Source organism: Pseudoxanthomonas spadix BD-a59 (assembly GCF_000233915.3).
Taxonomy (GTDB): Bacteria; Pseudomonadota; Gammaproteobacteria; order Xanthomonadales; family Xanthomonadaceae; genus Pseudoxanthomonas_A; species Pseudoxanthomonas_A spadix.
In genome coordinates, this window is the sequence record NC_016147.2 from 3,292,380 (window position 1) to 3,405,312 (window position 112,933).

Genomic DNA, 112,933 nt, shown 5'->3' on the forward strand with positions numbered 1-112,933 from the left:
AGCGCGATCTGCGGCGCCGCGGCGGTATTGGCAGCCGAACCGGTGATTCGCGCACCCGCCCACAAGGTGTCGGTCGCCATCGCCACGGTGGTGGTGTTCGGCACGCTGGGCATGTTCCTGTACCCGTGGATGTATCCGTCCCTGGGCCTGGACGCGCACGCCTACGGCGTCTACGCCGGGTCGACCATCCATGAGGTCGCACAGGTGGTGGTGGCCGGGCGCGCGGTGAGCGCGCAGGCGGCCGCGGCGGCGGTGATCGAGAAGATGCTGCGGGTGATGCTGCTGGCGCCGTTCCTATTGATGCTGGGCGCGTGGCTGCGCCGCGGCAGCAACGGCGCCCAGAGCGAAGCGGCGCCGCTGACGATCCCGTGGTTCGCCATCCTGTTCGTGGTGGTCGCCGGCTTCAACTCACTGCACCTGCTGCCCAAGCCCGTGGTCGATGCGACCCTGATGCTGGACACCCTGCTGCTGGCGATGGCAATGGCCGCACTGGGCCTGCGCACCCACTGGGGCTCGATCAAGCAGGCCGGCGCCAAGCCGCTGCTGCTGGCCTGGATCCTGTGGGTGCTGTTGCTGGGGGGCGGCTATCTGCTCAACCGCGCCGCGCTGGCCCTGCTGGCCTGAAAAATGCGCCCACCACGCCGACGTCCCGAGCCCGGCAAGACATCGACGGGGAGCGAAACGGACCGGCTGCGGTGTTGCCCACGGCCGGCTAGCCGGTCGCGCTGCGTCCGCCGATCCAGGTTTCGATGACCTGCAGACGATCGTCCAGTGCCACCAGGTCCGCACGCAGGCCGGGGGCGATGCGGCCGCGCTCGTGGGCCAGGCCCAGGCACTGGGCCGGATACAGCGCGGCCATGCGCACGGCTTCTTGCAGCGGCAGGCCGAGCAGCCGCACGCTGTTGCGCACTGCGCTGGCCATGTCCAGCGCCGAGCCGGCCAGCGCACCGGCGGCGTTGCGCACCACCCCGTCGACCGCGGTGATGGTTTCGCCGTAAAGCTCGAAACTGGGGCTGTCGGCACCGACCATCGGCATCGCATCGGTCACCAGCAGCAGCTTGCCCGGCCGCTTGGCCGCCAGCGCCACGCGCAGCGCGCCCGGATGCACGTGCACGCCATCGACGATCACCCCGCACCAGCTTGCTTCATCTTCCAGCGCCGCGCCGACCGCGCCGGGGCTGCGCCCTTGCAGCGGCGACATGGCGTTGAACAGATGGGTGAACCCGCGCAGGCCCGCGTCCAGTCCGGCGCGGATCTGCTCGTAGCTGCCGGCGGTGTGGCCGGCGAACACCAGCGCCCCGCGCGCGACCAGCGCGGCGATGCGTTCGGGCCCCAGCCGTTCCGGTGCGACGGTCATCAAGGTGATGCCATTGTCCAGCGCGGTGGCCATGGCCATTTCATCCTCGTCCGGTGCGCGGAACTGCCGCGCGTCGTGGGTGCCCTTGCGTGCCGGCGCCAGGTACGGGCCTTCCAGGTGGATGCCCAGCACCCCGTCCACGCCATTGGCGATGGCCTGGCCGGTGGCGGCGATCGCCCGGCGCATGGTGTCGGCGCCATCGCTGATCAGCGTGGGCAGGAATGCGGTGGTGCCGAACCTGCGATGCGCGCGCCCGATGGCGGCGATGCCCGCGGCGGTGGGCGTGTTGTTGAACAGCACCCCGCCGCCTCCGTTGACCTGCAGGTCGATGAAACCCGGCGCCAGCCACGCCCCGCCCAGGTCGCGCAGGTCGTCGGTCCGGGCGCGCGCGCCAGCGGCGTCGGTCAGGGCAATGATGCGGCCGTCCTCGATCACCAGCGCGCCGCCATCGACGATGCCCGCCTCGGCCAGCACCCGCGCGTTGACCAGGGCAAAGCGGCTCATGGGGTCCCGGTGACCTTGTGCAGGTGCGGCGGCATGCCCGGATTGTGCCCGCGCGCCAGGGCCAGCGCACTGACGGCCTGGCGCCACCGCCGCGCAGCGCCTGGACCAGCGCCGGCATGCCGGCCTCGGTGCCTTCGGGCTGGGTGCGCGGCGTGCCTGGCGATGTCCTCGGCAGCCTGCCGGGCGATGGTCAGTGGCTCCGGCGCGGAAACCAGCGCAGCAGCAGGTCGCGCGCGGGTGTCAGGGCCACCAGCAAACCCAGCAGCACGCCGCTGGCATCGGCCAGCGCATCGATGGCATCGGGCGTGCGATCGGCGGTGAACCAGCCCTGCAGCAACTCGATCAGCACGCCCAGGATCACCAGCCAGGCCGCCGCCCGCAGCAGCGCACGCCGGGTGGCGAACAACTGCACCGCCCACGCCGCCAGCACCGCGAACGCACCGGCGTGTTCGAGCTTGTCCATGCCTTCGGCGACCTTGGGCAGATCCTCGCCGGGCAGCAGGCAGGTGGTCACCACCAGCACCATCGCCAGCACCCAGCCACCGAACCACAGTGCCGGCCAGCGGACCGGCTTGATCGCGCCGATGCTCACAGTCGCCATGTCAGGTCGCCGGACAGGAACGCCGCCTCGAAATTGCATTGGCGCGCAAAGCCCATGAACTGGAACCGCTCGCCCATCTGGCTGGGCAGGGTGAGCTGCTTGAACGCGTTGCGCAGGCGCAGCACACCCGCGGCGTCGGCACCGGTTTCGGCCTCGGCCAGCCGGTCGGCCAGGCCGTTGCCGAGCAGGAAGCCGGCCTGGCTTGCATAACCGGCCAGGTCGAAGCCCGCGCCGGTGCCGGCTTCGGCCAGGGCAGTGAAATCCACCGAGGCGGTGATGTCCTGCAACCCCGGCCAGCGATACACATCGTGGTGCATGCGGTGCCGGTAGAAGGCGCGGGTGGTGCCGCCGTCACGCTGGTCCAGGTAGTACTCCCTGCGCGGATAGCCGTAGTCGCAAAACAGCAGCGCCCCGGCCTGCAGCCTGCCGATCACCGCCTGCACCCAGTAGGGCAGCTGCGCCAGCAGCTCGGAGCGGTAACCGTCCTGGAAAGGCGCCTCGCGCGCGCCCTCGACGTGGCGCACGGCGGCGGTCAGCAGCGGGTCGGCCGGGCGATCGGTGGCCACGAAGCGGCCTTGGCCATCCAGCGCCACGTGCTCCTCGAATACCTGCCCCCCGCGCAGGGTGAAGCGCGGGGTGGGCAGTGCATCGATCACCTCGTTGGCGAAGACCACGCCGTTCCATTCGCCGGTCGGCGGGGTATCCAGCCATTCCACGCGGTCCAGGACCGGCCCGGGCAGGTGCTGGCCCAGGCGCTGGCGCTGGCGCTGGCGCAGGTCGGCGCTGGGTTCCAGGATCCAGTACCTGGCCGGCATCGCATCCAGCGCCAGCAGGCGCTTGAGCATGACTTCGGCCAATGCGCCGCTGCCGCCGCCGATCTCCAGGAAACAGGCCTGCGGACCCAGCTCCTGCAGCACCGGCGCCAGTGCCTGCGCCACCGTACCGGCAAACAGCGGCCCCAGCTCCGGGGCGGTCACAAAGTCGCCGGCGCCACCGAACTTGGTCGCCCCGGCGCTGTAATACCCCAGGCCCGGGGTGTACAGGCAGCGCTCCATGAAGCGCGAGAACGGCACCGCTCCACCGGAGGCGACGATTTCGCCGCGGATCATGGCGCCGAGCTGGTCGCTGTGGGCCAGGGCGTCGGCATCGGGAAGGGGCAGGTCGGTCATCTGTAACAGGGCAGGGCGGCAGGGGTGGCCATGGTACCTGGGCGCCTGTTTGCGACCGTAGGCGCAAAGGCGCCTGGATCCAGCGCAGGCCGGTGCGAGGCGACCATTCAAGCCGGCCGGGCGGCGCCTGAATGCAGCTCGCAAGGGCGCCATCGCGCAACCGGCCGGGGCGCCGTGCCGGTGCCAGGGCAAACGCCGCGGGGAGGGGGTTTCATGCCGCCGACCCGGTTCCACGCGCTGCCTGCAATGGCGGTGCGGCCGGAATATCCTGTACCGACCGCCGCCCGGCCCTAGCCAGCGCCGGAGGGCGCCCCTATGATCGCGGGGCACTCTTCCCCGGTTGTGACATGACTTACTGCGTCGGCATCGAAGTGGACGAAGGCCTGGTCTTCGCCGCGGATACCCGGACCAGCGCCTCGTTCGACGACGTGCGCGTCTATCGCAAGATGCACATCTTCGAGTACCCGGGCGAGCGGGTGTTCGTGATCCTGTCCGCAGGCAACCTGGCCACCACCCAACTGACCATGTCGCGGCTCAATCGCGACGCGGACGACCCGTCCTGCACGCGCAGCCTGCGCACCTTCAAGCACCTGTTCGAGGTGGCCGAATACGTCGGCGAGGTGCTGGTGGCCAGCCAGTCGGCGGTCAACGACCAGGCCCAGCACAGCGGGGTCAGCGTGCAGTCCACGCTGGTGCTGGGTGGCCAGATCGCCGGCGAGCGCCACGGGCTGTACATGGTCTACCCGCTGGGCAACTGCATTGCCACCTCGCCGGAAACCCCGTACCTGCAGATCGGCGAATCCAAGTACGGCAAGCCGATCCTGGACCGCATCCTGCGGCCGGACACCAGCCTGGAAGACGCCGCGCGCTGCGCGCTGGTGTCGCTGGATTCGACCATCCGCTCCAACCTGTCGGTGGGCCTGCCACTGGATCTGGCCCTGATCCGCGCCGGCGACCTGAGGATCACCCAGCAGATGCGCCTGGAAGCGGACACCCCGCTCTACGCGGAGATTCACGACACCTGGTCGCGCAAGCTGGAAAACGCCGTGCGCACCCTGCCCCGCTTCCCGTGGGAGCCGGCGCGCGAAGGCCAGGAGGAAGACCAGCGCTCACTGGCCCAGGTGATCGCCCCACCGCGGCGCATGGCCGCGCGCCAGGACCCGGGCGACGAGGCCGGCCAGCAGTGAAGCACGGAGTGAGTGGAGAGGAGTGAGGCGTGAGCAACAGCGAGCAAGGCGGCCGCTTTGCCCACTGCCCGCTCCTCTTGGCTCACTCCTGCTCAGTTATAGAAATACCCTTCGACCACCGCGCCGTGCAGGTTGCTCAGGTGCACCTGGATCTCGTCCATGAACGCGGCCGGGTCGTGCGCCGCCAGCCACACCGGATCGGCATTGCGAAGCATGCCGACCACACGGTTGAGATGACGGTCCACGCCCGGCCGCGGCGGCATGGTCGGCAGCACGTGCTGGATGCGGGCCAGGCAGAACTGGACACTGCGCGGAAACTCGGTGTTCTGCAGCAAAAAGCGCAGCGCATGCTCGCCGCTGACGCGCTGGCGGATGTGGCGCCGGTACATCTGATAGGCGGCCAGCGAGCGCAGCACCGCCATCCACTGCATGTTGCGAAAGGCCTCGCGATCTTCCTCGCTGCGCGGGGTGATCAGGCCCGAGGCGCCGGCATCGATGATGCGGGTGGTCATGTCGGCCTGCTCGATGCCGGTGCCCAGGCGCAGGAACTGGTAGCCGATGTCGCGGCTCACATTGGCCGACAGCAGGCCGGAGACCTTCAGGCAGCCATCGACCACCCGGGTGATGAATTCCAGCCGGTAGCGCCGCTGCAGGGCGCGCTCGCCGCTGCCACCCAGGTACAGGTGCAGATCGTTGACCGCTTCCCACACCTCCTGCGGCAGGGTGTCGCGGATGCTGCGCAGGATCTCGCGCGCACCGCTGATGGAAACCGTCAGCGAGGAAGGGTTTTGCTCGTCCAGCAGCAAAAAGCGCACCACCTCGGCATCGGCCACGTCGGTGCCGGCATCCGGATGCAGCGCGGTGAATATCTCGCCCGAGCCAACCGTGTCGATCATCGGCCGCCAGCTGAAGCGCACCGAGCGCGGCAGGTCCAGCTGCAGCATGCTGCCGACCCCGACCAGGCGCGCGGTGTTTTCCGCGCGGCGGATGTAGCGGCTGAACCAGTACAGATTGTCTGCCACCCGCGAGAGCATCAGTGCGTCCCCTGGTCATCGGCATCCACCACCCAGGTGTCCTTGGCGCCGCCGCCCTGCGAGGAATTGACCACCAGCGAGCCGGGCGTCATCGCCACCCGGGTCAGCCCGCCGGTGGTGACGTAGGTGTCCTCGCGCGAGAGGATGAACGGGCGCAGGTCCAGGTGCCGCGGCGAGGGACCCTGCTCGGTGATGATCGGCGCGGTCGACAGGTTCAGGGTCGGCTGGGCCATGTAGTTGCGCGGATCGGCCTGGATCAGCGCGCGGAACTTCTCGCGCTCGGCCTGGCTGGCGCGCGGGCCGATCAGCATGCCGTAGCCGCCGGACTCGTTGGCCGGCTTGACCACCAGCTTGTCCAGGTTGGCCAGCACATGCCTGAGGTCCTTTTCGTCGTGGCACAGGAAGCTGGGCACGTTGGGCAGGATCGCCTCTTCGCCCAGGTAGTACCTGATCATCTGCGGCACGTAGGCGAACACCACCTTGTCATCGGCCACGCCCGCACCGGGCGCGTTGGCCAGCGCCACCTTGCCGGCGCGCCAGCTGCGGATCAGGCCGGGCGCGCCCAGCAGCGAATCGGGATGGAACACTTCCGGATCGATGAACAGGTCATCCACGCGCCGATAGATCACATCCACCCGCTGCGGGCCGTACACGGTGCGCATGTAGGTGCAGTCGTCGTCGGCCACGAACAGGTCCGAGCCTTCGACCAGCTCGATGCCCATCGCCTGGGCCAGGTAGGCATGTTCGAAGTACGCACTGTTGAACACCCCCGGGGTCAGCAGGGCGATCACCGGCGCATCGCCCGGACGCGGCGACAGCGCGGCCAGGGTGTCGTAGAGCTGGCTGGGGTATTCGTCCACCGGCAGGATCGAGCTGGTCTCGAACAGTTCCGGAAACACACGCTTGGCGACCATGCGGTTTTCCAGCATGTAGCTCACCCCGGAGGGAATGCGCAGGTTGTCCTCCAGCGCGTACAGGGTGCCGTCGCCGTCGCGGACCAGGTCCGAGCCGCAGATGTGCGCCCACACGCCCAGCGGCGGGGTGATGCCCACGCACTGCGGGCGGAAATTGACCGAATCCTTGAGCAGCATCGCCGGGAACACCTTGTCCTTGACGATCTGCTGCTTGCCGTAGATGTCGCCGATGAACAGGTTCAGCGCGCGCATGCGCTGCTTCAACCCGGCCTCGGTGACTTCCCATTCCTTGCGCGGGATCACCCGCGGGATCAGGTCGAACGGCAGCGTGCGGTCGACGTTGCGACCGTCCGAGTACACGGTGAAGGTGATGCCCATGACCCGGGCCACGACATCGGCGGCAAGCTGCCGTTCTGCGATCTCGCGGCCGGACAGGCCGCCGAGATATTCGACCAGGCGACGGGCGGCGGGGCGCGGCTGGCCGTCTGCCTGGATCAGCTCATCAAAGGTGGAACTGCGGTACTTCTCCCAGTCCATTCGCTCCGTTCCGTCGACCCTTGCAGCCAGCGGAAAGCGGTGCAAAAGGGGATGTCAGGCAACATGCCCGCAAACCATGATGGGCGTCAAGCAAGCGATCCAAAACCCCATGACGCATCGTTGGCCGGGCAGCAACATGCTTTGCGTGGGAGCCGCTTCAGCGGCGATGGGGCTTTCCCGGCAAGGCACTTGCCGGGCGAAGTCCCACATCAGCTCTGTCGGCAGTCCGGGGCGGCATAGCGCGGCAATGCCACAATCGCGGTTCCATTTCCCCATCAGCTCGCCGCCATGTCCGATCTTGCCCGTGTTGCCCTGGTCACCGGTGCCGCCAAGCGGATTGGCGCGGCCATCGCCCGCGCCCTGCACGCCGATGGCTACGCGCTGGCCTTGCACTACCGCAACTCGGCGCTGGAGATGCAGGCGCTGGCCGATGAACTGGAAACCGCACGGCCCGGCAGCACGCTGGTGCTGCAGGCCGAGCTGGCCGAGGTCGAGCGGCTGCCGCTGCTGGTGGCGCGCACTGTCGAGCGCTTCGGCCGGCTCGATGCGCTGGTCAACAACGCCTCGGCCTACTACGCCACTCCGGTGGGCACGGCCACCCCGCAGCAGTGGGACGCGCTGTTCGCTTCCAATGCGCGCGCGCCGTTCTTCCTCTCGCAGGCGGCCGCACCGCATCTGAAGCACAGCGCAGGCTCCATCGTCAGCATCGCCGACATCTTCGCGCAGCGGCCGTTGCCCGAGCACACCCTCTACTGCATGGCCAAGGCCGCGCTGGTGATGATGACCCAGTCGCTGGCGCGCGAACTGGGCCCGCACGTGCGGGTCAACGCGATCGCGCCGGGCAACATCCTGTGGTCGGAAAACCCGGTCAAGGCCGAGACCGGGCAGGTGCTGCGCGAACGGGTGCCGCTGCAACGCCAGGGCACGCCGGCGGACATCGTCTCGGCCGTGCGCTGGCTGCTGGATGGCAATGGCTATGTCAACGGTCAGGTCATCGCCATCGACGGCGGCCGCTCGGTGTTCGTGTAGGGCGGGTCTTGACCCGCCATGACCGGTTCGTCCGGCATGGCAATGGCGTTCGTAGGGCGGGTCTTGACCCGCCATTTCCGGTTCGTCCGGCATCGCTTGACCCGCCATGACCGGTTCGTCCGGCATCGCAATGGCGTTCGTGTAGGGCGGGTCTTGACCCGCCATGACCGGCCCGTCCGGCATCGCAATGGCGTTCGTGTAGGGCGGGTCTTGACCCGCCATGACCGGCCCGTCCGGCATCGCTTGACCCGCCATGACCGGTTCGTCCGGCATGGCAATGGCGGGTCAAGACCCGCCCTACGATCCAGGCTGCCCGCGCAGCTGGTCCAGTACCTCCTGCATCAGGCTGACGAACAGCGGATGCCGGAGCTTGGCATCGTCGCGCCACAGCACGATGCCGTGTGCGTCGCATTCGCAGGCCAGGTCGATGTCGATCACGCACTGCGCCTGGCCGGGCACGCGGCCCAGTTCGGCTTCGGTCGCCTTCAGCCAGGGCACCAGCGCATCGGGGCTCAGCCCGCAGGCCAACACCAGCGCCTGGTTGTGGAAGTGGCGCGCATCGCCGGCGCTGACGCTGGGGCCTTGCACGCAGCGCGAGGTCGCTTCGACCAGGCCCTGCGCCGACAGCAGCTCGGCGGCCAGGCGCAGCACCTGCGGTGATTCCAGGCTGCTGCCCAGCAGCAGCACGTAGCGCCGGGTCGTCATGCCGCGTCCCTGGTGCGCACGATCCGCACGCCCACCCCGCGCGCGGCCGGCACCGCCTGCGGTTTGGTCACCCGCAGCAGCACCGCCTGGATCGGGAAATCGCGCAGCAGCTGCGCGGCCACGGTCTCGGCCAATGCCTCGACCAGGGCGAATCCGGATTGCGCACAGGTCGCCTGGATCGCCTGCGCCACCACCGCGTAATCCACCGTGTCGGCCAGTGCGTCGCTGCCGCCGGCGCTGCGCGTGTCGAGGGTCATCTCCACGTCGAACAGCAGCGGCTGGGCCGCGCCACGTTCGGCCTGGTAGACGCCGATCAGCGCCTGCACCCGCAGTCCATCGATGAACACCACATCCGCCACGGCCGCCACCTCAGTCGTCCACGCGCGGGCCGGCCATGCGCGCCAGGCGCAGCTGGAACAGCACCTTGGTCACCAGCAGGCGCTCCTCGATCGGCTTGAGCACCAGGTCGTTGGCGCCGCTTTGCAACAGCTCGGCCTGGTTGTCGCGGTTGCTGTCGCCGGTCATCACCAGGATCGGCAGGCGGCGCTTGCCGTAGCCGAAATCGATGCGCACGCGCTGGACGATGTCCACCCCGCTCAGCTCACCCTTCAGGGTCACATCGGTCAGGACCAGATCGAAGCGGTGGGTGGACATGCCCAGCGATTCGGCCGTGAGCAGGGCGAAGGCGTCCTCGGCGCGCAGCACGTGCACCACTTTCAGGTCATGGCGCTCGAGCATGCGCCGGGTGGTCTCGGCAACCACGCGGCTGTCCTCCACGTACAGCACGGTCGCCCCGGGCATGGCCTCGGGCTGCACGTAGCCCTGGATGAAGGCGGCCAGGGCCTCGTGGCCCAGCGCCTTGTCGAAATAGTCGGTGACGAACTCGGTGAAGCGGCGTTGCTCAAGATGCGACTGCGCCTCGCCGGAGACCACGATCACCGGCACGTAGGCCTGGCCGGCGGTCTCGCGCACTGCGCGGGCCACTTCCAGGCCGGTGCCGTCCTTGAGCGACAGCGCCGTGGTGACCAGGTCGACCGCCCCTTCGGCCAGCGCCTTGCGCGCTTCGGCCAGGGTGGCACAACCGACCACCTGGACCTGCGGCAGCTCGCGCCTGAGCACATCGCCGATCAGCTTGCGCACCATCCTGGAGCCGTCCACGACCATGACCCGGGGCGTCTGGCTGATCAGGTGGCGCAGGTCGTGTGGAGGCATGGCGGGCGCAGGGCTCAGGTCAGGTGTCGGTGGGGCGGGTCTGGCGCAGGAAGTGCCCGGTGACCCACCAGGCCCCGAGCCAGCCGATGAGCAAGGCCGCCACCAATACCAGCCCGGCGCGCACCGGGTCCAGCCCGTCGAGCGCGAAGCGGCTGCCATAGCTGCGGGCCAGCGCATCCAGCGGCGCGCGCAGGGCAAATCCGGCACCCAGCACCAGGGCCAAAGCCAGCACCCCGGCGCCCAGTCCGTACCAGGCGCCCAGGTAGATGAAGGGCCGGCGGATGAAGCCATCGGTGGCGCCCAGCAACTGCAGCACGCCGATTTCCTCGCGCCGGGACTGGATGTCCAGGCGCACGGTGTTGCCGACCACCAGCAGCGCCCCCAGGCCGAACAGCGCCGCCAGCACCCACACCAGGCGCGTGCCGAAGCGCAGCCAGCTGTCCAGGCGCTGGCGCCAGAGCGCATCGTGCTGGACCAGATCGACCTCGGGCAGCTGCTGCAGCTCGGCGGCCAGCGCGGCGTCGTCACCGCTGGGGATCACGATCAGGCGCGCCGGCAACGGGTTGTCCTCCAGCGCATCGATGGCCGCCTCCAGGCCGCTGAGCTTGCGGAACTCGGCCAGGCCTTGTTCCGGCGTGCGCAACTGGACGCTGGCCACGTCGCCGCGGCCGCGCAGCCGGGCGGCCAGAGCCTGGGCGCGCGCGGCCGAGGTGTCGGTCTTCAGGAACACATCGATCTGGCGCGAGGCCTGCACGGTGCCGGTCAAATGCTGCACGTTGACCAGCGCCAGCCACAGTCCCAGCGGCAGGGCAAAGGCCACCGCCATCACCCCGATGGTCAGCGCCGTGGACCACGGCCGGCGCAAGGCGCGGCCCAGGCTGGAGACGAAACTGTACAGGTGCTGGTCCAGCCAGATCCCCAGGCCCGAGCGCGGGCCGGGCGCGGCCTGGTTGGTCTGGATCCTGGGAGCGGGGGCCGGCGCGCTCATGGGTGGGACGCCGCTGTCGAGGCGCAGGTCATGGCGGTCATTCGGCCAGATCGTCGGGGTTGATGTCGTCCATCAGGCGGCCGTGGTCCAGGATCAGCACGCGCTTGCGCATGCGCTTGATCAGGGCCAGGTCGTGGCTGACCACCAGCACCGAGGTGCCGCGCTCGGGCATCGAGGCGAACAGCGACATGATTTCCGCGGCCAGGGTCGGGTCCAGGTTGCCGGTCGGCTCGTCGGCCACCAGCAGCTGCGGCTCGGACACGATCGCCCGGGCGATGCCCACCCGCTGCTGCTCGCCGGCCGAGAGCTGGGTGGGCAGCGCGCGCTCGCGATGGCCCAGTCCCAGGCGGGTCAGCACCTCGCGCACGCGCTTGCCGATCTCGCCGCGGCGCTCGCCGCGCAGGATCAGCGGCAGGGCCACGTTTTCGGCCACGGTGCGATCGGTGAGCAGGCGGTGGTCCTGGTAGACCGCGCCGACATGCCGGCGATGCAGCGCGATCCTGCCGCCGCGCACCTTGAGCAGGTTGCGGCCGCCGAACACCACCGCGCCGCGGCTGGGCCGCTCGCTCAGGTGGACCAGCTTGAGCAGGGTGCTCTTGCCGGCGCCGGAGTGGCCGGTGACGAACAGCATCTCGCCTTCGGCCACCTCGAAGCTCACCTCGGACAGGGCCTGGTGGCCGCCGGGATACTGCTTGCTGACGTTTTCGAAGCGCAGGACGGTCATGGGCGGCGATTATGCCTATCGCCTCGTGAGCGGTGGGCGGCGATGGCCACCCTCGACGCCATCCAGCCGGCACCCGGCCAACCCACCGCGCGCCTGCAACGAAAACGGGCCGCCCGATGCGACCGGCTCGCTGCGGCCATCGCGGCGGTCGATCAGCCGCCGACCAGCGACTTGATCTTGCGGCCCAGGCGGGTCAGGAACGAGTCGTTGGGATGGACGGCCGGGGCCTGGTCCGGGCGCGCCTTCGGCGGCACGGCCCCAACGGCACGCGGCGGATGCGCGGCCGCGGTGGCATCGCCCTGGCCGTTGCCGGTGCTGGCGACCTTGGGCGTGGCACCCTCGCCCTCGAGCGGGCGGCCATGGCGACGACGACGACGCTTGCGCGCCGGCTTGTCACCCTGCGGCGCCTGCGGATCGGCCACCACGCCCGCAGCAGGCGCTGGTGTGGCGATCGGTTCGCTGCCGGCGACGACCGGCGGATCAGCCACTGGCGGCGCCGGGGTGTCCGAGGCAGCCACCGGCTCACTGCGCGGACGGCGCGGCGCACGCGCGGGCCGGCTGCCCGCCGCCTCGCCCGCATGCCCCGCGCTGCGGCTGCCTTCGCGCGGGCCACTGCGGCCACCGCCCGCGCCTGCGGACGAACGCCCGCCGCCGCGACGCGCCTCGTCGGCGGCCTTCTGCTCGCGCGCCTGGCGGAAGATCGCGCTGACGCTCTCGGTCTCCTCGCCCGCTTCGGCCGGCGCCAGCGGCGCGCGTTCGGGACGCGGCAGCGGGGTCAGCAGCTCGGCGGTGACCGGTTCGACCGGGATCTTCTGCTCGATGTAGGCCTCGATGTCCGGCAGGCTCATCGCATAGCGCTCACAGGCAAAGCTGATCGCGTCGCCCTCGGCGCCCAGGCGCGCGGTGCGGCCGATGCGGTGCACGTAGTCTTCGGCATCGAAGGGCAGGTCGAAGTTGTAGACGTGGCTGACGCCATCGATGTGCAGGCCGCGCGCGGCCACGTCGGTGGCCACCAGCAGCTCGAGCCGGCCGGCCTGGAACTGCTTGAGCAGGGTCTCGCGCTTTTTCTGCGGGACATCGCCGGACAGCACGCCGACCCGGTAGCCGGCCTTCTCCAGCGCCCGGGCCACCCGCTCGACGAAGGCCTTGGTGTTGACGAACACCATCGTGCGCGCGCCTTCGCTGCGCGAGAGCAGGCCGATCAGCAGCGGGATCTTCTCCTCGTCGGCCGGCAGGTACAGGCGCTGGCGCACGCGCGCGGCGGTGATGGTCTCGGTTTCCACGACCAGCTTTTCCGGCTCGTTCATGTGCTCGTAGGCCAGCTCCAGCACCCGGTGGCTCAAGGTGGCGCTGAACAGCAGGGTCTGGCGGGTGGTGCGCTCGGGCATGCGCCGCAGCAGGAAGCGGATGTCCTTGATGAACCCCAGGTCGAACATGCGGTCGGCTTCATCCATCACGCAGATCTCGCAGGCGTGCAGGGACACGACCTTGTGCTGCTTGACGTAGTCGATCAGGCGGCCCGGGGTGGCGATGATCACGTCCACGCCCTGCTGCAGCAGCTCGCGCTGCCTGTCGTAGTCCACCCCGCCATAGATCAGCGCAAAGCGCAGCCCCAGGGCGTCGCCGAACTTCATCGCGTCCTTGTGGATCTGGATGGCCAGCTCGCGGGTCGGGGCCATGATCAGCGCACGCGGGTCTTCCGGCTTGCGATCGGCCAGCGCCGGCCGGGTCAGCAGGCGGTTCATCACCGCCACCAGGAACGCCAGGGTCTTGCCGGTGCCGGTCTGGGCCTGGCCGGCGACATCGCGCCCGGCCAGGGCCACCGGCAGGGTCAGCGCCTGGATCGGGGTGCAGCGGGAGAACCCTGCCGCTTGCAGGCCGGCCAGCAGCGTCGGATGCAGGTCGAAGGTGTCGAAGGTGATGTCGGTGAGGGGTTTGTCGCTCATGAATTCTCTTTGCGCCACCGCAATGGGGCGGCGGCTGGCTGGGTCAGGGGCGGAGAGGTCCGCTTGCATCGCCGGCAACCCGGTCGCAAACTGGCGACTCGATGCCGAGTGGCGTGGCCTCGCCCTTGCATGCAGGGCTTTGATCAGGCCGCGAAACACCCCATTTTACCGCATCCGGCGGCCATCTTCGGCCCCGCACCGCGAAAACCCCCCGGAGACCTTAGATGAGCGACAAGGTGACCCACGTCGGCGATGCCGATTTCGACGCTGCCGTCCTGCAGTCCGATGAACCCGTCCTGGTGGATTTCTGGGCCGAATGGTGCGGTCCGTGCAAGATGATCGCTCCGGTCCTGGACGAGCTGGCCGACAGCTACAGCGGTCGCCTGAAGATCGTGAAACTCAACGTGGACGAGAACCGCGCCACGGCCATCAAGTACCACGTGCGCAATATCCCGCTGTTGCTGCTGTTCAAGGATGGCCAGGTCCAGGCGACCCAGGTCGGCGCCGTCGGCAAGGGCCAGCTGACCCAGCTGATCGACAAGACCATCGGCGCCGCGGCCGCCTGAAAGCGCCGCCCGGGCAGGCCGGCGCGGCGCGCCGGCGTGTCTGAATCCGTTGCAACCCCTGGCCGGAGCGCGCTTGAAGCCGCTCCGGCACAGTGATAGTGTCAGTGCCATCCGGCGCGCGGGGATCTCGCGCCGCACCCTTCTGCAGTACCACTTCCCAGTCACTCCAGCCGCCCGCCCCTTTGAGTCGCCGGCCGCTCGCAACCTCTCAGTGAGGAATCGCACTTTGTCCGACAGTAACGAAACCGGCGCCGCAATCGCCGAGAAGCGCGTGCGCAAGCCGCGCGTCGCCAAGACCGCCACCGCCAAGGGCGATGCCGGCGCGCCGCAGGCCAACCTGGCCCTCGACTCCACTCCCGCCACACCGCGTGCGCCCAAGCCGGCAGCGGAAAGCTTCGCGCCCGCAGCGCCTGCGCCTGCCCCGGCCGCAGCCCCGCCCCCGGCCCCCTCTCCGTCCGCAGCGCAGCCGCCGCGCCAGGAGGCGCCGCGCAATGACGCCGGCAACGACAACGGCCCGGCCGGCCACGGCAACCCGCCGCAGCAACCTGGCGGCGGCAACCAGGAAGGCAGCAACCCGCGCCTGCAGCAGCACAACGGCCAGCCGCAGGGCCAGGGCCAGAACCCGAACAACAACCGCCGCGAGCGCTTCCGCAATCGCCGCGACCGTGAGCGCGGTGGTGGCGGCGGCGGCGGCGGTAGTGGCGGCGGCAACCGCGGCGAGCGATTTGGCGGCAACGGCGACGGCTTTCCGGCCGACGGCGCCAACGAGAACTTCGTCCCGCGCCCGCATCCGCAGGTGCCCGAAGGCTTCCCGCAGTATTCGCTGAGCGACCTCAAGCGCATGCCGGCCTTCAAGCTGCTGGACATCGCCGACCAGCTGCAGATCCAGGAAGGCGTGGCCCGCGCCCGCAAGCAGGACGTGATCTTCGCCCTGCTCAAGGTGCTGACCCGCCATGGCGAAGGCGTCGCCGCCGACGGCGTGCTGGAAATCCTGCCCGATGGCTTTGGCTTCCTGCGCGCGGCCGAGGCCAGCTATCTGGCCGGCCCGGATGACACCTACATCTCGCCCAGCCAGATCCGCCGCTTCAACCTGCGCACCGGCGATCACCTCTCCGGCCGCATCCGCTTCCCCAAGGACGGCGAGCGCTACTTCGCCCTGTCGATCGTGGACACCATCAACGGTGAGCCGATCGAGGCCAGCAAGGGCAAGGTCCTGTTCGAGAACCTGACCCCGCTGTTCCCGCGCAAGCGCTTCACGCTCGAGCGCGGCAATGGCTCCTCGGAGGACATTTCCGGGCGCATCCTCGACCTGATGGCGCCGCAGGGCAAGGGTCAGCGCGCGCTGATCGTGTCCCCGCCCAAGGCCGGCAAGACCATGCTGATGCAGCAGGTGGCCACCGCCATCACCACCAATCATCCCGACGTGCACATGATCGTGCTGCTGATCGACGAGCGTCCGGAAGAAGTGACCGAGATGCAGCGCACCGTGCGCGGCGAGGTCATCAGCTCGACCTTCGACGAACCGGCCGCGCGCCACGTGCAGGTCGCCGAGATGGTGATCGAGCGCGCCAAGCGCCTGGTCGAGCACAAGAAGGACGTGGTGATCCTGCTCGACTCGATCACCCGCCTGGCCCGCGCCTACAACAACGTGGTGCCGTCCTCGGGCAAGGTCCTGACCGGCGGCGTCGATGCCAACGCGCTGCATCGTCCCAAGCGCTTCTTTGGCGCTGCGCGCAACGTCGAGGAAGGGGGGAGCCTGACCATCATCGCCACCGCGCTGGTGGAGACCGGCAGCAAGATGGACGAGGTGATCTACGAGGAGTTCAAGGGCACCGGCAACTCCGAAGTGCACCTGAACCGCCGCATCGCCGAAAAGCGCGTCTACCCGGCCATCGACATCAACCGCTCGGGTACCCGCCGCGAGGACCTGCTGATCGAGCCGGAGCTGCTGCAGAAGATCTGGATCCTGCGCAAGCTGCTGCACCCGATGGACGAGATCGCCGCGATGGAGTTCATGCTGGACAAGATGAAGAACACCAAGTCCAACGACGAGTTCTTCAGTTCGATGAAGCGGTAAAGCCTGCAGCCGCTTTCTGCAGCAAACCCGGCAAGCCCCGCAATCTGGACTGCACCCCGGAAGTTGGACGCCCATCCAACCTCCGGGGTGTTTTTCATGGCGGAGCTTCTTGCTTGGTGTCATGCGGGTTCAGCACGACCGGCGCTTGTGCGCTGATGACCTCGATCGAGCACGCTGCCGGGCCCGGCTTGCCCGAGGCCGCATAATGCGGCCTGGCTGAGGAGTGTCCGATGCACGGCGGCGGTCTGGAAATTGCCCTGGTGTTCCTGTTGGCCGGCGTGCTCGCGGTGCCGGCGTTCAAGCGCTTCGGGCTGGGCGCGGTGCTGGCCTACCTGGTGGCCGGGGCGGTGCTGGGGCCCGACGGCCTGGGCCTGGTGCGCGATACCGGGCGGATCCTCAACGCGTCGGAAGTGGGCGTGGTGATGCTGCTGTTCGTGATCGGGCTGGAGCTCTCGCCGGCACGCCTGAAGGTGATGCGCAAGCCGGTGTTCGGCACCGGTGGGCTGCAGGTGCTGCTGAGCACCGTGCTGCTGGGCGGGATCTGCCTGGGCCTGGGCCTGCCCTGGAGGACCGCGCTGGTGGTGGGCATGGGCCTGGCGCTGTCCTCCACCGCGGTCAGCCTGCAGCTGCTGTCCGAGCGCAAGGAACTGACCAGCGACTACGGGCGTGCCGGCTTTGCAGTGCTGCTGTTCCAGGACCTGGCGGCGATCCCGCTGCTGGCGGCGATCCCGCTGCTGGGCGGGGCCAAGAACCAGACCCTGACCTGGCCGGCGGCCCTGCACGCCGTGGGCGCGATCGTGGTCGTGGTCGTGGGTGGACGGCTGCTGTTGCACCATCTGTTCCGCGCGGTGGCCCGCACCGCCATGCCCGAGGTGTTCACCGCCGCCGCGCTGCTGGTGGTGCTGGGAAGCGCGTGGTTCCTGCAGCTGGCCGGTCTGAGCGCCGGGCTGGGCGCATTCCTGGCCGGGGTGCTGCTGTCCGATTCGGAATTCCGCCACGAGCTGGAATCGCAGATCGAGCCGTTCAAGAGCCTGCTGCTGGGCCTGTTCTTCATCTCGGTGGGCATGAGCATCGACCTGGACCGGATCCGCGCCGAGCCGCAGATCATCGCCGCCGGGGTGGTGGCACTGCTGCTGGTCAAGATGGGCGTGCTGGTCGCACTGGGACGCTGGCAACAGAAGATGAGCTGGCGTTCGGCGCTGAAGCTGGGCGGGGTGCTGTGGCTGGGCGGCGAATTCGCCTTCGTGGTGTTCAACCAGGCCCAGCAGGCCGACCTGCTCAGCATCAGGCACCATGACCGGCTGGTGGCGATGGTGGGCCTGTCGATGGCGGCCACGCCGCTGTTGCTGATCGCCGCCGGCCGCTGGCTGGACCATGCACCGGCGGCCGCGCAGACCCGCGCCTTCGACGAGGTCGACGACCAGCAGCCGCAGGTGCTGATCGCCGGCATGGGCCGCTTCGGCCAGATCGTGGCGCGCCTGCTGACTGCGCAACGGCTGCCGTTCGTGGCCCTGGAACACAGCCCGGAGACGGTGGACGCCCTGCGCCGGTTCGGCAACGCGCGGCTGTTCTATGGCGATCCCACCCGCCCGGAGCTGCTGCGCGCGGCCGGGGCGCAGCATTGCAAGGTGTTCGTGGTGGCCATCGACGACCCGGATACCAACATCAAGGCCACGCGCCTGATCCGGCGCATGTATCCCACCGCCAAGGTGCTGGCGCGCGCGCGCAACCGCCAGCACGCCTGGCGGCTGATGGACCTGGGCGCCGAACCGTTCCGCGAGACCTTCGGCTCCAGCCTGGAGATGGGCGAGCGGACATTGACCGCGCTGGGCATTTCCGCCAGCACCGCGGCGGCGCACGCCAGGCAGTTCCGCGCGCACGACGAAAAACTCTTGCGCGAGCAATACCTGATCTATGACGACGAGGCAGCCCTGCTGCAGAGCACCCGCGATGCACGCCGTGACCTGGAGAGGCTCTTTGCCGCCGATATCTCCGGCGACGACGGCATCGTCCGCGACGGCCTGTCGGCCGAGCCGCCTGTGAGGCCATCGTGACCCCGTGTGGCCTGCGCATCCGCTGCGGCGCGGGCCGCCTTGTCTCACCTGCGACCGGCTCAGGTGACGGCGCGACGACCGGCCGGGCTGGGCCGCGCCGGCAATCGCACGCGCTTCAGCCCAGGCGCGCGCCGTTGGGCACCGGTCGTTCCAGCGTGGTCAGCACCACCCCGGCGTCGGTGTAGGCACCGGTCAGCAGGAACTGCGAGCGGAACGGGCCGATCTGTTTTTCCGGGAAGTTGATGACCGCCACGATCTGCCTGCCCACCAGATCCTCGGGGGTGTAGAGCTCGGTGATCTGGGCGCTGGTCTTGCGCTGGCCGTACGGGCCGAAATCGGCCCAGACCTGGTAGGCCGGCTTGCGTGCCTGCGCAAACGGCTCGACCCGCAGGATCGTGCCGGCCACCAGTTGCACGCGTTCGAATTCGGCCCAGGTCAGCGGGGCGTCGGGGTCATCGCGGTCGGACATGGCCAGGGCTCGTGCAGGGTGCGCGCAGAGGGTCAACGGTCAGCGCGGTTCGCGCAGGTAGCGGGCGATCGGCGCGCCGCGGCCGGGCAGGACGCTGGGGGCCAGTTCGCCGGCGACATCGACGAAGCCGCGCATGATCGCGATCTCGCGCGGGCTGCGGTTGAGCGCGTCGCGCAGGTCCGGGTCGGCGCCGGCGCGCAGCAGCCGCTGGACCACCCGCAGCAGGCCGTGCAGCGCAGCCAGGTGCAGTGGGCCGAAGCCGCGCGGATCGCGCGCATCCAGGGCGATGTCTTCGTCCAGCAGCCGGTCCAGGCCGGCCAGGATCACCTCCTCGTCGCAGCGCGTGCCCGGCTCGGCGCGCGCGCCCAGCAACAGCAGCAGCGGGGTGACCGTGCCGGGCATGGCGGCGTCGGGCTCGGCCCCGGCCAGCAGCAAGGTGTCCAGCAGCGCCAACAGGCGCGCGCGGTCGCCGGCGATGAAGCCGAACAGCCCGGCGCAGTGCAGCGCCGTCAGGCCCTGGGCATCGACCGCATGCACGTTGGCCCCGGCGCTGAGCAGGCGCGCGACGATGTCCGGCAGGCCCAGCGCGGCGCCGAGCATCAGCACGCTGACCTGGCCGGGCAGGCGGTATTCGATGTCGGCGCCAGCCTGCAGCAGGGCGTTGACGATGGCGCTCTGGCGCATGCTCACCGCCGCCGACAGCGGCGTGGCCCCGGTGCGCGCGGCGCACTGCGGATCGGCGCCGCGCGCCAGCAGCAGGTCGACCACCGCCAGGTGGCCGCCACCGGCCGCGCGCAGCAGCGCGCTGCAGCCCTGGGGGTCGAGCGAATCGACCGCGAACCCCAGTTCCAGCAGGCGGCGCACGGCATCGACGTCGCCGGCGATCGCCGCCAGCGGCAGGTCGCCGGCGCGCAGCGGCCGCTGCGGCAGGGCCCAGCCGCGCCAGTCCAGCCAGTCGGCCAGATCGCGGCGGCCGCTGGACAGGGCCACCCCGAGCGGGGTCTGGCCATCGGCAGCACGGGCATCGGGCGATGCGCCGCCGGCGATCAGGCGCCGCACCATCGGTAGGTTGCCCAGCGCGGTGGCCAGGTGCAGGGCGGACATGCCGCGCGCGTCGCGGGCCTCGCGGTCCACGCCCAGCGCCAGCAGCGCCTCGACCAGCGCGCTCCAGTCCAGGCGCACGGCCAGCGAGAGTGGCCGGTCGCCAGCGGCCGTGGCGGCGAAGGGATCGGCGCCGCGCGCCAGCAGTTCCAGGGCCAGCGCCTGGGCGGCGCGATCGGCGCGCGCCTGGGCCTGGACGCAGGCGGCCAGGAAACGGGCCAGGCCAGCGCCGCCAGCCGGGGCCAGGCCGGCATCGAGCAGCACCCGCGTGGCCGGCAGTGCCGACGGGCCGCGCGCCAGGCTGGCCAGCAGCGGCACGTCGCCGTGCACATCACGGACTTCGCCCAGTGCGTCGTGGCGCAGCAGCCAGGCCAGCGCGCGCGGCGCGGTGGACAGGGCCGGGGCATGCAGGAGGCTGCCCAGCTCGGCCGGCGAACACAGCCGCGCCAGGTCGGCCAGGCCCTGGTCCTGGCCGCGCCCGAGCGCCTCGCGCAGCAGCCCCAGCGGGGCCTGGTCCGGCGGTGGCTGCTGGCTGTCCAGGCTGGAGGCCGCACTGGGCAGCAGGTAGCCCGGATCCAGCAGCGAGACCAGTGCCCAACGCCCGGCGGCGGCGGCGAGCTCGACCGCGCGCCGGCCATCGGCGCCGGGCTGGTCCGGGTCCAGGCCCAGTTCGAGCAGGCGCTTGACCAGGGGCAGGCAGACCTGTTCGCCACTGCAAGCCAGCAGGATCGCGTTGCGGCCTTGTGCATCGCGCGCGTGCAGGTCGGCGCCAGCCGCGGCCAGCACCTCCACCGCAGCGACATTGCCGCTGCGGACCACATCCAGCCATGGCGTGATGCCGGCCTGGTCGCGGGCCTCGACCGGGGCACCGGCGCCCAGCAGCGCAGCCAGGATCTCGGCATGGCCGGCGCGCGCGGCTTCGTGCAGGGCGCTGCGGCCGTGTGCGCCGCGGGTGTCGATCCTGGCCTTGTGCCTGAGCAGCAGCTGCACCCCCGCGGCATCGTCCTCCTCGGTGCCGGCCGCGGCCAGCAGCACCGGCTGGGCGCCGGCCGGCTCGGCCTTGGCGCCGCGCTCCAGCAGGAACCTGGCCAGGCGCCAGTTGCCGGCCATGCAGGCGATGCCCAGCGGGGTGAGGCCCTCGGCGTTGCGGGCATCCAGGTCGGCCGCCGCATCGCGCAGCAGCGCGGCCACGCCGGGATCGGAACTGCGCGCGGCGTGGTGCAAGGGGGTATTGCCGTCGTGGTCGGCCTGGCGCGGATCGGCGCCGTTGGTCAGCAGCGTGGTGACCGCATCGGGGCGGCCGTGCCAGCTGTCGCGGGTGGCGGCCAGCAGTGGCGTCATGCCGGCGTGGGCCTGGTTGAGGTCGATCCCCTTGGCGATCAGCAGACGCAGCAGGCGCAGGTCGGGCAGCACCGCGGCCAGCACCGCCAGGCTGCGCTGGTCACGGGCCCCGGCCGGCGGCAGCGCACGCGGATTGGCGCCGGCTCCGATCAACTCCAGGGCGCGTTCGACCCGGCCGCTGCGGGCCGCCTCGTACAGGGCCGGGTCCTGCGCCGGCCCGGCAGCCGGCGTGGCGCGCAGGGGTTCGGGTGTCGGGGCAGGGACCGGTGCGGGCGCGGGCGTCGGCGCGACCTTCGGCGCGCTCGGCCGCGCGGGCATTTCCAGCACTGGCAGGCCACCGGCACGCGGGGTCCGCTGCAGGCCCCAGTGCAGCAGCGGCAGCGCGAGCACATAGCCGAGGGTCGCCGCGCCGCGCAGGGTGTCGGGCCACAGCGCCGGCCAGGCCAGGCTCAGGCCCAAGCCAATCACCACCGCCACCACCGCGGCCACGGCCAAACCGTGCCAGTCGCCGGGATCGCGCCCGGCCATCGCCCGCCACTGCTGGGCCAGGCCGCCGCCTTCGGCTTCCACCCGCTGCCACAACGGCCAGGTCCGCCACAGCCCGATCAGGCAGGTGCCGGCCGCCGCGCTCAGGCCCAGCGCCGCGCCCAGGCTGCCGCTGGCGCGCACGGCCTGCAACGGCCAGGCCAGCAGTGCGGCGATCACCACAAAGCCCAGCGCCCACACCGCCAGCAGTGCGGCCAGGTCACGCCTGAAAAAATCCCGCCGCGCCGGCGCGCGCGTGCGCGCCTGCCAGGACACCGCCAGCGCCAGCGCCGGCTGGGCCAGCACGGCGCCGGCCGCTGCGACCCCGCCGCCGAACCAGGTCAGCGCCGCCAGCGCCAGGCCCACCCCCAACGCGCCCCATGCCGCAGGCACCGGCCGACGCGCGTGCTCAGGCATCGGGCAAGGGATCCAGCTGGGTGGGCGGAAACTGGAGATGGAATCCCTGGGTGGCTAGGTTGCGCCGCACCACCGCCACGTCCTCGCGCGCCAGCTTGCGCCCGGGGGTGAGGGTCACTTCCAGCACGAACACCAGCGTCCCCAGCTGCGCGCGCAACGGCGGCGGCAGCCGCGCAAAATCATCGCGGGCCACCAGGTACACGTAAGTCTCTGCCTTGCGCAGGCTCTTGTAGATGAACGCATGCATCAGCTGCGTGCGGAAGGGTTCTGAAGGAAGTTTGGCGATTGTGCGGGAAATGCCGCAGGGGGGGAACCGACGCACGCGCGGAAGACCGCCTGGCACCTGTCACGTTCAGCGGCGGACCCAGCGCGCGCTCACGGGCACTGGCTATACTCGCCCGCCATCTGCTGATACATCGGTTCTGATGCCGTCACCGCCTCGCATGACGCCGCTGGCGATCACCGCCTACACCGCCACCACCGCCTTGGGCGCCGGCCGCCTGGCCCAGGCCGAGGCGCTGGACCAGCGCCGCAGCGGACTGCGCCCCAATGACTTTGGACCGGCCCCGCGCCTGGACTGCTGGATCGGCCGGGTCGAAGGCGTGGAAGAGGTGCAGCTGCCGCCGGTACTGGCCCGGTGGGACTGCCGCAACAACCGCCTGGCCTGGCTGGCGCTGCAGCAGGACGGGCTGCTGGATGCGGTTGGTGCCGCGGCTGCGCGTTACGGCGCGGCGCGCGTGGCGGTGGTGATGGGCACCTCGACCTCCAGCATCGGCGCCAGCGAGGAAGCCTACACGCGCCTGGACCGCGATGCCGGCGGCGAGCGCTTCGCCGACGACCTGCAGCGCCCGATCGTGCACACCCCCCACTCGATCGGCGATTTCGTCCAGCACGCCACTGGCCTGGCCGGGCCGTGCGTGACCGTGGCCACCGCCTGTTCGTCCAGCGCCAAGGTGTTCGCCCAGGCCGCCCGCCTGATCCAGGCCGGCGTGGTCGATGCCGCGCTGGTGGGCGGCGTGGATACCTTGTGCGGCAGCGTGCTGTATGGCTTCAACGCCCTGCAGCTGGTGTCCAGGGACAAGTGCAAGCCGTTCGATGCCAGCCGCGATGGGCTTTCGCTGGGTGAAGCCGGCGGCTTTGCCCTGCTCGAACGGGCCACCGAGACCGACCCCCTGCAGCTGCGCGGCTATGGCGAATCCAGCGATGCCCACCACATGTCCGCGCCGCATCCGCAAGGCCTGGGCGCGCAGCTGGCCATGCGCGATGCGCTGGCCCGCGCCGGGATCGAGGCGGCGCAGCTGGATTATCTGAACCTGCACGGCACCTCGACCCCGGCCAACGACGCGGTCGAGGCGATCGCCGTGGCGGCGCTGTTTCCCGAGGCGCTGCATGCGGCCTCGACCAAGGCCTGGACCGGACACACGCTGGGCGCGGCCGGCATCGTCGAATCGGTGTTCGCCCTGATTGCACTGGACACCGGCCATCTGCCGGGCACGCTCAATGCCACGATCCCCGACCCGGTCTGCGGTCCGCAGATCCGCCTGGCGCCCGAGCGGCGCGCGCTGCACTACGCGATGAACAATTCCTTCGGCTTCGGCGGCAACAACTGCGCGCTGGTGTTTGCCCGCCCATGAGCTCACCCACCCTGACCGCGCGCATCGCGGGGATCGGATTCTGGTGCCGCGGTTTGCCTAGCTGGAGCGCTGCACAGGCCTACGCGCAAGGCGGCGCGCTGCCGGCCGATGCCCCCGGCAGGCCTTCGCCACAGCTGCTGGCGCCCAACGAGCGCCGCCGCGCGCCGGAGACGGTGGCCGTGGCGCTGGAAGTGGCGCTGGCCGCGTGCGCCGACGCCCAGCGCGATCCGGGCACGCTGCCGTCGGTGTTCACCTCCACCCATGGCGACCTGGCCATCACCGACTACATGTGCCGGCAGCTGGCCGAGGATCCGGCCGGGCTCTCGCCGATCCGCTTCCACAACTCGGTGCACAACGCGGCGGCCGGCTACTGGACCATCGGCGCCCAGACCCACGCGCCGGCCACCGCGCTGAGCGCCTTCCACGGCAGCTTTGCACAAGGGTTGCTGGAAGCCCTGACCCAGCTGGCCACCGGCACCGAGGCGCTGCTGCTGGTCGGCTACGACAGCCAGTCGAGCGGGCCGCTGGGGCGGGTGTCGCACAGCCAGGGGCTGCTCGGCGGCGCGCTGGTACTGACCCACCAAGGCGATGGCCCGCTGCTGCGGGCCACTCTGGGCACCGGCGGCCATGCCCGCGCGCCGGCCGGCCGGCTGGAACACCACGCCGCCGGCAACGCGATGGCGCCTATGCTGCCGCTGTTCGACGCGCTGGCCAGCGGCGCGGCGCACTGCCATCTCGATGCCGGCAACGGCGCGCAGCTGCAGGTGGAGATCGGGCGTTGACCGCGCTGACCATGCAGGACGTGGCGGTGCTGATCCCGGCGCTGAATGAAAGGCTGCGCATCCGCGAAGTGGTCACCGACGCGCTGGCAGTGTGTCCGCACGTGATCGTGGTCGATGACGGCTCCGACGATGGCACCAGCGCGTGCATCGCCGACCTGCCGATCACGCTGATCCGCCATCGGCAGCGCAGGGGCAAGGGCGCCGCCTTGCGCAGCGGGTTTGCCCAGGCCGCGCGCATGGGCGTCCAGGGCGTGCTGACCATGGACGGCGACGGCCAGCACAAGGCCAGCGACCTGCCGCGCCTGCTGCAGGCGGCCAATGCCTATCCGGGCTGGGTGGTCAACGGCGCACGCCTGCGCAAGCGCGCCAGCCAGCCGACCATCCGCCGGATCGGCAACGATTTTGGCGACTGGGGCATCGCCTGGGCCTGCGGCTTCCGCATGGTCGATACCCAAAGCGGCCAGCGCTTCTATCCGCGCAGCGTGTTCACCCTGCCCGATGTGGCCGGCGAAGGCTTCGTGTTCGAGGCGCAGATCCTGATCAGCGCCGCGCGTCGGGCCAACGCGCGCCTGGTGTCGGTGCCGGTGGAAACACGCTACCTGCATCTGGAAGGCGGCCAGTTCCGCAAGAGCCATTTCCGCCTGGTCCGAGACCTGGCCAGCATCACCGTGCATGTGGCCGCCCAGATCCTGTCCTACGGCCACGTGCTGGGCCAGTACAGGAGCACCCGCCGGCATCGGCCGGTGATCTACGACCCGGACGGCGAATTTGCTACCGTGCCGGCCACCTCTTGACCGCAATGGATGCTCGATGAGCGCTCGTACCGATGTGGCGATCCTGGGCGGTGGCCTGGCCGGTCTGACCCTGGCCCTGCAGCTCAAGCGCCAGGACCGGCAGCTCGCGGTGAGCGTGATCGAGCGCCGCGCCCATCCGGTGCGCGAGGCCGCCTTCAAGGTCGGCGAATCGACCGTGGAGATCGGCGCGCACTACTTCGCCGAGGTGCTGGGCCTGCGCGGCCATCTGGAGCGCGAACAGATCCGCAAGTTCGGCTTCCGCTTCTTCTTCTCCGAGGGCCAGCAGCACATCGACCAGTGCACCGAGCTGGGCGTGAGCCAGCTGCTGCCGACGCCGTCATGGCAGATCGATCGCGGCCGCTTCGAGAATTTCCTGGGCCAACAGGCGCGTGCGCTGGGCGTGGATTTCATCGATGGCGCCAGTGTGCGGGGCGTGGACCTGGCCGGCGGCCAGGACGACCACGCGGTGCGTTACCAGCGCAGCGGTGAGGCCGCGCAGCTGAGTGCGCGCTGGGTGGTCGATGCCAGCGGCCGCGCCGGCCTGCTCAAGCGCAAGCTCGGCCTGGCCCAGGCCAACGACCACAACGCCAATGCGGTGTGGTGGCGGGTGGACGGCCTGGTCGATCCCAACGACTGGTCCGATGATCCGGCCTGGCTGGCGCGCTGCACGCCACCGGAGCGCTGGCGTTCGACCAACCACATGTGCGGGCCGGGCTACTGGTTCTGGCTGATCCCGCTGTCCTCCGGCGCGCACTCGCTGGGCATCGTCTGCGATGCGGACATCCATCCGCTGGACACCATGAACACCCACGACAAGGCCATGGCCTGGCTGCGCGAACACCAGCCGCGGGTGGCCACCGCGCTGGAAAGGCGCGAGCACACCCTGCGCGACTTCCTGTTCCTCAAGCACTTCTCCTATGGCTGCAAGCAGGTGTTTTCCGGCGACCGCTGGGCGCTGACCGGCGAGGCCGGGGTGTTCCTGGATCCGTTCTACTCGCCGGGCAGCGATTTCATCGCCATTTCCAACACCTACGTGGCCGAGCTGATCGCGCGCGACCGCGCCGGCGGCAACTTCGCCCCCTACGCCAGCATCTTCGACCAGCTGTACCAGAGCTTCTACGAGAACACCCTGACCCTCTACCAGGGCCAGTACCCGCTGTTCGGCGATGCCCAGGTGATGCCGGTCAAGGTGATCTGGGACTACACCTACTACTGGGCGTTGCTGGCGCCGCTGTTCTTCGCCGGGCGCCTGACCGATGTTTCGCTGCTGGGCCGGCTGCGTCCACTGCTGCTGCGCGGACGCGCGCTCAACCTGGGCCTGCAGGCGCTGCTGGCCGACTGGGGCCGGCGCAACCGTGCCGCACCGCCGGGATTGACCGATGGCCGGATGCTCGACCAGCGCGTGATCGGCTGGTTCCATGAAATGAACCGCGCGCTCAACGACCCCCTGGACAGCGACGCGCTCAACGCCCGCCTGCAGGCCAACGTGGCGCGCATGGAATGGCTGGCCGGGGAGATCCTCACCCGCGCCCGGCTGCGTCACCCCGACATCGACGACCATGGCCTGCAGCCATTGCTGGCCGGCCTGGCAGCAGGCGAGCAATCGCTGGATCCGGCGTGGTACGCCGACGCGGCATAGCGGACGCCCGTTGCCGTATGGGCGACGCCCAGGCGTTCAGCCCATCCCCCCGTTGACCCCGATCACCTGGCCATTGATGTAGCCGGCCGCATCGCTGCACAGGAACGCCACCAGCGCGGCGACTTCCTCCGGCTTGCCGGCGCGGGCGGCGGGCACCAGTTGCTTGAGCACCTCCGGCGGGAATTGCGCGCCGATCATCGCCCCTTCGATCACCCCCGGGGCGACCACATTTGCGGTGATGCCGCGGCTGGCCATCTCGCGCGCCAGCGACCTGGTTGCCCCGTGCAGGGCCGACTTGGCCGCCGCGTAGTTGGTCTGCCCGCGATTGCCGGTGACCGCAGCCACCGAGGACACGCACACCACCCGGCCCCAGCGCGTGCGCGCCATCGGCAGCAGCAACGGCTGGGTGACGTTGAAAAAACCATGCAGCGACACGTCGATCACCCGATGCCATTGCCGGGCGGTCATGCCCGCCATCGGCGCGTCGTCGTGGATGCCGGCGTTGTTGACCACCACCTGCACCGGGCCGCCTTCCAGCAGCGCGGCGATGCCTGCGGCGCTGGCGGCCTGGTCAACCACGTCGAAGGCGATGGCCTGCGCGCTGCCGCCGGCCTGGATGATCTGCTGCACCACCCGTTCGGCACGGTCGATGCCGCGGTTGGCGTGGACGATCACCTGGAAACCGCCTGCCGCCAGCGCGGTGCAGATCGCCCCACCCAGATCACCGCTGCCGCCAGTCACCAGCGCGCGGCGTTGGGGTTTGGGAGTTGTTCCTGAAGTCATGCGCGGCATGCTAGCAGTCGCAAAAACAGGTCACGCAGATGTACGGCGTCGCCGATGCGGTGGGAGCCGCCACCGAAGCGAAAACCTGAAGGCACCGGTTCGCTATGACGCCTGCCCCAGCACCACCGAGGCGCGGCCTTCGGCCAGCAGGGTGTCGGCGTGGTGGATGCGGAAGGCGTATTGCTGGCTGTCCTGGCCGTGGATCAGCACGTCGGCCTGGCCTTGCAGGGGTCCGTGCAACGGGTCCAGGGTGTCCACGTGCAGGACCACGTTGCGCAGCGCGACCAGCACGCCCGGGCGCACCGGTGCGCCATTGGCCTGACCGAGCAGGCCGCCGTGCACGGCCATCGCCTGGGCGCCGTATTCGCACAGGTGCACGGCACCCAGGCGGCCGTGCGCGCGCAGCGGATGGGCTGCATCGAGATGCCCGTGGCTGCGCAGCACGATGCGCGCAGCGTCCCAGTGCACGACTTCCTGCCACAGGCACATCAGGCCCTGGTGCGGGACCAGCGCGGCGATCGCTTCACGGCTGTGCATCGGTCACCTGTTTTGCGCGCGGCTGGCGCGAGACCAGCAGCGCCAGGACGAAGTTGAACACCACGCCCATCGCCACGGTCGCACCGATCGCGCGCAGCACCGGGATGCTGGACAGGGCCAGCAGCACGAACACCAGCAGGGTCATCAGGCTGCACACGATCAGCGCATGCAGGGTGCGGCGCTGGTCGGCCGCATCGTCGCCGGCATGGTCGAAGAACAGCGCGTAGTCCAGGCCCAGGCCGGCACCAAGGATCATCGAGATCAGGTGGAACAGGTTCAGTTCCACGCCCAGTGCGCGCAGCACCGCCAGGATCAGCAGCACGCTCAGCCCCATCGGCAGCAGCACCCGCACGATCCGGCGAGGCTCGCGCAGGGCGATGGCCACCACGATGGCCAGCAGCACCGCGGCCACGCCCATCGCCACCAGCACGCGGTGGTAGGTGTCGACCAGGGTGCGCGAGGCTTCGCGCAGGTCGATCCACTGGGCGCCACTGCCCCGGAGCGCGGCGGCCAGCGCCTGCGGATCGCCGATGCCGCTCATCGAGACCAGCGCGGTGAGGTGGTCGCCGCCGTCCAGCAGCAGGCCCTGCACGGGCGCGGCCAGCGGCGTGTCGGCCAGCTCGGCTTCGGTCAGCGGCCTGGCGGTGCGGGCCTGTTCCAGATCGGCCAGAAACGGGGCGAACACCTCGCTGCGGAACGGCAAGCCGGCCAGCGCCGCGTCCAGCATCGCCCGCGCCGCGGCCGGCTCGGGCAGCTGCTGCTGGCGATGCTGCTGCAGCCCTGCGCTGGGCAGGTAGCGGGCGGCCATGTCGTAGCTGGCCAGCGCGCCCTTGGCCACCTGCGCATCCAGGCGCGGGCGCAGCGCCTCGGAGGCGGCCAGCGCCGCTTCGCGGGTGGGCGCCTGCACGGCCAGCACGTAGGTCACATCGGGCGCGCCCAGTTCCTGGCGCAGGTCCTGATCGTGCCTGAGCGATTCGACCGGCACCGGGGTCAGCCTGGACAGATCGTGCTGCCAGAACGGGGTGGGCACCGCCACGATCACCCCCGCGGCGATCACCGCCAGCAGCGCCAGCGACCAGCGCGGCCGCGGCAGGCGTTCGATGGCATCACCCAGGCGGCCCATCAGTTTCGAATCGGCAAAATCGCCGGTGGCCGGATCCAGCAGTTCGGGCATCACCAGGCGGGTGAGCAGCGCGGCCACGGCCAGGCCGGTGATGGTGAACACCGCCAGCTGGCGCAGGCCCTCCACGCCGGAAAAAAAGAAGGTGATGTAGGCGATGCAGGTGGAGACCACGCCGGTGGCCAGGGTCGGCCACAGCCGGCGCGCATTGGCGCGCGGGTCCAGGCCGGGACGCTGATGGCTGAACAGATGGATCGGATAGTCCTGGACCACGCCGATCAGGGTGAAGCCAAACGCCAGGGTGATGCCGTGGACCTGGTCGAAGCACAGCATCACCGCGGCCATGCCGGCCAGGCCGGCGCTGGCCAGCGGCAGCACGCCCAGCAGCGGGATCTTCCAGCTGCGATAGGCCACCAGCAGCAGCACGATCAGGCCGACGGTATCGAACACCCCGATCCACCGGGTCTCGTTCTGGGTGCGGGTACTGATCTCCACCGAAAACGCGCCCGGCCCGGTCAGCAGCAGCGTGCTTCCGGTGCCCCTGGCGATCTCCTCGAAGGCGGCGTCGATCGCGGCCACGGCCTGCTGCTGGCCGCTCGGGTCGAAGCCGCCGGCGATGGTCTGGGCCACCAGCAGCGCGCGCGTGCCGGCCCTGTCGAACCACACCCCTTCGATCTGCTGCGGCGCCCGGGCCGGCTGCAGGCGCTGGGCCACGTACAGAAGTTCCAGGGTCGGGTCGCGCGGCAGCAGCGGCTCGATCATGCCGGCCGCCGGCGAGCCCAGGTCCTGCACGCGCTCGGCCAGTTGCGCGTGCAGGGTCTGCGCATCCAGCCGCTGCTGGTCGTAGCGGTCGGTCAGCAGGAACCGGTACGGCAGCCAGCTGCCCGGGATCGCATCGATGGGCGATTGCCCGCCGTTGCTGATCATGGCGAACAGGTCCCTGTCCGCCTCCAGCCTGGCGCGCAGCGCCTGCGACTGCCTGGCCAGGGTGGCCGGATCGCTGCCGGAGATGGCCATCAGCAACAGGCGCGAACCCGGGCCCTGGCCCAGTTCGTCCAGCAGCAGCTTCTGCGCCGGGGTGCGCGCATCGGGCATGAACTTGCGCAGGTCGCCGGAGAGCTTGAGCGAATGGCCCAGCCACGCCCCCAGGCCCAGCAGTGCCAGCAGCCACAGCACCGCCACCCCGGTGCGTGCGCGGTCAGGCAGCCTCACCCGGGTTGGCCGCGGCACAGCGCGGCCAGGGCATCGGCGTCTTCGACCTGGGCCGCCGCCTGCGCGGCGCCGGCCAGCAACGTGCGCTGGTGTTGGCCCTTGTCATCGGTGGTCTCGATGCAACGCAGTTCGGCGCCGCGGCCGTAGAGCTGGATCTGGCGCACCGGCGCCTGGGCGGCGGCCGCCTGCCTGGGATCGAGCCTGAGCTGCCAGGCCTGGCGCGTGCCGGCGGCGCTGAGCGTGTAGTGTTGCTGCAGCTGGGCGGCGTCGCCGGACAGCAGCGCACCGAAGGCGTGCTGCAGGCCGAGCAGTTCCGGCGCGCGCGCCAGCGCGAAGGTGCGCGGCTGCTTGCCGTCGCGTTCCAGCGTGGCGGTCTGGCCCCTGAGCGTGATCTTCTCGTGGTACGGCGCGGTCACCTCGCGCACCAGGGTGGCGTCGGCATCGCGCATGTAGCGGCCCTGCAGACGCAGCGGGGTGTTCAGCAGGGCCGAGTCGCGCAGTTCGACGAACTGGGTGGTGATCGCGCCGGGCCGGGCGATCCTGGACAGGATCCAGGCCGGGTCGGGCGGGTCGGCGGCCGGCTCAGGCGATGCGGCGCACAGCGGTCCGGCGCTGCACAGCAGCATCAGCATCAGCACCCGGCTCCAGGTGGAGCTTGCCCTGGTCATGCTTGGCGTTCCAGAAATCATAGAAGTTGAACCAGTTGTAGGGCGCATGCCGGGCGTAATGCTCGAGCCGTTCGGCATAACCCCGGATGAGCACACCCAGGCAGGCGGCGCGGTTGCGGCGCGAGACCTCCAGGCCCTCGCTGTAGGTCTCGAACGCCAGCGTGTAGCGGGCGCCGCCGTGGTACAGGCCGAAGGCCAGCACCACCGGCACCTTGAGCACCGCGGCGATCAGCCAGGGCGAGGTCGGGAACTGCGCCTGTGCGCCCAGGAACTGCGCCGGCAGGAACGGGTCTTCCGGGCGGGTGCGATCGACCAGCAGCGCCACCAGGTGGCCGGCGTCGGTGGCCTGCTTGATCGCCATGACGATCGAGGTGCTGTCCATGCCGGCATCGATGATGCGCTCGGCCAGCTGCGGATTGAGCGCGCCCAGCAGCTCGGTCAGTGCCGGCGCCTGGGCCTTGTCCAGCACCACCCGGACCTGCACGTCGGGACGCTCCTGGGCCAGCACCCGCAGCGCATCGAAGCTGCCCAGGTGCGAGCCGAAGATCAGCACCCCGCGGCCCTTGTCCATCTGCGCATGCAGCTGCTCCAGGCCGCTGACCTGGACATGAAACTGCTCCATGCGTCCGCTGAGCAGGAACACCCGGTCCAGGATCACCGAGGCGAAGGTGTGGAAGTGGCGGGCCACGTCCAGCCAGCGCACCGGCCGGTCGAGCACGCGGCCGAGATAGGCGCGCGAGGCGCGGCGCTCCGGGCCGCGCACCAGCATGAAGTAGGCGGTGATCGGGACCAGCAGCGCGCGCGCCAGCGGCCGGCCGCCGTGGCAGGCGATGGTGCGGATCAGGCGCAGGCCAAACCGGGTGCCGCCTTCCGGACGCTGCTTCCAGGCGCTGTTCATGGCGCGCCACCGGCAGCCACGATCTCGCCGCTGGCCAGCAGGGTCTGGCCGCGCAGCACGCGGAACTTCCAGCGCGGCGCGGCGCCTTCCAGGACGATGCGCGCGCGCTGGCCCGGCAGCAGCGGCTGGACGAACTTCACCTGCGGCAGGCGCAGGCCGCCGTGCAGCAGGCCGTGCTGGGCCTGGATCGCATCCAGCACATGGTCCAGGACCACCACGCCGGGCACGATGGGGTGGCCGGGGAAATGTCCGGGCAGGGCGGGATGGTCGTGCGGGACGGCAAATTCCATGCGCTTGTCAAAGGCGCGGTTCGAGCAGGGTGCGCACCGACTCGTGGGCACGCCGGGTGAGCGCTTGCCGGTCCAGCAGCATGCCGGCTTCATCGCGCACCGGGATCGGCGCGCCGATGCGCACCCGGATGGGGCCCGGACGCACCCGGAACAGGCCCTGCGCCGGCAGCACCTTGCCACACCCGTCGATGGCCACCGGCACCACCGGTACCCCGGCGTCGATGGCCGCCTGCAGCAACCCGGCCTTGAACGGCGCCAGCGCGCCGGTGCGGCTGCGGGTGCCTTCCGGGAACAGGCACAGGTTCTGGCCCCGGCCCAGCAGCGCGGCGGCCTGGCGCCGGACCAGGGCCCCGGCGCGGCGGCTGTCGCGGTCCAGGAACAGCATGCCGGTGGCCTTGGCGTACCAGTTCACGAACGGGACCTTGAGCATCTCGGCCTTGAGCAGGAAGCGCAGCGGCGCCGGCACCGCCATGTACAGCACGCAGATGTCGATCACCGACTGGTGGTTGGACACCAGCAGGTGCGGCCTGGACCAGTCGATGTCCCGGCCGCCTTCCACCACCAGCTGCGCGCCGGCGCCGCGGACCAGGCCCGGCGCCCAACAGCGCGCGGCCATGCGCAACACCACCTCCGGGCCGGTGCCCAGGGCGCGCAGCAGCAGCGCCAGGCTGATCCAGCCGGCCGTCCAGGCCAGGGTAAAGGCCAGCTGCAGGGCGTTGAGGACGCTCCAGGCGAGGTTGCCGCAGGCCCGCGACGACTGCACGCCCATGTTGTCGGTCGAAAGGCTCATGCGCGACAGGATACCCGGGCACCGGCCGCTTGGGCGGCGCGGATTTGCGATTTTTTAACAGTGAATGCAGGTACTGGCGCAAGCGCTGTTGGCCCGCGCCCGGCGCGTGGGCGCAGCTTCAACGCAGCACGTCGCGCCAGAAGGCCGGCCCCAGCCGGACCAGCTGGCGCAGGAAATCGACCAGGTTGCGGTAGGGCCGCACCGGGAACCAGCGCGCGCGCAGGGCGTATTCGCCAAGGAAGAACCCGCCGACCACCCCGTAGCCCAGCAGGTTGGCGAACAACGAGGCCTGCGCATCGGCAATGGCCAGCGGCGGCACCCGGCCCAGCTGGGCCAGCACACCGCCCGGTACCTCCCACAGCCCCAGCAACAGGTTGGCCAGCGTCATCATCGCCAGCAGGCCAGCCCAGCAGCCGGTCAGCCGGCGCGTATAGGTCAGCTCCGCCGGGCCGGCCACGTGCCCGGCCTGCGCGTACAGGCCGCAGACGATGCGGGTGATCAGCGGCGTGCGGCCGCCCACCAGGCTGCGGCCGAAGAACCAGGCGACCCAGCCGGTGAACAGCACCGGCGGCGCGGCCAGCAGCAGCAGCGCATGCGGCGAATGCCACAGCGGCACCAGCGCGGCCAGCAGCACCACGGCCAGCCCCCAGGCCCAGCCGCGCAGACGGGCCATCGGCTCGATCAGCAGCAGCAGGACCAGTGCCACCCCGGCCAGCACGGCCAGCTGGCTGCTGCCCTTGGCATTGGCCCAGTGGGCAAGTGGTGGATAGGCGATGGCCAGCAGCAGCGCCGCCGCCACTGCCCACCGGGCACCGGCCTGCGGCGCGGGCGCGGACACGCCAGCCTCAGGGGGTCCTGGCGGCCTGGACATGTGTCGACAGCGCCCGCAGCGAGGCGAAGATGCGCTGGTTGTCGTCGTTGTCCGAGCGCAGCTGGACCCCGTAGGTCTTGCCGATGGCCAGGGCCAGCTCCAGCGCGTCGATCGAATCCAGGCCCAGACCGGTGTTGAACAGCGGGGCTTCCGGGTCGATCTGGCCGGGGTCCACGCCTTCCAGGTTCAGGCTCTCGACCAGCAGCTGGGCCAGCTCGTGTTCTTCGGCGGTTTGCGCGGACATGCGAGGGTGCTTCCAGGGGGTGAAGGGGCGACACGATGGTGCATCGGACGCGCCCGTGCAACCGGCGGGCCGCGCGGCGTGCAGGCTATGATGATCGCTGGATCAGGATCGCCGCACGCGCAGGCCTCGCACGCATGACTTCCGCCACCGCAGACGCCATTGCGTTTCCACCCGGTCCGGGCCCCGCGTCCGGCGCAGCACCGCAGGCCACCCCGGATGTGCTGATCATCGGCGGCGGCCCGGCCGGCAGCACCGCGGCGATCCAGCTGGCCCGCGCCGGCTGGAAGGTCACCGTGCTGGAGAAGTCCCGCCACCCGCGCTTCCATATTGGCGAATCGCTGCTGCCCATGACCATGCCGCTGCTGGAAAGACTGGGCGTGATGGAGGACATGCGCGCGATCGGCACGCTCAAGCTGGGGGCCGACTTCTCCAGGGAGGACGGTGGCTACAACACCTTCCGTTTCGACCAGGCGCTGGATGCCAGATGCGGCTTTGCGCTGCAGGTGCCGCGCGACAGGTTTGACCGGATCCTGTTCGAGAAAGCCCGCAGCGAAGGGGTCGACGCGCACGAGCAGACCCAGGTGACCGCGGTGGACTTTGATGGCGACCAGCCCATCGTGTGGGCGCGCCAGGGCGAGCACCGCGTGGAAATCCGCCCGCGATGGCTGCTTGATGCCTCGGGCCGCGATGCGTTCCTGGGCACCCGGCTCAAGCTGCGCCGCAAGAATGCGCAGCACCAGTCGGCGGCGGTGTTCAGCCATTTCACCGGCGTGGCCCGGCGCCCGGGCGCCGATGCCGGCAACATCAGCATCTACCGCCACCGGCACGGCTGGATCTGGCTGATCCCGCTGCCGAACGATGTGACCAGCGTGGGCGCGGTGTGCTTTCCCGACTATCTCAAGACCCGCAGCGGCGAGCTGGAGGCCTTCCTGCACCAGACCCTGGCGCTGAACCCGGAGGTGGCCGAACGCATGGCCGGCGCGGTGCGCGTGGCGCCGGTCCACGCCACCGGCAACTATGCCTACGACTCGACCCGGATGAGCGGCCCGCGCTGGCTGCTGCTGGGCGATGCCTATGCCTTTGTCGATCCGATGTTCTCCTCCGGGGTGCACCTGGCCATGCACAGCGGCGAGCACGGCGCGGCGATGGTCGATGCCGCCCTGCGCGCGCCCCGCCGCGCCCCGGCCCTGCGCCGGGCCCTGCAACGCCGCCAGGACGCAGGGGTGCGCGAGTTCAAATGGTTCATCTATCGCTTCACCTCGCCGACCATGCGCCTGCTGTTCGCCAATCCGCGCGACTTCCTGCAGGTCGAATCGGCGCTGGTGGCAATGCTGGCCGGCGATGTGTTCGATTCGCCGCGGGTCAAGCGGCGCCTGCGCCTCTTTCGCCTGATCTACGGCGCGCACGTGTTGTCGATGGTGCCGCAGGCATTCAAGGCCTGGCGTCGGCGCAGGTGCCAGCCTGCCGAAGGCTTCCGCGGCGAGACCCTGCAGCCGGACCCGGCAGGCCAGGCATGAGTCATCCGCAGTCCACCAAGGCGCCGCGACCGGTCGATGCGACCCGACTGCACGTGGATTACCTGCCGGCCGAGCAGCTGCCGGCGCTGCTGGACGATGACCGCCTGCTGGCCGTGTTCGGCTTCGGGCCCGAGGCACCCGGCAGCGACGATCCGCGCTATCTGCGCGTGCCGCTGACCCCGCTGGGCGCCGCGCCGCTGGAAGTCTGGCGCAGCACCCGGCCGGTGGTGCGCGGCCGCGATGGCGCGATCGCCTGGGCCAGCGACGGCACCCTGCAGTTCGGCGCGATCCAGATCGACGAAACCGACGGCGACATCGAGGACGCCACTGCGCAGGCCTATGCACTGCTGACCCGGTTCGTCGCCAGCAGCGCCACCGCGCACCTGTTGCGGATCTGGAACTCCCTGGATGCGATCACCGAGGGCGAAGGCGACCAGGAACGCTATCGCCGCTTCTGCGTGGGCCGCGTGCGCGGGCTGGGCCAGTTCGACACCCGCCACCTGCCGGCCGCCACCGCGATCGGCCGGGTCGATGGGGTGCGCACGCTGCAGGTCTACTGGCTGGCGTGCAACCGGCCCGGCACGCCGGTGGAAAATCCGCGCCAGGTCAGCGCCTATCGCTATCCGCGCCAGTACGGCCCGCAGCCGCCGAGCTTTGCCCGGGCGATGCTGCCGCCGGCCAGCGTCGATGCGCCGCTGCTGTTGTCGGGCACCGCGGCGGTGGTCGGCCACCGGACCCTGCATCCACAATCCACCCGGGCGCAGCTGGAAGAGACCTTTGCCAATTTCCAGGCGCTGATCGCCAGCGCGCGCCGGCATGCACCGGCGCTGCCGGCCGCGTTCGACGCCGGCAGCCGGCTGAAGGTCTACGTGCGTGAGGCAGCCGAACTGCCGCTGGTCGCCGGCCTGCTTGAGGCATCCCTGCCGGCCGAGGTGCCGCGGGTGCTGCTGCACGCGGCGATCTGCCGCCGCGACCTGCGGGTCGAAATCGACGGTGTGCACGGTTCGTGACTGGCCCCCTCGCGGCGAAGGCGTTAGGTAAGGCTTCATCGCCGCTGTAGCGGCTCCCACACCTCGCCCAACGGACCCGACCCGTTCGCCTGCCCGCTGCGGGAATGCGATTCGATGACCCGGGTGCCGCCATGGGCAAGAAGTCGCCGCGGGCCGAAGCCGGCGCGGCCTGTCGCGCATCGGCTCGTTGCCGGCGGTCTTTCATGTCGGTTCCCCGAGCAGGCGCAGCAACTGGGCCCGCGACAGCTTGCCGGTGTCGGTGCGCGGCAGGGCGTCGACGAAGCGGATCCGGCGCGGCAGGAACACCGGGTCCATCACCCCGCGCAGGCAGGTCAGCAGCTCGCCTTCGGACAGGTCCCGGGCCACGACCAGGGCGGCGGTACGACGCACCTTGCCGGGCCGATCCAGCTGCACCATCACCGCGTCACGCACGCCGGGCACGGCCAGCAGGCGGCCGGTGAGCTCGCCCAGCGAGGCACGCTTGCCGGCGATCTCCAGCAGGTCGGCCTGGCGCCCGCGCAGGTGGAAGCGGCCATCGGCGTGGACTTGCATCAGGTCGGCCAGCGCCACCGGCCCGGCCAGGTGTGGGGCATGCACCAGGGTGCCGTCCGGCTGTGGCTGCAGCCAGACCCCGGGCAGCGGCGTCCAGGCGGTTTCCAGCGCGGTGCGGCGGCAGGCGAAGATGCAGGTCTCGGTGGAACCGAAGATCTCGCGCAGCTGCCCGCCAAAGCGTGCCTCGAAGGCCTGGGCCAGCGCCTGCTCCAGCACCGCGGTGGCCGACACGCAACCGGCGATCGGCGGCAGCGCCACGCCCGAGTCCACCAGCGCGCGCAGATGCATCGGGGTGCTGATCAGCATGCGCGGCGCCGGCACCTGCTCCAGCGCGCGCGCCACGTCCTGCGGGAAGAACGGGCGGCCAGCGTGCAGGGTGGCATTGCTCAGCAGCGGCACCATCACCGACTGCTCCAGGCCGAACATGTGCTGGGGCGGCACCGTGGCCACGATGCTGGGCGTGCGCCCGTCCCACAGGTCGGCCATCGCCGCCACCAGCTGCGCGGTGCTGGCCCGGAACTGGCTCAAGGTCTTGGCAAACGCCTTCGGCGCGCCGGTGCTGCCGGAGGTGAAGGCCACGGCGAACACCGCATCGGGGTCCACTTCCGGCACCGGCCCGTCGGCCTGGCCGAGTGGTTCCGGCAGGCGCCAGTAGGGGGACGGCGCAGTCTCCAGCGCCTGATCGCCCAAGGCATAGCTCCCCGCCTGGCGGGCCAGCAGCTCTGCCACCACCGCCGGGGCACGCGAAGGCGGCAGCAGCGTCACCTGTCCGCGCAGGGCCACCGCGCACAGCGCCACCAGGAAGCGATAGCGGTCCTGGCACAGGTTGACCGCATGCTGGCCGGCCGGCAGCTGCGCGGCCAGTGCGCGCACATGGCCGTGGAAGGTGGCCACGGTGATCTCGCCGCCGCCGCTGCGGGCGATGACCCGCTGCAGCGGCCCGATCCCCAGCGCGCAGGGTCGTGGCGGGCGGGAAGAGCGCTCGATGACAGCCGACATGGGTGATGGACTCCTCATTCGGTCAACGCAAGATCCGGCGCGCCGTGCTCAGCACTCCAGCAGGCGCAGCGCCGCATCGCGCGGCAGCTTGCCGGTCTCCCCGCGCGGCAACGCGGCGACCAGGCGGATGCGCCGCGGCAGGAACACCGGGTCCATCGCCTCGCGCAGCTGCGCCAGCACCTGCTGTTCGCTCATGCCGGGGGCAACCACCAGCGCGGCGATGCGGCGCACGCCCATCTGGTCCGGCTCCAGCTGCAGCACCGCCCCGTCGCGCACACCGGGCACGGCCAGCAGGCGCCGGGTGAGATCGGCCAGCGAGGCGCGCTTGCCGGCGATCTCCAGCAGGTCGGCCTGGCGGCCGCGCAGGTGGAAGCGGCCGTCGGCCTGGACCTCCATCAGGTCGGCCAATGCCACCGGCTGCGGCAGGTGCGGGGCATGCACCAGGGTGCCATCGGGCTGTGGCTGCAGCCACACCCCGGGCAACGGCGTCCAGGCGGTTTCCAGCGCGGTGCGGCGGCGGGCGAAGATGCAGGTCTCGGTGGACCCGAAGGTCTCGCGCAGCTGCCCGCCAAAGCGCGCCTCGGCCGCCTGCGCCAGTGTCTGTTCCAGCGGTGCGGTGGCCGAGACGTAGCCGGCCAGCGGCGGCAGGGTCACGTCCGATTCGACCAGCGCGCGCAGGTGTACGGGGGTGGTCACCAGCAGGCGCGGGGCGGGCATCTGCGCTAGCGCGGCGGCCACGTCCTGGGGGAAGAACGGCTTGCCGCCGTGCACGCAGGCATCGCCGAGCAGCGGCATCACCACCGACATCTCCATGCCATACATGTGCTGCGGCGGCACGGTCGCCACGATGCTGGGCGTGGCATCGCCCCACAGGTCGGCCACCGCGCTCAGGTTCTGCGCATTGCTGGTGCGGAAGGCCGCCAGCGTCTTGGGAAACGGCTTGGGGGCGCCGGTGCTGCCGGAAGTGAAGCCGATGCACACCACCGCGTCCTCGGACACTTGCGGCACCGGGCCCTGGACACTGGCCAGCGCGGCCGGCAGGCGCCAGTAGGCGGCCGGTGGCGGGTCGATCGCCGCATCGCCCAACGCATAGGTTTCGGCATGGCGCTCCATCACCTCGGCCACCACCGTCGGTGCGCGCGAGGACGGCAGCAGCGTCACCTGCCCGCGCAGCGCCACTGCGCAGAAGGCGACCAGAAACCGGTAGCGGTCCTGGCAAAGGTTGACCGCGTGGCGAGCGGCCGGCAGCTGCGCGGCCAGGGCACGTACATGGCCGTGGAAGGTGGCCAGGTCGATGGCCTGGCCGCCGCTGCGGGCGATGACGCGCTCCAGCGGGCCCACGCCCAGGGCGCACATGCCTTGCGCGCCGGACGCTGAGTGGATGACGGCTGACATAGATAGAAGGTCCTGCTTCCCCATTGCGATCCGGCGCAACGATGCCGGAAGTCCAGTCGTACTTTGGCCGTTGCAAGCCGGGCGGGCAAGCCGCGGTGTGTAGGGCGGGTCTTGACCCGCCATTGCCATGCCGGTACCGCTACGTCGGTTGAAGGAGTGAGTTGGCGGGTCAAGACCCGCCCTACCGCCCTACCGCTCGCCCGTGACCGTGGGCCCGGGCGGCGCTCCCGGGGCGGCTGCTACCCTTTCCCGCTTGCCTGTCTTCCCCGGATTGATCCTGCCGATGCGCCTGTCCGCTGCCGTGTTGTCCTGCCTGATGCTGTCGCCCGCCGCCTTCGCCCAGGCGCCCGCCAGCACGCCGCTGACCATCGAGCAGGTGATGGCCGACCTGGACTGGATCGGCCCGCCGGTCGAGGACGCCCGCTGGACCTGGGACAGCCGCGCCGTGGAATACGCCCTCAAGCGCAACGGCTCGCCGATCCGCGACACCTTCCGCCAGGAGCTCTCGGCCAGTGCGGCCACGCGCGTGGCCGACGATGCCCGCCACACCCTGGGCGCGCCCGGCGCGGTGTTTGATGGCAAACGCCAGCACCAGGCCTTCGTGCGCAATGGCGATGTGTTCGTGCGCAATCTGCGCAGCGGCGCACTGACCCAACTGACCCGCACGCTGGAGGAAGAAACCGCGCCACAGTTCGGCAGCGATGGCGCGCTGGTCTGGCGCGTGGGCAACCAGTGGTGGCACTGGAACGGCACCTCCGTGGCCCAGGCCGCGCAGGCCAGGGCCGAGGACGATCCGGACAAGCCGAAGTCCGAGGACCTGCTGCGCGAACAGCAGCTGCGCACCCTGTCCACCCTGGCCCACGACCGCGACATGCGCCAGGCGCTGCGTCGCCAGGAAGACCGCTGGCGCAAGGCCGACCCCAGCCGCGCGCCGGCGCCGGTGTACCTGGGCAGCAAGGTCCAGATCGAACAGACTGCGCTGTCGCCCGACGGCCAGTGGCTGCTCATCGTCACCCAGGAAAAAGGCGCCGAGGCCGGCCGCGCGGGCAAGGTGGCGCACTACGTCACCGAGTCCGGATACGCCGAGGACCAGGAAGCGCGCACCCTGGTCGGCCGCAATTCGCCGGTGCCGCAGGCGCTATGGCTGGCCGACATGCGCACCGGCACGGCCAAGCCGCTGTCCTTCGACGCCCTGCCCGGGATCACCAGCGATCCGCTGGCCGGGCTGCGCAAGGCCGCCGGCAAGGAACCGATCAAGGGCAACCGCGCGGTGCGGGTGGAAAGCGACGGCGATGGCAGCGGCGCGGCGATCCAGTGGAGCGCCGATTCGCGCAATGTCGCGGTGCTGTTGCGCGCCACCGACAACAAGGACCGCTGGATTGCCGGGGTGGACCTGGCCAATGCGCGCCTGCAGGTGCGCGACCGGCTGACCGACCCGGGCTGGATCAACTGGAGCTTCAACGAGTTTGGCTGGCTGGCCGACAACGAGACCCTGTGGCTGCTGTCCGAGGCCAGCGGTTACTCGCAGCTGTACACCCAGCGCGGGACCGAAAGGCCCAGGGCGCTGACTTCGGGCCAGTGGGAGGCCTCGGCGCCGGTGCCGGCCGCCGACGGCGACCGGTTCTACTTCCTGTGCAACCGCACCGCACCCGGCCGCTACGAGGTCTGCCAGGTCGACCTGAAGACCGGCAAGGTGGCCGAAGTCACCGCGCTGGACGGCGGCGTGGAGGGTTTCAGCCAGTCGCCCGACGGGCGGTGGCTGCTGGTCCAGTACTCGGCCAGCTACCTGCCCACGCAGCTGGCGGTGGTGCCGGCCAACGGCGGTGCGGCCAGGGTGTTGACCGACACGCGCACGGCGGCCTACAAGGCCCAGCCGTGGATCCAGCCGCAGCTGGTGCAGGTGCCATCCCGGCACGGCGCCGGCACGGTCTGGGGCAAGTACTACGGACCGGCGCGGACGGTGCCGGGCAAGCGCTACCCGATCGTGATGTTCGTCCACGGTGCCGGCTACCTGCAGAACGCCATCGCCGGCTATCCGCCCTACCCGCGCGAGCAGATGTTCCACAACCTGCTGGTCCAGCAGGGCTACCTGGTGCTGGACCTGGATTATCGCGGCAGCGCCGGCTACGGCCGCGCCTGGCGCACGGCGATCTACCGCAACATGGGCCACCCGGAACTGGACGATTACCTGGACGGCCTGGATTGGCTGATCGCCCATCACCAGGGCGACCGCGACCGCGCCGGCATCTACGGCGGCAGCTACGGCGGTTTCATGACCTACATGGCGCTGTTCCGCGCGCCGGGCGTGTTCAAGGCCGGCGCCGCGCTGCGCCCGGTGGCCGACTGGACCCAGTACAACCACCAGTACACCTCCAACATCCTCAACACCCCGGACCTCGACCCGCAGGCCTACAGGATCTCCTCACCGATCGAATACGCCGACGGGCTCCAGGACCGCCTGCTGATCGCCCACGGCATGATCGACGACAACGTGTTCTTCAAGGATTCGGTGGACATGGCCCAGAAGCTGATCGAGCTGCACAAGGACAACTGGTCGCTCGCACCGTATCCGCTGGAGCGCCACAGCTTCACCCGCGCCGATTCCTGGCTGGACGAGTACAAGCGCGTGCTGGACCTGTTCAACGATGCGCTCAAGCCGGCGCCATAGCGGCACCGTGCTGCAGGCGCGACGATTGCTGCGCCCATTGAGCCCACACTGATCGCATGAACGCACCGTCCCCGCTGCCCGCCTCACCGACGCCATCGCCGGGGATGCCGCCAGGCGATGGCGCCCGGGGTTTCGTCACCGGGTTGGCCTGGATCAGCATTGCGATGGGCGCCCTGGGCGTGGGCTCGGGCCTGCTGGAGCTGCTTGCGGCCCAAGCCAGCACCGCCGAAGGCGTGCAGCAGCTGCTGGGAGCCCTGGGCGGCGGCGCGCTGGCGCTGCCGCCGATGCTGCGCTGGACCCTGGAGCACAGCGTGGAGATCAGCCTGGCCGGGATCGTCCTGTCCGCGCCGATGCTCTGGCTGGGCTGGGGCCTGCTGCGCCGCCGGGAATGGGGACGCGTGGGGTTCATCGTCTTCCTCGCCATCGGGACGCTGTTGACCTTCGGCCTGATCTGGCTGGTCCCGGAAGTGCTCGACCAGACACTGTCGATGCAGTTGGACCTGCAGGCGCCAGGCCAGCCGCTGCCGCCGGAGCTGGCCGGGGTGGAGGACGCGGCCATGGTGATGAGCCTGGCCGTCGCCTTGGTCCTGGCCGCGCTGCACGGCGCGATCATCTGGACGCTGTGCACGCCGGCGGTGCGCGGACAGTTCGCCGCCGCCGGCGCGGCGCCGCGCGGCGATTGATCGCGATCAATGCCGCCGCAAGGGCGGCCCTTACACTGCGCACATGAACGATCTCGACACTGTCCGCGACTACCTCACCGGACTGCAGGACCGCATCTGCGCGGCCATCGAAACCGCCGACGGCGGCGCCCGCTTCATCGAGGACGCCTGGAGCCGCGCCCAGGGCGGCAGTCCGTCTCCACCGGTTGCCGCAGACCGCGCCGGCCCGAAGCTGGCCGGTGGCGGGCGCACCCGGATCCTGCGCAATGGCGCGGTGTTCGAGCAGGCCGGCATTGGCTTCTCCGACGTGTCCGGCAGCACGCTGCCGCCTTCGGCGACGGCCGCGCGTCCGGAGCTGACCGGCGCCTCCTGGCGCGCGGTCGGGGTCTCGCTGGTGTTCCACCCGCACAATCCGCACCTGCCCACCACCCACGCCAACGTGCGCCACTTCCGCGCCGAGCGCGAGGGCCAGACGGTGGCCTGGTGGTTCGGCGGTGGCTTCGACCTGACCCCGTTCTATCCGGTGGACGAGGACGTGCTGCACTGGCATCGCACCGCCCGTGCGCTGTGCGAGCCCTTCGGCGGACAGGCCCGCTACGAGGCCCACAAGAAGTGGTGCGACAGGTATTTCTTCATCAGGCACCGCAACGAGACCCGCGGCGTGGGCGGGCTGTTCTTCGACGACCTGCAGGACGATTTTGCGCGCGACTTCGGCTACCTGCAGGCGGTGGGCGATGGATTCCTCGACGCCTACCTGCCGATCGTGGCCGCGCGCAAGGACACCCCGTACGGCCAGCGCGAGCGCGATTTCCAGCTGTACCGGCGTGGCCGCTATGTGGAATTCAACCTGGTCTACGACCGCGGCACGCTGTTTGGCCTGCAAAGTGGTGGGCGCGCCGAGTCGATCCTGATGAGCCTGCCGCCGAACGTCCGCTGGGAATACGGCTTCACTCCGCAGGCCGGCAGCGCCGAAGCACGCCTGGCCGACTATCTGGTGCCGCGCGACTGGCTGAGCGAGTTGCAGCCGCAGTAGGCATAAGGGATTGCATCGCGCGGGCAAAGGCTCGCCCGGTCGCGCGCATAAAAAAGCCCCGCAGAGCAGGGGGGGCTCGGCGGGGCCAGGGTACGGAAGCCTGGGGAGGGGCTCCGTACCAGAGACCGGCCCCAGGGGATGGGGGGCGGTCCGCGACAGACCTTGCATCTGTCGAGGGACATCAGAACATTCGCTGCATGGATGAATCGTGAAGATTCCGGTTAAAAACCCGTTGGATTTAAGGCATATTCAGATCATAAACTTGCCAGTTCTGAAATTATTTTCCCGTCAATGCACAAGCGCCTGTAACTGCTTGTTTTCCGGTTGTATGGAGCCTGCTTTTGAGACGCTGCGATGCATGCATTGCACGACGCTCGCGCAACCGGCATGAACCTGTGCGGGTCTCCGGATTTGCGGGGACGCGCGGCCACTTGCTGCGCACGCGTACCCACCTGTCAGTGGGCTTGATCCCAGTTGTCGCCGACCCCGCAGTCCACTTCCAGCGGCACGGCCAGGGTCGCGGCGCCGGCCATCAGCGCGCGCACCTGCCCGATCAGGGGGTCGACGAAATCGGCATCGACCTCGAACACCAGTTCATCGTGGACCTGCAGGATCATCAGCGCCCGGTCGGCGTGGTTGGAGAGCCAGCGGTCCACGCTGACCATCGCGCGCTTGATGATGTCCGCCGCGGTGCCCTGCATCGGCGCGTTGATCGCCGCGCGCTCGGCGCCGGCGCGCTGGCCCTGGCTGCCGGCGTTGATGTAGTCCAGGTACAGGCGGCGGCCGAACACGGTTTCCACGTAGCCCTTGTCGCGGGCCTGGCGGCGGGTGGCCTCCATGTAGTCGCGCACGCCCGGATAGCGGCTGAAGTACAGGGCGATGTAGTCCTGGGCCTCGCCGCGGCCGATCGACAGCTGCCGGGCCAGGCCGAACGCGCTCATGCCGTACATCAGGCCGAAGTTGATCGCCTTGGCGGCGCGACGCTCGTTGCCGGTCACTTCTTCGAGCTTGCGCCCGAAAACTTCCGCGGCGGTGGCGCGGTGCACGTCCACCCCCGACTCGAACGCGCCGACCAGCCCGGGATCGCCGGACAGGTGGGCCATGATCCGCAGCTCGATCTGCGAGTAGTCGCAGGCCACCAGCTTGCGGCCCGGCGGGGCGACGAAGGCGCGGCGGATGCGACGGCCGTCCTCGGTGCGGATCGGGATGTTCTGCAGGTTCGGATCGGACGAGGACAGCCGCCCGGTCGCCGCGCCGGCCTGGTGATAGCTGGTGTGGACCCGGCCGGTGTCCGGGTGGATCATGTCCGGCAGCTTGTCGGTGTAGGTGCTGCGCAGCTTGGCCAGGCCGCGGTACTCCAGGATCACCCGCGGCAGCTCGTGCTGCTCGGCGATGGCCTCCAGCGCTTCCTCATTGGTCGAGGGCTGGCCGGTGGGCGTCTTGACCACCGCCGGCAGGCCCAGCTCGTCGAACAGCAGCGCCTGCAGCTGCTTGGGCGAATCCAGGTTGAAGCTGCGCCCGGCCAGCTCGGTGGCCTTGCGCTGGGCGGCGAGCATGCGCCTGGACAGGTCCGCGCTCTGCCGGCGCAGTTCGTCGGCGTCCACGCGCACGCCATTGGCCTCGATCCGCGCCAGCACCGGTACCAGTGGCATCTCGATGTCGCGGTAGACCGATTCCAGACCCGGCTCGGCGGCCAGCTTCGGTGCCAGGACCCGGTGCAGGCGCAGGGTGATGTCGGCGTCCTCGGCGGCGTAGCCGGTGGCATCGTCCAGGGCGACGTGGGCGAAGGCGATCTGCTTGGCGCCTTTGCCGCACAGGTCCTCGTACTTGACCGTGTCGTAGCCCAGGTAGCGCCTGGCCAGACTGTCCAGGTCGTGGCGGGCGCTGCCGGAGTTCAGCACGAAGCTCTCAAGCAGCGTGTCCTGGGCATAGCCGGCCACCTCCACGCCATGGCGGCGCAGCACGTGCAGGTCGTACTTGCCATGCTGGCCGATCTTTTCGATGGCCGGATCGGTCAGCAGCGGGCGCAGCGCGTCCAGCACCGCGGCGCGCTCCATCTGCACCGGCGCGCCGGGATAGTCGTGGCCGAACGGCACATAGGCGGCCCTGCCGATCTCGGCGGCCAGGCTCAGGCCGATCAGGTTGGCCCGCATCGGGTCCAGGCTGTCGGTCTCGGTATCGAAGGCAAAGCGCCCGGCGCCCTTGAGCGTGGCGATCCAGGCGTCCAGCTGTTGGCCGGTCAGCACGGTTTCGTACTGACCGGCGGCGGCCAGCGCCGGATCCAGGTCGGCGGCCGTGGCCGGCAGCGGCGCGGCCACGAAACCGCTGCCGCGGGCGCGGCCGGGTTCCTTCTCGCTGACCGCGCCGGCCGGTGCGCCGCCGTCCAGGTCCTTGAGTGCCTGGTTGAAGCCGTAACGGGTGTACAGCGCGCGCAGGTCGTCCACGTGCTGCTCGCGCAGGACTAGGTCCCGCGCGGCCACCTGCAACGGCACATCGGTCCTGATGGTGACCAGCGTGCGGTTGAGCGGCAGGCGCTCAAGCGCCGCGCGCAGGTTCTCGCCGATCTTGCCCTTGATGCTGCCGGCGTTGGCGATGACACCTTCGAGCGAGCCATATTGGCTCAGCCACTTGGCCGCGGTCTTGGGGCCGCACTTGTCCACGCCGGGCACGTTGTCCACGCTGTCGCCCATCAGCGAGAGCAGGTCGACGATCTGCTCGGGGCGCACGCCGAACTTGTCCATCACCGCCGCATCGGAGTCCATGCGGCTGCCACTCATGGTGTTGACCAGCTCCACGCCCGGGCGCACCAGCTGGGCGAAATCCTTGTCGCTGGTGGAAATGGTCACCTGCAAGCCCTCGGCGTGGCCCTGCAGCGCCAGCGTGCCGATCACATCGTCCGCCTCCACCCCTTCCACGCGCAGGATGTCGATGCCCAGCGCATGGACGATGGCGCACATCGGCTCGACCTGCGCGCGCAGCTGGTCGGGCATGGCCGCGCGATTGGCCTTGTAGGCGGGGTACAGCGCGTCGCGGAAGGTCTTGCCCGGCGCGTCGATCACGAAGGCGATGTACTCGGGTCTCTCCTTGAGCGTGGCGCGCAGCATGTTGACCACCCCGAACAGCGCACCGGTGGGCTCGCCGGCAGCATTGGTCAGCGGCGGCAAGGCATGGAAGGCGCGGTACAGGTAGCTGGAACCATCGATCAGCACGAGTCTTGTCATGAATCAATTCTACGCCGCAGGCCCTGGCCGGCCGCCCGTCACACCTGCGTGGCCGTGGCGACGGATAATCGGATCCCATCCTTCAAGCGAGCGTCCGCCATGAGAACCCCGACCCTGCTGATCCCGCTGTTGCTGGCCGGCGCGCTGCTGATGACCGGATGCGCTTCGACGCGCGGCCAGGGCGATGCAACCCAGGCGGTCAGCGAGATGGACCTGACCAATGCCGCGGTGGCCGTGCGCACCGAGGCCAACGGCGATGTGATCCAGGAATACCGGATCGCCGGCACCTTGCGCATGGTCAAGATCACCCCGCGCCGGGGTCCGACCTACTACCTGTACGACGATGACGGCGACGGCAGGCTCGATCGCAGCAACGCGCCCAACCGGGGTGACATCTCGCCGGTGTACTGGAAGCTCTACGGCTGGTGAGCCGGCTGCCGGCTGTGCGCGCCGGGTTCAGCATCCATTGCGCGGCGCGCTGGCTCAGCTCCCGGCGCACAGGCGCACAGGCGCACAGGCGCACAGGCGCACAGGCGCACAGGCGCAGACGAACACATGAACCTCCTTGCAGATGACCGGAGACCGAACCTGACCTGTTTGTCATGAAGCCGGCGTTGTCATGGGAACTGAGGCCAGGCATGCCAGGCATCAGCGACCTTCTTTCATTCAGGACTGTCTCCCATGTTCATCGATGCCAAGGCGCTGCCCCGCAACGCGATCGTCCGCTCGGATATCTGCATCGTGGGGGCGGGGCCGGCCGGGATCGCCCTGGCCACCGAGCTCCGCCATTGCGGGCTGCGGGTGACCCTGCTGGAAAGCGGCGGCTTGAACGAGGCCTGCAGCGAGCGCGGCCAGCCCGATAGCGGCTCGGTCTTCGAAGGCCATCGCGGGCTGCACACCACGCGCCGGTTCGGCGGCAACGCCAACCTGTGGCTGGTCGATGCCGGCCTGGGCGCCAACCACCTGCGCCTGGCCACCCTGACCGCGGCCGATTTCGAGCAGCGCGCCTGGATCGCCAACAGCGGCTGGCCGCTGACCCTGGACGAGCTCAAGCCGTACTACGCGCGCGCCCAGTCCTGGTTCGAACTGCCGCAGCGGCACTACGGCCCCGGCGACTGGGAAGGCGCCGATGCACCGCGCCTGCCGCTGCATGGCAGCGGGCTGCGCACCAGCATGTTCCAGTTCGCCGACAAGGACGTGGTGCTGAAGAAAAACCGCGACCTGATCGGCGCCTCCGGCGACATCACCTGCTACTACCACGCCACCGCCGCGCGCCTGGCCATGGACGAGGCCGGCGCGCGCGTGAGCGCGGTCCACGCGTGTGCGCAGCCGGGCCACGCGCTGGTGTTCGAAGCCGACACCATCATCCTGACCCAGGGCGGGCTGGCGACCCCGCAGCTGCTGCTGGCCTCCAACGACCGCCAGCGGGCAGGCATCGGCAACCAGCACGATCTGGTCGGCCGCTACTTCATGGACCATCCGCTGATCTTCGGCGGCACCTTCACCCCGGTCTCGCGCAAGCTGATCGACCGCATGACGCTGTACGACCTGCGCCGCATCGATGGCAGCTCGGGCATGGGCCACCTGCAGCTCACCGATGCCACCCTGCGCGGCGAGCCCTGCGTCAACCTGAGCACCCTGCTGTTCCCCCGCCGCAGCATGTCGCGCCGGCGCGAGATCGGTTTCCGCGCCTCGCAACGCGTGCGTGATGCGCTGGGCAAGCGCGGGCGGCTGCGCAAGCGCGACCTGCTGGCCATGCTGTACGGGCTGGACGGGGTGGCCCAGCAGTACAACGACCGGCTGCTCAAACCGATCTCGCACCTGGGCGTGGGCGGCTGGTCCAAGGCCGGAACGCCCAGCCATCGGCTGGACTATTTCGAAGTGCTGCACCAGGCCGAACAACCGCCGCGCCACGACAACCGCGTGCGCCTGGGCCAGGAGCGCGACGACCTGGGCAACCGCCTGATCGACATCCAGTGGCGCTGGCACGACCAGGACATCGCCATGGTCCACAAGGCGCAGGACATCGTGGCGCGCGAACTGGCGCGCAGCGGCGTGGGCACCTTCAACATCCGCCGGCCGTTCGAGATCAAGACCAGCTCCACCACCCATTACCTGGGCACCACGCGCATGCACGAGGACCCCCGCCGTGGCGTGGTCGACCGCGATGGGCGCGTGCACGGCGTGGACAACCTGTTCATCGGCGGCTCGGCGGTGTTCCCCAGCAGCGGCTATGCCAATCCGACCCTGACCATCGTGGCGCTGTCGCTGCGCCTGGCCGACCGCATCCGCGCACAGGCGCAGGCGCAGGCCGGCCAGCGTGGCATCGACGTGGCGCCCGGCGCGGCGCATCGTGATGGCGCACGCAGCCGTTAGGGCTCCGGTGCGGGCCGCGATTGGCTAAAGTCGTCGGCCCTTGCTGCAACAGGATCTGGACGCATGCACATCGCGGTCATGGGCGCCGGTGCCGTGGGCTGCTATTACGGCGCGCTGCTGGCGCGCGCCGGCCATGCGGTCACATTGATCGGCCGGCCAGCGCTGGTCGAGGCGGTGCACGCGCACGGCCTGTGGCTGGAATCGGCCGCCTTCACCGGCCCGGTGCCGTTGCAGGCCAGCACCGATCCAGCCGCAGCGCGCCAGGCGGAGCTGGTGCTGTTCTGCGTCAAGTCCGGTGATACCGAAACCGCCGGCGCGCAGCTGCGCCCGCATCTTGCGCCCGATGCGCAGGTGCTGAGCCTGCAGAACGGCGTGGACAATGCCGCGCGCCTGGAGCAGGTGCTGGGGCGCTCGGTGATCCCCGCCGTGGTCTACGTGGCCACCGAAATGGCCGGACCTGGCCAAGTCCGCCACCGCGGGCGCGGCGACCTGGTGATCGGCCCCTCGCCGCGCAGTGCGGCGCTGGCCATGCAGCTGGGCCAGGCCGGCATTCCGACCACGGTCTCGGACACCGTGCACGAGGCGCTGTGGGCCAAGCTGGTGATCAACTGCGTCTACAACGCGCTGTCGGCGATCGGCCAGCAGCCCTATGGGGCGTTGATCCAGGCCGAGGGCGCGCGCCAGGTGATGGCCGATGTCTTTGCAGAGTGCCTGGCCGTGGCCGGCGCCCAGGGCATCACCCTGCCCGAAACAATGTGCCAGGACACCGTGGCCATCTCGGTCAGCATGGCCGGCCAGCGCTCCTCCACCGCCCAGGACCTGGCCCGCGGCAAGCCCAGCGAGATCGACCACCTCAACGGCAGCATCGTCCGCCTGGGCGCCGCCTGCGGCATCGCCACCCCGGTCAACCGCAGCCTGTGGTGCGTGGTGAAGCTGCTGGAAGCCCGCGCCGGGTGAAGCGGGCTGCATCGCGCCCGCACGCCCGCCCGAGCTTCCCCCGCTTGCAAGCGCCATCAGCCGTTGCGTCGATACACCGCCGCATTGATGCACGAGAGCACGCTGACGATGAACCACCCAAACGGCAACAGCGACAGGGTGATCAGCCAGGTGATCACGAAGGCCGCGCAGGCCACCACGAACCACAGCACCGCCGAGATCAGCCGCCCCTGGACCAGCTGACCCAGGCCGGGGATGAAGAAGCTGCAGATGGCGGCAAGCACGTTGCCGGTCGAACCCTGGCCTTCACTCATGACGATGATTCCTGTTGCGCAACGGTGGGCGCCGATGCTCGGCGGCGGGCGCGGCGGGGGCCAGTGCCTGAGGTCATGCCGGCCTGCTCAGCCAAGGGACGGGATCTGCAGCCCGCGCTGCACGGCAGGACGGGCCAGGCCGCGTTCGAGCCAGGCCGCGACCCGCTTGAAATCGTCGAAACCCACCAGCTCGCCCGCCTGGTAAAAGGTGATCAGGTTGCGCACCCAGCCCAGGTGGGCGATGTCGGCGATGGTGTAGTCGCCGCCGACGATCCAGTCGCGGCCCTCGAGCTGGGTCTCCAGCACGCCCAGCAGGCGGCGCGATTCGTCCACGTAGCGCTTGAGCGGTCGCTTGTCCTGGTACTGGCTGCCGGCGAATTTGTGGAAGAACCCCAGCTGGCCAAACGTCGGGCCGATGCCGGCGGCCTGGAAGAACACCCACTGCAGGGCCTGCCAGCGCAGCTGCGGATCTTCGGGGATCAAGCGGCCGGTCTTGTCGGCCAGGTACGCCAGGATCGCGCCGGATTCGAACAGGCCCAGCGGCCGCCCGCCCGGCCCGGCCGGATCGATGATCGCCGGGATCTTGCCATTGGGATTGAGCGAGAGGAATTCGGGCGTATGGCTCTGGTCGGCGCCGATGTCCACCAGGTGCGCCTCGTAGGGCAGCCCGGTTTCCTCCAGCATGATCGAGGCCTTGACCCCGTTGGGCGTGTTGAGCGAATACAGCTGGATGCGGTCGGGATCCTTCGCCGGCCAGCGCGCGGTGATCGGGAAGGCGGACAGATCGGCTGGATCGGACATCGGCATGGACTCCACAGGGGCGCAGCGGCGCACCGTAGCGGCCAGCGGCGTAAGGCCCTGTGTGGCTCAGCCGGCAGGTGTGGCGCGGCGCGCAAGCCAGCGCGCCCCGAACACGTTGACCGCCAGCCCGGCCATCACCAGCGCCCCGCCGATCCACTGCAGCCGGCCCAGGCGCTCGTCCAGCAGCAATGCGGCCGAGCTCAGCCCCACCACCGGCACCAGCAGCGAGAACGGCGCCACCTTGCCGGCCGGATAGCGCGACAGCAGCCGGCTCCACAGCCCGTAGCCCAGCAGCGTGGCCACGAAGGCCAGGTAGAACAGGGCTCCGACCGCGCTCCAGTGCAGGTGCCGCAGCGAGCGGGCGATCAGCGCCGGGCCTTCCCACCACAGCGACAGGGCCAGGAACGGCAGCGGCGGCACCAGCGCGCCCCAGACCACCAGGCCCAGCTGGTCCACCCCGCCAAAGCGCCGGGTGATGATGTTGCCCGCACCCCACATCGCCCCGCCGCCCAGGGTCAGCAGCACCGCGCTCAAGGGCGTGGCCTGGCCGCTGTCCAGCCCGATCAGCACCAGGCCCGCCGCGGCGATGGCCAGCCCGACCAGGCTGGCCGCGCGCAGCGGCTCGCCCAGGAACGCCGCAGCAAAGAACAGGGTGAACAAGGCCTGCGACTGCAGCACCAGCGAGGCCAGCCCGGCCGGCATGCCATGGGCCATGGCCTGGAACAGGAACACGAACTGCCCCAGCGAGATGGTCAGCCCATAGGCGATCAACCAGCGCCAGGGCAGCGCCGGACGCCGCACCAGCAGCACCGCGGGAAAGGCGGCCAGCACGAACCGCAGCGCGCCCAGCAGCATCGGCGGCAGGCCGTTCAGGCCCACCCGGATCACCACGAAGTTCAGGCCCCACGCCACGATCACCACCAGCGCCAGCAGCAGGTCGCCTGGCGCCATGCCGCGCTCGGCGCGCGCGGTCATTCGACCGCAGCGATCCGCATGCCGTAGGGCGCCAGCATCGCGTTCAAGCGCGGTAGCACGGTGTCGTCGTCGTCGCAGGTGCTGTCCTCGATCGGATCGACGCGACGCATGAAGGCGTTCCAGAATTCGCCGGGCGAGGGATGCGCGGCGACCAGGGCCGGCAGGTCCTGTTCCAGCGCGCCCAACATGGCGTCGAGTTGCTGCGGTGATGCGTATTGGCTGGCCATCGTGTTCAAGGCAGTCATGGGGGAGGTCGCAGGCGCCGCACGCCGGACCGACATGATAGACCGCCCCGGTGAAAGGGCCAGCACGGCGGGCTGGCACGGCCGGTTCCAGCGCTGCGACAACGACGCCTCGCTCAGCGCTTCATGCAGCGCTGCCAGCGCGCGTTGACCGGCCTGGCAAGCCATGCGGAGGTCAACGGGCGGGTGATCCTGGGGCTTTCCGGCACGATGCCCGGCAGCAACCGCGCGCGGCCGTGGCCGGACCGATGCCGCATCGGCCAGTGCGAACGCGCGCGTACAGCGCGGTGTGCTCGAAGGCCAGCGCGCGCGCCGCCCGTTCGGTCCCGCCCAGCACCCTTCTGGAAAGCCGCGTTGCGGCTGGCGTACCAGCCGGCATTGAAGGCGGCGAAGCGGTACGGCAGCCCTCGTAATGGGCGCTACCCGCCCTCAGCTGCGGATGCGCCAGGCGATGTGCGAGAGCACCCGTTCGGCCGGCACGTTGGGCAGCAGGTAGACCGCCAGCACCGCGGCCATCGCCGCGCCCAGCACCACCGGCATCGAACGCACCGGAATGCCCAGCGCGCCATGCCAGCGACGCAGCATCAGCCAGGCCACCGCCAGCCCCACCGCCAGCCCGGTGACGATTTCCACCGGCGTGTGCCGATGGCTCAGCACCCGCGACACCGCGATCGCCACGGCGATGGTGCCACCGAAGGCCACCGCCGCCCGGCGCACCGGCGGTTTCGCCCCGGCCATCAGCGCATAGCACAGCAGCGGATACAGCGCCGCGGCCAGCGCGCTATGGCCGCTGACGGTAAAGAAACCGATCGTCCGCCAGTCCACGCCGAAGGCCTTGTAGGCGATCTTGGAGAGCACCACGACCGACGCCAGCGCCGCCAGCACCGCCGCCCACTCACAGGCCAGGCGCGGATTGCGCTTCCACCACAGCCAGCCCAGCGCGGCCATCACCGGCAACACCAGGCGGCTGTCGCCCATCCAGGTCAGCAGGGCGTCGAGGGCAGCGGGCATGCAAGGGTCCTTAGGCGAACCGAACGGAAGCGTCCAATCAGTCAACGCAATCGACGCATTGGACAGGTCTTGCGCTTACAGCTGCATGAAGCTGTAGCCCCGCTCGCCGTAGACGGCAAAGTCGGTCAGCGCCGACAGGGTGATGGTGACATCCGGGGAGATGGCGGCATCGGGGATCCCATGTTCGGCCAGCGCCTGGCCACAGATCATCAGCTGCACGCCGGCGGCCTTGAGCGCATGCAGGAGCGGCAGGTTGGGATTGTGGTCCTGCTGCAGGTGCTGCCTGTAGGCCTGGTCGGTCATCGAGTTCAGCATTGCCTCGCGGTCCAGCACCGCCACGATATGCACATGCTCCGGCGGCACCTTGGCATAACCCATCAGGTTGACCAGGCGTGCCAGGCGGACCAGCGCGCCGTTGACCTTGGCCGGATCCTTGCCGGCGCTGACCACCTGCACGAAGATCCTGTAGTCCTTGGCCGGGTCGGGCCGCACCGGCAGGTCCTGGCGCGGATGCACGCCGCCGAAACCGGGGATCACCGGATAGATCCACTCGGCCTGGCTTTTGTTCTCCGCCGCCAGCAGCGGCATGGACACGGCGGACAGCGCGGCCAGGCACAGGGCCAGGCAGGCGCGCAGGGGCTTGCTCATCGTCGGTTTCCTTCTCATCCGGCCGGCCGAACGCGGCCGGGCCAGCATAGGCGCACTGGCCCGGCGTGCACCATCAGCCAATCGGACAGGGTCGACACGTCCCCAGCCGGCAACGGTTTACGTGTTGAGATTCAAAGGCCCACGCTTTGCGTGGCAGTGACGATGCGGCAGGCCGGGGCCGACCCGGCAAGACGAGGACGCTCATGGAGCGCGTGGACTGTGTGGTGATCGGCGCCGGCGTGGTCGGCCTGGCGATCGCGCGGGCGCTGGCCCTGGCCGGGCGCGAGGTACTGATCCTGGAGGCCGAAGCGGCCATCGGCACCGGTACCAGCGCGCGCAACAGCGAGGTGATCCACGCCGGCATCCATTACCCGCAAGGTTCGCTGAAGGCGCGACTGTGCGTAGCAGGGCGTGCGGCGCTGTACGCCTTCTGCGCGCGCGCCGGGGTGGAACACCGCCGCTGCGGCAAGCTGATCGTGGCCAGCGACGAGGGCCAGCGCGACGGCCTGGACCGGATCTGCCAGCACGCGCTGGCCAATGGCGTCAACGACCTGGCCTTGCTCGACCAGGCGCAACTGCACGCACTCGAGCCGGACCTGCACGCGGTGGCCGGGCTGCTTTCGCCCAGCACCGGCATCATCGACAGCCACGGCCTGATGCTGGCCCTGCAGGGCGATGCCCAGGCCCATGGGGCGCTGCTGGCGCTGCGCGCGCCGGTGACCGCCATCGCCTGCGAGGACGCCGGCTTGGTGATCGAAGTCGGCGGCGATGCGCCGATGCGCCTGCATGCCAGCACCCTGGTCAACAGCGCCGGCCACGGCGCGCCGGCGCTGGCCGCGCGCATGCACGGCCTGGCGCCGCAGCACGTGCCGCAGGCCTGGTACGCCAAGGGCAGCTACTTCAGCCTGTCGACGCGCACGCCGTTCAGGCACCTGGTCTACCCGCTGCCCGAGCCTGGTGGCCTGGGCGTGCACCTGACCCTGGACCTGGCCGGGCGGGCGCGCTTCGGCCCGGACGTGGAGTGGGTCGATGGCCTGGACTATCGGCTGGATCCAACCCGCGCCGACCGTTTCTATGCCGCGATCCGCCGCTACTGGCCAGCCCTGCCCGACCATGCCCTGCAGCCGGCCTACAGCGGCATCCGCCCCAAGATCAGCGGGCCGGGCCAGCCCAATGCCGACTTCCGCATCGACGGCCCGGCCGAGCACGGCATCGCCGGGCTGGTGAACCTGTTCGGCATCGAATCGCCCGGCCTGACCAGCAGCCTGGCCATCGGCGACCACGTCTGCGCCCTGCTGGAGCTGACCGAACCGCTGGCGGCCTGAGCTGGCGCGCACGGCCTTGCGACGCTGCACACCGGCGCGACCGGCGCGCGCTTAAGATGCCGCTTTCCCATCGGATCCTCGCCCATGCCTACCGAACTGAAAATGCTTGCCTGGTCCATCCTGCTGGGCCTGGTCTACGTGCTGGTGGCCGGCGCGCTGGTCACCGCCAAGCGCGGGATCAAGTGGAACGCAGGCAACCGCGATACCCCGGCCGAACCGCTGACCGGCCCGCCGGCGCGCGCGCAGCGGGCCAGCGCCAATTTCATGGAGACCTTCCCGTTCTTCGCCGCTGCGGTGCTGGCGGTGATCGCACTGGAACGCCAGAGCCCGCAGACCGCCCTGGCCGCGCAGCTGTATTTCTGGGCGCGGCTGGCCTACCTGCCGGTGTACGTGATCGGCATCCCCTATCTGCGCACGCTGGTCTGGCTGGTGTCGCTGTGGGGGATCCTGCAGCTGGTGTGGGCGCTGCTGTAAGGTCCACGCGTTGATCAGGCCGGCGGCGCGCCGAACCGCCGGCCCAGCCAGCGCGCCAGTACCGGGCCGCACACCAGCACCACCACCAGCCGCGCGGTCTGCATGGCCATCACGAACGGCACGTCCACCTGCCGGGACGAAGCGGCGATGATGGCCACCGAATCGGCGCCGCCCGGGCTGGTGGCCAGGTAGGCGGTCAGCGGATCGATCCCGGCCAGCTTCACCAGCGCCACGGCGATCGCCCCGCACAGCGCGATCAGCGCCACGATCGCGCCCAGCATGCGCGGCAGGGCCTTCAGCGCGCTGCGCAGGATCTGCGGGGTGAAGTGTTCGCCGATGCTCCAGCCCAACAACGCGTAGCAGGCGGCCAGCAGCAGCGGCGGCAGGGTGATGTGCAGCAGGCCGCTGTCTTCCAGCACCACGCCGGCCACCAGCGGCAGCAGCAGCGCACCGGCCGGCAGCCTGGTCCTGGCCGCCAGCCACACCGTGGCCAGCACCAGCAGCAGGGTCAGGGCCAGGGCGCGCGGCTCGCCCAGCGCCAGCCAATCGGTGGAGGCCACTGCGACGTGCTTGCCCGGCCCCTGCCATAGCCGGGCCATGACCGAGGCCACCACCGCCACCAGCACCACGCGCAGGTACTGCATGAAGGCCACCAGTCGCATGTCGCCACCAAACGCGCCGGACATCAGCACCATCGCCGAGGCCGCACCGGGAAAGGTGCCCCACAGCGCCGTGGTCCCCGGCAGCACGCGCCAGCGCATCAGCAGCAGCCCCAGCAGCAGGGCGGCCACGATCACCGACACCACGCAGCCGATGAACAACGGCCCCTGCCGCGCGATCTCGCCGACGATCGAGACCGGGATGTAGCGCGCGATCATCACGCCCAGCACGCCCTGGGCCACCGCGAAGGCCGGACCCGGCACGCGCACCGACGCGCCGCCCACGGCCAGTACGATCGCTGCGACCATCGACCCCAGCAGCAGCGCGGCCGACAGGTGGGCCGCTTCCAGCAGCGCCACGATCAGCAGCGAGGCGGCCAGCAGCACCGTCCAGCGCAGCCACGCCGGCCGTGTGGCCAGTGCGCGCAGGAAACCGTCTTCATCCGTCATCGCCGTGGTCACCGGCCCGGCAGGCGCAGATCGCACCGGCGCCGGTGCAGCGGCAGGGCAGCGGGGCCGTGTGGCAGCGCGATGAGCACCAGCGCGGTGGCGGCGGGCAAAAGCCTGGACATGGCGATCCCATGGAAGGAGGGGGGAGGCATGGCTAATATGCGAGGAATGATTCGCATACAGAGAGTGTGAGGATGGCCTCGCAAAAGTCAATTGAAGCCGTCGCGCCCAAGCGCCAGCGGGGACGCGAACGCGTGGCCGCGATCCTGGATGCGGCCGCCCAGCTGTTCATCGAACAGGGCCAGGCCGTGACCATGACCGAGATCGCCGCGCGCTCCGGGACTGCGATCGGCTCGCTGTACCGGTTCTTCCCCACCCGCGAGGCCTTGGCCGACGTGCTGCTGCAGCACTATGCCGAGCACATGCGCCAGGCGCTGGATGCCTTGGCTGCCCGCGCGCCGGACCTGACGCCCGACGCGCTGGCCGATGCCCTGCTGGCCCTGTCCCTGGACTTGCGCACAGAGCGCGCTGCCGCCGTAGTGCTGGCCGACCTGCACGATGCCAGCCAGCTGCGCCAGCAATTGCGCCAGACCATGCGCACCCGCGTGGCCGGGATCCTGGTGCGTGCTGGCCGCGTCCCGGCCGAACGCGCCGCCGACGCCGCGCTCGCGGTGATCACCGTGATCAGAGGCGCCGGCGCGCTCGCCAACCAGCCCAACAGTGCCGGCGCCATCGCCGAAATGCGCCGGCTGCTGCAGCGCTATCTGGCCGACTGATGCATGCACCCCGCCGTACCACCACTGCGCAGAAGGGCTGCGCCGTCCGCAACCGCCGCCCCGCGCAACATTTTTTTAATGCGGCGACCGTTATCCATGCACGCTTGCGCTGTGCCATCGCCTCGATCCGGAGTCTTCATGAAGCACCTGCTTGTGGTGGCCGCGTTGGGCCTGGCCTGCGCCGCCTGCCAACCCGCCCCCGCGCCCGCGCCGGCCAGCCCTCCACCGGCCCAAAACTCGCCCCCGGGCGCGCCCGGTGCGGCCGCGCCCAGCCCGACCACCGGCGAGGGCGCACAGGCCTCGGCCCCGCCGCCGGGACAGGCCGCGATGGCCGAGGCCGGCGACCTGATACCGGGCATTCCCGGCTGCAAGCCTGGCGACAAGCGCACGCCGATCCCGGTGTGGAAGCCCGCCGTCGATGCGCAGAACAACGTCAACACCGCACCGCCGCAGCAGGAAGGCCAGGTGGTGGTGGTCGCCCTGGAAGCCCACGACGCGCCCAAGTGCAGCGACAGCGAGGTCAACCTGTTCAAGCTGGCCAACCCCGGCGACCCGAGCGGCGGCCTGGAGATCGGCGTGCGCGGCAACACCCAGGAAGTGGAAGGCGTCTGCCATCTCACCGGCCTGTATCGCAACGAACCGCTCAAACCCGGCCCAGGCAGCACGCCGCCGCAGGGCTGGACACGCCTGCAGTTCAACGCCGTCGATGCCACCCAGATCGCCTCGGGCAACACCTACTGCGTGCAACAGCCCTGAGCCTGGCACAGCTGTCGCGTCAGGCCTTGGCCTGGCGGCGGCGGGAACCCCATCGAACCGACTCCGCAAGCCGGGTCGCAACGCGCTGGCCTATCCGGATTCGCATGGGAATGCGCCCGAGCCTTTGCAAATGTGCCGAGCTCCGCGCTCGCGGATGCGGCACCGGACCTTGCTCATCAGGGAGCGGATCGGTGTGTCCGTGACAACGCTGCGCGCTGGCCCGCCGACAGGCTGGCGGTACACTGCGGCCTTCGTGTTCACCCCGCCACTGCTGCCCATGCGCAATCCCCTGCAGGAACAGTTGCTCAAGGCCGGCCTGGTCAAGAAAGGCAAGGCCGACCAGATCGCCCGCGAGCAGGTCAAGGCGCGCCTGGCCAAGGGTGGCAAGGCCGCAGCGGGCGACCAGGAAAAAGTGGACGCAGCTCGCCTGCAGGCCGAGCGCGCCGAGCGCGACCGCGCCCTGGCGGCCGAACGCAATGCCCTGGCCAGGCGCCAGGAGCTGCAGGCGCAGATCCGCCAGATCGTGGACACCCACAAGGTCAAGCGCAGCGGCGAGATCGGCTACCGCTTCAACGACGGCGCGGTCATCGGCACCGTGCTGGTCGATGCCGCCCTGCGCGCGCAGCTGATCAGCGGCGCGTTGGTGATCGCCCGCCATGGCGGGGGCGTGGAACTCATCCCGCGCGCGGCGGCCGAGAAAATCTACGAACGCGACGCCGCATTCATCCTGCTCGACAACGGCCGCACCAGCGCTGCAGCAACCGCGGCGCCGGATGAAGCCGACCACTTCTACGACCAGGATCGGTTCAAGGTGCCTGACGACCTGATCTGGTGAGCGCGCAGGCGCTGCGCCGCGGCCGCCGGCCGGATCACCTGCAGCGCGCTCATGCCGCTGCCTGCGCCGGCAGCGCGTCGTCGAAGCGATAGAGGTCCATGGCCAGAAACCCCATGTCGATGCCGGCATCGATGCGGGTCGCGCGGAAGTGTTCACCGGCCGCGCCCATGGCCACATAGATCGGCTGCCAGTGCTCGTCGGTGGGATGGGCGTGTTCGGCACCGGGCGCCTGGCGGCGGTAGTCCAGCATCGCGGCCACGTCGCCCTCGGCCAGCTTGCGCTCGACCCATTCGATGTAGGGCTGCACGTATGGCGCGATCGGCTTGCCTTCGCTGTAGCGGCGCCAGTCGTGCAGGTTGTGGGTGATGCTGCCCGAGCCGATCACCAGCACGCCCTCCGCGCGCAGCGGCGCCAGCGCCCGGCCGACCGCCAGCTGGTGTTCGGGACCGGCCATGGGCTGGATCGAGAGCGGCACCACCGGGATGTCGGCGTCCGGGTACAGCAGCCGCAGCGGCACCCACACGCCATGATCCAGGCCGCGCTGCGGGTCGATGTGCGGGTCCAGGCCGGCCGCATGCAGCAGCTGCGCCGCCCGCAGGGCGACCTCCGGCGCGCCCGGTGCCGGGTACTGGATCTCATACAGCGCCTGCGGGAAGCCGCCGAAGTCGTGGATGGTTTCCGGCCTGGTCGCCCCGCCCACCAGCGGCGCGCGCGCCAGCCAGTGCGCCGAGGCGACCACGATGGCCCGGGGCCGCGGCAGGTCGCGGGCCAGTTCGGCCAGGCGCATGCCGACCCGCCCGGGCTCCAGCGCGGTCATCGGCGAGCCATGGGAGATGTACAGCGAAGGCAGGCGGGTGGTGGTGGTCATGGACGGGCGGTTCCGGCAACGGACGAAGACCTGCAGCCTATTACGCCGCGGGCGGTGGATAAACTCCACCCAAGTCCAGGGTTTGTTCCATGGCGGCCGGGCCCCTGGCACCGGCGCGGCGCGTCATCGTCCTTGGCAGGACTTTGTCGAGCATTGCGGATGGTATTGGGCGCTGGATGGCATGTGCTCCGTCAGCGGGCGCCCCCAGTGAAGTTCATTTGGACGAACGTGGCGAATTGCATCATTTGCGCGGCTTGGCCTTCCGTTTTCCGAGCGGGCGGAGACTGCACCGCTGGCATGGCATGGATGTGCCGGAGGACATTCGCAAAGACCGCAAGACACTCACGGTGGAGCGCATCGAGCGCGAATCGAATCTGGAACTGCGCCGGGCCATGATCGAATGTTACGACATGGCGCGCCACCTGATGGACGCAAAGGCAGGCGTGCTCAGCCACGACCACGCCGGCATTCTGTACCGCAAGCGACAAGGCGAGGACGAAACCCTGTGCATGGTACGCGTACCGCCGACGATGAAGGCCGCGAGTGAAGCCATGGCCTGAACATTCGGCCTGGAAGCCGAGCAATACGTGCCGGGGCTGGGGCCCTGACAGACGCCACATGTTCAACGCCTTCCCAAGCCCATGGCCGCCCGCTGATAATCGGCCCATGGCCAAACGCTCAGGTACGCTTGAAACCACCCTGCTCGCCATCGAGCTGCTGCGCCGCATCCCGCGCAGCGGCAAGATTTCCGCGCCGGAACTGCAACGGCAACTGGCCGAGGCCGGGTTCGAGCGAGACCTGCGCAGCATCCAGCGCACGCTCAAACAGCTATGCGGGCATTTCGACATCGAGTGCGACGACACCAGCAAGCCCCACGGCTATCGCTGGCTGTCGAACGCCAAGGGTCTGGCCATCGCCAACCTGAGCGCCCAGGAGTCGATGCTGCTGATGATGGCGCAGGAACACCTTCGCAACCTGCTGCCGCCCAAGCTGATGAAGTCGATGGAAGGCTACTTCCGCCAAGCGCAGCGGAACCTTGCCCTGGGCGACGCCGGGATCCTGGAGAAACAATGGCCGCAAAAGGTGCGCGTCATCCCGACCTCGCAGCCGCTGCTGCCGCCAAAGATCAGCCCGGCCACGTTCGAGACCGTCAGCGAAGCTTTGTACGCCAACAAATGGCTGAAGCTCGACTATCAGGGTGCCAACGGCAAGCACACCCAAGCCAACATCATGCCGCTTGGGCTCGCCCAGCGGGGCGGGGTGATTTACCTCGCCTGCCGCTACGAGGGCTATGACAACGAGCGCAGCATCGCCTTGCACCGCATTGTCTCGGCCGAGATGATGACGCTCGGCTTCGAGCGTCCCAAGGGCTTCGACTTGCGCAAATATGACGAGGACGGGCGTTTCAGCCACGGCAACGGCCTGAAGGTCAAGCTGAGCTTTCGCACCGACGCGGACAATGCGTATTACCTCGGTGAAACCCCGCTGTCCGAAGACCAAGTCATCAAACTGCGCAAGGATGGTGACATGGAAGTCACTGCGACGGTGGTGGATTCGGTGCTGCTGGAATGGTGGATCAAGGGCTTCGGGGAGCGGGTGTGGGGAGTGAAGAAGGTAACTATCGGATGAATTTTGTCCCTGATTAGCGACTCAACCTGGCCGGCCAGGTTGAGTCGCTAATCAGGTATGAATTTATTTGAATCCACCTTTACTTTGTGGGTAATGGGGGCTCTTGGGTATTGCCGCCATCTTGCAATGATGGAAGCTATTAAAGCCGAAGTGCCGCCTCGAAAGATTCTCTGTAAGCCGAGCGGAATCCATCTTCAATTAGTTTTCTGGATTCGCCCGATGATCCAGCGCTATTTATTAATGGTTTGAATTTTTTAAGCATTTCGTTCTCCGGGATATGCAGCTCCTTGCTCCCCAGTGAATAATGCGGTTGGTAATAAAGATTAAGTGTAGACCCCGCGAATTCTGATTTCATGAAGTCATAAAAATAGCAAATCTTGAAATTATTGGGAGATTGCGGTTGAAACCTTCCTGTGTAATTACTTAACCGGCCAATGACGTTGACGCTTTTCCCGATATATATGCCGTAGCTCGATCCGTTCCAGCCCATGGTCCAGAAATAGACTGCAGGGATTACCTTTCCTTGCAATTCTGTATGTGCCTTTCCGTAACTTTCCTTCCGATCTTTTGGGTTCACATCGGTCAAGAGGGGAGTAAGCCCGCTGAGCGCGCCATCCGGAATTTTGAATTTCTCAATGCCTCCTCTTTCGTTCACCTTGTATCCTCTTGGGTTGGGCTCTAAAAATACTTCCCACAGTTTCACCATGGCGTAGGTGTCCAGCTTGCAGTATTCGGTGAGTTGATGTTCGATTTCGCCCTTGCGTGCAGACGTGGTGTCGGGATGAATGGCTTCGATAAAGGCTTCCATCGCCGCACCTCCATGCTGCACGCCATCCAGGTTGGCGTAATCTAATGCCGGATCATGCGGTCGTGCCGCTGGCAGTACCTTTTTGTTTGATGCTCCAGGACCCCATTTGTGATGGGTGATAGTAATGATCGCGAGCGATTGGAAGCAAGTGCACTACGCGTGCGACCAACGCTAGCAGCTTCGGCGCCAGCACAGCAAACCGCTGAGCTGTATTGAAACGGAATCATCTGACACGGGCGAGTGCCTTTCCAGATCGACGCGGCGAACTGATGGGTTTCGAAGTCCATGAAGTACGCCGGCAACGTGCAATCGGCCAGGGCTGCGCGCGCACTGCCGCGATCAAAATAAGTCTCGCCACTCAATGCTGCCTGTTTCGCCGAATGGAACCCCGGCGTGGCTGAGCAGCAAATCGGCCGCGTGGATCGCATCGGCAGCTTGTGGGAGAAGAAGCTGAACCAGGCGATCGTCGATAAAGTCCCCGCCGAGGCATTGCCCAAGATCGAGATTCGTCCCGTCATCTTCAAGGGAACTTACGACGAGGAGCACTGGAAGGTTCTGCGCGGGCGTTGGGATGATCTGCGGGCACAGCTTCATGGCGTGGTCATCACGCCTTCTGCCGCGCAGGGCGTGCCGAAGGATGTCGTCGAATCCATCAACAAGCAAGCCCCGAATTTCTCGCCTGATAAGCCATCGGGACATTAGATGCCCCCTTGTTTATCGGGGGCGCATCAATTGCTCTCGAGTTGCCTCAGTGCAGCGCTTCTCACGCAAAAGTCCGCATCCTTGCTCAACTTCTTGAGGACCGTCTTTGGCGCGGCACTGTTGCCAGCAAGGGCGCGACGCACTTCCGGGTCTTTGTGCACCAGAAGCGCGTTGCATACCTTTTGCGGGTCAGACAATGCTTCAGCCCGACCTGCAATGGCCCTTACGGTTTCAAGGTCGGAAGAGTTGATGTATTCGATCACCTGGTCGGTGCTGACCCAGCTCTTGAAGTAGTCGTTGTCAAACAGCTCCCTGATGACAGACGGGCTGGTGTCTTTCGCCAGCCGCTCGAAGACATCATTCCCGAGATCGCCGAAGTTCGCCATCTTGCCGCGGACCTCGGAACTGGGATACATCGACAAAAATTCGATCAGCGCCTTGCTCGGCATTCCTTCGCCCCAGCGCCCGTATGCGCTCGCGATCGCTTCGACTTGGGCACATCCCAGCTCTTCGGAGTGAACGTCCTTTCCATCTTGCTCAATGACCAGCTTGAATTTCAGGTCCGTCATGGCGTTTCCTCTTTGGCGGGTTGAATTTGACTTCCCACTATCCAGATAAGTGCGACGATTTGCGTCGCATGCGATCTTCACCAAGGCCGCCAACGCGCCAGCTTCACCATCGCCCAAGTATCACGCTCACAATACTTGAGCATGGCGGCGCGCAACTGCTGTTTTCGTTCCGGCGAGATGTCCGGATGCGCCGCTTCCCTCCACGCCTGCTGGGCCATGCCACCATTACTCACTTCCAGGTCGGCGTAATCCAGTTCCGGCGCAATGGTCGGCAACACCTTCTTGATCGACCACGACCCCATCTGCGCCGGGTGGTAGTAGAAATCGCGGAAGATCGGCAGCAGATCGACCATGCGCTCGACGATAGCGTTCAAGGCAGCGGCTTTGTGCGGAAACCACGCCGCCATCTCGCGTGTGCGCCCGGCCTCGAAGCTCCGGCTCCAAACCAGGATCGGGCCAGTGGTTCCGCACGCCGAAATAAGCGCATCGACGAGGCCCTGCATCGGCGCATTGCCGCTGATGTCGAGGAATTCCCTGTGACCGATGCTGCCATCGGCCTGTTCGATGTGGCAGGAAAACTGGAACGGCACCTGCTGGAACGGCTTGGTGCCAATCCAACGCGGCACCACCGGGCCGATGGTTTCGTAATCGAGGTAGTAGCGCGGGAACGCCAAAGCCCCAAGTGCATCAACCAATTCCGGCGAAATGATGGCCTCGGCATTGCGTGAAGCACGCGCAACACGGATGTGTCTTTCGTTGCTCAACCGTTCTTCGGGAACATCGCGCAGGTCAAGAAAGCCATCCCGCTTCAATTGCTCGACCAATTTCCCGCCGTGAGGCAGGATCGAAACCGGATAATCCGGCTCCTCGGGTTCTTGCGATTTGCAGTAGTCGGTGAAAGGGCAAGGATGCGGCTCGCCGCAATGCCTGCCCGTGGCGATGACTGGCTCATTCCCTTTCATCACCGCTTTCAATTCGCCCACGATCCCAGGCACTTCGGGAATCAAAGGCTCCACTTCGCCAGTGACATCCACTTTTATCAGCAGGCCGGAATAATCGTCTTCCCTTTCCAGCACGAACTGGTTATTGACGTGACCGACGTGGATTCTACCCAGCGGTAGTCCAGCACCGCGCATCACCCACGCCTGCACAGCGCAATCCCAGAGGTATTCGCCCTTGACCGAGGTGCGGGATTTCACTTCCACCAGCTCGTTATTGGCCGCGCCGCGTAATACAGCATCAGCACGGATGCGCACCCCATCATGTTCGAAGGCAGCCTCGAAGATACGCGGCACCTGCTGGACCGACAGTTCCAGCAGGGCACGGGTTTCGGCTTGGGCGCGTTCGGCGTCCAGCGGCCCTGCTTCGATAGCCGGGCCACCGCCAAGCAGCTCACGCGCCAGCTCGCCGAAATGGTTGCCTTCGTCGAAGCGGGCCTGCGAAGCATCGCTGACCTGGATGAGGTCGCGGCGATGCACTTCCAACCACAGACGCTTGCGGCACTGGCGGCCGTTCTGGAAACGGGACTTGGAAAGGTAGATGCGACGTTTCGTTGACATGTGATCCCCCTGTTCGATTGTCGTGGCTGGCTTCGTTCGAGGCAACCGGAATGATTTCGATGCCTCAATGTGGCTTGCGACGTGCTGCCGCGACGGCGCGATCAATCCGCCGCTCCATCGTGCCTGCGCCGGGGAGGCAGGCCAGCAGGCGCTCGCGGACATTGGTCGGTAGCCGTCGCAGGGCAAGGTTCTGCCAGTCGAAACGCACGTACGATACGCCGCGCGGTTTTCCGTCATCCTTCGCGCCGGCGGCATCCAGCCGGCGACACACGACTGCGGCGGCGCGCAGAAAGCGCTCGTCGGTTACGGCTTCGTTGAAGGCGAGCTTGAACTCGCCAATCTTCCAGCGATCTTCCGAATCCTGCACTACGCCAAGTGTCGCCCGCTCCCAGACAGACAGATCAAGTCGGCGACTTTCGGAGCCATATGGCGGCTCCGGAAGTTTTTGGGGCTGCGCACCATCAAGATCAGCACGGAAATCTGTGTCGCTCTAAATCAATACTATGAAGGTCGAATGACATAGACCTGGTCAAAGTTTTTCGGGAAAGCCGCCATCGAGCTGTTGCAGAAATAGATCTTTGTCTTCCGCAGTGCGTGGATTGCCTGGGTCGTTTTGGACCAGTCTTCATCTTCAAGGTTGCCCGAACGCATCCTGTCCATCTGAATGCTGCCGACCGCGGCTATCAGGTTCAGTGCCACATGCCATGCCGGGAACTCCGGCGAATACACGACAATGCTCCTGCCCTCTTGCAGCGCACCGCGGATGATTTGACTCAAGGTCTGCCCGGCCACGGGAACAATAGGCATTGCGGCACCGGTGGCTTGACCAAAATTGGCAGCTTCGGCGCGATTGAAAAGATGCCTGAAGGCCTCGCGCAGGACCTGGTCGATTGGCAGATGCTCCGGAAGTTGTTTGTTCATTTCGCAAATCTTAATCGGCCATGCGACAAATTGCGCCGCATTGGATTCACCTAGATCAAACACGACGCAAATCGTCGCACCTTTTGAATATTCTGTTCCGGTCAACCACACCGGAAAACGTCATGGACATCACCGAACACAAGGGCAAGGCGTTGAAGCTCGTCGGCGGCGACGAAAGCCGCGAGCAGGCCGAAATCCGCAAGCAATGCGCCGATCTGGTCGCCGGTTTCAAGCAGCTCACCAATGGCGCGGAACTGGCGCTGCGTCCGGGAATGCTGGCGCAATGGAAGCCCGGCCTGAAATATCGAAAGACTCCGGACTACGGTGTGCCGGTGGTGGTGGTGGAGCTGCTGAAGAACGCGCCAATGGACACCGAGCACGGCTGCGGCAGCGTGTATTTCCACGAACCGCTGGATTTGATCGCCGGTTTCATCGATGAGGAAGGCGACTTCTGCGTGCTGCATTACGATGTGCGCCGGTTCGAGCCTTACACCGGATTGCAAAATGAGTGATCGCGCCATCACCCTTGCCGACCGCTATCGCGGCTGCCTGCTTGGGCTTGCCTGCGGCGATGCCGTGGGCACCACGCTGGAATTCAAGCCGCGCGACAGTTATTCGCCGTTGACCGACATGGTCGGCGGCGGGCCGTTTGGCTTGCAGCCTGGTCAATGGACGGATGACACTTCAATGGCGCTGTGCCTTGCGACCAGCTTGATCGAATGCAATGGCTTTGACGCGAATGACCAGATGCAGCGATACCTGCGTTGGTGGCGCGAGGGCTATCTGAGTTCGACCGGGCGTTGCTTCGACATCGGTAACACGACGGTTGTTGCATTGGAACGCTACGCACAGGACGGTAATCCTTGGGCGGGCGATGATGATCCGATGGCGGCAGGCAATGGTTCGCTGATGCGGCTTGCACCGGTGGTGCTGTGGTTCCATCGCAGCAGCGAATTACTGGAGCGTGCGGGAGAAAGCTCGCTGACCACGCACGCAGCTGCCGAAGCGGTGGACTGCTGCCGCTTGCTGGCACGAGTCATTTACAACGCGCTGGATGGCAAAGGCAAGGCGGAATTGCTCGCTGGCGCAGCAGAGGCTACGAGCCAACCCAAGGTGCAGGCCCTTACCAAGGGCAGCTACCAGACCAAGACCCGTGAACAGGTTCGGGGCAACGGCTATTGCGTGGAGTCACTGGAAGCGGCGCTGTGGTGCGTCCACTACACAAACGACTTCGAGCAAGCCATCCTGATGGCCGCCAACCTCGGCGACGATGCCGATACCACGGCGGCCATCACCGGCCAGATCGCTGGTGCCCTTTATGGCGAGCAAGGCATTCCGCAACATTGGTGCGAAAAATTGCGCAATGGCCTGCTCATCGCATGCCTGGCAGAAAAGCTCATGATCTGTAATCAGTCGATGATCAACAGAATTTCAATGCTGAACTGAAAAATAGAAACGTACGCGTGAAGGACGGGGAGCCGATGCTCCCCGTCCTTTTTCTTGCCTGCCTATTCCCGATTTGCATGCACTGCGCCTGGCCGTGGAATCGGGACAGATACACACCCGGCCCGAACATGGCGAGGCCATAGACGAAGACGCGATCAATTCATCGTCGCGTTCGATGCGATGGATCTCCAGCTTCTGCCCGCACAGCAGCACGGCCACGTCTGCCGCCGCCTTGCTGGTCACGGCCAACTGGTGCTGCACTTGAAGTTGGACGTATTCCGGCACGCCGTCCTTTCACGAGCGCTTGCCGAACTCGCCGGCGGTCTGAACTCCAGAATCTGCACGTCGGAGCGACCAACGATTTCGTGGTGGATCTTCGCCAGCAGGTACGGGAAGGTCGGATGCTGAAGCACCACATTGGGCTTCCTGGCCCTGATACCGGTCTTCTGCGTGTAGGCCGTGGCAACCATCGGTTCGAGCAGCGTGCCCCAGTAGGTGACCGATTCCATGTCTTCACGGTTCTCGACCGTCTCGACGCGGCTGTTCTGCTGTTTGCATTGAATGGCTCTGGCGCACTCACCTAGCCGGCTCCAGCACATCAATCGTCCACTCCGCTTCGGGATGCTGCCGCCGCAGGCAATCGGCTGCATTGCAGGCGGCAGACTGTGCCGGGTACGGCCCGTGGAAACGGCGATCGTGCATCGAATGCGTCACCACCACGATCCACGCCTCGGCGATATGGCAAGTGGAACCTGACAGACACATCAGGCCATCAGCTTCATCGCTGCGGACAGGATGGGCAGCGTTAATGGTCGAGCCGGCGTGCCTGCATGGATCAGGTGCGGGGCGACGCCACTGAGATTCGCCTTTGTGGCGCCTGCCGAACCAACGAGGCCGTTACAGCCTGCGAAAGCCTGCTCTTTCCGCCGACGTCTCGCAGGAGGTTCTTAGGGGGTATATGGACCCATAAAACAAAAAAACCAATGCAATCAGTGGCTTGATTGGGGTTGTTGGTGCGCCTGGAGGGATTCGAACCCCCGACCAATGGCTTCGGAAGCCACTACTCTATCCGGCTGAGCTACAGGCGCCTTGCTGTTGCACGCTGCCGCGGCAAGGCCGGCGGCAGCGCGGCATTATCACTGAAAGTGCCCCGGGACGCGAACATGCCGACACGCGCTGGCGTTGGACAAGGCAACTGCTGGCCCGGCGCCGCGACGATGCCAGGTACAGGCCGGGGACTCGGGCGAGCCTTGAAGCCCCCGCCTCAGGCGATGTCCAGCGCCGGCAAGCCCTTGACCAGGTCATCGATCGCCTTGATCTGCGCAAGGAAGGCCTCCAGCGCGGCCAGCGGCAAGGCGCTGGGGCCGTCGCAACGGGCGTGGTCCGGGTCCGGATGCGCCTCCAGGAACAGCCCGCCCAGTCCCACCGCCATGCCAGCACGGGCCAGCTCCGGCACCTGGCGGCGGCGCCCGCCCGAGGCTTCGCTGCCCGGATCGCGCCGCTGCAGGCTGTGGGTGACATCGAAGATCACCGGCAGGCCGCCGCTGGACTCGGTCATTTCGCGAAAGCCCAGCATGTCCACCACCAGGTTGTCGTAGCCGAACTGCGCGCCACGCTCGCACAGGATGATGCGGTCGTTGCCGGCCTCGCGGATCTTGTCGACGACGTGCCGGATCTGGGTGGGGCTCATGAACTGCGGCTTCTTGATGTTCACCGCGCGCCCGGTGCGGGCGATGGCCACCACCAGATCGGTCTGCCGTGCCAGGAACGCCGGGATCTGCAGCACGTCCACCACCTCGGCCACCGGCGCGGCCTGGGCCACCTCGTGCACGTCGGTGATCACCGCAATGTCCAGCTGCTGCTTGACCTGCTCGAAGATCCGCAGGCCCTGCTCCAGGCCGACGCCGCGATAGGAGCTGATCGAGGAGCGGTTGGCCTTGTCGAAGGAGGCCTTGAACACATACGGGATGCCCAGCCTGTCGGTCACCCGCTTGAAGTGCTCGGCGGCAAACAGGGTCGAATCCAGGTCTTCGAGCACGTTGAGCCCGCCAAACAGCACAAACGGCGCATCGTTGGCGATGGACACCCGGTCATCGATCGCGACCGGGACGCAGTGGGCGGACAGGGGCATGGTGGGACTCGCAGGAGGATTGCGGGCCATTCTAGTGAGGGGCACAGCAAGGGTGTCTCACGCCGTGAGACCGGCATCGGTTTCCCTGCACGGCTTTGGGGAAGATCGACCATGGCCTACGCGCTGACCCGCCGCACCGAAGACGCCGAACGCGCCCTGGCCACCACCGATGGCCAGCCCTCCAAGGACGGCGCGCTGCTGGCCCAGCGGCTTGAGCGCCGCTACGCCGACCGCATCACCGGCAGCTTCACCCTGCCCGGGCGCGAAGGCTGCTACGCGCCGATCCCCGACGAGGTGCCGGCGGCCCTGGCCGAGGCGCTGCGTGCGCGCGGCATCCAACGGCTCTACGCGCACCAGGCGCAGGCATGGGAAGCGACCCGGCGCGGCGAGCACGTGGCCATCGTCACCCCCACCGCCAGCGGCAAGTCGCTGTGCTACACGCTGCCGGTGCTGAGCGCGGCGATGACGCGCCAGGCCAAGGCGCTGTACCTGTTCCCGACCAAGGCGCTGGCGCAGGACCAGGTGGCCGAGCTGCTGGAGCTCAATCGCGCGGGCGAACTGGGCGTCAAGGCCTTCACCTTCGATGGCGACACACCGGGCGATGCGCGCCAGGCGATCCGCCTGCATGGCGACATCGTGGTCAGCAACCCGGACATGCTGCACCAGGCGATCCTGCCGCATCACACCAAGTGGGCGCAGTTCTTCGAGAACCTGCAGTACGTGGTGATCGACGAGATCCACACCTACCGCGGCGTATTCGGCAGCCATGTCACCAACGTGCTGCGCCGGCTCAAGCGCATCTGCGCCTTCTACGGCGCCAGTCCGCAGTTCATCCTGTGCTCGGCCACCATCGGCAATCCGCAGGCGCATGCGCAGGCGCTGATCGAAGAGCGCGTGCATGCCATCACCGAATCCGGCGCACCCACCGGCGACAAGCACGTGCTGCTGTGGAATCCACCGGTGGTCAATGCCGACCTGGGCCTGCGCGCCTCGGCCCGTTCGCAGAGCAACCGCATTGCGCGCATCGCCATCAAGTCCGGCCTGAAGACCCTGGTGTTCGCCCAGAACCGGCTGATGGTGGAAGTGCTGACCAAGTACCTGAAGGACATCTTCGACCACGACCCGCGCAAGCCCGCGCGCATCCGCGCCTATCGCGGCGGTTATCTGCCCACCGAACGGCGTCAGGCCGAACGGGCGATGCGCGAAGGCCGCATCGACGGCATCGTCAGTACTTCGGCGCTGGAGCTGGGCGTGGATATCGGCAGCCTGGACGTGGTGATCCTCAACGGTTATCCGGGCAGCGTGGCGGCGACCTGGCAGCGCTTTGGCCGCGCCGGCCGGCGCCAGCGCCCCTGCCTGGGGGTGCTGGTGGCCAGCTCGCAGCCGCTGGACCAGTACGTGGTGCGGCATCCGGATTTCTTCGCCGATGCGCCGCCCGAACACGCGCGCACCGCGCCGGACCAGCCGCTGATCCTGTTCGACCATATCCGCTGCGCCGCGTTCGAGCTGCCGTTCAACGCCGGTGAGCCGTTCGGCCCGATCGATCCGCTGGTGTACCTGGGAGCACTGGCCGAAAGCGAAGTCGTGCACCGGGAAGGCGAGCGCTGGGAGTGGATCGCCGACAGTTATCCGGCCAATGCGGTGAGCCTGCGCTCGGTGGCCGACGGCAACTTCGTGGTGGTCGACAGGACCGACGGCAAGCAGACCATCATTGCCGAGGTCGATTATTCGGCCGCGGCGCTGACCCTGTACGAAGGCGCGATCCACATGGTGCAGTCCACGCCGTATCAGGTTGAACGGCTGGACTGGGAAGGCCGCAAGGCCTACGTCAGCCGCACCCAGGTGGACTACTACACCGACAGCATCGACTACACCCGGCTCAAGGTGCTGGAACGCTTCGACGGCGGCCCGGCCGGGCGCGGCGATGCGCACCACGGCGAGGTCCACGTGGTCCGGCGCGTGAGCGGCTACAAGAAGATCCGCTACTACACCCACGAGAACATCGGCTACGGCCCGGTCAACCTGCCCGACCAGGAGCTGCACACCACCGCGGTGTGGTGGCAGTTGCCGCAGGCCGCCCTGGGCAAGGCGTTCGCCTCCAGGCAGGACGCGCTGGATGGCTTCCTGGCTGCCTCGCATGCACTGCACGTGGTGGCCACGGTGGCGGTGATGGCCGATGCGCGCGACCTGCAGAAAGCCGTGGGCAACGGCGACGGCGCCTGGTTCGCGCTGGCCGACCAGAGCGGCCGCGGCCAGCTGCGCGGCGTGGAAGGCGCAGAGGGTGCGGCGAGCCTGGAACAGGCGTTCGTGCCGACGGTGTACCTGTACGACAACTTCCCCGGCGGCGTGGGCCTGAGCGAACCGCTGTGGCAGCGCCAGGGCGAACTGGTGCAGCGCGCCGGCGAGCTGGTTCAGCGCTGCGACTGCAAGGCCGGCTGCCCCGCATGCGTGGGCCCGGTGCTGGCCGCACACGAAGAGGGCAACGGCACCTGGCCCAAGACCCTGGCGCTGAAGGTGCTGGCGCTGCTGTGCGAGCCTGGGACTGCGCTGCACGAGGACGCAGGCTTCGATGCGAGCGCGGGGTTCGCGCCGGCCGATGGCGCGTTGACGGCGGATCATCGTGCGCTGGATGACGAGCGCGCGGCACCGGATACGTCGGCGTGACGACGATGCAGCGCCGATCTTGCGGGAGCCGTCACGGCGGCGATGTCGGTCAGCGCGCGCGTGGCGTGTTGATCGCAGGACGTGAGCGCAGTGGGAGAGCCCCTTCGCCGCCGTGGCGGCTGCCACGTCGTGCGGGGCGCGCTGCTGTGAAGGGTTCAGCGGATGGCCGCCCATGAGCATCAGCGCTGATCGACTGCGCGCCTTGCGCAAGCAGGCCGGCGATCCCACGGTGCGCGAGGCGGCGCCATCGGGCGATGGCGCCCAGCTTTCGCCAAATGTCGCAACGCCGGACAGCGCACGCACGCGTGAACGCTCGGTCCTGGACTGGATGGATCCCACCGCCACGCCTGCCGCCAACGACCGCCATCGGCGCGGCCTGCAGCCGCAGAACGTGGACGCGCTGCGTCGTCTGATCGCCACCCGCGAGCGCAAGCCGGCCGTTCCGGCAGGCGCGGCCGTCGCGCGGGGTGCCGCAGTGGCCGAGCGCAGCCTGCCCGGGCAAGAGATCTCGCCCGGCCTGCACCTGATCGAGGCATTCCTGCCGCAGCCGATCCCGCGTATGGCGCTGTCACTGGCCTTCGCCAGGCGCTGCGAGGATGCGGTGGCGCCGTGCGACCTGCTGTTCTTCGATACCGAGACCACCGGCCTGGCCGGCGGCAGCGGCACACGCGCCTTCATGATCGGTGCGGCCGACTGGCAGGTGCATGCGAGCGGGATCGAAGGCCTGCGCGTGCGCCAGCTGCTGACCTCCACGATGGCCGCCGAAGGCGCGATGCTGCGTGCATTCGCCGGGTGGCTGTCGCCGGGCACGGTGCTGTCCAGCTACAACGGCCGCAGCTACGACGCACCGTTGCTGAAAACGCGCTACCGCCTGGCGCGCCTGCCCGAACCGGTCACCGCGCTCGATCACGTCGACCTGCTGCACCCCACCCGCCGGCGCTATCGCGGCACCTGGGAAAACTGCAGGCTGGCCACCATCGAGCGCCAGCTGCTGCGCATCGTGCGCGAGGACGACCTGCCCGGCTGCCAAGCCCCGGCCGCCTGGCTGTCCTACCTGCGCGGTGGCAGCGCCGGCAACCTGCGTCGCGTGGCCCAGCACAACCACCAGGACGTGGTCACCCTTGCCCAGCTGTTCCAGCGCCTGGTGCAGGCCGAGGAAGACGAACGCGCCGTGCTGGCCTTCGAGCAAGCGCGGTAGCCGGCGCAGACCGGTCAGCGCCCGGGCGCACCCATCGCTTCGGGCTGCAGGAACGGCTGCCGGGCCGCCTCGTCAGTTGCTGTGCCATCGCCTGGATGTGCCGGCAGCAAGCCCTCGCTGGAGGCCACCGCCGGAATCGTGCTGGTCAGGAGAAGCGCGGCTCACCCCACGATCCGGTCCCACACCTCGCGCACCGCCAGTCCCCCGCCACCAATCAACATCCCGAAGTACACGATGCTTGCGCCATTGAGCAGGTGCCCCAGCAGCACCGCCACGCCATCGCGCTGCATCAGGCCGATCGCCAGCAGCAGCAACGCCAGGCCCGGGATGGTGTTGCTGAAAGGCACGAACCCGAACGGCGCCATCAGCAGCACCGCGCCCAGCACCAGGGCGGCATCGTTGAGCGTTTCGGCGATGCGGCTGTCGACCAGCACCGGCAGCCGATGGGGGCGGCTGACCTTCTGCAGGCGCGCCACCCACACCATGCCGCGGCCCAGCGCGTTGCGCAGCTTGTCGGCGGGCAGCTGGCGCTGGCGCAGCCGGGTCGGCAGCCACAACGGCCGGCGCAGCAGCCGGCTGACACCGACCAGCAGGATGCCGGCGCCGAACACGGTGCTGACGCCGGGAATGGACACCGGGATCAGAAACACCAGGGTCAGCAGCGCGGTGAGCAGCAGCAGGCCCTGCGGGCCGACCTGATCGAGCAGCGCATCCAGGCTGATCTGGTCCGGCGGCAGGCCATCGATGGCCTGTTGCAACTGGTCGCCCAGCGAGGCGGGCGCGGCGGTGGTCATCATGTGGGGGCGGCGGTGGCGGCGGGCGTTGCAGGCTAGCAGCCTGTCGGGCTTTGGTGGTCGAGGCGAGAATTCGGCTGTGCGAGGTCAGATTTTCGACGGTTCGCCGGCCCATAGTGGTGCTATGGGCCAAGAAGCGGCGGAAAGATGGGCCGCACAGGCGGATTCGCAGCCCGGCCGACCAAAGTCCGACAGACTGCTAGCCCGGCGGCCGTGGCGGCGCTGTCGGATTGGCGCGGCGCCATTCAGCTCCCGGGCGGGCTGCGGTCGCTGTGCGCGGCCAGGAACGAACGCAGCGACGCCGGCTTGACCGGCTTGGTCAACAGCCGGTAGCCGCGCGCGCGCGCCTCGACCTTCAGCTCGTCGCGCCCGTCGGCGGTGAGCAGCGCGCCGGCGATCGGGCCGGGGCTGGCGTCACGCAACGCATCGAGCGTATCCAGCCCTTCCAGGCGGTCATGCAGATGGTAGTCGACCAGCATCACCGCCGGACCTTCGGCCACCTGCTCCAGGGCGGCATCGACGGTGCTGGCGGTGATCACCTCCACGCCCCAGCGGCTGAGCAGCATGCGCATGCCATCCAGGATTTCCTGGTCGTTGTCCACGCACAGTACCTTCAGTCCCCCGAGCGAGTCGCTCACCGGTGCACGCCGCCGGCGCACCACCGGCTCGCTGATCTGGGCCGCGCGTGGCACGGTGATGGAGAACATGCTGCCCTTGCCGACGTTGCTGCGCGCATCCAGCGGCGCGTCGAGCACGCGCGAGATGCGCTGGCAGATCGACAGGCCCAGGCCCAGGCCCTGCTCACCCCAGTCGAAGGGCTGCTGGTAGCGCTGGAATTCCTCGAAGATCTGGCGCATGTGCTGCGGCGGGATGCCTGGTCCGGTGTCCCACACCTGCAGTTCCAGCAGCCGCCCGCGCCCGCGCATGCCCAGCACGATCCGGCCCGAGCGGGTGTAGCGCAGCGCGTTGGCGACGAAGTTCTGCAACACTCGGCGCAGCAGCCGGCGATCGCTGCGCACCGGCGCGCTGGCAGGCGCGTGCACGCGCAGCTGCAGGCCGCGGCTGGCCGCCACCGGTGCGTACTGGGCGGCCAGCTCGCGCAGCACTTCGGCCGCGTCGAAGTCGCTCAGCTCGGCGCGCAGGCGGTTGGCGTCCATGCGCGAGACATCCAGCAGCCCGTCCAGCAGCTCCTCGGCCGCGCGCAGCGAGGCATCCACGCGCTCGGCCAGGCGCACCTGCTCGGCCGCATCGCCGCCGCTTTCGCGCAGCGCCGAGGTGAACAGCCTTGCCGCATTGAGCGGCTGCAGCACGTCATGGCTGATCGCGGCCAAGAAGCGTGTCTTGGACTGCTGCGCGGCCTCGGCCTCGCGCGAGCGCTCGGCCACCCGCTGCTCCAGGGTCTCGTTGGATTCCAGCAGTGCCATCTCCACGCGCTTGAATTCGGTCACATCGTTGTAGCTGGTCACGTAGCCGCCGCCGGGCAGCGCCTGGCCGCGCAGCTCGATCACCTGGCCGTCGCTGCGCACCCGTTCGAACACGTGCGGCGTGCCGGCGCGCATGTAGCCGATGCGCTTGTCGATCTGTTCCTCCACCTCGCCGGCACCCAGCTCGCCCTTGAGCGCGTTGTAGCGGATCAGGTCGGCCACCGGCCGGCCGACGTAGAGCATGCCCTCCGGGTAGCCGAACATGGTCTGGTAGCGGCGGTTCCAGGCCACCAGGCGCATCTCGTGGTCGACCACGCTGACCCCGGAGCTGATGTTCTCCAGGGTGGAGGAAAGGATCTCGCGGTTGAAACGCAGTTCCTGCCCGGCCTCGTCCAGCACCGCCACCACTTCGCCCAGCTCCATGCCCGAGCCGCGCAGCACGCTGGTCAACACCAGCCGCGCCGAGGCCGCGCCAATGGCCGAGGCCAGCAGGCGCTCGGTGAACTGGACCCAGGCGCGGTCGGCGCTGGCATCGGGCTTGAGTTCGCGCCCCAGCTCGTTGGCCTGCTCGGCGAAGGCACGCACCGCGTGGCGCTCGCCGACCACGCGCTGGGCCAGCGAGACCAGGTCGGACACGCGCACGCTCCCGCCCGGCCACGGGCTTGCGATCAGCGCACGCCGCTGGGCGTACGGGTCCAGAAACGGCACGATCCGCAGGCGTTCATCCAGGCTGGGCCGCCAGCGCGCCGAGACGATCATCATCGTGCCGGCATTGAGCAGCAGCGACCAGAACGTGCCGTGGGTCAACGGGTCCCAGCCGGTCAGGTTGAACAGTTGCTGCGGACGCAGCCAGGACACCCCGAACGGCCCGGTGACCAGCCACTGCGGCCCCAACCAGCCCGAGGCCGACAGGGTCGGCAGCAGCAGGGTATAGCCCCAGGTGGCAAAGCCCACTGCCATGCCCAGCTCCACCCCGTGGCGGCTGGCCCCGCGCCAGTACAGCCCGCCGATCAGCCCCGGTGCGAACTGCGCCACCGCGGCGAAGGCGATCAGGCCGTAGCTGGCCAGGGTACTGCCACCGTCGCTGTTGCGGTGGTAGGCGAAGGCGCACAGCGCCAGCGCCACGATGGTCACCCGGCGGATCCACAGGACCCGGGTGGCCATGTCGGCCGCGTCGTGGCGCTCGCCCCAGCCACGGCGCAGCAGCAGCGGCATCACCAGATCATTGCTGACCATGGTGGCCAGGGCGATGCTGGCCACGATCACCATGCCGGTGGCCGCCGAAAAGCCACCGATGTAGGCGGCGATGGCCAGGCCCTCGCGGCCAAGCGCCAGCGGCAGTGCCAGCACATAGGTATCGCCGGCCTGCGCGCCGGACCCGCCGAACAATTCCGCGCCAGCCGTGGCGATGGGCACCACCATCGCCGAGATCACCACCAGGTAGGCGCCGAACATCCAGCGCGCGCGGCGCACGTCGCCCACCTCGCCGCATTCGACCACCGCCACGTGGAACTGGCGCGGCAGGCAGATGATGGCCAGGAATCCGAGCAGGGTCTGGGTCAGCAATCCCACCGGCGGGGCGTTATGGAACAGGGTCAGCACCGACTCGCCCAGCGCATGCCCGCCCGTGCCCAGCCACTGCCAGGCGAACACACCCACCGCGGTGATCACCACCAGCTTGACCACCGACTCCATGGCAATGGCCAGCATCATGCCGTGGTGGTGTTCGGTCGCATCGACCTGGCGGGTGCCGAACAGGGCCGCGAACAGCGCCATCAGCAGCGCCACGTACAGCGCCGGGTCGTGCAGGAAGCCGGCGGCCTGCGGGTTGTACCCGGTCAGCACGCCCAGGCTCATCGCCACCGCCTTGTACTGCAGCGCCAGGTAGGGGATCACCCCGACCAGCGCGATCACCGTGACCAGGGCCGCCAGCCGGCGCGAGCGTCCGTAGCGCGAAGAAATGAAATCGGCGATGGAGACCGTGTTCTGGCTGCGCGCCGCCAGCGCCAGGCGTTCGATGATGCGCCAGCCGAACGCCAGCATCAGCAGCGGCCCAAGGTAGATCGGCAGGTAGCCGATGCCGTTGCGCACTGCACTGCCGACCGCGCCATAGAAGGTCCACGACGAGCAGTACACCGCCAGCGCCAGCGAATAGATCGCCGGGCGCAGCCAGCGCCGGTTGGGATACAGCGGATGGCGGTCGCCGAACCATGCGATGCCGAACAGCAGCACCGCATAGCCGACTGAAATGCCCAGCAACAGCCAACCTGAAATCATTGCCTTTCCCGGACCTCGCACGCACGTGACGCGGCGCGCCAGGGGCACCGCATGCAGCCCTGGAGTTTACCCGCGTGCCGCAGGCACGGCTTCCCGCTTTCCCCGGTTTCGGGGGCAGGCCGAACCTGCCCGGCCGGGACATTCCCGGTCATCGGGCGAACGGCAGCGCTGCAGGCTCGGCTACAGGCCTTCGGCCGGTGCCAGGCGCAGCCGGGCAACGGTGCCGCGGCCCGGCTCGGAGTCGATCCGCAGTTGCCAGCCCAGGTGCTCGCACAGGCGCGCGATCAGGTCCAGGCCGATGCCGCCGCCGTCGCGGCCGCCGCCGCCGCGGGCCAGACGCCCGTAGACCTCGCTGATTTCCTCCGGCGACATGCCATGGCCGGGATCGCGGATGATCACGGTGGCATCGGCGGTCAGGCCGACCTCGATCCGGCCCCGGTCGCTGTTCTCCACCGCGTTGCGCAGCAGGTTGCCGATCGCGGCCTGGACCATGGCCACCGGCGCGCGGATCACGCAGGCAGGCAGCGGCGCCAGCACGATCTCCAGGTCGCGACCTTCGGTGAGGTGGCGGTGATCGGCCACCACCGCCGGCAGCAGTTCGTCCAGGGCCACCATGTCGGCGCTGCCGGCCAGGCGCGCCGGATCCTTGGCCAGCGCCAGCAGCAGCGCGATCAGCTGTTCGACGTTGCGCGCGGTGCGGCGCACGCGCAGCAGCGGCTGGCGCGCGGCCACCGGCAGGTCGGGCTGCTCCAGGGCCAGTTCGTTGGCGCCGGCGATCACCGCCACCGGCGTGCGCAGCTCATGGCTGGCACTGTCGATGAAGGCGCGTTCGCGTTCGACGAAACGGGCGTTGCGCTCCAGGTAGTCGTTGAACGCCGCGCCGATCACCTGCAGTTCCTCGCTGGCGTCCTCGGCCACCTGGATGCGGGCATGGCCCATGTCCGGGCGTAGCCCGGCAATCTGGTCGGCCATCGCGCCCAGCGGCCGCACCGCGCGCCCCAGGCCCCAGGCCATGAGCAGGCCGAACACGGCAATGGCCACCGCCGCGGCGCCCACCGTGCCCAGGGTCACCCAGCCTTCCACGCCTTCGAAACGGGTCAGATCCAGGGCCAGCGCCAGCCGCCCCAGCGGCGTGTCTTCCACCAGCACCACGTGCTCCACGCCATCGATGGAAAAGTCATCGTGCAGCCCGGGCTTGAGCGCGGCCAGTTTGGTCGGCACGTCCGGATCGGTATTCAGGAAATACAGGCGCTCGGCCGGATCGTCGATCCAGTTGTAGCCCGGGTCGGCCTGCCGCCGTTCGACGAAATGCTGCAGGTCCGAGCGCATCAGCGAGCGCCACACCTGGCGCTCGGCGTGTTCGTTGACCACCTCGCCGCCCAGCACCACCGCGCCGGTGACCACCACCAGGTACACCAGCGCCCAGCGCAGCAGGCGCTTGCGCAGCGAGATCCTACGCGCCATCGGCAGCGACATCACCGGTCAGCAGCCGGTAACCGACCCGCGGCAGGGTCTGGATCAGCTTGGTCTGGAACGGGCCATCGACGCTGCGCCGCAGTTCGTAGATGTGCGAACGCAGCATGTCGCCGTCGGGTGGCTCATCGCCCCACAGCGCGTATTCCAGGCGCTGGCGGGTGACCGCGGCCGGGCTGGCCTGCATCAGCACTTCCAGCAGCTTGCGGCAGGCCGGGTACAGGTGCAGCGGCTGGCCGGCGCGGGTGGCTTCCAGGGTGGACAGGTCCAGGGTCAGGTCGGCCACCTGCAGCACGCGCCGGCGGTTGCGGCCGTTGGCGCGGGCCAGCAGTGCCTCCAGCCGCACTTCCAGTTCCTGCATGGCAAAGGGTTTGGTGAGGTAGTCGTCGGCGCCGGTGCGGAAACCGTCGATCTTGTCGGGCAGTTCATCGCGCGCGGTGAGCATGATCACCGGCACGATGCTGCCGTACTCGCCGCGCAGCCGGCGCAGCACTTCGCGCCCGTCCATGCGCGGCAGCATCCAGTCCAGCAGCACCGCGTCGAAGACCTGGGTCGTGGCCAGGTGCAGGCCGGTAACGCCATCGGGGGCGGCATCCAGGGCGTGGCCGCGCGATTCGAAGTAATCGAACAGATTGGCCACCAGGTTGCGGTTGTCCTCGATCACCAGCAGGCGCATGGCCGTGCTTCCTCAAATGCCTCGGATGGCCGCAGCGCAGTCGCGATCGCCATGGATGGGCGCGTATGGTTGGGATGCCGTTGTCGGAATGGTGTTGGATGCGCGGCCATGCACATTCTCCCATAGCCACCGGCGGCTGAACGGTTAAATCCAGCCAACCTCGCTCCGACGAAGCTCCGACGGTGCAGGCCCGAGCATCCGCGCCGTTCCCGTGATGCGTGCGCCTTCAATGCAGATGCCTGCCACCAGACTTCTCCGCGTTCGCGCCGCCGCGCGCCTGCGTCCTGACCTGCTGCTGTGGGGCCCGCTGGGTGCGGCCATCGCGGCCATCGCCTTGTTGCAGGGCGCCGGCGCAGACCGGTGGCTGGCCGACCAGCTGTATGCGCTCGAAGGGGGCCGCTGGGCCCTGCAGCACGCCTGGTTCACCGAGGACCTGGTTCACCGTTGGGGCAAGCGGCTGGATATCCTCGCCTGGCTGGTGATGGCGTGCACGCGCATGGTGCTCGCACGCGATGCCGGCAAGCGCGCCTGGTGGCGGCCCCTGGACTACCTGCTGGTGGCCACGCTGACCGGTCCGCTGATGGTGTCCTGGCTGAAGTCCTGGACTGCTGTCGACTGCCCCTGGGACCTGGTCCGCTACGGCGGCAGCCATCCGTACGTGGAATTGCTGCAGCCTCGTCCGGCCGGCCATGGCCCCGGCCAGTGCTTTCCTGCCGGCCACGCCAGCGCCGGCTATGGCTGGCTGGCGCTGTTCTTCGGCCTGGGCGCGCTGGATCGCCGCTGGGGCTGGATCGGCCTGGGCATCGCGCTCGGGGTGGGCCTGGTGTTCGGCATCAGCCAGCAGCTGCGCGGCGCGCATTTTCTCTCCCACGACGTGGCCTCGGCGGCGGTGTGCTGGCTCATGGCCTGGGTCTGCGCACGGCTGATGCTGCCGCGCCAGCCGGCGGTCAAGGCATGAGCGCCGACCTGCCCATGCCGCGCAAGCGGCCCGGCGCCGACGTGCCACATCTGGCGGCGCGGCTGCGGCAGCCGCCGCGCCTGAGCAGCGAAATGCTGGTGCTGCTGGCCAGCCTGTATTTCGCCGTCTTCAGCAATGTCCGTTTCTGGTCGGCCGCCATCACCGCACCCGCCCAGCAATGGCCGATGGCCATCTCGCTGTTGGTCTTGCTGGTCGGCCTGCACGCGCTGTTGCTGGGCCTGCTGGTCAACCGCTGGACCGCCAAGCCGCTGTTGAGCGTGATCGTGCTGGTGACCGCCGCGGCCTCGCACTTCATGCAGGCCTTTGGCCTGTACCTGGACGCGGACATGGTGCGCAACGTGCTGGCCACCGACCCGCGCGAATCGTCCGAACTGATGACCTGGTCGCTGCTGGCACCGCTGCTGCTGGCGGCCATCCCGGTGGCGCTGCTGTGGCGCGTGGAGCTGGTCGGCCGACCTTTGAAGAAGGCTTTGGGCGCGCGCGTCCTGCTGCTGGGCGGTGCCCTGGCCGCCAGCACCGTGGCGGCGGTGGCCGGCTACCAGCCGCTGGCCGCGCTGATGCGCAACCAGCATGACCTGCGCTACCTGGCCACCCCGGGCAACTGGATGCTCTCGCTGGGCAAGGTGGCCTTCGCCAGCCCGCCCGGCCCGAAGAAGCCCAAGCTGCCCATCGGCACCGACGCGGTCCAGGTCGCCGCGCGCCCGGCCGGGGCCAGGCCGCGACTGTTGGTGATCGTGGTCGGCGAAACCGCGCGGGCGCAGAACTGGGGCTTGGGCGGCTACGCCCGCGACACCACCCCGGAGCTGCGCCAAGCCGGCGTGATCAACTTCACCGACACCAGCGCCTGCGGCACCGCCACCGAGGTCTCGTTGCCGTGCATGTTTTCGCCGTGGGGCCGCCACGACTACGACGAGAAGAAGATCCGCGCCCACCAGTCGCTGTTGCATGTGCTGGACCATGCCGGCATCGGCGTGGTCTGGCGCGACAACCAGGCTGGCTGCAAGGGCGTATGCGAGGGGCTGCCGATGCAGTCGGTGACCGACGCGAAGGACCCGCAGCTGTGCAACGACCAGCGCTGCTGGGACCAGATCCTGCTCAAGGACCTGGACGGGGCGCTGGCCATGGCCAAGACCACGGGCGGGGACAAGGTCCTGGTCCTGCACATGTTGGGCAACCACGGACCCAGCTATTACGACCGCTACCCGCCGCAGTTCGCCCGCTTCACGCCTGCCTGCCAGGTGCCTGACCTGGGCCGCTGTTCGCGCCAGGAGATCGTCAACGCCTACGACAATGCCTTGCGCTACACCGATCATGTGCTGGCCAGCGCCATCGGCGCGTTGGCCAGGCGCACCGAGGTGGACAGCGCGCTGGTGTACCTGTCCGACCACGGCGAATCACTGGGCGAGAAGGGCCTGTTCCTGCACGGCGTGCCCTACGCCATCGCCCCGCGCGAACAGACCCACGTGCCGATGGTGATGTGGTTCGGCGACCGCTTCGCCCGCGACGAGGGCCTGGACCTGCAGTGCCTGCGCCAGCGCGCCACCCGGCCCACCAGCCACGACAACCTGTTTCCCTCGGTGCTGGGCCTGCTGGACGTGAAGACCTCGCTGTACGACGCCTCGCGGGATCTGTTCGCACCGTGCCGTGCGGCGGCGGCAACCCACGCCTGAGCTGTTGCCCTGAGCTGTTGCCCTGAGCTGTTGCCCTGAGCTGTTGCCCTGAGCTGTTGCCCTGAGCTGTTGCCCTGAGCTGTTGCCCTGAGCTGTTGCCCTGAGCTGTTGGCCTGAGCTGCTGCTTGTGCTGTTGCTTGTGCTGTTGCTTGTGCCGTTGCCGTTGCCGTTGCCGTTGCCGTTGCCGTGAGCTTTACCTGACCGAGCCGTAAAGCGAGCCGAGCATCGCAGGAAGGCAGGGCCGAAGAGGCGCCCTTGTCTGAGCGAAGCGAGTTTGGGCGCCGTCCCTGAAAGGGGATAAATGCCCCGCCTTCCGAGAAGCGCAGGGGACCGCCGCGCAGCGGCGGATCGCGTTTTCAATCCCCTTTTTGGGACCGGCGAGAAGCGGTTTTGGCTACTCTTGCCAAGACAAAAGTAGCTCGCGCCGCGAAGCGGCGTGAAAGCCTTTGCTTCTGATCTTGGTGTGCGTTGAGTGTCCCCGCTAAGACCGCGCAAGCCATTCAAGCAGGATCAAAGGATTTCGCACCCTTCGGGCATGGACTTCCTTTTCTCGCGGCAAGAGGAATCTCAGTCAAATCAACAACAACAGACCGAAGCCTGCGCCGCATCAACCCAGGTGCGGCGTCCCCAGGTACTGCGCACTCTGCATCTCGATCAATCGCGACGCCGTGCGCTCGAACGCACCGGCCAGGCGGCTGCCGCTGTACAGCGCGGTCGGTGCAGCGGCGGCGGTGCACACCAGCTTGACCTGGCGGTCGTACACCTCGTCGATCAGGTTGACGAAGCGGCGCGCGGCATCCTCGTTGTGGCGATCGAAGGTCGGGATGGCGCCCACCAGCAGCGTGTCGAATTCGCGCGCCAGCTCGATGTAGTCGGTGGTCGAGCGCGGGCCTTCGCACAGGGCCGAAAAATCGAACCAGGCCAGGCCCCGGCAGCGTCCGCGCAGCGCGATCCTGCGACCGTCGATCTCGATCTGCCCGGCCTGCGCCGGTACGCCGGCCAGTTCCAGCCAGCGCTGGCCCAGCCAGGCGTCCGCCTCGCCATCCAGCGGCGCGCGGTACACCGGCGAACGGGTCAGCGTGCGCAGCCGATAGTCCTGCTGGCCCTCGGCGTGCAGCACCACACAGTACTTCTGCAGCGCGGCGATGGCCGGCAGGAAACGCTCGCGCTGCAGGCCGTCCTTGTAGAGGTTTTCCGGCGCGGTGTTGGAGGTGGTCACCAGGGTCACGCCCTGGGCGAACAGCCGCTCCAGCAGCCGCCCCAGCAGCATCGCATCGCCGATGTCGGTGACGAAGAATTCGTCGAGCACCAGCACCCGCAGCGAATCCTTCCAGTCTTGGGCGATGCGTGCCAGCGGATCGCTCTGGCCGGCATGCGCGCGCAGCCTGTCGTGGATCTGGCGCATGAACCGGTGGAAATGCGTGCGCCGCTTCTGCCTGACCGGCAGCCCGTCGTAGAACAGGTCGACCAGGAAGGTCTTGCCACGGCCCACACCGCCCCACAGATACAGTCCGGGCACGGCCTGCGGCTTCTTCCAGAAGGCCGAAAGCCGATCCAGGAAGCCGTCCTGCTCGCCCTCACACAGTTCGATGTGGATGCGGTCCAGCTCGGCCAGGGCCGCGTGCTGGGCGCGGTCATCGCTCCACTTGCCTTCGCGCGCACCCTGCGCATAGCGCTGCGAAGGCAGTAGGTCAGCCTGCGCGCGGCCTGCCTGCGGTGCGTTCACGCGCTGGCTGCCGGCAGCCAGCCCTTGACCGTGTGCTGGATGGCGCCGCGCAGGTCGATCAGCTTGCGGTGGAAGAAGTGGCCGGTGTCGGGCATGCGCACCAGCGTGTGCGGCGCGTCGAGGCCGTCGAGCCAGTCGACCACCGCCTGCGGATCGACGATCTCATCATCGTTGCCCTGCACCACCAGCCAGCGCGACGGCGGCTGCACATCATCGAAGTCCCACTCGCGCCCGACCGGCGGGGCGATGGACACCAGTACCTGCGGCCGCAGCGCGGCGCTGGCCTTCAGGGTCACATAGGCGCCGAAACTGAAGCCCACCAGCCACAGCGCCGCCTCGGGCCGCTGGGTGCGCACCCAGGCCACCACCGCGGCCAGGTCGTCCTGCTCGCCGACGCCGTTGTCGAACGCGCCGGCCGAGCGGCCGACGCTGCGAAAGTTGAAGCGCACGGTGGCCAGGCCAAGCTCGCGCAGCGCGCGCGCGGCCATGGTCACGACCTTGTTGTGCAGGCTGCCGCCCTCGGTGGACAGCGGATGGCAGACCACCGCCACGGCCGGAACCGGCGCCACGTCGGGATCGGGCAGGTCCACCGCCGTTTCCAGCGCGCCGGCGGGGCCGTCCAGCAACAGGGTGGTCGATTCAGTGGGGAAGGCATGGGTCGGCATGGCGCCATGATAACCCCCGCTTCGCGCGCGGCCTGCCCCTGGCAACCTCGTCAAATCGCATAAACACCGACGCCGGCCCCACGGGACCGGCGTCGGTGTGGGCTGGCGAATCTCGCCCCGGCCCGTGGCGCCCCTCCCAGGGATGGCTTACTTGGTGATGTCCACGCCCCGGGTCTCGCGCAGGAAGATCCCCCCGATCACCACCGTCATCAAGGCAACGCCGATGGGATACCACAGGCCGTAGTACATGTTGCCGGTCGCCGCGACCAGGCTGAAGGAAATCGTGGGCAGGAAGCCGCCGAACCAGCCATTGCCGATGTGGTATGGCAGCGACATCGAGGTGTAACGGATCCGGGTGGGGAACAGTTCCACCAGCCAGGCCGCGATCGGCCCGTAGACCATGGTCACGAAGATCGCCAGCACAAACAGCACCGCGATGACCATCGGCTTGTTCATGCGCGCCGGGTCTGCTTTTTCAGGGTAGCCGGCAGTGGTCAGAGTGGACTTGAGCTGCTTGGTGAAGGCCTCGCTGTTGGCCTTGGTTTCTTCCTTGCTCAAGCCGCCGCCTTCGTACGAACTGATCTGCACGCTGCCCACATTCACCGTGGCCACGGTGCCGGGCGCGGCCTCGTTGATCGTGTACGGAACGCCGGCCCTGGTCAGCGCGGTGGCCGCGACATCGCAGGAGCTGGTGAAGCTCTTCCGGCCGATCGGGTCAAACTGGAAGCTGCAGGTCTGCGGGTCGGCATTGATCACCACCGGCGCACTGACACGGGCCTCTTCGATCGCCGGGTTGGCGTAGTGGGTCAGCGCCTTGAACAGCGGGATGTAGCACAGTGCGGCCAGCAGGCAGCCGCCCAGGACGATGCCCTTGCGGCCGATCCTGTCCGAGAGCCAGCCGAAGAACAGGAAGAACGGCGTGGCCAGTGCCAGGCTCCCGGCAATCATCAGGTTGCCGGTCGTGGGGTCGACCTTCAGCGCCTGGGTCAGGAAGAACAGCGTGTAGAACTGGCCGCCGTACCAGACCACGGCCTGGCCGGCGGTGGCGCCCAGGAGCACCAGCAGCATCAGCTTGAAGTTGCCGCCCTTGAGGCTGTCGCGGAACGGCTGCTTGGACCCCTTGCCCTCGGACTGCATCTGCTGGAACAGTGGTGACTCGCTCAGCTGCAGGCGGATCCACACCGACACGCCCAGCAGCACGATCGAGACCAGGAACGGAATGCGCCAACCCCAGTCCTCGAACGCTTCATTACCCAGCGCAGTGCGGCAGGCCAGGATGATCAGCAGCGACAGGAACAGGCCAACGGTGGCCGTGCACTGGATGAAGCTGGTGTAGAAGCCACGCTTGTTGACCGGCGCGTGTTCGGCCACGTAGGTCGCCGCGCCCCCGTACTCGCCGCCCATCGCCAGACCCTGGGCCAGGCGCAGCACGATCAGGATCACCGGCGCGGCCGCACCAATGGCGGCGTAGGACGGCAGCACGCCCACCAGGAAGGTGGACAGGCCCATGATCAGGATCGTGACCAGGAAGGTGTATTTGCGGCCGATGCGGTCGCCCAGGCTGCCGAAGAAGGCCGCGCCGAAGGGCCGCACGAAAAAGCCTGCCGCAAAGGCCAGCAGGGCGAAGATGAAGCCGGTGGTTTCGTTGACGCCGCTGAAGAACTGCTTGGCGATGATCGCCGCCAGCGAGCCGTACAGGAAGAAGTCGTACCACTCGAAGACCGTGCCGAGGCTGGACGCGATAATGACGCGCTTGTGCCCGGAAGTCAGCGCGCCCGAGACGGGCTGGGAGGAAGCAGTCGTTGACATGAGGTTCTCCGGTTAGAAGCTGTATTTCACGGACGTATGGATGCGCTTGAAGTCGCCGGACCGGTCGTCTTCAAGCTGACGCTGGCCCCAGCTGAGCTCGGCGCCCAGATCGAGCTTGGGATACGGCGAATAGATCACGTTGGCGTGCCAGGACTGGGCGCGTTCGGTCACCCCGTAGCCGGTGTATTCCACATCGTTGTCCAGTAGGGCCTGCGCGTAGTACAGGTTGGTGCGCACCTTGGGCGAGAACAGATGGCGCCAGGCCACCCAGCCGCCGTAGCCGTCCTGTGCATGCAGGTCGTTGTCGGCATCGACCACGGTGTCCGGTCCCAGGCCCAGGGCCATGTAGCGGCCAATGCCCTTGCCGCCGTTGACCTGGTAGCGCAGGTCGTCGGCCTTGCCCAGGTTGAATTTGCCGGCCACGCTCAGCGCAGCGCCGTTGTCGGTTTCGTCCTGGTACTTGAACTGGCGCAGCAGCGCGGCCACGCTGAACAGGCCCCAGTCGCCCTTGGTCTGCCACTTGGCGGTCAGGTCCGGCAGGCTGCTGTCGCCGGAGTTGGAGCGCACCCCGGTCCGATACGCACCCATCGTGGTCTGCGGGTTTTCCAGCGCCACCGAGAAGCCACCGTTGGTATAGCGCAACTGCGCCTGGCGCACGAAGATCACCCCGTCAGTCGGCCCCAGGAAGTCCACTGCGTCGGGCAGCACTTCGGCATTCATGAAGTTGGACCAGGTCTGGCCGGCCAGCCAGTGGTTCCAGCTCACGTACGCATGGCGCAGGCTCAGCGCGTAGGTGTTGGTGGAAGTCTCGTTGCCGGCGAACGTGTTGCTGCCGCCGCCGAACATGTCCGCCTCCAGGTACGCCTTGATCTTGTCGCCATTGTCGGTGACGGTGTCCATCGAGAAGTTGAAGCGCGAGAACTGCGCGTGGAAATCGGTGTAGCCATCGCCACCATCGGCGCCAGCACCGGCCACCGGGATCGCCGCTGGCACATAGAACAGGCGTCCGGCCGATCCGTCGACGATGCGGCCGTCGGAGGTGTCGGTGTACATGCCGTCCATCTTGATGAAGCCACCAAAGGTGAAGGTGGTATTGGGCATGGCCCCGGCCATGATCGACTGCGCCTGGATCGGCTGCTTGCCGGCCGGGACCTTGGCCACACGGGTGCGCACCTCGTCCAGCTGGGTCTGGGTCTGACTGATCTGGCCTTGGGTCTGGGCGATCTGCCCTTGGGTCTGGGTGATCTGGCTGGCCTGTTGCTGTTGCGCGTTGAGCAAGGCCTGGACCTGCGCCTCGAGCTGGGCCACGCGGGCTTCGAGCTCTTTCTCCTTCCTTGTCTGAGCCAGGGCCGCTGCGGGCACCAGCAGGGCAACCAACATCGCGACTGCAAGTGGTCGGCGCGACAACGATGCTAGGTTTGTGCTCATTTCCCCTCTCCCAGGAAGTCCACCCATGTGCGTCGGATCTGCCCCCTCAGAGCGCACCATGGCAGAGTGCGGGGTACGTGATGGCGCTCACCATTCCCCTTTGGTCGAAACGCGCACCCTTTAAGACCAAGGTCTAACGGGCCTGTCGGGCAGCGTAAACCGTGGATCGGTCAAACTTCCTGTCCCCGCGTCGCGGCCGGTTTTTCGATGTCCGGCCCGCTCATTGGCAACACGTTCCACCAAGGAGGCTCCATGTCCGATCTGTATCCCGTCGATCCTGCATTCGCCCGCCAGGCCCGGGTCGATGCCGCGACCTATGCCCGCGACTACAAGGCCTCCATCGAGCAGCCCGAGGCGTTCTGGAAGCAGGTGGCGCAGCGGCTGGACTGGATCAAGGCGCCGACCCGGATCAAGGACGTGAGCTTCGATGTGGATGACTTCCACATCCAGTGGTTCGCCGATGGCGAACTCAACGCCAGCGTCAACTGCCTGGACCGCCAGCTGGAGGCGCGCGGCGACAAGATCGCGCTGCTGTTCGAACCGGACAGTCCCGACAGCGAGAGCTACGGCGTCACCTATCGCCAGCTGCATGCGCGCGTGTGCCGGCTGGCCAACGCGCTGCGCAGCCTGGGCGTGGCCAAGGGCGACCGGGTCACCATCTACCTGCCGATGATTCCCGATGCGGCCGTGGCGATGCTGGCCTGCGCCCGGATCGGCGCGGTCCATTCGGTGGTGTTCGGCGGTTTTGCGCCCAATTCCATCGCCGACCGGGTCGCCGACTGCGCCAGCAAGCTGATCATCACCGCCGACGAGGGCCTGCGCGGCTCCAGGAAGATCCCGCTCAAGGCCAACGTCGATGCCGCACTGAAGCTGCCCGGCACCAGCTCGGTGGAGACGGTGCTGGTGGTGCGCCACACCGGTGGCCCGGTCGACATGCAGGCCCCGCGCGACCGCTGGTTTCACGACGTGGTCGACAGCCAGCCGGACACCTGCGAGCCGGAGCGCATGAACGCCGAGGATCCGCTGTTCATCCTCTACACCTCCGGTTCGACCGGCAAGCCCAAGGGCGTGCTGCATACCACCGGCGGCTACCTGCTGTGGGCTGCGTACACGCACGAGCTGGTCTTCGACCTGAAGGAAGACGACATCTACTGGTGCACCGCCGACGTGGGCTGGGTCACCGGCCACAGCTACATCGTCTACGGCCCGCTGGCCAATGGCGCGACCTCGCTGGTCTTCGAAGGGGTGCCCAGCTATCCGGACAATTCGCGCTTCTGGCAGGTGGTGGACAAGCACAGGGTCAGCCTGTTCTACACCGCGCCCACCGCGATCCGCGCGCTGATGCGCGAGGGCGATGGCCCGGTCAGGAAGACCTCGCGCAAGACCCTGCGCGTGCTGGGCACGGTCGGCGAGCCGATCAATCCCGAAGCCTGGCGCTGGTACTACGAGGTGGTGGGCGACAGCCGCTGCCCGATCGTGGACACCTGGTGGCAGACCGAAACCGGCGGCCACATGATCACCCCGCTGCCCGGTGCCACCGCGCTCAAGCCGGGCTCGGCCACGGTGCCGTTCTTCGGTGTGCAGCCGGCCGTGGTGGATGCCAACGGGGTCGAGCTGGAAGGCCAGGCCGAGGGCAACCTGGTGATCAAGGACTCCTGGCCGGGTCAGATGCGCACGGTCTACGGCGACCACCAGCGCTTCATCGACACCTACTTTCGCACCTATCCGGGCACCTACTTCACCGGCGACGGCTGCCGCCGCGATGCCGATGGCTACTACTGGATCACCGGCCGGGTGGATGACGTCATCAACGTTTCCGGCCACCGGATCGGCACGGCCGAGGTGGAAAGCGCGCTGGTCTCGCATCCCAAGGTGGCCGAGGCCGCCGTGGTCGGCTTCCCGCACGACCTCAAGGGCCAGGGCATCTATGCCTATGTGACCCTGGTGGCCGGCGAGCAGCCAACCGAGGAACTGCGCAAGGAGCTGATCGCCCACGTGCGCAAGGAGATCGGGCCGATCGCCTCGCCCGACCACCTGCAGTGGGCGCCGGGCCTGCCCAAGACCCGGTCGGGCAAGATCATGCGCCGGATCCTGCGCAAGATCGCCGAGAACGCGCCGGACCAGCTGGGCGATACCTCGACCCTGGCCGACCCGTCGGTGGTCGATTCGCTGGTGTCCGAGCGCAAGGTCCGGTAGCCGGAGCGAGGGCCGTGGCCAGTGCATCGTCCAGGGCCGACCGCGTGGTCTGGCACCATGCCAAGCGTTCCCACCCGGAATCGGCATTGCCCGAGCGCGATGCCGACCCGGTGCACGACCCCTCTCCCACGACCTGCGCCTCCATGACCACACTGCTCATCGCCGACGACCATCCCCTGTTCCGGGAGGCCCTGCGCGGAGCCGTGCAACGGGTGCTGCCGGGGGTGAACCTGCACGAGGCCGCCAGTGTCGATGCGCTCTACGCCCTGGTCGAGGCCAACCCGGATGCGGACCTGCTGCTGCTGGACCTCAACATGCCCGGCGCGCATGGCTTCAACGCGCTGGTCCACCTGCGCGCCCTGCATCCGCAGCTGCCGGTGATCGTGGTGTCCGCGCGCGAGGAACCCTCGGTGATGCGCCGCGCCCTGGACCACGGCGCGATGGGCTTCATCCCCAAGTCGGTCGATTCGGACACCATCGGCGAGGCCATCGGCGCGGTGCTCGATGGCGAGCGCTGGGCGCCGGAGGAAGCCCACAACGCCCCGGCCATCGGCCGCGACGAGGCCGAAGTGGCCCAGCGCCTGCGCGATCTCACCCCGCAGCAGTTCCGGGTGCTGCAGATGCTCGGCGCCGGCCGCCTGAACAAGCAGATCGCCTACGACCTGGGCGTGTCCGAGGCCACCATCAAGGCCCACGTCACCGCCATCCTGCGCAAGCTGGGCGTGACCAACCGCACCCAGGCGGTGCTGATGGCCGGGCGCCTGTCGGTTGATCCGGACGGCCTGATCCCGCCGCCGGAAGACCAGGAATAACGCCGTGCCCTGTGGGAGCCGCTTCAGCGGCGATGGGGCCTTCCCTGCAAAGCCCCATCGCCGCTGAAGCGGCTCCCACGCAAAGGCCAGCCTTCGCGGCCACCGGATGCGCGGTACGCTTCGGCTTCACCCACCGCCCGCCGAGCTGCATGCACGACGCCAGCGCCGTCGCCTCGCTGATCGCCGAGGCCTTCGCCGACTACCACGCCCAGTTCGCCGCGATCACCCAGCGCGCGCGGCGACGGTTCGAGCAGCGCCACTGGAGCGCGGCCCGCGCCGATGCGGTCGAACGCATCGCCCTGTACGACGCCTGCATCAACGAGTGCCGGCTGCGGCTGCAGGCAGTGCTGGGCCAGCGCGCGTTCGACCGGACCCTGTGGCAGGCCATCCGCGACCATTACGCGGCCCTGATCGAGGGCCAGATCGACCGCGAGCTGTACAAGACCTTCTACAACACCCTGAGCCGGCGCTTCTTCCAGACCCGGGGCGTGGATGCGCAGATCGAGTTCGTGGCGCTGGACATCGCGCCCACCGATGCCATCACCCATCCGGTGGCGCGGCACAGCTATGCGGTCTCGCTGAAGCGGCCGACCGACACCTTCCAGCGGGTGCTGGGCGACTACGCCTTCGATGTGCCCTATGCGCATCTGACCCGCTGCGCGGCGGCCGTGGCGGTGCGCCTGCAGGACGAGCTGGCCGACTGGGGCCAGGATCCGGTGCGGGCGATCGAACTGCTGGATACCGTGTTCTACCGCGAACGCCGCGCCTACCTGGTCGGCCGGGTGCTGGGCGAATCGCGCTTCGCCCCGTGCGTGATCGCGCTGGTCAACGACGAGGCCGGCCTGCGCGTGGACGCGGTGCTGACCCGGCGTGCGGAGGTGGCCCAGCTGTTCGGCATCTCGCGCAGCTACTTCCAGGCCGACCTGCCCACGGTCGGCGATGCGGTGGTGTTCCTGCGCACGCTGCTGCCGCACAAGCCGATCGACGAGCTGTACACCGTGCTGGGCCGGGCCAAGCAGGGCAAGACCGAGCGCTTCCGCACCTTCTTCCGCCATTTCAACGAGTGCGCCCACGAGCAGCTGGTCCAGGCCGAGGGCACGCCCGGGCTGGTGATGGCAGTGTTCACCCTGCCCTCCTACCCGCTGGTGTTCAAGCTGATCCGCGACCGCTTCGCCGAATCCAAGCAGGTCACCCGCAAGGACGTGCAGGACCGCTACGCGCTGGTGTTCAGCCGCGACCGCGCCGGCCGCCTGCTCGACGCCCAGCCGTACCGTTCGCTGCGCTTCCCGGTCGCGCGCTTCGCCCCGGCGCTGCTGGCCGAGTTGCGCGACACCTGCGCCGGCAGCCTGGAGTTCGAGGGCGAGGATGTGATCATCGCCCTGTGCTACGTGCAGCGCCGGCTGCGCCCGCTCAACCTGTACCTGCGCGAGCAACCGGCCGAAGCCGCGCGCGCGGCGGTGCTGGAGTATGGCCAGGCCATCGTCGACATGGCCCGCAACAACATCTTCCCCGGTGACATGCTGCCGAAGAACTTCGGTGTGTCGCGGCACGGGCGGGTGGTGTTCTACGACTACGACGAGGTCCGGCTGATCACCGACTGCAGTTTCCGCGACTGGCCCAGGGCGCAGAATTTCGAGGAACAGATGGCCGATGAGCCGTGGTTCCAGGTCTGGCCGGGCGATGTGTTCCCCGAGCGCTTCGCCCAGTTCATGGGCTTGCCGCCGGCGCTCGCGCAGGCACTGCAGGCGGTCCATGGGCAGCTGTTCGAGCCGGGCTGGTGGCGTGCCCTGCAGGCCGAGCTGGCCCAGGGCCGCTATCCCGATACGCCGCCCTATCCGCCCGGCCTGCGCCTGGCCTGAACCGATCGCCGCGCGCGCGACCATCGTGGGCAGCGTGCACAGGACCCGCATCGCGTCATGCGGTGCGTGCGTGCGGCCGTGTACCGTATGGGCTGTCGCCACGCCGGCCCAACGTGCATGAGTACCTACCGCCTCAAGTCCGTGTTCGCCCCGCAGTCGATCGCCATCATCGGCGGCAGCCCGCGCGAGCGCTCGGCCGGACGCGCGGTGGTGCGCAACCTGAAGGCCTCCGGCTTCCCCGGCCAGATCGCCTGGGTCAACACGCGCTATGACCAGATCGACGGCATGGCCACCGTGCACGAACTGACCGACCTGGCCTATGTGCCCGACCTGGTGATCGTCACCGCCCCGGCGCCGATGGTGCCCAAGGTGGTGGCCACCGCGGCGCAGCGCGGGGTCGCCGCGGCCATCATCCTGACCGCCGGCCTGGGCCAGGGCCCCGGCTCGCTGGCCGAGGCCACCGAACAGGCCGCACGCGCGCACGGCCTGCGCCTGCTCGGCCCGCACTGCCTGGGGGTGATCGCCCCGCATGCCAGGCTCAATGCCAGCATCGCTGCGCACACGCCGCTGCCGGGCGACCTGGCGCTGATCTCCGAATCCTCGGCCATCGCCGCGGCCCTGGTGGAATGGGGCGTGCAGCACGAGGTCGGCTTCTCCGCGGTGGTGTCGCTGGGCGATGCGATCGACGTGGACTTCAGCGACCTGCTGGACCACTTCGCCCTCGACCGGCACACCCGCGCGATCCTGCTCTATGTCGAATCGATCCGCGACGCGCGCAAGTTCATGTCGGCCGCGCGCGCGGCGGCGCGTGGCAAGCCGGTGGTGGTGGTCAAGTCCGGGCGCGCACCCAACAGCGGCGGTGCCACCCACACCCAGACCCTGGCCCGTTCCGATGCGGTCTACGACGCGGCATTCCGGCGCGCCGGGCTGCTGCGGGTGGGCGCGCTGGACGAGCTGTTCGCCGCCGCGCAGACCCTGGGCCGGCTCGGGACCTTCCCCGGGCGGCGCCTGGCGATCCTGTCCAATGGCGGCGGCGTCGGCGCGCTGGCCCGCGATCAGCTGGGCGCGCTCGGCGGCACCCTGGCCACGCTCTCCAGCGCCACCGTGGACAGGCTGGATCGCGCGCTGCCGGACTGGTCGCGCAGCAACCCGGTGGATATCGTGGTCGACGCCGATGGCGAGCGCTATGCGGCGGCCATCGAGGCGCTGCTGGCCGATGCCGAGAACGACGCGGTGCTGGTGGTCAACGTGCCGACGGCCTTCACCTCCTCGGCCGATGCCGCGCGCGCGCTGGTGCGCAGCGCCGGCCAGCGGCTGCGCTACAGCCGGGCCAAGCCGGTGTTTGCGGTGTGGCTGGGCGGTGGCGAAGCGGCGCTGTCCGCGCTCAACGCCGCCCACATCCCCAACTATGCGACCGAGGCCGACGCGGTCGCCGGCTTCATGCATCTGGTGCGCTATCGCGAAGCGCAGACCGCGCTGATGGAAACCCCACCCAGCCTGCCCGAGGACTTCGTGGTCGACAGCACGGCCGCGCGCGCCATCGTCGAGGCCGCGCTGGCCGAGGGCCGCCAGTGGCTGGACCCGATCGCCGCCAGCAACGTGCTGCGCGCCTACGGCATTCCGACCGCCCGCATCTGGGCCGCGGCCGATGCCGACGCGGCGGTCAGGCTGGCCCAGCCGCTGCTGGACGAGGGCCTGCCCGTGGCGGTCAAGGTGTTGTCGCCGGACATCATCCACAAATCCGACGTCGACGGCGTGCGCCTGAACCTGGTCTCGGCCGAGGCCGTGCATGCGGCCACCACCGCGCTGATCGAGCGCGCACGCCGGCTGCGCCCGGATGCGCGCATCGACGGGGTGGTCGTCCAGCCCACCGTGCTGCGGCCCAAGTCGCGCGAGCTGATCGCCGGGATTGCCGATGATCCGGTGTTCGGTCCGGTGATCGTGTTCGGCCGTGGCGGCAGTGCGGTGGAAGTGATCGACGATGTCGCCCTAGCGCTGCCGCCGCTGGACCTGCGCCTGGCCCACGAGCTGATCGGCCGCACCCGCGTCTCGCGCATCCTCAAGGCCTATCGCGACGTGCCGGCCGCCGACGAACGCGCCGTGGCCCTGGTGCTGGTCAAGCTGGCACAGCTGGCGGCGGACATCCCCGAGATCCGCGAGCTGGACATCAACCCGTTGCTGGCAGATGCCGGCGGCGTGGCCGCGGTGGACGCGCGCATCGCGGTGGCCCATTCGCGCCAGCTGCACAAGGGCCGTGGCCATCCACGGCTGTCGATCCTGCCCTATCCCAAGGAATGGGAGCGCCAGCTGACCCTGACCGATGGCAGCGCCGTGTTCGTGCGGCCGGTGCGGCCGGAAGACGAAGCACTGTTCCGTGCGTTCTTCGCCAGGGTCAGTGACGAGGACCTGCGGCTGCGCTTCTTCCAGTCGATGAAGCACTTCAGCCACGAGTTCCTCGCCCGCCTGACCCAGCTGGACTACGCCCGCTCGATCGCGCTGGTGGCGCTCAATGGGCAGGGGGAGATGCTGGGCGCGGTGCGCCTGCTGGCCGACGCCAACTACGAGCGCGGCGAATACGCCATCCTGGTCCGCTCGGACCTCAAGGGCGCCGGCCTGGGCTGGCAGCTGATGCAGATCATGATCGAGTACGCGCGCCGGCAGGGCCTGCGCCTGGTCGAGGGCCAGGTGCTGCGCGAGAACCGCACCATGCTGGCCATGTGCCGGGAGCTGGGCTTCAGCTTCAAGCCCGACCCGGACGATCCGTCCATCGTCAACGTGACCCTGCCGGTCGGCGACGCCGCGCGCGCCAGTGCCTGATGCTGCTGGACGTGCTGGTCAGCCAGATCGAGACCCATGGCCTGCTCGGCTGCCGAATGCAACCCTGGTCTGCCGGAGCAGGCCGCCTCCGGCCAGCGTGGGTTAACGCGCCGCTGGTAGCGTGGATGGATGTGCTGTCCGGGCGCCGGTGCCTGGTGGCGCCGCTTGCGCGCCGCGGCTGCGCCTTCTCCCCAAGGTCCTCGCGCCATGAACGCCGCCCCCATCCTGTCCCTGCTGCTGCTGGCCGCGCCGCTGGGCGCGCTGGCCCAGGCCGGTCCGCTGGACCTCAAGCTCAAGGACGACCCGGCCTTTTCCGCAGCCGATCCGCCCGGTGCCTATTACGGCGATCACAGCGGGCCTGTGCCGAGGGACATCGTGCCTGCGCGTTCGGAACTGGACGACGGCAAGGCCCACCTCCATGGCAGCTTCACCACCGGCATGGGCTACTCCACCGGTTACGGCAGCAGCACCTACCACGCGGCCGACCTCAGTATCGGCAAGGCCTTCACCAGCGAACAGGGCCGCACCAGCGTGATGCGCATGGATATCCACGTCAGCAAGGGCGATGGACCCTTCCATGGCCCTTACGGTGACGGCGACTACGGCGGCGGCAACCGGCCCGGCCCGCGTTCGGCAGGCGGCGCGTCCATGCGCTGGTTGCAGGACGCCCCGGAGTGACAATGCCGTCATTCCAGGGCCTCTCCCAAGCCTGGGCCCGGCTTTCCGATTGACCGATCACGGCTGCGGCCGCGACAATCCGCGCCAGAAGGGGAGTAGCTCCCACGCGCTGTGATCGTCATGACGGGCCTGGTGCCCCGGTCCAGCGGCAACCGGTCCAGATCATTGACCGGCTGTGAGCGAGACCTTCGCCGCAACGGCGAAGGCGTGTGCCCCGGATCTGCCAAGACTCCAGACGCACCCACCGGACCCCGTCGCTCCCGTCCCTCTTACGCGTGGAGAAAACCAGATGCAGACAGTGGCCAACCCTTGGCTATGGGGTGGATTCGTGGTCGTGGTGATCGCCGCGTTGCTGGCCGACCTGGTGCTGATGCGCCACGGCGGCGCGCACAAGGTGAGCTTCAAGGAAGCGCTGTGGTGGTCGATCGCCTGGGTCACCCTGGCCCTGGCGTTCAACGCCGGCCTGTGGTGGTACCTGCACCAGACCCTCGATGCGGCCAACGCCGGCCGCATCGGCCTGGAGTTCCTGACTGGCTACCTGGTCGAGAAGTCGCTGGCGGTGGACAACATCTTCGTGTTCCTGCTGGTGATGAATTCCTTTGCCCTGCCCGAGGAGCAGCGCCAGCGCGTTCTGGTGATCGGCGTGCTGGGCGCAATCGTGCTGCGCGCGGTCATGATCTTTGCCGGCGCTGCGCTGCTGACCAGGTTCCACTGGCTGCTGTACGTGTTCGGCGCGTTCCTGCTGCTCACCGGCATCAGGATGTGGTTCTCGGCCGGGTCCGAGCCGGATCTGGAAGCCAATCCGGTGTTGAAGTACATGCGCAGGCACCTGCGCCTGACCGAGAGTTATGTCGGCCACAGGCTGTCGGTGGTGCGCGAGGGCAAGCGCTGGTACACGCCGCTGTTCGTGGTGCTGATCCTGATCTCGGTCACCGACGTGATCTTTGCGGTCGACTCGATCCCGGCGATTTTCGCCATCACCACCGACCCGTTCATCGTGCTGACCTCCAACGTCTTTGCGGTGCTGGGCCTGCGCGCGATGTTCTTCCTGCTGGCCGGCATGGCCGACCGTTTCCACCTGCTGCCCTACGGGCTGGCGGTCATTCTGGTGTACATCGGCGCCAAGATGCTGGTGGTGGACTTCATCCAGATCCCGGTGCTGGCCTCGCTGGGCGTGGTGTTCGCCATCCTGGCCCTCACCGTGTGGCTGAGCCTGGCCCGGCCGCCAAGGCCTGACGCACACGGCTAGGCACAGGCGCCTTGCAGGCGGGGGTGATGCGGGCGCTGCAGTGCGGCCGGCACAGCCGGCAACGCTGTCGGTGCTGCCGCAGGCGCATCAGGATTTTCGCCCTGCCGGAATGGCCTGGCCTCACGCGCCAATGAACACGGGCCGGCTACGTTTGCCGGCCCGGTTTTCATCGGAAAAAGCCACGCATGGCCCTGTTCCAGACCCTGGTCGTGCTGCTGCTGGTGGCCGCGCTGCTCTCGCAGCTGGCGCGCCGCACCGGTCTACCCTACCCCAGCCTGGTGGCGGTGGCCGGCACGGCGGCGGCAGCGATGCCGTGGGTGCCGCAGGTCGGGATCGACCCGAAGCTGGCCATGACCCTGTTCATCGCCCCGGCGCTGCTGTCGGCCGCGTTCGAGACTTCGCCCCACGAGCTCCGGCACAACTGGCCGCCATTGCTGGCGCTGGCGGTGTTCGCGGTGCTGCTGACCACTGCGGCGGTGGCCTGGCTGGGCGTGTCGATGGCCGGCCTGCCGCTGGCCGCGGCGATCGCGCTGGGTGCGGTGGTGGCGCCGCCGGACGCGGCCGCCGCCCACGCGGTGCTGGGCCGGCTGGGCCTGCCGCGGCGCACGCTGGTGACCCTGCAGGGCGAAAGCCTGTTCAACGATGCCATCGCCCTGGTGTTGTTTGGCGGCGCGGTGGCCATGGTCCAGGGCACCGACCATCCCTGGCAGTCAGTGGCCGGGCTGCTGCTGGAGGTACCCGGCGGGGTGCTGCTGGGCGCGGCGGTGGGCTGGGGCTATTCCAGGATCGGAGCAATGTGGTCGGGCAGCCAGAGCGCGACGATCTTCGAATTCGCCGGCACTTTCCTGGTGTGGACGGCGGGCGAGCGCCTGCATGTGTCGCCGGTGCTGGCCGTGGTGACCTACGCGATGCTGCTGGCGCGCTCGGCGCCACATCGCCAGCACGTACGCGGCCGGGTGCATTCGTTCTCGATCTGGGATGCGGCGGTGTTCGTGCTCAACGTGATCGCCTTCCTGCTGATCGGCCTGCAGGCGCGCGAGGTCGTGACCGGCCTGCAGGGCGCCGAACGCTGGCACGCGCTGGGCTTTGCCGCGGCAGTGCTGGGCGCGGTGGTGCTGGTGCGGGTGCTGTGGGTGATGCTCTATCCGCTGCTGCTGCGCGCGCTGCTGCCCGGCCACGAGCCGCAGGTGCACGGCCAGACCCGGGTGCGGCTGGTGGTGTCCTGGTCGGGCATGCGCGGGGTGCTGACCCTGGCCACGGCACTGTCGCTGCCGGGTGATTTCCCGGGGCGCGACCTGATCGTGCTGTGCGCGCTGGCCGTGGTGCTGGGCACCGTGGTGCTGCAGGGTGCCACCCTGGACGCGCTGATCCGCTGGCTGAAGATTCCCGCCGACACCACCACCACGCGCGCCATCGACCAGACCCGCGAGCGCCTCGAGGCGGCCGGGCGCGAGGAGCTGGAGCGGCTGGCCGCCAGCGACACCAATCCCGAGGCCCTGCGCCGGGTGCGCGACTGGTATCACGCAAAACCGGCCCCGGGCGAAGTCGAAGCCAAGCGCCGCCTGGTCCAGGCCGAACGCCGCCAGCTCAACGCACTGCACGCCCGCGGCGAGCTGCCCGAGGACGCCTTCCGGATCCTGCAGGAGGAACTGGATCTGCGCGAGCTGAGCCTGTCCGAGCCGGAGGCGCGCAGGATCGAGGAAGTATGAGCCCCGCGATACAGGCGTGTGTCATCGGCGGGGGAATGCACGCCTGCTCCACTGCGCTTCGGTCAGAACCACGCGAAGACCCGGCCGGGCAAGACGCGGCGCGGCAGGGATTTGGTGCGGCCACGCGCCGATGGGACCTGACCCCGCTCGGCAGCCCAGGCACCGTGCTCAGAGTTTCGGCAACGCCGGCACGGCGGTCGGACGACCCAGGGGATCCAGGGCGATCATCACGAAGCGCCCGCGCGTGCATAGCTTGCGCTCGCCGGACAGCAGGTCCTCGGTGATCACTTCCACATCGACATTCATCGAGCTGCGGCCGACCTTGACGATGCTGGCGACCACCTCGACCAGGTCGCCCTTGCGGATCGGTTGGCGGAAATCGACCTGCTCCGAGCGCGCGGTGACCACGGTGGTGCGCGCATAGCGCGAGGCAACGATGAAGGCGGCCATGTCCATCCACGCCAGCGCCTGGCCCCCGAACAGCGTGCCCAGATGGTTGGTGTGGTCGGGAAAGACCATGTGCAGCAGGCGGGCCTGGAGCGGACGCACTTCACCGGCAGGGACTTCGGACATCGCGGCAACTCCTGAGTTGGACCCTGCGCAGCGCGCGCAGAGGTCCATTGTCGCCGGTGTAGGGCATGGCCGCGCATCGCAGGAATGCGTGCACGGTTGCCAAGCCTTCGGGACATTGGCCGCGCTGGGCGGCGCTTCCATTTCCGCCCCGTCGGCTTCGGCAGCGCCGATCCAGCGCGCAGGACACCGCTCAGAACGCGTGGTCGAAGCCCACTTCACCCTGCACGCCCACCTGGTAGGACGAGACCCGGCGCTCGAAGAAGTTGGTCAGCTCCTGGACGTCCTGCAGCTCCATGAAGGGCAGCGGGTTGCGCACGTTGTACTTGCGCTCCATGCCCAGCCGGGCGAAGTGGTTGTCGGCGCAGTGCTGCAGGTACTGGCGCATGTCGCGGCTGGAGATGCCGGCCACGCCGCCGGACAGCACGTCCTCGGCGAACTGCAGCTCGCATTCGATCGCCTCTTCGAGCATCGCCTGGACCTGTTGCTGCATCTGCTCGTCGAACAGGTCCGGCTCCTCCTCGCGGACCACGCGCACCGACTCGAACGCAAAGGCCATGTGGCAGCTCTCGTCGCGGAACACCCAGTTGGTGCCCGAGGCCAGGCCCGGCAGCAGCCCGCGCGAACGGAAGTAGTACACGTAGGCAAAGGCTGCGAAGAAGAACAGCCCTTCGATGCACGTGGCAAAGCAGATCTGGTTGAGCAGGAACTGGCGTCGGTGCGCGCGCGTCTCCAGGCGGCCCAGGTCCTGCAGGCTGTCCATCCACTTGAAGCAGAACCCGGCCTTGTTCCTGATCGAGGCGATGTTGTCCACCGCGGCGAAGGCCTTGCTCCGCTCGCCCGGTTCGGGCAGGTAGTTGTCCAGCAGGGTCAGGTAGAACTGCACGTGCAGCGCTTCCTCGTAGAGCTGGCGCGACAGGTACATGCGCGCTTCGGGCGCGTTGAGATGCTGGTAGAGGTTCAGCACCAGGTTGTTGGACACGATCGAATCGCCGGTGGCGAAGAAGGCGACCAGCCGGTGGATCAGGTGGCGATCGGCCGGGGTCATCTTGTCGTGCAGGTCGGCGATGTCGATCTGGAAGTTGATCTCCTCCACCGTCCAGCTGTTCCTGATGGCATCGCGGTACATGTCATAGAACTGCGGATAGCGCATCGGGCGCAGGGTCAGTTCAAAACCGGGATCGAGCAGCATCTGACGGGGGTGGGCGGACATGGGTTTCTCGCTTGTGATTTCTTTCCTTCTCCCGTCGGGAGAAGGTGCCCGAAGGGCGGATATCGAAGCCGCATCCCTGCGGCTGAGGTAAGGGCGAAGGCGATGATGCCGGAGCCCTCATTGACTCCGCCGCACCCTCACCCCAACCCCTCTCCCGACGGGAGAGGGGCTTGAAGCATTACTGGCAGGCCTCGCAGCCTTCCGGATTTTCCAGCGAGCAGCTCACCGCCTCGTCCGGGGTGAACGCCGGCTTCGGAGCGGGCGCTTGGCTGGCGTCGTGGCTGAGGGTGGCCTTGGCGATGCGGGTGGCCGGGCGCGAGCGCAGGTAGTAGGTGGTCTTGAGGCCCTGCTTCCACGCGTACATGTACATGGAGGACAGCGCGCCGATGTTCGGGCTCTCCATGAACAGGTTGAGCGAGGCGGACTGGTCGATGAAGGCGCCGCGGCCGGCGGCCATGTCGATCAGCGAGCGCATCGGGATTTCCCAGGCGGTGCGGTAGATCTGGCGCAGCGTCTGGGGAATCTGGGCGATGCCCTGGATCGAGCCTTCGGCCAGCTTGATCGCATCGCGCATCTGCGCAGTCCACAGGCCGAGCTTCTTCAGCTCGTCCACCAGGTAGCGGTTGACCTGCAGGAAGTCGCCCGACAGGGTCTCGCGCTTGAACAGGTTGGACAGCTGCGGCTCCACGCACTCGTAGCAGCCGGCGATCGAGGCGATGGTCGCGGTCGGGGCGATGGCGATCAGCAGCGAGTTGCGCAGGCCGTGCTGGCGGATGCGCGCACGCAGGGCGTCCCAGCGCGCGGTGTCTTCCGGGGTCACATTCCAGGCATCGAACTGCAACGCGCCACTGGCCGCGCGGGTGTCGGCGAAGGACGGATGCCTGCCGCGTTGCTGGGCCAGTTCGCACGAGGTTTCCAGCGCGTGGAAGTAGATGGTCTCGGCGATCTTGTTCGACAGCGCGCGGGCCTGCGCGCTGTCGAAGGCCAGGCGCTTCTTGAAGAACACGTCCTGCAGGCCCATGCAGCCCAGGCCGACCGGACGCCAGCGCAGGTTGCCGCGACGCGCGGTTTGAATCGGGTAGAAGTTCAGGTCGATCACCCGGTCCAGCTGGTGCACGGCCAGGCGCACGGTCTGGGCCAGCTTGTCGAAATCGAAATCGCCGTGGTCGTCGAAATGACGGCCCAGGTTGATCGAGCCCAGGTTGCACACCGCGGTCTCGTCGCTGGAGGTGACCTCCAGGATCTCGGTGCACAGGTTGGACAGGTGGATCACGTTGCCGGCGCGCAGGGTCTGGTTGCTGGCCAGGTTGCACTTGTCCTTGAAGGTCATCCAGCCGTTGCCGGTCTCGGCCAGGGTGCGCATCATCCGGGCGTAGAGCTTGCGCGCGGCGATGGTCTTGGTGGCCTTGCCCTGGGCTTCGGCCTGCAGGTAGGCGTGCTCGAAGGCCTCGCCGTACAGGTCGGGCAGTTCCGGGGTGGTCTTGGGATCGAACAGCGACCACGGCGCATCGGCTTCCACGCGCTGCATGAACAGGTCCGGCACCCAGTTGGCCAGGTTGAGGTTGTGGGTGCGGCGGGCGTCGTCACCGGCGTTGTCGCGCAGCTCCAGGAAGTCTTCCAGGTCGGCGTGCCAGGTTTCCAGGTACACGCAGGCCGCGCCCTTGCGCTTGCCACCCTGGTTGACCGCGGCCACCGACGAATCCAGGGTCTTCAGCCACGGCACGATGCCGTTGGAATGGCCGTTGGTCGAGCTGATCAGCGAGCCGCGGGCGCGCACGCGGCTGTAGCTGACGCCGATGCCGCCGGAGAACTTGGACAGCTGGGCGATATCGCCGTACCTGGCGTAGATGGACTCCAGCGAGTCCTGCGGCGAATCCAGCAAAAAACAGCTGGAGAGCTGCTCGTGGGTGGTGCCGGCGTTGAACAGGGTCGGCGAGGACGGCAGGTAATCCAGCCGGGCCATGCGCTGGTACAGCGCCAGCGCTTCGGGCACCTCTTCGCTCAATGCGCTGGCGATGCGCAGGAAGAACTGCTGCGGGGTCTCGATCACCTTGCGGGTGTGCGGATGGCGCAGCAGGTAGCGGTCGTACAGCGTGCGCAGGCCGAAGTACTCGAACTCCCGGTCCAGGTTGAGGTCGATCGCATCGTTGAGCTTGCGCGCGTTAGCCTGCACGAACTCCAGCAGGCGCGCGTTGATCAGGCCGACTTCGTGGCCGCGGCTGATCGACTGCGAGAAGGCGTGGATCTGCTGGCCGGCCACTTCCTTGGCGATGCAGTTGGCCAGCAGGCGCGCGGCCAGGCGGCCGTATTCGGGCTCCTCGCCGATCAGCAAGGCGGCGGTGCGGATCGACAGTTCGTCCAGTTCCTGGGTGCTGGCCCCGTCATACAGGCCGGAGATGGTGCGGGTGGCCACGCGCATCGGATCGACCGCGTGCAGGCCATCGGCGCAGCGCTGGACGGCACGCACGATCTTGTTCAGGTCCACCGCCTCGCTGCCGCCGTTGCGCTTTTTCACGCGCATCACGGTGGCGGTGGGCGGTGGGGTCAGCAGGAATTGTGCGTCGGCCGGGCGCGGCGCCACGGCGGAATCGGTCTGGGTCACGAGTCGGTTCTCCATGCATGATGCACGCCCCGCGCCTGTCCCGAGCAAGGCGAAGGACGGCGTTGGCGTTGGAGTGTGGGACGGCGGCGTCGCAAGGACCGCGACGCCCGGACGGGCCGGCGGCGGCCTTCGCTTCATCCGCCATCTTCCCCTCGGAAGACGCCGCGGCCAGGACCGCGCGATGTGCGTGCGCGCGGCTGTCGGCAGGTCTTCGGACTCATGGGCATGAAGGCCAGACCTTCTCCTCCTCCGCCGCTTCCCGGGCGCTGGCCCAGTGCTGATGTGGCGGATTCGTTCCCAGTTACCGCTGCGGGGCAGCGTCGGAATTGGCCTCGACGGCCGCACCGACTTCCCTTTTGATCCGCGACGAGCAAGTCCGCAGAACCGACAGCCACAAGATAGTGTGGCCGAAGGGCTCCGTCAACGCTAAATGTGGTGTGCGGCTCTTACCCCCAGCGGCGGCGGGTTTTACCGCCTGGAACGTGGCGCCTGGCCGTGGCTCGGCTTGCCGCCAGGTGGGCCGGACAAGGTCTGCCACACCTCCTTCAGCGACCGGGTCCGGCGCAGGTCGGCGAACAACCCGATCCAGCCGTGCAGCGCAATGCGTACCGGGTTGTAGCTGCGGATCGGTTCGACCAGGCCGTAGCGGATCGGCACCCCGGGCTGGACCTGGCCAAATGTGCCGAACAGCCGGTCGAACACGATCAGCACCCCGCCGTAGTTGCAGTCCAGGTACTGCGGATTGCTGGCGTGGTGCACGCGATGGTGGGCCGGGGTGTTGAAGGCCCATTCGAACCAGCGCGGCAGCGTGCCGATCAGCTCGGTATGCAGCCAGAACTGGTAGATCAGGTTGAGCGCCAGCGCGCCGATCACCACCGGCACCGGAAAGCCCAGCCACACCAGCGGCGCAAAGCACACCGCCGCAGCGGTGATCTGTCCGGTCCAGCCCAGCCGGTAGGCCGAGGCCAGCGTGTACTGGTTGGGGGAATGGTGCACCGCGTGGTTCAGCCAGAACCAGCGGATGCGATGGTCGGCCCGGTGCATCCAGTAGTAGCAGAACTCCACGCCGAGCAGCAGCCCGAGCCACTGCCACCACGTGTCCATGTGCAGGGTGGTGATGCGCCACTGCGCCACGGCATACAGGGCCAGGCCGACCAGGCCGCCCTGCAGCACGCGGTTGACCACCCCGCGCACCAGCGCATCGGCCAGCGAGGCCCAGTAGGCCTTCCAGTCGTAGGCCTGCCCGCGACGCAGGCGCAGCCACCCTTCGGCCGCCGCCAGCAACGGCAGGAGCAGCGGAATGATCAGTAGCCAGCGGTAAGGGAGCAGATCATGCATGGGGCGGATTCCACGGCGCCTTCAATGGCTGCCGTTGGCAGCGGGGACCGGCGGGGAGCCGTCGGCGCGAGGCGGAACGGGCGGGAACACGCATGAACCCACCCGTGGCCGCTCAGCGCTGACCCTGGCGCCGGCCGGCAAAGCGCGAAGCAACCTGCTGCACTTCCTCCACCGACAGCTTGCCGTCGGCGTTGAGGTCCAGGCGATCGAAGGCCCTGGCCACGCGCGGCAGGCTGGCATCGGCCTCGGCGCGGTCGATGTCGCCATCCTGGTTGGTGTCGGCAGCGCGCAAACGGTCCAGCACCGAATTCCTCATTTCGGCCTGGGACAGCCTGCCGTCACGGTCTGCATCCAGTACGTCGAAATTCTTGGAAATGGGATTCAACGCATCGGCCTCGGCACGATCGATGTAACCGTCCTGGTTGGTATCGGCCTTGGCCCAGCGCTGCTGCAGCGCCTGCTTCTGGGCTTGGGTCGGTTCGGGCAGGGTCATCTGGGCGAAGGCGGCCGGGGCAAGGAACACCAGCAGCAGCGGCAGCAGGCGGATTTCATGTGGAAGTTTCATGTCGATACCTGGTTCGGATCCGGGTGGGAGAAAAGGTGTGATCGTCGACCACCGCTGCCACAACCCAGCCGGCGGTGCGGCGGCCGAGCGGACGGATGACGATGCAATCCTGAGGCTAGGATTGGCGCTGCCTGAGTTTCTGCCCGACCACCTGCAGCTCGGCCCTGGACAGGCGGCCGTCACGGTCGGTGTCGAGCTTGTCGAAACCGCGCTTGAGGCGCGGCATGTCCGCCACCTCGGCACGGTCCAGGAAACCATCGCCATTGGCGTCGGCCTGCGCCAGGCGTTCGGCCAGCTGTTGCCCACTGGGCATCTGCGCCTGGGCGGCAGCGGCAACGGCGCCGGTGGCCGTGAGCATGAAGACGAGAATGCGAAGACCCAACGGCAAAGGTTTCATGGAATTCATCCGGGAGGGCGGGATGGAGAGGCGGTGCCGTCGCGACGGCGGACCGGGGGGTGACGCCCCGCGACGGCACCAGGACGGAACATCAGCGGCAGGCGATCACTTCGCCGGCGGCATTGGTGCAGGTGCTGGTATGACTCACCTGGCCGTTGCTGTAGTCGGTTGAGCCGCTATAGGTGTTGCCCTGCGGTCCGGTCGCCGTGGTGTCGCGCCCGCCCGAGTAAGTGCCGTCGGCATTCTTGGTAAACCCGCCTTCGGTGCTGACGCTGCCGCCGTTGGCCCCCTGGGCCGAGGCGCTTGCCGAACGGCTGGCGTTGCCCGTGCCGTCGCGGCTGGAGGTGGCGCTGCGGCTGGCACTGCCACCGTTGGCAGAGTCGACGTAGGCGCTGGTGCTGCGTCCGGCGCTGCCATCGGCATTGCGGTAGGCTTGCGCCTGATAGCTGGCATCGCCGCCGTTGGCGCCAGTGGCGCTGCCGGAGCGGGTGATGCTGCCGTTGCCCTGGCCATCGGTGCTGAGGGTGCGGGCACGGGCATAGCTGCCGTGGACCCCGCTGCCGGAGGCACTGGTATGGGCCTGACGCGCACCATCGATATTGCTGACCGAACGGGCGCGAGTACGCTGGCGCGCATCGGCATCATCAATGCTCGCGGCCAAGCCCGTGGTCATGACCAGCGCGGCCACCAGGACGTTGAACTTCTGAAGGTGCATGGCGAACTCCTGAGTTTGGAAGGGGCGCGGCGCAGGCAGCGTCGCGGTGCAGCCACGTTAGGCCGCCGCAGCGGCACAGGTGTTTCGGCTCTGCCAGCGGATGTTGCTGTAGCCGCCCTGCGAAACATCTGCTTACAAAGTCCACCGGCCGGGCATTTACGCGGCCTGCGCGGGACGCGATATTGCCCCGCATGAACCAGACCACCGCCAGCCTTCTGCTGGTCGACGACGACCTGCGCCTGCGCGAGCTGCTGCTGCGCTACCTGGAAGGCCAGGGCTTCACGGTCAAGGGCGTGGGCGACGGTGCACAGATGCGCCAGGCGCTGGATCGGGGCCACTTCGACCTGATCGTGCTGGACCTGATGCTGCCCGGCGAGAGCGGGCTGGAACTGTGCCGGCGCCTGCGCGGCCAGGGCGACAGCACGCCGGTGGTGATGCTCACCGCCAAGGGTGACGAGATCGACCGCATCGTCGGCCTGGAAATCGGCGCCGACGACTACCTGCCCAAGCCGGTCAATCCGCGCGAGCTGCTGGCCCGGATCCGCTCGGTCCTGCGCCGCACCCAGGCCATGCCAGGCGCGCCGCAGGCCGAGGGCGGCACGGTCAACTTCGGTCCCTGGACGCTGGACCTGGGTACCCGCCAGCTGACCCGCGCAGGCGTGCCGGTGAAGCTGACCTCGGGCGAATTCGCGGTGCTGGCGGTGCTGGTGCGCCATCCGCGCCAGCCGCTCTCGCGCGACCGGTTGATGAGCCTGGCGCGCGGGCGCGGGCACGAGGCGTTCGAGCGCAGCATGGATGTGACCATCGCGCGCCTGCGCAAGCTGCTGGAGGACGATCCGCGCAACCCGGCGATCGTGCAGACCGTGTGGGGGGTGGGCTATGTGTTCGTGCCGCCGGAGGGCCGCGCATGAGCCGCACGCGCAGCATGTTCTCCCAGCTGGTGCTGGTGATCGCACTGGTGCTGGCCGGCGCCGGTGCGCTGGCGGTGGTGCTGGGCCGCGAACTGGCCACCCGGCCGGCCGCCGAACAGCTGGCCCGGGCGATGCTGGGCTTTGCCAGCATCGCCGAGGCACTGGATCGCACCGGCTCGCACGCCCAGACCCTGCGTTACCTGCACCAGGCTGGGCTGGACGTGCGCCAGACCCCGCCGATCGCCCGGACGCCGCGGTTGGCGCCATTCCTGCGGGCGTTGCGCGACCGCGCCCAGCAGCTCGGGCCGCAGCGCGCGCTCCTGCTGGCGCGTGACGCCGGCGGCGACCGGCTGTGGATGCAGCTGCGCACCCAGCCGCAGGTGTGGGTGGCCTTCGCCGCCAAGCCGCTGCGCGGCGGGCGCCGGTTCTCGGTGGCCCTGCTGCTGGGCTGCGTGGGCCTGACCTGGCTGGGGGCGGCGTCTCTGGCGCGCCGGCTGGTCACGCCATTGCGCACGCTGGCCCACGCCGCGCCCGGCCTGGTCCAGGGCGATGCGCCGCCGCTGGGCGACATCGGCGGCCCGCGCGAGGTGCGCGAACTGGCCCATGCGCTGGAACAGGCCAGCGCCGAGGTGCGCAGCGCCGCCGACGAGCGCGCGCTGATGCTGGCCGGCATCTCGCACGACCTGCGCACGCCGCTCACGCGCGTGCAGTTCGCCGCCGAACTGCTGCCCGACACCGATCCGGAACTGCGCGCCGGCATCAGCCGCGACATCGCCGAGATCGACGCGATCCTGTCCCAGTTCATCGCCTATGCGCGCGATGGCCGTGACGAGGCGGTCGAGCCGCTGGACCTGGCCGAAGTCTGCCGGGCCGTGCTCGATGCCGCACCCGGCCACTGGGACGTGCAGTGCCCGGACACCGCGCCGCTGCGCGGCCGGCCGATCGCACTGCGGCGTGCAGTGGAGAACCTGGTGGTGAACGCGCAGCGGCACGGTGCGGCGCCGTTTTCGCTGCGCCTGGAGGCCACCGGCGATGCCTGGCAGATCACGGTCTGTGACCAGGGCGCGGGCATGACCGAAGAACAGGCGCAGCGCGCGCTGCGTGCGTTCGTGCATGACCCGGCTGCCGGCGGCAGCGGCCTGGGCCTGGCCATCGTCGCGCGGGTCGCGCGCCAGCATGGGGGTGCGCTGCAGCTGCTGCACAACACGCCGCACGGCCTGCGTGCGGTCCTGCGCCTGCGTGGCGCGTGAACTGAACGAGACTTTCGCCATGGGTGTCCGTCTTGCCTGCAGTGCCCTGCTGCTGTGCCTTCCGCTGCTGGCGTGCGCGCAATCGCGCGGCGAGCGCCTGCGCCCCCTGCTCGGCCCGCACCAGGCCGATGCCGCGCAGATCCAGTCGCTGCCCGCCGGCGCGCGGGTGCTGCGCGATGTCGCTTACGGCACCGACCCGGCGCAGCGCTACGACGTGTACGCACCGGCCAACGCACGCGGCCTGCCGATCATCGCGATCGTCCACGGCGGTGGCTGGCGCTACGGGGACAAGGACAATCCCGGCCTGGCCACGCCCAAGGCCGCGTACTGGTTGCCGCGCGGCTACGTGCTGGTCTCGATCAACTACCGCATGCTGCCCGACGCCGATCCGGCGCTGCAGGCGCGCGATGTGGCCGCCGCGATCGCGCACCTGCAGCGCCACGGCAACGAATGGGGCGGTGATCCGGCGCGCACCGTGCTGATGGGCCATTCGGCCGGCGCGCACCTGGTGGCGTTGCTGGGCGCGCGACCAAGCGCATTGACCGAGGCCGGTGCCCGGCGCCCGCGCGCGGTGGTGGCCCTGGACAGCGCGGCGATGAACGTCGAGCAGGTCATGCAGGCGCGGCACCTGCCGCTGTACGACCGCGCGTTCGGCGAGGACCCCACGGCATGGGTCGCAGTGTCGCCCTGGCACGCGCTCTCGCCGGCGTCGCTGCCGATGCTGCTGGTGTGCTCGTCGCAACGGCAGGACAGCTGCGCGCAGGCGCGTGGCCTGGCCGAGCGCGCCCGGGATTTGCACGTGCCGGTGCAGGTCCTGCCCGAAGATCTCTCGCACATGCAGATCAACCGCGAACTGGGCGCGCCTTCGGACTACACCAGCGCAGTGGATCGTTTCATTGCCGAGGCGGTGCGCTGAACGCGCAGGAGCATGCGTGCGGCGATCTCCGCCGCCGGGCTCACGGGCCGGGGCAGGGCTGGCCGCGAAAAGTCAGGCGCTGCAGCCGGGTGGGCTCCACGCACGGCGCGGCCTTCGGCCTGGCTGCCGCGGCCGCCGCCGCGGCGCGTTCGTGCTGCAGCTGGGCCAGGCGCGCCTTGATCTGCGGCATTGCCGCCAGCGCGGCCTTCTCGCCTTCCAGGATCGCGGCATGGCGCTGGGTGAAATCAACCGGCCCGATGTCGTTGACCTTGGGCCGCACCACCACCTCGGCGCGCGCCAGTTCCTGCTGGCCGGCGCGCTGGCCCATGATCGTGATCGACTGGTTGACGATCCCCAGCATGCCGCTGGGCGTGGTGCCGCTGGCCTTGCTGGAGATGTCCACGGCGATGACCAGATCCGCGCCCAGCTGCCGGGCCGCATCCACCGGCACCGGGCTGACCACGCCGCCGTCGACGTAATGCCACTTGCCGATGGCCACCGGTTCGAACACGCCCGGCACACTGGCCGAGGCGCGCACGGCCTGGCCGGTGTCGCCCTTGTTGAACAGGGTGCGCTGCCCGTCTTCCAGACGCGTGGCGACGGCGACGAAGGGTTTCTTCAGTTTCTGGATCGGCACGTTGCCCACCTGCGCATTGACGTAGTCCTGCAGCGCCCGGCCCTGGACCAGGCCGCCGGAAAACAGGCGCACGTCGCGGATCGAGGATTCATCCAGCGCCACGGCCTTGCGCTGCATCTGGAACACGTCCATGCCGCTGGCATAGAGCGCGCCGACCACGCTGCCGGCACTGGTGCCGGCGACCACATCGGGCTTGATCCCGTTGGCCTCCAGCATCTTGATCACGCCGATATGGGCAAAGCCCTTGGCCGCCCCGCCGCCCAGGGCGACGCCGACCACCACCGGCCTGGTCGTCACCGCCGGCGGCGGCACCACCGCGGTCGGCGGCGGCGTCTTGACTGGCTTGCCGCCACAGGCGGCCAGCAAGGTCGCGCAAGCGCTCAGCAGCAGGCAGGTCAAACGTGGAGCGGGCATGGGGCTGGGACGAGGCAGGACCAAAAGACGCAGCTTAGCCAGTGAATCGGGAAAACGGCACCCAACCCGGCGCCGTGGTTCGGACGGCGAGGCCGGCCATCGCGGCACGATGGCGGCCCATCGCCCTGGCGATCCGGAGTTGCTTCAAAAACTGTTGTCCCCATCCAGGATCCGACCCAGCCCGCCCAGCACCGAGCCTTCCCCGCGCGCACCACCGTTCTGCGGCGCGGCCTGCAGCATGCGCCCGGCCATGCGCGAGAACGGCAGCGACTGCAGCCAGACCTTGCCCGGGCCGGTCAGGGTGGCCAGGAACAC

General features: G+C 68.9%; 101 protein-coding genes, 1 tRNA gene, 1 pseudogene and 1 riboswitch (2 of these 104 only partly in view). Of the genes and pseudogenes, 42 read left to right on the forward strand and 61 right to left on the reverse strand.

Features of this window, described 5'->3' with window-relative positions:
• Positions 1–624 carry the 3' portion of a YeiH family protein gene (locus tag DSC_RS14875; RefSeq protein WP_083833578.1) on the forward strand. The gene continues 393 nt to the left of window position 1, outside the view, so 624 of the gene's 1,017 nt are visible here — the last part of the coding sequence; its start codon lies beyond the left edge, outside the window; it ends in the stop codon at positions 622–624.
• An 88-nt stretch (positions 625–712) separates the two neighbouring features.
• On the opposite strand, the gene nagA is transcribed toward DSC_RS14875, so the two are convergent.
• The 3 genes from nagA to DSC_RS14890 form a co-directional block, all read right to left on the reverse strand.
• A complete protein-coding gene (gene nagA, locus DSC_RS14880; protein ID WP_014162031.1) occupies positions 713–1,861 on the reverse strand; it encodes an N-acetylglucosamine-6-phosphate deacetylase in 1,149 nt (382 codons plus the stop codon).
• A 190-nt stretch (positions 1,862–2,051) separates the two neighbouring features.
• The gene (locus tag DSC_RS14885) at positions 2,052–2,462 is read right to left on the reverse strand and encodes a VanZ family protein (RefSeq protein WP_043290760.1); all 411 of its coding nucleotides are present in this window, start codon (positions 2,460–2,462) and stop codon (positions 2,052–2,054) included.
• Positions 2,450–3,631, reverse strand: a complete 1,182-nt coding sequence (locus tag DSC_RS14890; protein WP_014162033.1) for a class I SAM-dependent methyltransferase — start codon at positions 3,629–3,631, stop codon at positions 2,450–2,452. Before DSC_RS14890 ends, DSC_RS14885 begins: the two co-directional genes overlap by 13 nt.
• A 347-nt stretch (positions 3,632–3,978) precedes the next feature.
• Between DSC_RS14890 and DSC_RS14895 the strand changes: the two genes are divergently transcribed.
• Positions 3,979–4,818: a proteasome-type protease gene (locus DSC_RS14895; protein ID WP_014162034.1), complete on the forward strand. Its 840-nt coding sequence runs from the start codon at positions 3,979–3,981 to the stop codon at positions 4,816–4,818.
• 92 nt (positions 4,819–4,910) lie between these two features.
• Here the strand turns inward: DSC_RS14895 and DSC_RS14900 are convergent, their stop codons facing one another.
• Both DSC_RS14900 and DSC_RS14905 read right to left on the reverse strand, forming a co-directional pair.
• The gene (locus DSC_RS14900; protein ID WP_014162035.1) at positions 4,911–5,852 is read right to left on the reverse strand and encodes an alpha-E domain-containing protein; all 942 of its coding nucleotides are present in this window, start codon (positions 5,850–5,852) and stop codon (positions 4,911–4,913) included.
• Positions 5,852–7,303, reverse strand: coding sequence for a circularly permuted type 2 ATP-grasp protein (locus DSC_RS14905; protein WP_014162036.1), 1,452 nt, complete (start codon positions 7,301–7,303; stop codon positions 5,852–5,854). The genes DSC_RS14900 and DSC_RS14905 overlap by 1 nt, the downstream gene beginning before the upstream one ends.
• A gap of 288 nt (positions 7,304–7,591) precedes the next feature.
• Between DSC_RS14905 and DSC_RS14910 the strand changes: the two genes are divergently transcribed.
• Positions 7,592–8,332 carry a pteridine reductase gene (locus DSC_RS14910; RefSeq protein ID WP_014162037.1) on the forward strand — a complete coding sequence of 247 codons (741 nt, stop codon included), beginning with the start codon at positions 7,592–7,594 and terminating at the stop codon, positions 8,330–8,332.
• Between the two features lie 297 nt (positions 8,333–8,629).
• Here the strand turns inward: DSC_RS14910 and DSC_RS14915 are convergent, their stop codons facing one another.
• The 6 genes from DSC_RS14915 to rhlB all read right to left on the reverse strand — a co-directional run bounded on the left by DSC_RS14915 (position 8,630) and on the right by rhlB (position 13,907).
• On the reverse strand, positions 8,630–9,037 hold the full coding sequence (locus DSC_RS14915; RefSeq protein ID WP_014162038.1) for a 2-amino-4-hydroxy-6-hydroxymethyldihydropteridine diphosphokinase: 408 nt from the start codon (positions 9,035–9,037) through the stop codon (positions 8,630–8,632).
• The gene (gene folB / locus DSC_RS14920; protein ID WP_052299828.1) at positions 9,034–9,405 is read right to left on the reverse strand and encodes a dihydroneopterin aldolase; all 372 of its coding nucleotides are present in this window, start codon (positions 9,403–9,405) and stop codon (positions 9,034–9,036) included. Before folB ends, DSC_RS14915 begins: the two co-directional genes overlap by 4 nt.
• Before the next feature lies 1 nt (position 9,406).
• Positions 9,407–10,249, reverse strand: a complete 843-nt coding sequence (locus DSC_RS14925; RefSeq protein WP_014162040.1) for a response regulator — start codon at positions 10,247–10,249, stop codon at positions 9,407–9,409.
• Positions 10,250–10,268: 19 nt separating this feature from the next.
• Positions 10,269–11,237: a permease-like cell division protein FtsX gene (gene ftsX, locus DSC_RS14930; RefSeq protein WP_014162041.1), complete on the reverse strand. Its 969-nt coding sequence runs from the start codon at positions 11,235–11,237 to the stop codon at positions 10,269–10,271.
• A 37-nt stretch (positions 11,238–11,274) separates the two neighbouring features.
• On the reverse strand, positions 11,275–11,961 hold the full coding sequence (gene ftsE / locus DSC_RS14935) for a cell division ATP-binding protein FtsE (protein ID WP_014162042.1): 687 nt from the start codon (positions 11,959–11,961) through the stop codon (positions 11,275–11,277).
• A gap of 152 nt (positions 11,962–12,113) precedes the next feature.
• Positions 12,114–13,907, reverse strand: coding sequence for an ATP-dependent RNA helicase RhlB (gene rhlB / locus DSC_RS14940; protein WP_014162043.1), 1,794 nt, complete (start codon positions 13,905–13,907; stop codon positions 12,114–12,116).
• Positions 13,908–14,131: 224 nt separating this feature from the next.
• Here rhlB and trxA point away from each other — a divergent pair, with 224 nt between their 5' ends.
• The 3 genes from trxA (at position 14,132) to DSC_RS14955 (ending at position 18,604) form a co-directional block, all read left to right on the forward strand.
• Positions 14,132–14,473, forward strand: a complete 342-nt coding sequence (gene trxA, locus DSC_RS14945; protein ID WP_014162044.1) for a thioredoxin TrxA — start codon at positions 14,132–14,134, stop codon at positions 14,471–14,473.
• 226 nt (positions 14,474–14,699) lie between these two features.
• Positions 14,700–16,550 (forward strand): transcription termination factor Rho, encoded by a 1,851-nt coding sequence (gene rho / locus DSC_RS14950; protein ID WP_043290761.1) that lies wholly within the window; start codon positions 14,700–14,702, stop codon positions 16,548–16,550.
• A gap of 230 nt (positions 16,551–16,780) precedes the next feature.
• On the forward strand, positions 16,781–18,604 hold the full coding sequence (locus DSC_RS14955) for a monovalent cation:proton antiporter-2 (CPA2) family protein (RefSeq protein ID WP_014162046.1): 1,824 nt from the start codon (positions 16,781–16,783) through the stop codon (positions 18,602–18,604).
• Positions 18,605–18,719: 115 nt separating this feature from the next.
• Here the strand turns inward: DSC_RS14955 and DSC_RS14960 are convergent, their stop codons facing one another.
• Genes DSC_RS14960 through DSC_RS14970 form a run of 3 tightly spaced genes read right to left on the reverse strand, consistent with a single transcriptional unit; the run spans position 18,720 to position 22,704 of the window.
• Entirely contained in the window at positions 18,720–19,073 is a 354-nt protein-coding gene (locus DSC_RS14960) for a tRNA-binding protein (protein ID WP_014162047.1), read from the reverse strand.
• Positions 19,074–19,112: 39 nt separating this feature from the next.
• The gene (locus DSC_RS14965) at positions 19,113–22,457 is read right to left on the reverse strand and encodes an ankyrin repeat domain-containing protein (RefSeq protein WP_043290762.1); all 3,345 of its coding nucleotides are present in this window, start codon (positions 22,455–22,457) and stop codon (positions 19,113–19,115) included.
• The gene (locus DSC_RS14970; RefSeq protein WP_014162049.1) at positions 22,450–22,704 is read right to left on the reverse strand and encodes a YcgL domain-containing protein; all 255 of its coding nucleotides are present in this window, start codon (positions 22,702–22,704) and stop codon (positions 22,450–22,452) included. Before DSC_RS14970 ends, DSC_RS14965 begins: the two co-directional genes overlap by 8 nt.
• Positions 22,705–22,900: 196 nt before the next feature.
• Between DSC_RS14970 and DSC_RS14975 the strand changes: the two genes are divergently transcribed.
• Genes DSC_RS14975 through DSC_RS14990 form a run of 4 tightly spaced genes read left to right on the forward strand, consistent with a single transcriptional unit; the run spans position 22,901 to position 27,306 of the window.
• Positions 22,901–24,091, forward strand: coding sequence for a beta-ketoacyl-[acyl-carrier-protein] synthase family protein (locus DSC_RS14975; RefSeq protein WP_014162050.1), 1,191 nt, complete (start codon positions 22,901–22,903; stop codon positions 24,089–24,091).
• Entirely contained in the window at positions 24,088–24,873 is a 786-nt protein-coding gene (locus DSC_RS14980) for a beta-ketoacyl synthase chain length factor (protein ID WP_014162051.1), read from the forward strand. The genes DSC_RS14975 and DSC_RS14980 overlap by 4 nt, the downstream gene beginning before the upstream one ends.
• 11 nt (positions 24,874–24,884) lie before the next feature.
• Positions 24,885–25,667, forward strand: a complete 783-nt coding sequence (locus DSC_RS14985) for a glycosyltransferase family 2 protein (protein WP_043291476.1) — start codon at positions 24,885–24,887, stop codon at positions 25,665–25,667.
• A 16-nt stretch (positions 25,668–25,683) separates the two neighbouring features.
• Positions 25,684–27,306: an NAD(P)/FAD-dependent oxidoreductase gene (locus tag DSC_RS14990; RefSeq protein ID WP_043290766.1), complete on the forward strand. Its 1,623-nt coding sequence runs from the start codon at positions 25,684–25,686 to the stop codon at positions 27,304–27,306.
• 36 nt (positions 27,307–27,342) lie between these two features.
• On the opposite strand, the gene fabG is transcribed toward DSC_RS14990, so the two are convergent.
• From fabG to DSC_RS15035, 9 genes are all read right to left on the reverse strand, one after another.
• Positions 27,343–28,089 (reverse strand): 3-oxoacyl-ACP reductase FabG, encoded by a 747-nt coding sequence (fabG, locus tag DSC_RS14995; RefSeq protein WP_043290767.1) that lies wholly within the window; start codon positions 28,087–28,089, stop codon positions 27,343–27,345.
• Between the two features lie 102 nt (positions 28,090–28,191).
• Positions 28,192–28,626: a hotdog family protein gene (locus DSC_RS15000; RefSeq protein ID WP_014162055.1), complete on the reverse strand. Its 435-nt coding sequence runs from the start codon at positions 28,624–28,626 to the stop codon at positions 28,192–28,194.
• The gene (locus tag DSC_RS15005) at positions 28,613–30,958 is read right to left on the reverse strand and encodes an MMPL family transporter (protein WP_043290769.1); all 2,346 of its coding nucleotides are present in this window, start codon (positions 30,956–30,958) and stop codon (positions 28,613–28,615) included. The genes DSC_RS15000 and DSC_RS15005 overlap by 14 nt, the downstream gene beginning before the upstream one ends.
• Positions 30,955–31,626: a LolA-related protein gene (locus DSC_RS15010; protein WP_337998574.1), complete on the reverse strand. Its 672-nt coding sequence runs from the start codon at positions 31,624–31,626 to the stop codon at positions 30,955–30,957. The genes DSC_RS15005 and DSC_RS15010 overlap by 4 nt, the downstream gene beginning before the upstream one ends.
• A complete protein-coding gene (locus DSC_RS15015; RefSeq protein WP_014162058.1) occupies positions 31,541–32,524 on the reverse strand; it encodes a lysophospholipid acyltransferase family protein in 984 nt (327 codons plus the stop codon). The genes DSC_RS15010 and DSC_RS15015 overlap by 86 nt, the downstream gene beginning before the upstream one ends.
• Positions 32,521–32,814 (reverse strand): ApeI family dehydratase, encoded by a 294-nt coding sequence (locus DSC_RS15020; protein WP_014162059.1) that lies wholly within the window; start codon positions 32,812–32,814, stop codon positions 32,521–32,523. Before DSC_RS15020 ends, DSC_RS15015 begins: the two co-directional genes overlap by 4 nt.
• Positions 32,815–32,821: 7 nt before the next feature.
• The gene (locus DSC_RS15025; protein WP_425476627.1) at positions 32,822–33,577 is read right to left on the reverse strand and encodes a lysophospholipid acyltransferase family protein; all 756 of its coding nucleotides are present in this window, start codon (positions 33,575–33,577) and stop codon (positions 32,822–32,824) included.
• A 145-nt stretch (positions 33,578–33,722) separates the two neighbouring features.
• A complete protein-coding gene (locus DSC_RS15030) occupies positions 33,723–34,475 on the reverse strand; it encodes a hypothetical protein (RefSeq protein ID WP_043290774.1) in 753 nt (250 codons plus the stop codon).
• On the reverse strand, positions 34,450–34,719 hold the full coding sequence (locus DSC_RS15035; RefSeq protein WP_014162062.1) for a phosphopantetheine-binding protein: 270 nt from the start codon (positions 34,717–34,719) through the stop codon (positions 34,450–34,452). The genes DSC_RS15030 and DSC_RS15035 overlap by 26 nt, the downstream gene beginning before the upstream one ends.
• Positions 34,720–34,853: 134 nt before the next feature.
• On the opposite strand from DSC_RS15035, the gene DSC_RS15040 reads away from it, so the two are divergent.
• Together DSC_RS15040 and DSC_RS15045 are read left to right on the forward strand one after the other, a co-directional pair.
• A complete protein-coding gene (locus DSC_RS15040; protein WP_043291479.1) occupies positions 34,854–36,236 on the forward strand; it encodes an NAD(P)/FAD-dependent oxidoreductase in 1,383 nt (460 codons plus the stop codon).
• A complete protein-coding gene (locus DSC_RS15045) occupies positions 36,233–37,246 on the forward strand; it encodes a chorismate transformation FkbO/Hyg5 family protein (protein ID WP_014162064.1) in 1,014 nt (337 codons plus the stop codon). Before DSC_RS15040 ends, DSC_RS15045 begins: the two co-directional genes overlap by 4 nt.
• Positions 37,247–37,447: 201 nt before the next feature.
• On the opposite strand, the gene DSC_RS15050 is transcribed toward DSC_RS15045, so the two are convergent.
• On the reverse strand, positions 37,448–38,797 hold the full coding sequence (locus DSC_RS15050) for a class I adenylate-forming enzyme family protein (RefSeq protein WP_014162065.1): 1,350 nt from the start codon (positions 38,795–38,797) through the stop codon (positions 37,448–37,450).
• Between the two features lie 48 nt (positions 38,798–38,845).
• Positions 38,846–40,144, reverse strand: a complete 1,299-nt coding sequence (locus DSC_RS15055; RefSeq protein ID WP_425476628.1) for an AMP-binding protein — start codon at positions 40,142–40,144, stop codon at positions 38,846–38,848.
• 331 nt (positions 40,145–40,475) lie between these two features.
• Here DSC_RS15055 and DSC_RS15060 point away from each other — a divergent pair, with 331 nt between their 5' ends.
• From DSC_RS15060 to hemF, 3 genes are read left to right on the forward strand one after another with little or no spacing between them, the layout of a single operon-like run.
• The gene (locus DSC_RS15060; RefSeq protein WP_014162067.1) at positions 40,476–42,860 is read left to right on the forward strand and encodes an alpha/beta hydrolase family protein; all 2,385 of its coding nucleotides are present in this window, start codon (positions 40,476–40,478) and stop codon (positions 42,858–42,860) included.
• Positions 42,861–42,916: 56 nt separating this feature from the next.
• Complete coding sequence (locus tag DSC_RS15065; RefSeq protein WP_148268155.1) at positions 42,917–43,543, forward strand: hypothetical protein; 627 nt, start codon at positions 42,917–42,919, stop codon at positions 43,541–43,543.
• A 43-nt stretch (positions 43,544–43,586) separates the two neighbouring features.
• Complete coding sequence (hemF, locus tag DSC_RS15070; RefSeq protein ID WP_014162069.1) at positions 43,587–44,555, forward strand: oxygen-dependent coproporphyrinogen oxidase; 969 nt, start codon at positions 43,587–43,589, stop codon at positions 44,553–44,555.
• 455 nt (positions 44,556–45,010) lie between these two features.
• Here the strand turns inward: hemF and polA are convergent, their stop codons facing one another.
• The gene (gene polA, locus DSC_RS15075) at positions 45,011–47,776 is read right to left on the reverse strand and encodes a DNA polymerase I (RefSeq protein WP_014162070.1); all 2,766 of its coding nucleotides are present in this window, start codon (positions 47,774–47,776) and stop codon (positions 45,011–45,013) included.
• A gap of 99 nt (positions 47,777–47,875) precedes the next feature.
• Between polA and DSC_RS15080 the strand changes: the two genes are divergently transcribed.
• From DSC_RS15080 to DSC_RS15090, 3 genes are all read left to right on the forward strand, one after another.
• Positions 47,876–48,205: a DUF2782 domain-containing protein gene (locus DSC_RS15080; RefSeq protein WP_014162071.1), complete on the forward strand. Its 330-nt coding sequence runs from the start codon at positions 47,876–47,878 to the stop codon at positions 48,203–48,205.
• 252 nt (positions 48,206–48,457) lie between these two features.
• The gene (locus DSC_RS15085; RefSeq protein WP_014162072.1) at positions 48,458–50,152 is read left to right on the forward strand and encodes an FAD-dependent oxidoreductase; all 1,695 of its coding nucleotides are present in this window, start codon (positions 48,458–48,460) and stop codon (positions 50,150–50,152) included.
• Positions 50,153–50,215: 63 nt separating this feature from the next.
• Positions 50,216–51,109 (forward strand): ketopantoate reductase family protein, encoded by an 894-nt coding sequence (locus DSC_RS15090; RefSeq protein WP_014162073.1) that lies wholly within the window; start codon positions 50,216–50,218, stop codon positions 51,107–51,109.
• Between the two features lie 56 nt (positions 51,110–51,165).
• Here DSC_RS15090 and DSC_RS15095 read toward each other — a convergent pair whose 3' ends face one another.
• The 7 genes and pseudogenes from DSC_RS15095 to DSC_RS15120 all read right to left on the reverse strand — a co-directional run bounded on the left by DSC_RS15095 (position 51,166) and on the right by DSC_RS15120 (position 55,079).
• On the reverse strand, positions 51,166–51,402 hold the full coding sequence (locus DSC_RS15095) for a hypothetical protein (protein WP_014162074.1): 237 nt from the start codon (positions 51,400–51,402) through the stop codon (positions 51,166–51,168).
• Between the two features lie 87 nt (positions 51,403–51,489).
• On the reverse strand, positions 51,490–52,203 hold the full coding sequence (locus DSC_RS15100) for a glutathione S-transferase family protein (RefSeq protein WP_014162075.1): 714 nt from the start codon (positions 52,201–52,203) through the stop codon (positions 51,490–51,492).
• Positions 52,204–52,269: 66 nt separating this feature from the next.
• The gene (locus tag DSC_RS15105) at positions 52,270–53,178 is read right to left on the reverse strand and encodes an O-acetylserine/cysteine exporter (protein ID WP_014162076.1); all 909 of its coding nucleotides are present in this window, start codon (positions 53,176–53,178) and stop codon (positions 52,270–52,272) included.
• A complete protein-coding gene (locus DSC_RS16980; protein WP_162470503.1) occupies positions 53,175–53,588 on the reverse strand; it encodes a hypothetical protein in 414 nt (137 codons plus the stop codon). The genes DSC_RS15105 and DSC_RS16980 overlap by 4 nt, the downstream gene beginning before the upstream one ends.
• Positions 53,537–53,824, reverse strand: a pseudogene (locus DSC_RS17455) (DUF1615 family protein); the annotation flags it as partial. The pseudogene DSC_RS17455 and the gene DSC_RS16980, both read right to left, overlap by 52 nt.
• A 25-nt stretch (positions 53,825–53,849) precedes the next feature.
• On the reverse strand, positions 53,850–54,431 hold the full coding sequence (locus tag DSC_RS15115) for a phosphatase PAP2 family protein (protein ID WP_014162079.1): 582 nt from the start codon (positions 54,429–54,431) through the stop codon (positions 53,850–53,852).
• 75 nt (positions 54,432–54,506) lie between these two features.
• Positions 54,507–55,079, reverse strand: a complete 573-nt coding sequence (locus tag DSC_RS15120; RefSeq protein ID WP_014162080.1) for a DsrE family protein — start codon at positions 55,077–55,079, stop codon at positions 54,507–54,509.
• A 203-nt stretch (positions 55,080–55,282) separates the two neighbouring features.
• On the opposite strand from DSC_RS15120, the gene DSC_RS15125 reads away from it, so the two are divergent.
• Positions 55,283–56,404 (forward strand): NAD(P)/FAD-dependent oxidoreductase, encoded by a 1,122-nt coding sequence (locus DSC_RS15125; protein ID WP_014162081.1) that lies wholly within the window; start codon positions 55,283–55,285, stop codon positions 56,402–56,404.
• A gap of 84 nt (positions 56,405–56,488) precedes the next feature.
• A complete protein-coding gene (locus DSC_RS15130; RefSeq protein ID WP_043290777.1) occupies positions 56,489–56,878 on the forward strand; it encodes an MAPEG family protein in 390 nt (129 codons plus the stop codon).
• 14 nt (positions 56,879–56,892) lie between these two features.
• On the opposite strand, the gene DSC_RS15135 is transcribed toward DSC_RS15130, so the two are convergent.
• Positions 56,893–57,987, reverse strand: a complete 1,095-nt coding sequence (locus DSC_RS15135) for an AbrB family transcriptional regulator (protein ID WP_014162083.1) — start codon at positions 57,985–57,987, stop codon at positions 56,893–56,895.
• A gap of 194 nt (positions 57,988–58,181) precedes the next feature.
• Between DSC_RS15135 and DSC_RS15140 the strand changes: the two genes are divergently transcribed.
• The 3 genes from DSC_RS15140 to DSC_RS15150 all read left to right on the forward strand — a co-directional run bounded on the left by DSC_RS15140 (position 58,182) and on the right by DSC_RS15150 (position 60,354).
• Positions 58,182–58,763 carry a TetR/AcrR family transcriptional regulator gene (locus DSC_RS15140; protein ID WP_014162085.1) on the forward strand — a complete coding sequence of 194 codons (582 nt, stop codon included), beginning with the start codon at positions 58,182–58,184 and terminating at the stop codon, positions 58,761–58,763.
• A 138-nt stretch (positions 58,764–58,901) separates the two neighbouring features.
• The gene (locus tag DSC_RS15815) at positions 58,902–59,519 is read left to right on the forward strand and encodes a hypothetical protein (RefSeq protein WP_014162086.1); all 618 of its coding nucleotides are present in this window, start codon (positions 58,902–58,904) and stop codon (positions 59,517–59,519) included.
• 277 nt (positions 59,520–59,796) lie between these two features.
• Complete coding sequence (locus DSC_RS15150) at positions 59,797–60,354, forward strand: DUF2058 domain-containing protein (RefSeq protein ID WP_043291490.1); 558 nt, start codon at positions 59,797–59,799, stop codon at positions 60,352–60,354.
• Between the two features lie 49 nt (positions 60,355–60,403).
• Here DSC_RS15150 and DSC_RS15155 read toward each other — a convergent pair whose 3' ends face one another.
• Entirely contained in the window at positions 60,404–61,222 is an 819-nt protein-coding gene (locus tag DSC_RS15155) for a dioxygenase family protein (RefSeq protein ID WP_014162088.1), read from the reverse strand.
• A gap of 89 nt (positions 61,223–61,311) precedes the next feature.
• On the opposite strand from DSC_RS15155, the gene DSC_RS16800 reads away from it, so the two are divergent.
• Both DSC_RS16800 and DSC_RS15165 read left to right on the forward strand, forming a co-directional pair.
• The gene (locus DSC_RS16800; protein WP_148268157.1) at positions 61,312–61,782 is read left to right on the forward strand and encodes a DUF6745 domain-containing protein; all 471 of its coding nucleotides are present in this window, start codon (positions 61,312–61,314) and stop codon (positions 61,780–61,782) included.
• Positions 61,783–61,888: 106 nt separating this feature from the next.
• A complete protein-coding gene (locus DSC_RS15165; protein ID WP_014162090.1) occupies positions 61,889–62,851 on the forward strand; it encodes a helix-turn-helix transcriptional regulator in 963 nt (320 codons plus the stop codon).
• Positions 62,852–62,990: 139 nt separating this feature from the next.
• On the opposite strand, the gene DSC_RS17150 is transcribed toward DSC_RS15165, so the two are convergent.
• Together DSC_RS17150 and DSC_RS17610 are read right to left on the reverse strand one after the other, a co-directional pair.
• Positions 62,991–63,659, reverse strand: coding sequence for a hypothetical protein (locus tag DSC_RS17150; protein WP_202944896.1), 669 nt, complete (start codon positions 63,657–63,659; stop codon positions 62,991–62,993).
• A 41-nt stretch (positions 63,660–63,700) separates the two neighbouring features.
• Positions 63,701–64,087, reverse strand: coding sequence for a DUF2779 domain-containing protein (locus DSC_RS17610; RefSeq protein WP_425476597.1), 387 nt, complete (start codon positions 64,085–64,087; stop codon positions 63,701–63,703).
• Between DSC_RS17610 and DSC_RS17160 the strand changes: the two genes are divergently transcribed.
• Positions 64,053–64,361: an SURF1 family protein gene (locus DSC_RS17160; protein WP_014162091.1), complete on the forward strand. Its 309-nt coding sequence runs from the start codon at positions 64,053–64,055 to the stop codon at positions 64,359–64,361. The genes DSC_RS17610 and DSC_RS17160 overlap by 35 nt on opposite strands.
• A 26-nt stretch (positions 64,362–64,387) precedes the next feature.
• Here DSC_RS17160 and DSC_RS15175 read toward each other — a convergent pair whose 3' ends face one another.
• The 4 genes from DSC_RS15175 to DSC_RS15190 form a co-directional block, all read right to left on the reverse strand.
• On the reverse strand, positions 64,388–64,930 hold the full coding sequence (locus tag DSC_RS15175; RefSeq protein ID WP_014162092.1) for a HEAT repeat domain-containing protein: 543 nt from the start codon (positions 64,928–64,930) through the stop codon (positions 64,388–64,390).
• A gap of 77 nt (positions 64,931–65,007) precedes the next feature.
• Positions 65,008–66,489 carry a DUF2779 domain-containing protein gene (locus tag DSC_RS15180; protein WP_014162093.1) on the reverse strand — a complete coding sequence of 494 codons (1,482 nt, stop codon included), beginning with the start codon at positions 66,487–66,489 and terminating at the stop codon, positions 65,008–65,010.
• A gap of 64 nt (positions 66,490–66,553) precedes the next feature.
• Entirely contained in the window at positions 66,554–66,856 is a 303-nt protein-coding gene (locus tag DSC_RS15185) for a hypothetical protein (RefSeq protein ID WP_014162094.1), read from the reverse strand.
• A gap of 134 nt (positions 66,857–66,990) precedes the next feature.
• Positions 66,991–67,410, reverse strand: coding sequence for a DnaB-like helicase C-terminal domain-containing protein (locus tag DSC_RS15190; protein WP_014162095.1), 420 nt, complete (start codon positions 67,408–67,410; stop codon positions 66,991–66,993).
• A 20-nt stretch (positions 67,411–67,430) separates the two neighbouring features.
• Between DSC_RS15190 and DSC_RS15820 the strand changes: the two genes are divergently transcribed.
• The gene (locus DSC_RS15820; protein WP_148268158.1) at positions 67,431–67,922 is read left to right on the forward strand and encodes a hypothetical protein; all 492 of its coding nucleotides are present in this window, start codon (positions 67,431–67,433) and stop codon (positions 67,920–67,922) included.
• A complete protein-coding gene (locus tag DSC_RS15200; RefSeq protein ID WP_014162097.1) occupies positions 67,915–68,856 on the forward strand; it encodes an ADP-ribosylglycohydrolase family protein in 942 nt (313 codons plus the stop codon). The genes DSC_RS15820 and DSC_RS15200 overlap by 8 nt, the downstream gene beginning before the upstream one ends.
• Before the next feature lie 239 nt (positions 68,857–69,095).
• Here the strand turns inward: DSC_RS15200 and DSC_RS17330 are convergent, their stop codons facing one another.
• The 3 genes from DSC_RS17330 to kdsA all read right to left on the reverse strand — a co-directional run bounded on the left by DSC_RS17330 (position 69,096) and on the right by kdsA (position 70,987).
• Positions 69,096–69,506, reverse strand: coding sequence for a YqaJ viral recombinase family protein (locus DSC_RS17330; RefSeq protein ID WP_238527656.1), 411 nt, complete (start codon positions 69,504–69,506; stop codon positions 69,096–69,098).
• A 361-nt stretch (positions 69,507–69,867) separates the two neighbouring features.
• Positions 69,868–69,944 (reverse strand) — tRNA-Arg (locus tag DSC_RS15210).
• A gap of 176 nt (positions 69,945–70,120) precedes the next feature.
• Entirely contained in the window at positions 70,121–70,987 is an 867-nt protein-coding gene (gene kdsA / locus DSC_RS15215) for a 3-deoxy-8-phosphooctulonate synthase (protein ID WP_014162099.1), read from the reverse strand.
• A gap of 111 nt (positions 70,988–71,098) precedes the next feature.
• Between kdsA and DSC_RS15220 the strand changes: the two genes are divergently transcribed.
• Positions 71,099–73,651 carry a DEAD/DEAH box helicase gene (locus DSC_RS15220; protein ID WP_014162100.1) on the forward strand — a complete coding sequence of 851 codons (2,553 nt, stop codon included), beginning with the start codon at positions 71,099–71,101 and terminating at the stop codon, positions 73,649–73,651.
• A 112-nt stretch (positions 73,652–73,763) separates the two neighbouring features.
• Positions 73,764–74,849 carry a ribonuclease H-like domain-containing protein gene (locus tag DSC_RS15225; protein WP_425476598.1) on the forward strand — a complete coding sequence of 362 codons (1,086 nt, stop codon included), beginning with the start codon at positions 73,764–73,766 and terminating at the stop codon, positions 74,847–74,849.
• Between the two features lie 161 nt (positions 74,850–75,010).
• Here DSC_RS15225 and DSC_RS15230 read toward each other — a convergent pair whose 3' ends face one another.
• The 4 genes from DSC_RS15230 to DSC_RS15245 all read right to left on the reverse strand — a co-directional run bounded on the left by DSC_RS15230 (position 75,011) and on the right by DSC_RS15245 (position 81,493).
• Positions 75,011–75,643: an exopolysaccharide biosynthesis protein gene (locus DSC_RS15230; RefSeq protein WP_043291500.1), complete on the reverse strand. Its 633-nt coding sequence runs from the start codon at positions 75,641–75,643 to the stop codon at positions 75,011–75,013.
• A gap of 245 nt (positions 75,644–75,888) precedes the next feature.
• Entirely contained in the window at positions 75,889–79,344 is a 3,456-nt protein-coding gene (locus DSC_RS15235) for a PAS domain-containing hybrid sensor histidine kinase/response regulator (RefSeq protein ID WP_043290779.1), read from the reverse strand.
• 180 nt (positions 79,345–79,524) lie between these two features.
• Positions 79,525–80,808: a sensor histidine kinase gene (locus DSC_RS15240; RefSeq protein WP_043291503.1), complete on the reverse strand. Its 1,284-nt coding sequence runs from the start codon at positions 80,806–80,808 to the stop codon at positions 79,525–79,527.
• A complete protein-coding gene (locus tag DSC_RS15245) occupies positions 80,798–81,493 on the reverse strand; it encodes a response regulator transcription factor (protein WP_014162105.1) in 696 nt (231 codons plus the stop codon). The genes DSC_RS15240 and DSC_RS15245 overlap by 11 nt, the downstream gene beginning before the upstream one ends.
• A gap of 229 nt (positions 81,494–81,722) precedes the next feature.
• Between DSC_RS15245 and DSC_RS15250 the strand changes: the two genes are divergently transcribed.
• Both DSC_RS15250 and DSC_RS15255 read left to right on the forward strand, forming a co-directional pair.
• Positions 81,723–82,451, forward strand: a complete 729-nt coding sequence (locus DSC_RS15250) for a phosphatase PAP2 family protein (protein ID WP_014162106.1) — start codon at positions 81,723–81,725, stop codon at positions 82,449–82,451.
• Complete coding sequence (locus tag DSC_RS15255) at positions 82,448–84,142, forward strand: phosphoethanolamine transferase (RefSeq protein WP_014162107.1); 1,695 nt, start codon at positions 82,448–82,450, stop codon at positions 84,140–84,142. Before DSC_RS15250 ends, DSC_RS15255 begins: the two co-directional genes overlap by 4 nt.
• 607 nt (positions 84,143–84,749) lie before the next feature.
• Here the strand turns inward: DSC_RS15255 and zapE are convergent.
• The 4 genes from zapE to DSC_RS15275 form a co-directional block, all read right to left on the reverse strand.
• On the reverse strand, positions 84,750–85,868 hold the full coding sequence (gene zapE, locus DSC_RS15260; RefSeq protein WP_014162108.1) for a cell division protein ZapE: 1,119 nt from the start codon (positions 85,866–85,868) through the stop codon (positions 84,750–84,752).
• Positions 85,865–86,533 (reverse strand): alpha/beta hydrolase, encoded by a 669-nt coding sequence (locus DSC_RS15265; protein WP_014162109.1) that lies wholly within the window; start codon positions 86,531–86,533, stop codon positions 85,865–85,867. The genes zapE and DSC_RS15265 overlap by 4 nt, the downstream gene beginning before the upstream one ends.
• 147 nt (positions 86,534–86,680) lie before the next feature.
• On the reverse strand, positions 86,681–88,342 hold the full coding sequence (locus tag DSC_RS15270; RefSeq protein WP_014162110.1) for an MFS transporter: 1,662 nt from the start codon (positions 88,340–88,342) through the stop codon (positions 86,681–86,683).
• 12 nt (positions 88,343–88,354) lie between these two features.
• Positions 88,355–89,770, reverse strand: a complete 1,416-nt coding sequence (locus tag DSC_RS15275; protein ID WP_043290781.1) for a DcaP family trimeric outer membrane transporter — start codon at positions 89,768–89,770, stop codon at positions 88,355–88,357.
• 252 nt (positions 89,771–90,022) lie between these two features.
• On the opposite strand from DSC_RS15275, the gene acs reads away from it, so the two are divergent.
• The 7 genes from acs (at position 90,023) to DSC_RS15310 (ending at position 101,090) form a co-directional block, all read left to right on the forward strand.
• Positions 90,023–91,966, forward strand: coding sequence for an acetate--CoA ligase (gene acs, locus DSC_RS15280; protein ID WP_014162112.1), 1,944 nt, complete (start codon positions 90,023–90,025; stop codon positions 91,964–91,966).
• A gap of 143 nt (positions 91,967–92,109) precedes the next feature.
• A complete protein-coding gene (locus DSC_RS15285) occupies positions 92,110–92,778 on the forward strand; it encodes a response regulator transcription factor (protein WP_014162113.1) in 669 nt (222 codons plus the stop codon).
• Positions 92,779–92,927: 149 nt separating this feature from the next.
• Positions 92,928–94,637, forward strand: a complete 1,710-nt coding sequence (gene aceK / locus DSC_RS15290; RefSeq protein ID WP_014162114.1) for a bifunctional isocitrate dehydrogenase kinase/phosphatase — start codon at positions 92,928–92,930, stop codon at positions 94,635–94,637.
• A gap of 117 nt (positions 94,638–94,754) precedes the next feature.
• The gene (locus tag DSC_RS15295) at positions 94,755–97,454 is read left to right on the forward strand and encodes a bifunctional acetate--CoA ligase family protein/GNAT family N-acetyltransferase (RefSeq protein ID WP_014162115.1); all 2,700 of its coding nucleotides are present in this window, start codon (positions 94,755–94,757) and stop codon (positions 97,452–97,454) included.
• A gap of 207 nt (positions 97,455–97,661) precedes the next feature.
• Complete coding sequence (locus DSC_RS15300; RefSeq protein ID WP_014162116.1) at positions 97,662–98,132, forward strand: hypothetical protein; 471 nt, start codon at positions 97,662–97,664, stop codon at positions 98,130–98,132.
• A gap of 289 nt (positions 98,133–98,421) precedes the next feature.
• On the forward strand, positions 98,422–99,381 hold the full coding sequence (locus tag DSC_RS15305; RefSeq protein ID WP_014162117.1) for a TerC family protein: 960 nt from the start codon (positions 98,422–98,424) through the stop codon (positions 99,379–99,381).
• A 185-nt stretch (positions 99,382–99,566) separates the two neighbouring features.
• Positions 99,567–101,090 (forward strand): cation:proton antiporter, encoded by a 1,524-nt coding sequence (locus DSC_RS15310; RefSeq protein WP_014162118.1) that lies wholly within the window; start codon positions 99,567–99,569, stop codon positions 101,088–101,090.
• Positions 101,091–101,258: 168 nt separating this feature from the next.
• Here the strand turns inward: DSC_RS15310 and DSC_RS15315 are convergent, their stop codons facing one another.
• The 7 genes from DSC_RS15315 to DSC_RS15345 form a co-directional block, all read right to left on the reverse strand.
• Complete coding sequence (locus tag DSC_RS15315; protein ID WP_014162119.1) at positions 101,259–101,663, reverse strand: acyl-CoA thioesterase; 405 nt, start codon at positions 101,661–101,663, stop codon at positions 101,259–101,261.
• A 190-nt stretch (positions 101,664–101,853) separates the two neighbouring features.
• Positions 101,854–102,873 carry a ribonucleotide-diphosphate reductase subunit beta gene (locus tag DSC_RS15320; protein ID WP_043290783.1) on the reverse strand — a complete coding sequence of 340 codons (1,020 nt, stop codon included), beginning with the start codon at positions 102,871–102,873 and terminating at the stop codon, positions 101,854–101,856.
• 178 nt (positions 102,874–103,051) lie between these two features.
• Positions 103,052–105,394 (reverse strand): ribonucleoside-diphosphate reductase subunit alpha, encoded by a 2,343-nt coding sequence (locus tag DSC_RS15325; RefSeq protein WP_425476629.1) that lies wholly within the window; start codon positions 105,392–105,394, stop codon positions 103,052–103,054.
• Positions 105,395–105,660: 266 nt separating this feature from the next.
• A riboswitch (cobalamin riboswitch) is annotated at positions 105,661–105,879 on the reverse strand.
• A 64-nt stretch (positions 105,880–105,943) separates the two neighbouring features.
• Positions 105,944–106,813: a sterol desaturase family protein gene (locus DSC_RS15330; RefSeq protein WP_014162122.1), complete on the reverse strand. Its 870-nt coding sequence runs from the start codon at positions 106,811–106,813 to the stop codon at positions 105,944–105,946.
• 112 nt (positions 106,814–106,925) lie between these two features.
• A complete protein-coding gene (locus DSC_RS16960; RefSeq protein WP_014162123.1) occupies positions 106,926–107,378 on the reverse strand; it encodes an EF-hand domain-containing protein in 453 nt (150 codons plus the stop codon).
• A 115-nt stretch (positions 107,379–107,493) separates the two neighbouring features.
• Positions 107,494–107,775 (reverse strand): EF-hand domain-containing protein, encoded by a 282-nt coding sequence (locus tag DSC_RS15340; protein ID WP_238527657.1) that lies wholly within the window; start codon positions 107,773–107,775, stop codon positions 107,494–107,496.
• Between the two features lie 91 nt (positions 107,776–107,866).
• The gene (locus tag DSC_RS15345) at positions 107,867–108,490 is read right to left on the reverse strand and encodes a hypothetical protein (protein WP_014162125.1); all 624 of its coding nucleotides are present in this window, start codon (positions 108,488–108,490) and stop codon (positions 107,867–107,869) included.
• Between the two features lie 191 nt (positions 108,491–108,681).
• On the opposite strand from DSC_RS15345, the gene ompR reads away from it, so the two are divergent.
• Genes ompR through DSC_RS15360 form a run of 3 tightly spaced genes read left to right on the forward strand, consistent with a single transcriptional unit; the run spans position 108,682 to position 111,567 of the window.
• The gene (gene ompR / locus DSC_RS15350; protein ID WP_014162126.1) at positions 108,682–109,401 is read left to right on the forward strand and encodes an osmolarity response regulator transcription factor OmpR; all 720 of its coding nucleotides are present in this window, start codon (positions 108,682–108,684) and stop codon (positions 109,399–109,401) included.
• Positions 109,398–110,651: an ATP-binding protein gene (locus tag DSC_RS15355; RefSeq protein ID WP_014162127.1), complete on the forward strand. Its 1,254-nt coding sequence runs from the start codon at positions 109,398–109,400 to the stop codon at positions 110,649–110,651. Before ompR ends, DSC_RS15355 begins: the two co-directional genes overlap by 4 nt.
• A 19-nt stretch (positions 110,652–110,670) precedes the next feature.
• On the forward strand, positions 110,671–111,567 hold the full coding sequence (locus DSC_RS15360) for an alpha/beta hydrolase (RefSeq protein ID WP_043291518.1): 897 nt from the start codon (positions 110,671–110,673) through the stop codon (positions 111,565–111,567).
• Between the two features lie 40 nt (positions 111,568–111,607).
• Here the strand turns inward: DSC_RS15360 and DSC_RS15365 are convergent, their stop codons facing one another.
• Both DSC_RS15365 and DSC_RS15370 read right to left on the reverse strand, forming a co-directional pair.
• Entirely contained in the window at positions 111,608–112,618 is a 1,011-nt protein-coding gene (locus DSC_RS15365) for a patatin-like phospholipase family protein (RefSeq protein WP_043290789.1), read from the reverse strand.
• A 144-nt stretch (positions 112,619–112,762) separates the two neighbouring features.
• Positions 112,763–112,933 carry the 3' portion of a TIGR00266 family protein gene (locus tag DSC_RS15370; RefSeq protein ID WP_014162130.1) on the reverse strand. It continues 837 nt past the right edge of the window, so only the last 171 of its 1,008 coding nucleotides appear in the window; its start codon lies off the right edge, out of view — the gene reads right to left on this strand; its stop codon occupies positions 112,763–112,765.

Coding starts and splice junctions, on each gene's coding strand:
- DSC_RS15365 (WP_043290789.1), bottom strand. CDS start 112,618: ATGCCCGCTCCACGTTTGACCTGCCTGCTGCTGAGCGCTTGCGCGACC.
- nagA (WP_014162031.1), bottom strand. CDS start 1,861: ATGAGCCGCTTTGCCCTGGTCAACGCGCGGGTGCTGGCCGAGGCGGGC.
- DSC_RS15060 (WP_014162067.1), top strand. CDS start 40,476: ATGCGCCTGTCCGCTGCCGTGTTGTCCTGCCTGATGCTGTCGCCCGCC.
- acs (WP_014162112.1), top strand. CDS start 90,023: ATGTCCGATCTGTATCCCGTCGATCCTGCATTCGCCCGCCAGGCCCGG.
- DSC_RS15270 (WP_014162110.1), bottom strand. CDS start 88,342: ATGTCAACGACTGCTTCCTCCCAGCCCGTCTCGGGCGCGCTGACTTCC.
- DSC_RS14895 (WP_014162034.1), top strand. CDS start 3,979: ATGACTTACTGCGTCGGCATCGAAGTGGACGAAGGCCTGGTCTTCGCC.
- DSC_RS15035 (WP_014162062.1), bottom strand. CDS start 34,719: ATGTCCGCGCAAACCGCCGAAGAACACGAGCTGGCCCAGCTGCTGGTC.
- DSC_RS14965 (WP_043290762.1), bottom strand. CDS start 22,457: ATGCCTGAGCACGCGCGTCGGCCGGTGCCTGCGGCATGGGGCGCGTTG.
- DSC_RS15085 (WP_014162072.1), top strand. CDS start 48,458: ATGTTCATCGATGCCAAGGCGCTGCCCCGCAACGCGATCGTCCGCTCG.
- DSC_RS14960 (WP_014162047.1), bottom strand. CDS start 19,073: ATGTCCGACCGCGATGACCCCGACGCCCCGCTGACCTGGGCCGAATTC.
- DSC_RS15305 (WP_014162117.1), top strand. CDS start 98,422: ATGCAGACAGTGGCCAACCCTTGGCTATGGGGTGGATTCGTGGTCGTG.
- DSC_RS15020 (WP_014162059.1), bottom strand. CDS start 32,814: ATGGAATTTGCCGTCCCGCACGACCATCCCGCCCTGCCCGGACATTTC.
- DSC_RS15100 (WP_014162075.1), bottom strand. CDS start 52,203: ATGTCCGATCCAGCCGATCTGTCCGCCTTCCCGATCACCGCGCGCTGG.
- fabG (WP_043290767.1), bottom strand. CDS start 28,089: ATGACTTCAGGAACAACTCCCAAACCCCAACGCCGCGCGCTGGTGACT.
- DSC_RS15285 (WP_014162113.1), top strand. CDS start 92,110: ATGACCACACTGCTCATCGCCGACGACCATCCCCTGTTCCGGGAGGCC.
- hemF (WP_014162069.1), top strand. CDS start 43,587: ATGAACGATCTCGACACTGTCCGCGACTACCTCACCGGACTGCAGGAC.
- DSC_RS15340 (WP_238527657.1), bottom strand. CDS start 107,775: ATGAAACCTTTGCCGTTGGGTCTTCGCATTCTCGTCTTCATGCTCACG.
- ftsE (WP_014162042.1), bottom strand. CDS start 11,961: ATGACCGTCCTGCGCTTCGAAAACGTCAGCAAGCAGTATCCCGGCGGC.
- DSC_RS15095 (WP_014162074.1), bottom strand. CDS start 51,402: ATGAGTGAAGGCCAGGGTTCGACCGGCAACGTGCTTGCCGCCATCTGC.
- DSC_RS17150 (WP_202944896.1), bottom strand. CDS start 63,659: ATGGAAGCCTTTATCGAAGCCATTCATCCCGACACCACGTCTGCACGC.
- DSC_RS14970 (WP_014162049.1), bottom strand. CDS start 22,704: ATGCATGCGTTCATCTACAAGAGCCTGCGCAAGGCAGAGACTTACGTG.
- polA (WP_014162070.1), bottom strand. CDS start 47,776: ATGACAAGACTCGTGCTGATCGATGGTTCCAGCTACCTGTACCGCGCC.
- DSC_RS15230 (WP_043291500.1), bottom strand. CDS start 75,643: ATGACCACCGCCGCGCCCGCCTCGCTGGGCGACCAGTTGCAACAGGCC.
- DSC_RS15300 (WP_014162116.1), top strand. CDS start 97,662: ATGAACGCCGCCCCCATCCTGTCCCTGCTGCTGCTGGCCGCGCCGCTG.
- DSC_RS15120 (WP_014162080.1), bottom strand. CDS start 55,079: ATGAGCAAGCCCCTGCGCGCCTGCCTGGCCCTGTGCCTGGCCGCGCTG.
- kdsA (WP_014162099.1), bottom strand. CDS start 70,987: ATGCCCCTGTCCGCCCACTGCGTCCCGGTCGCGATCGATGACCGGGTG.
- DSC_RS15200 (WP_014162097.1), top strand. CDS start 67,915: ATGAGTGATCGCGCCATCACCCTTGCCGACCGCTATCGCGGCTGCCTG.
- DSC_RS15820 (WP_148268158.1), top strand. CDS start 67,431: ATGCGACAAATTGCGCCGCATTGGATTCACCTAGATCAAACACGACGC.
- DSC_RS15040 (WP_043291479.1), top strand. CDS start 34,854: ATGACTTCCGCCACCGCAGACGCCATTGCGTTTCCACCCGGTCCGGGC.
- ftsX (WP_014162041.1), bottom strand. CDS start 11,237: ATGAGCGCGCCGGCCCCCGCTCCCAGGATCCAGACCAACCAGGCCGCG.
- DSC_RS15130 (WP_043290777.1), top strand. CDS start 56,489: ATGCCTACCGAACTGAAAATGCTTGCCTGGTCCATCCTGCTGGGCCTG.
- DSC_RS14955 (WP_014162046.1), top strand. CDS start 16,781: ATGCACGGCGGCGGTCTGGAAATTGCCCTGGTGTTCCTGTTGGCCGGC.
- DSC_RS15125 (WP_014162081.1), top strand. CDS start 55,283: ATGGAGCGCGTGGACTGTGTGGTGATCGGCGCCGGCGTGGTCGGCCTG.
- DSC_RS15250 (WP_014162106.1), top strand. CDS start 81,723: ATGCAGATGCCTGCCACCAGACTTCTCCGCGTTCGCGCCGCCGCGCGC.
- DSC_RS15220 (WP_014162100.1), top strand. CDS start 71,099: ATGGCCTACGCGCTGACCCGCCGCACCGAAGACGCCGAACGCGCCCTG.
- DSC_RS14900 (WP_014162035.1), bottom strand. CDS start 5,852: ATGCTCTCGCGGGTGGCAGACAATCTGTACTGGTTCAGCCGCTACATC.
- DSC_RS15080 (WP_014162071.1), top strand. CDS start 47,876: ATGAGAACCCCGACCCTGCTGATCCCGCTGTTGCTGGCCGGCGCGCTG.
- DSC_RS15360 (WP_043291518.1), top strand. CDS start 110,671: ATGGGTGTCCGTCTTGCCTGCAGTGCCCTGCTGCTGTGCCTTCCGCTG.
- DSC_RS15180 (WP_014162093.1), bottom strand. CDS start 66,489: ATGTCAACGAAACGTCGCATCTACCTTTCCAAGTCCCGTTTCCAGAAC.
- DSC_RS15255 (WP_014162107.1), top strand. CDS start 82,448: ATGAGCGCCGACCTGCCCATGCCGCGCAAGCGGCCCGGCGCCGACGTG.
- aceK (WP_014162114.1), top strand. CDS start 92,928: ATGCACGACGCCAGCGCCGTCGCCTCGCTGATCGCCGAGGCCTTCGCC.
- DSC_RS15345 (WP_014162125.1), bottom strand. CDS start 108,490: ATGCACCTTCAGAAGTTCAACGTCCTGGTGGCCGCGCTGGTCATGACC.
- DSC_RS17610 (WP_425476597.1), bottom strand. CDS start 64,087: ATGCGATCCACGCGGCCGATTTGCTGCTCAGCCACGCCGGGGTTCCAT.
- DSC_RS17330 (WP_238527656.1), bottom strand. CDS start 69,506: ATGCAGCCGATTGCCTGCGGCGGCAGCATCCCGAAGCGGAGTGGACGA.
- DSC_RS15815 (WP_014162086.1), top strand. CDS start 58,902: ATGAAGCACCTGCTTGTGGTGGCCGCGTTGGGCCTGGCCTGCGCCGCC.
- DSC_RS15240 (WP_043291503.1), bottom strand. CDS start 80,808: ATGGCGCGTAGGATCTCGCTGCGCAAGCGCCTGCTGCGCTGGGCGCTG.
- DSC_RS15295 (WP_014162115.1), top strand. CDS start 94,755: ATGAGTACCTACCGCCTCAAGTCCGTGTTCGCCCCGCAGTCGATCGCC.
- DSC_RS14975 (WP_014162050.1), top strand. CDS start 22,901: ATGACGCCGCTGGCGATCACCGCCTACACCGCCACCACCGCCTTGGGC.
- DSC_RS15310 (WP_014162118.1), top strand. CDS start 99,567: ATGGCCCTGTTCCAGACCCTGGTCGTGCTGCTGCTGGTGGCCGCGCTG.
- DSC_RS14890 (WP_014162033.1), bottom strand. CDS start 3,631: ATGACCGACCTGCCCCTTCCCGATGCCGACGCCCTGGCCCACAGCGAC.
- DSC_RS15190 (WP_014162095.1), bottom strand. CDS start 67,410: ATGAACAAACAACTTCCGGAGCATCTGCCAATCGACCAGGTCCTGCGC.
- DSC_RS14985 (WP_043291476.1), top strand. CDS start 24,885: ATGCAGGACGTGGCGGTGCTGATCCCGGCGCTGAATGAAAGGCTGCGC.
- DSC_RS15030 (WP_043290774.1), bottom strand. CDS start 34,475: ATGTCCAGGCCGCCAGGACCCCCTGAGGCTGGCGTGTCCGCGCCCGCG.
- DSC_RS15165 (WP_014162090.1), top strand. CDS start 61,889: ATGGCCAAACGCTCAGGTACGCTTGAAACCACCCTGCTCGCCATCGAG.
- DSC_RS15315 (WP_014162119.1), bottom strand. CDS start 101,663: ATGTCCGAAGTCCCTGCCGGTGAAGTGCGTCCGCTCCAGGCCCGCCTG.
- DSC_RS14910 (WP_014162037.1), top strand. CDS start 7,592: ATGTCCGATCTTGCCCGTGTTGCCCTGGTCACCGGTGCCGCCAAGCGG.
- DSC_RS15115 (WP_014162079.1), bottom strand. CDS start 54,431: ATGCCCGCTGCCCTCGACGCCCTGCTGACCTGGATGGGCGACAGCCGC.
- DSC_RS14990 (WP_043290766.1), top strand. CDS start 25,684: ATGAGCGCTCGTACCGATGTGGCGATCCTGGGCGGTGGCCTGGCCGGT.
- DSC_RS15155 (WP_014162088.1), bottom strand. CDS start 61,222: ATGACCACCACCACCCGCCTGCCTTCGCTGTACATCTCCCATGGCTCG.
- DSC_RS15050 (WP_014162065.1), bottom strand. CDS start 38,797: ATGTCGGCTGTCATCGAGCGCTCTTCCCGCCCGCCACGACCCTGCGCG.
- DSC_RS15245 (WP_014162105.1), bottom strand. CDS start 81,493: ATGCGCCTGCTGGTGATCGAGGACAACCGCAACCTGGTGGCCAATCTG.
- DSC_RS15325 (WP_425476629.1), bottom strand. CDS start 105,394: ATGCGCGTGAAAAAGCGCAACGGCGGCAGCGAGGCGGTGGACCTGAAC.
- rhlB (WP_014162043.1), bottom strand. CDS start 13,907: ATGAGCGACAAACCCCTCACCGACATCACCTTCGACACCTTCGACCTG.
- DSC_RS14885 (WP_043290760.1), bottom strand. CDS start 2,462: ATGGCGACTGTGAGCATCGGCGCGATCAAGCCGGTCCGCTGGCCGGCA.
- DSC_RS14905 (WP_014162036.1), bottom strand. CDS start 7,303: ATGGACTGGGAGAAGTACCGCAGTTCCACCTTTGATGAGCTGATCCAG.
- DSC_RS15275 (WP_043290781.1), bottom strand. CDS start 89,770: ATGAGCACAAACCTAGCATCGTTGTCGCGCCGACCACTTGCAGTCGCG.
- DSC_RS15065 (WP_148268155.1), top strand. CDS start 42,917: ATGAACGCACCGTCCCCGCTGCCCGCCTCACCGACGCCATCGCCGGGG.
- DSC_RS15135 (WP_014162083.1), bottom strand. CDS start 57,987: ATGACGGATGAAGACGGTTTCCTGCGCGCACTGGCCACACGGCCGGCG.
- DSC_RS15320 (WP_043290783.1), bottom strand. CDS start 102,873: ATGTCCGCCCACCCCCGTCAGATGCTGCTCGATCCCGGTTTTGAACTG.
- DSC_RS15045 (WP_014162064.1), top strand. CDS start 36,233: ATGAGTCATCCGCAGTCCACCAAGGCGCCGCGACCGGTCGATGCGACC.
- DSC_RS15010 (WP_337998574.1), bottom strand. CDS start 31,626: ATGACCAGGGCAAGCTCCACCTGGAGCCGGGTGCTGATGCTGATGCTG.
- DSC_RS15150 (WP_043291490.1), top strand. CDS start 59,797: ATGCGCAATCCCCTGCAGGAACAGTTGCTCAAGGCCGGCCTGGTCAAG.
- DSC_RS14925 (WP_014162040.1), bottom strand. CDS start 10,249: ATGCCTCCACACGACCTGCGCCACCTGATCAGCCAGACGCCCCGGGTC.
- DSC_RS16800 (WP_148268157.1), top strand. CDS start 61,312: ATGGCGGCCGGGCCCCTGGCACCGGCGCGGCGCGTCATCGTCCTTGGC.
- DSC_RS15090 (WP_014162073.1), top strand. CDS start 50,216: ATGCACATCGCGGTCATGGGCGCCGGTGCCGTGGGCTGCTATTACGGC.
- DSC_RS14980 (WP_014162051.1), top strand. CDS start 24,088: ATGAGCTCACCCACCCTGACCGCGCGCATCGCGGGGATCGGATTCTGG.
- DSC_RS14915 (WP_014162038.1), bottom strand. CDS start 9,037: ATGACGACCCGGCGCTACGTGCTGCTGCTGGGCAGCAGCCTGGAATCA.
- DSC_RS15265 (WP_014162109.1), bottom strand. CDS start 86,533: ATGCCGACCCATGCCTTCCCCACTGAATCGACCACCCTGTTGCTGGAC.
- DSC_RS15175 (WP_014162092.1), bottom strand. CDS start 64,930: ATGACGGACCTGAAATTCAAGCTGGTCATTGAGCAAGATGGAAAGGAC.
- DSC_RS15355 (WP_014162127.1), top strand. CDS start 109,398: ATGAGCCGCACGCGCAGCATGTTCTCCCAGCTGGTGCTGGTGATCGCA.
- DSC_RS16980 (WP_162470503.1), bottom strand. CDS start 53,588: ATGGCTTGCCAGGCCGGTCAACGCGCGCTGGCAGCGCTGCATGAAGCG.
- trxA (WP_014162044.1), top strand. CDS start 14,132: ATGAGCGACAAGGTGACCCACGTCGGCGATGCCGATTTCGACGCTGCC.
- DSC_RS15235 (WP_043290779.1), bottom strand. CDS start 79,344: ATGATTTCAGGTTGGCTGTTGCTGGGCATTTCAGTCGGCTATGCGGTG.
- DSC_RS15140 (WP_014162085.1), top strand. CDS start 58,182: ATGGCCTCGCAAAAGTCAATTGAAGCCGTCGCGCCCAAGCGCCAGCGG.
- ompR (WP_014162126.1), top strand. CDS start 108,682: ATGAACCAGACCACCGCCAGCCTTCTGCTGGTCGACGACGACCTGCGC.
- DSC_RS15015 (WP_014162058.1), bottom strand. CDS start 32,524: ATGAACAGCGCCTGGAAGCAGCGTCCGGAAGGCGGCACCCGGTTTGGC.
- DSC_RS15105 (WP_014162076.1), bottom strand. CDS start 53,178: ATGACCGCGCGCGCCGAGCGCGGCATGGCGCCAGGCGACCTGCTGCTG.
- DSC_RS16960 (WP_014162123.1), bottom strand. CDS start 107,378: ATGAAACTTCCACATGAAATCCGCCTGCTGCCGCTGCTGCTGGTGTTC.
- DSC_RS15000 (WP_014162055.1), bottom strand. CDS start 28,626: ATGCACAGCCGTGAAGCGATCGCCGCGCTGGTCCCGCACCAGGGCCTG.
- DSC_RS15330 (WP_014162122.1), bottom strand. CDS start 106,813: ATGCATGATCTGCTCCCTTACCGCTGGCTACTGATCATTCCGCTGCTC.